The sequence below is a fragment of the Chitinophaga sp. Hz27 genome (assembly GCF_042263525.1).
Lineage (GTDB): Bacteria > Bacteroidota > Bacteroidia > Chitinophagales > Chitinophagaceae > Chitinophaga.
Genome location: NZ_JBHKFJ010000006.1, coordinates 1 through 114,144 on the forward strand (window position 1 = coordinate 1; position 114,144 = coordinate 114,144).

Consider the following 114,144-nt stretch of genomic DNA (forward strand, 5'->3'; position numbering starts at 1 on the left):
TGCAAGGAGGCTTTAAATACAACTGAGAGTGTTTTTCCTTTGGGCATATCATACGAACGGAAAAAACTGTCTAAGAGATTTCCCCCCCCCAAAAAAAAAGAGGGTGCCTTTTGAGACACCCTCCTCGCATTTCCTGCAATGCCGAAAGTGCGCAAAAAATAAATCTTAATTATACTTGAAAAGTCGGATACATCAACTGATAATTCCTCAACGCATGACTCGTGGTAGAACCATAATGCCTGCCTATAGGAATCGAAATTTTATTAATCTCTATCTCATTACTGGTATACTTCTCTATCTTCGGAATAGACACAATGAATGAACGATGTATCCTTACAAACATTGCCTCTGGCAGCTTTTCCTCCATTTCTGAAATAGAATGGTAGGTTTTGAAAACCTCTTTGCTCGTATTTATCAACAGGTAATTTTTCTGTGATTCAAAATATAAGATATCATCTAAATAAATCTTCACCATCTTCTTATCACATTTGATAAAGATAAAAGGAGATTCTTTTTCTGGTTCCTGTTTAGGTGCCGGCGTAGGTTCTGCTATCTGCTTATCTAATTTTATGAAACGGTTGATCGCTTTCAGAAAGCGTTCGAATGGAATAGGTTTCAGCAAAAAATCTACGGCATCCAGGTCGAAACCATCTACTGCATACTCTGCATGGGCAGTGGTGAAAATGACATTGGGCGCGGGCGCCAGCGACCTTATAAAATCTACACCAGAAATACCTGGTAAGTTGATATCTGTAAAAATCAGGTCTATCTTATTCGTGTTTAAGCAGCGCATCGCCTGTGTACCACTGGTGAAAGTGCCCACCAGATGCAGCATTTCCACCCGGCTGATATAAAGCTCCAACAAGTCAGCAGCCGGCTTTTCATCTTCGATGATAATACAGTTAATACTATTGCTCATTCGTTTCTAATTTCAATTTCAGGTACACAAAATAACTATCCTCATCCTGGGAGATTTTCAAGATATGATTTTCTCCATATATAAGATTCAGTCTGCGTTTTACATTTTCCAATCCTACACCACCTCCTGTATGCAGCTGGTGGCCGGAATGCCCCAGAATAGCACTGTTTTCAATTCTCGCCGTTAGCCATTCTTCCCGGATAGAAATACTGATGGTAATCCAGCTATCTCCATGCTCATTAGGCATACAGTGTTTGAAGCAGTTTTCTACAAAAGTCATGAGAATAAAAGGTTCCATGAACTTATTTTCCCGCGCACCTTCCACATGAAAACTAATCTGCTGGTATTGATTAAAGCGCACTTTTTGCAGGCTGATATAATCTTCCAGGTATTGAATTTCTTTATCAAGTGGTACACTGCGGGTGTTAATCTCATATATGGAAAATCGCAGGAGGGAAGACATGCGGCTTACTATTTCTGCAGACTCCGGCGAGGTAACCAAAGTTTTTGCATATAAAGTATTCAACACATTAAAGATAAAATGAGGATGGAACTGGTTACGTAAAACAATCAGTTCTGCCTGCGATTTCTCTTCGGCCATGCGCATAGAGCGATGTTGCTCCCGCATCCAGTTATAGAAGAGTTTTACAGAGAAAGGAATCGTTACCACAAACTGTAATTTAAACACACTATAGATGTATGGCGCAGCACTCAATAGTGGTTCCTTTTTCCAATCGGTAAGAAAATACTCGAGTATAAAAGTATTATCAAGATATCGTTGTATGACTGCGAAGAGGAGTATCAGTGGAATATAGATCAATATAAACAGCCATATTTTCTTCTTAAATAAGAACTGTTCTACCAGTACTTCCAATACAATCGTAACGAACAGTATGCGCATAGGCAAACTAATGATCTCGGAAGCAAAAGCATTCCTGAAATCATGGTCGGGACCAGCCTGTACACATCCGAAAATAATCAGGTAAAGTACCCAGTAGATGGCATATACACTCTTCTTACCGAGTCGAGAGCGCGGAATATCAATCATAATTGCCTGCAAAAATACCATTTAAGCTAAAGAATAATCGCCAAACAACCATTTTTTTATACGAACGACATCAATTCTTATACTAAATGCACTTTTTTAATACTGATGTTTTATGTCATACTTAAAGTGTTGTAAGTATAAGCTCCTTCTTTATTGGTGCGGGTTTACATAAATTGCCACACTGAAATTTAAAGTTCCACTATTCGATTCCACTATGAGGAAATTGCTGATCGCCGGACTGCTGTCGTTGTGTTCTACTTATTATGCCTATGCCGGGCAACCTGAAGTCTACCCGACCAACTGGTGGACAGGTATGAAACATAATAAAATACAGTTAATTTTAAAAAGTGAGGATTCCGAATTTAACAAATCTAAAATATCTGTTAATTATTCCGGAATTACTATTCTTGGTACGCATACTTTCGAGAATGCAAAGTATATAGCGGTTGATATCCTTATCAGCGATGCCGCCAAGCCAGGAAATGTAGACTTTCTTTGTCAGAAGAATGCAAAAACAACGCATATCAGCTGGCCGCTAAAAGCCCGTAAAGGTACGCCAGGAAAAGACTTTGCCCAGGGCGTATCCCAGGCTGATATGATCTATCTGCTCATGCCCGACCGCTTTAGCAATGGTAATACTGCAAATGATAAAGTACCCGGACTCAGAGATCAGTCGTTGGATCGTACGGATTATTATGCACGTCATGGTGGCGACTTTCAGGGCGTTATCAATCACCTGGACTACTTCAAACAACTCGGCGTTACCGCCATATGGATGACGCCAGTGATGGAGAATGATATGCCTAACCGCACAGAACATGGCTATGCGATCACCAACCATTATAAAATAGATCCGAGATATGGGGGAGATGCTGCTTATAAAAAGCTCAGCGACACCCTGCATAAATCAGGTATGAAACTGGTACAGGACGCGGTTTACAACCATACCGGTACTTATCATTTTCTGGTGCAGGACCTACCCGCTAAAGACTGGCTGAATCAATGGCCGGTATTTACAGCTACCAATGCACGTGAGCAATCCCTCTTTGATCCGCATGCTTCCGAAATAGACCGCCGTCGTATGACAGATGGATGGTTTGTAAAGGAGATGCCCGACTGGAATCAGAAGAACCCATATGTCGCGAATTTTATTATAGAAAATGCCATCTGGTATGTAGAAGAATTTGGGGTAGATGCCATTCGTGTAGATACCTATACTTATAACGATGCGCAATTCTCTAACAACTGCAACCAGGCACTGATGGACGAGTATCCCGCCATCAGCATATTCGGAGAGATTTTAGTGCAGAACGTTCCTAACCAGGTGTACTTCGTACAAAATAATATCAATACTCCTTTTAAAAGCAATCTGGAAGGTGTAGTCGATTTTCAATGCCTGTTCAATGGCATTGCGCCGGCGCTGACGCAGGAGCCAGACTGGAATAGCGGCGTTGCACAACTCTACAATGTACTTAGCTACGATTATTTATACAAAGATCCTACGCATAACGTACTTTTGCTGGATAATCACGATCTCGACAGATTTGCAAGCCGTATCCACGGCGACGTAGCCAAACAGAAAATCGCTTATACCTGGCTGCTCACCAGCAGAGGTATCCCGCAGCTGTACTACGGTTCTGAAGTGCTGATGAAAGGAGAGAAAAAACCGGATGGCCTCGTTCGCCTCGACTTCCCCGGAGGATGGGCAAACGACCAACGCAATGCGTTTACCGGTAAAGGTATGAATGGAGATGAACTGGCAGTACAAAACCTGGTTAAGCAACTGGGTACATTCCGTAAAACATCTTCCGCCCTTACAAAAGGCAAATTAATGCAGTACGCGCCTGAAAATGGCCTGTATGTCTATTTCCGCTATGATGATCACCAAACCATCATGTGCGTGATGAATACTGCAAAAGAGTCAAGAAAACTGGATGTTAATTATTATAATGAACGAACCGGTGGATTTTCATCTGCCAGAGATGTCATTACTGATAAAGTATATAAACTGGATAATAGCTTAGAAATCCCTGCCATGCAGGAATGGGTACTTGAATTGAGCAAATAAAAATATTACTGATGCCACTTTTTTGTATTACTGATAATAAATCTCACCCAAATTCTACTTACGTTATGAAGAAGTTTTACAATCGGCTTTTCGTATGTGCGTTACTGTTACTTTGCGGCGTATTCTCCGCTCAGGCGCAAGCGCAGATCACCGGGAAGGTAACCGATGCCGCCACCGGCGAATCCCTGCCTGGAGTGAGTATCCAGATAAAAGGTACTTCACGCGGTACTCAATCGGACGCTCAGGGACATTATACTATTGGAGGTACCAATGCTTCCACTGTACTTGTTTTCTCCTTCCTCGGTAAAGTACCTAAAGAAATCACCATTGGTACCCAGCAATCCATCAACATTCAACTGTCTGACGATAAACACCAGCTCCAGGAAGCAGTGGTAATCGGTTATGGTACCCAGAAGAAAAAAGAAGTCGGTGGAAGTATCACCACCATTTCTTCCAAAGATTTTCAAAAAGGAAATATTCAATCGCCCGACCAGCTGATCGTTGGTAAGGTAGCAGGTGTTTCCGTAACTTCAAATAGTGGTCAGCCAGGCGTAGGTAGCACCATCCGCATTCGTGGTGGTTCTTCCCTCAATGCCAGCAACGACCCGCTCTACGTAATAGATGGCGTGCCTTTAAGCGGTTCCGGCATCAATGGCGCACCAAACCCTCTGTCGCTCATCAACCCTAACGATATCGAGAGTCTCACCATCCTCAAAGATGCTGCTGCTACTGCGATCTATGGCTCAAGAGCTTCCAACGGTGTTATCATGATCACCACTAAAAAAGGTACTTCCGGCACACCAAAAATTACTTTTAATACCAACATCGCTGTCGGAAAAATCAATAAAATGATCGACGCACTGAGCGCGGATCAATTCCGCCAGTACGTTGATTCACTGGGCACACCTGCACAAAAAGCCATGATGGGTAATGCCAGCACTAACTGGCAGAAAGAAATCTACCGCACTTCCATCTCCAATGATAATAACCTCAGCATCGCTGGTGCAGTAAAAAATATGCCTTACCGCGTATCTGCTGACTTCAGCAATCAAACCGGTACACTGATCACCGACAACCTGAAACGTTCTTTCCTTAGCGTGAACCTGAACCCTCAGTTCTTCGATCATCATCTGAAAGTAAACATCAGCGCCAAAGGTGTTATCAGTAAAGCGCATTATGCGAACCAGGGTGCAATCATAAACGCAGTACAGTTTGATCCTACCCAGCCGGTATACGACTCCAGCAGTCCTTTCGGTGGCTACTGGGAATGGTATACCAAAGATGCTAACGGCGGTGTAACGCTCAACCCGAATGCGCCAAGAAACCCGGTATCCCTGATCCGCATGCAGGATAACAATAGCCAGGTACAACGTAGCTATGGTAATATCGAACTGGATTACAGATTCCATTTCCTCCCAGACTTACGGGCTAACTTAAACCTGGGCTACGATGTTTCCAAAGGAAGCGGTACCACCTTCGTGCCCGCAAACGCTGCACAGGCTTATACCACCGGTGGTCAGAACAATAGCTTCCTGCAGAAGATCAATAACAAAGTAGGGGAGTTCTATCTGAACTATGTTAAAACAATTCCTTCAATCAAAAGTAACATCAACGTATTGGCAGGTTACGGTTATTACGATAACGCCACCACCAACTACAACTACGCCAGCTTCAACGCTAAAGGTGATACCATCGAAGGAAGTACCCCTAAATTCCCTTTCGATATTCCGCGTAATACCCTCATCTCTTACTATGGTCGTTTGATCTATAGCTTTGATGATAAATATATTTTCACCGGATCTTTACGTACAGATGGATCTTCCCGTTTTGCACGTGAAAACCGCTGGGGCGTTTTCCCTTCTGCAGCATTAACCTGGAGAATGAACAAAGAAAATTTCCTGTCTGACAGCAAAACCTTGTCTGACCTGAAACTGCGCCTGAGCTATGGTATCACCGGTAACCAGGATGGCATCGCCAACTATTCCTATATGGCAATCTATTCTACCAGTACCAACTCCAGCATGTACCAATTTGGAAACAACTGGTATAACATGATGTCGCCAGCGGCATACGATAAAAATATCAAGTGGGAGCAAACAGCTACCTGGAATGGCGGCCTGGACTTCGGCTTCCTGCAGGATCGCCTGAGAGGTTCTGTAGACGTGTATTACAAGAAAACAAAAAACCTGCTGAATACTGTTCCTATTCCAATCGGTTCTAACTTCAGTAATCAGATCCTGACTAACGTAGGTAACATCGAAAATAAAGGTATAGAACTGAACATCGGCGCTACGCCAATCCAGAAGGGTAAACTCACCTGGGATGTGAACTTCAACCTTACCTATAACAACAATAAGATCACTAACCTGACTGCTGTTACCGATTCCAGCTTCGTGGGTAACCTCACCGGCGGTATCACTGGTGGTACTGGTCAAACTATACAGATCCATTCTGTTGGCTACAATACCTTCTCTTACTATGTTTACAAACAAGTATACGATGCAAACGGTAAACCAATCGAAGGTGTATACGAAGATCTGAACCACGATGGTGTGATCAACGAAAAAGATATGTACCGTTACAAATCACCAGCAGCTAAAGTATTCTTAGGCTTCAGCACTTCTGTGGCTTATGATCGCTGGACACTCAGCACTTCTCTGCGCGCTAGTTTCGGCAACTACGTATACAACAACGTAGCGTCCAACTTCGGTGTAAGAAGAAATATCCTGAACCCACTGGGCCTGCTGAATAACAGTACTACTGATATCTACAAAACTAACTTCTTCAATAACCAATACCAGTCAGATTATTACATACAGAATGCTTCTTTCCTCCGTATGGATAACCTGAGCCTTGGTTATAATTTTGGCGCGTTGTTCAGAAACACCGCACACCTGCGCCTAAATGCTACTGTTCAGAATGTGTTTACGATTACGAAGTATAAAGGACTTGATCCTGAAGTGAATGGTGGTATTGACTATAACTTATACCCAAGGTCCAGAGTATTTACACTGGGAGCTAATCTTGAGTTTTAATTAAAAAATTTAGCAAGATGAAAAAGAACTTTCTCAAAATATGCATCTGCGTGGCTATTGCCGGTTTAAGCTCCTGCACCAAGGACCTGGACAGAACACCTACTAATGCCACTACCTCCGAAGTAGCTTATTCTACAATGGATGGATATAAACAAGTACTCGCTAAAGTATATGGTAGCTTTGCCCTTACAGGTAATACCGGTACCAGTTCTTCTGACCTGGCTGGCATTGATCCTGGACAGGCGGATTTCCTTCGCTTGTATTGGAATGCACAGGAACTGCCTACCGAAGAAGCGATGTGCGTATGGAATGATCCTGGAATCCCGGACTTCCATTACATGAACTGGACCAGCAACAACGTTTTGCTGGCAGCGCTTTACAATCGTAGTCTTTTCCATATCACTGTTGCCAATGAATTCTTACGTGAGTCTACAGACGATAAAATCGCTTCCCGTGGTTTTACTGGTAAAGATGCCGATGATATCCGCACATTCCGTGCAGAAGCCCGTTATCTGCGTGCTTTTGAATACTGGGTGCTGATGGATTTGTTTGGTAATCCTCCTTTTGTAACAGAAAAAGATCCTATCGGTAAATATATTCCGCCTCAGACAACCCGTGCAGAGTTGTTTAAGTATGTGGAGTCTGAGTTGCTGGCGATTGAGCCACTGGTGATGAAGCCAAGAAGTAATGATTACGCACGTGTAGATCAGGGCGCAGTATGGGCTTTGCTCGCACGCTTGTATCTCAACGCAGAAGTTTATCTCGGCAAAGGAAATGCGAAATATACCGAGGCTATCACTTATTCTTCCAAGGTAATTGCGGCAGGATATGGCCTGAAAGCTAATTATAATGAGCTTTTCCTGGCAGACAATGATGTCAATAATCCTGAGATCATTTTGCCAATTGCATATGATGGGGTAAAAACACAGAACAACGGAGGAACTACCTTTATTATCAATGCGGCGGTAAACGGCGCTATGAACCCAGCTTCCTTTGGTATCCCTGGTGGTGGATGGGGTGGTAACAGAAGTACATCTGGATTGCCATTACTGTTTACCGATTACAGCGGTGCTACTGATAAAAGAGCGATGTTCTATGGAGATAAACTGAACATCGATGATGTATCACAGTTTGCAGATGGTTTACGTGTAACCAAATTCAGAAACGTAACTTCTACAGGTGTTACGCCTTCAGCGCCTGGTGGTGCTTTCTGCTCTGTAGATTTCCCACTGTTTCGTTTGGCAGAACAATACCTGATCTATGCAGAAGCGGTGAAAAGAGGTGGTACCGGTGGAGATGCGGCTACCGCTACCACTTACATCAACAACTTACGTGAACGTGCCTACGGAAATAAAACCGGCGATATCAGCAGCTATACACTGGATGATGTGCTGGCAGAGAGAGGAAGAGAATTGTATTGGGAAGGTTTCCGCCGTACAGACCTCATCCGATTTGATAAGTTTACTGCTTCCAGCTATGTATGGCCTTGGAAGGGTGGGGTAAAAGATGGTAAAGGTGTGGAGTCTTTCCGCACGCTATACCCGCTGCCTGCCACAGATCTGACAGCAAATCCATCTCTCCACCAGAACAACGGTTATTAATCGCAGTAAAAACAACACGTTAACATGAAAACATCATTCTTTAAATATATCATCGCTGGTCTTTTTGCTGCGGCCCTGTGGTCATGCAAAAAAGATGAGATAAAAACAGTAGCGCAGCCTGGTTCTGCGCCTACACTCACCGCTTCTGCCGATACTGCGGTACTGTTGAAAGATCACGTATCAGATGCGGCAGTAACATTTAAATGGAATACTTCCAGCTTTGGCTACAGCGCTGTGGTAAAGTATAGCCTTCAATTTGCTAAGAAGGGTACCAACTTCGCCAATGTAAAGGAAGTATCGATAGATACGCTTGCAAAAACCTTTACTGTAGGCGATTTAAATACAATTGCCAATGCGTTGGAAATAGATAATGGCGTACTAACAGGCATGGATGTACGTGTTAAAGCATTTATCAGTGCCAATTTCGAGCCTGCCTATTCCAATACCACCGTATTGGTGGTGTCTTCCTACCTCGACCTGATCGATTATCCAGCGATGTATTCGCCGGGTGATTACCAGGGCTGGGATCCGGCGACATCCGCTAAGCTGGCCTCCCTGAAATCTGATAAGGCTTATGAAGGCTACGCCAACTTCACAAACGCCACAACCTCTTTTAAATTTACTTCAGTGGCTGGCTGGGATGGTACCAACTACGGCGGCACCAGTGTAAACAACGCAGGTGTGCTTTCACCTACCGGCGAAAATCTGCAGGTAACAGGAGCAGGATATTACTTCCTGCAGCTTGACCTCGGCACCAATGCATGGTCTGCTACCAAAACTACCTGGTCTATGATTGGTGATGCTGCTGGTGGCTGGGATAAAGATGTGGAATTGACCTATGATGCTACCAGGAAAGTTTGGACAGCAACAGTGGATATGTCTGCCGGCGCCTTTAAATTCAGGGCTAACCACGCCTATGATATCAACTATGGTGATAATAAACCTTCAGATCCATTCCTGAACAGAGATGGTTCTAATATAACTGTTACAGATGCGGGTACTTACGAGGTAACGCTCAACCTGAGCATTCCTGGTAACTATTCTTATTCGATGAAGAAAAAATAAGTATTGTAGTGGGGGCAGATCTGGATAATCTGCCCCGTTATTTATAATTAAGGGCAAACGGAACAAAGGGCCGTCTCTACTGAGTAGAGATGGCCTTTTGATTTTTTATTTGAATGGAGATTAAAAATCCCGCAGATTGCCCTAAATTTGCGGCCCCAATCCGATAGGGAATGGGGTTATATTTGGGTTAATTCCTACTTCAGGGAAAGAAAAGCTCAGCATGAGGAAAGCGGCAATTTATTTGTCTGATTCTTGCTACAGTATTGTGTATGAGGGAAATATTTCCCTTGTTATACAATGATTTTCAAGGGAGAATTCCGGGAAAGTTTCCTTTTTTCTGCCTTAACTGTAACATTCTGAGAACCAAAATTGTAATTTAGCGGGATGGTTATGCCTTATTCGTAGCTACGTATAGGCATAATTGATATAATTTAAAAACGGCAAAATGGATTCCAGCAACGGACAACCGGAGAAACCAGTCGTGTCCAAAGGACTAGATAATTTCTTCTTCGACATATTCAAGATATTCCAGTTTATTAAACGCTTCTTTAAAGAGGCGTTACGTCCTCCGCTGGAAGTAAGAGAGTTCATTCGTCAGTGTTACCAGGTAGGATATCGTTCCCTGGCACTGATAACCATGACAGGTTTTATTACTGGTCTGGTATTTACCAAACAATCCCGTCCTTCTCTTTCTGAATTTGGGGCAACCTCCTGGCTCCCTTCGTTGATCGCCATTGCAGTAGTACGTGCATTGGCGCCACTGGTAACCTCCCTCATCTGTGCTGGTAAGGTAGGATCATCTATCGGTGCGGAGCTGGCTTCTATGAAGGTGACCGAACAGATCGACGCCATGGAAGTTTCGGCGATCAATCCTTTTAAATTTCTTGTGGTAACCAGGGTACTGGCTACCACCGTCTGCATACCTGTTCTTGTCTGCTATACTGGTTTGGTAGCATTGCTGGGTTCCTACCTGGACGTGCATTTGAACGAACATACCAGTTTCATTACCTTTTTCCAGGACGCATTTAAGAATATTACCTTTATGGACTTTGCTACTACCACGGTAAAAGGCATCATGTATGGCTTTACCATTGGTATAGTAGGCTGTTTTCAGGGTTATAAGGCTTCTCAGGGTACACAAGGCGTGGGTAAAGCTGCTAACGTTTCCGTAGTAGTATCCATGTTCCTCATCTTCCTGGAAGAAGTGATTATTGTTCAGGTGGCAAACTCTTTCAGATAGTATGAAAAATTTCACTCCCAATATCGACTGGCAGGAAAAAATGATCGATGTCAAAGATCTCTATAAATCTTTTGGCACCAATCATGTATTACGTGGCATCGACCTCCAGGTATATAAAGGAGAAAACGTGGTGGTGCTCGGAAGATCAGGTACCGGTAAATCAGTTCTGATCAAAATCATGGTAGCATTGCTATATCCTGATGCCGGACAGGTGAATGTACTGGGCCAGGAAGTACCTACATTGGGCATTCGTGAATTACGCGAGCTGCGCTTAAAAGTAGGTTTCTGCTTCCAGAACGGCGCCCTCTATGATAGTATGACGGTAGGAGAAAACCTCGCTTTCCCACTCAAACGCAATACACCTGGTATTACCAGAGGTAAGGTGAAGCAAATGGTGGAAACGGTATTGGATGCAGTAGGTCTTTCTCAGACGCTGAACCAGATGCCGGCAGAACTCTCCGGCGGCCAGCGCAAACGTATCGGTATCGCACGAACGCTGATCCTTCGCCCCGACATCATGCTGTATGATGAGCCTACCGCCGGATTGGACCCAATCACCTGTACAGAAATCAATAACCTTATCAACGAAGTACAACAGCGATATAATACCACCTCCATCATCATCACACATGATCTCACCTGCGCAAAAGCAGTAGGAGATACCATCGTTGTAATGAAAGAAGGTAAATTCATCAAACGCGGACCTTTCGATGAAGTGTTCCAGGCTGATGATGAACTGATCAGGGAGTTTTATGACTATAATTTTATTCAGTAATTTATGAAAGATACAAGCAACAGAAGGGCTGTCATTGTAGGGATATTCATCCTTATTGGTGTCCTCATTTTTATTGCTGCCATCCTTACCCTTGGCGGACAAAAGAAGACTTTTGTTTCTGCCGTTCAGGTAAAGGCAATATTTAAAGATGTGAACGGCCTCTCAGAAGGTAACAACGTTTGGTACTCCGGTGTGAAAGTAGGTACAGTGAAGAGAATCAATTTCATGAAACACGACGAGATCCTCGTAGTGATGAACGTCGAAAAAAGCGCCGCTAAATACATTCACAAAGACGTAGAAGTAAAAGTAAGCTCCGACGGCTTTGTTGGTAATAAAATCGTTGCCCTTTCCGGCGGCTCCGAAAAAATGCCTGCTATCGAAGATGGTGACCAGCTGAACGTAGCCACCACCGTTAGCACCGATGATATCATGAATACCCTCCAGGTAAACAACAAAAGCCTGGTAGAAATCACCGGCAACCTGAAAGTAATCACCAAAAGACTGGTAGACGGCCAGGGCAGCATCGGTAAACTGCTCAACGACGAAACCCTGTACAACGAATTAAACGCTACCATGGCTTCGCTGCAGAAATCTGCCTCCAATACCCAACGCCTCACCGAAGGACTGGCAGCATACGCTGGTAAACTGAGAACCCCTGGTTCACTATCTAATGACCTGGTAACAGATACCGTTGTATTTGCCCACTTGCGCAGTACCATCGGACAGCTCAATGAAGTAGCCGCTAACGCCAACTCCATGGTAGAAAGCCTGAAAGCAACTTCCGCGAGTCTTAACACCAACCTGACCACCAGCAATACTCCTGCAGGCGTACTGCTCAACGATAAACAAACCGCTGACAACCTGAAAGCGACCATCCAGAACCTCAGTACTTCTACTGCTAAACTGGATACCAATATGACCGCGCTGCAACATAATTTCCTGCTCCGTGGCTATTTCCGCAAACAGGCGAAGAAAGCTGCCAAGGAAGCTAAAAAAGCCGCCAAAGAAGCCGGCAAACAACAATAACAGACCATGATGGAGGTCAGCAGTTATTTAAGTACTTTTGCTGTCTGACTTTAATTCCAACATGAACATCAGTATCAACAAGTATATCAGTGACACGGGCTTTTGCAGCCGAAGAGAGGCAGACAAACTAATAGAACAGGCACGTGTCACCATCAATGATAATATCGCCTCCAAGGGAGACCGCGTTCAACCTGGCGATGTGGTAGAGGTAGACGGTGAACCACTCAAAAAGAAGAAGACCACCGTCTACATCGCCCTGAATAAGCCCAAAGGTATTACCTGCACCACCGATACCAAGGATAAAACCAATATCGTTGATTTTATCAACTATTCTTCCCGTATCTTCCCGATAGGCCGCCTGGATAAGCTCTCCGAAGGATTGATATTCCTGACAAACGACGGTGACATCGTTAATAAAATCCTCCGTGCCGGTAACCAGCACGAAAAAGAATATATTGTTACCGTAGATAAACCTATTAACCTGGAATTTATCAAAGCAATGAGAAGTGGTGTCCGCATACTCGGTACTACCACGCTTCCGGCTTTCGTAAAACAGGAAGGAACCAATCGATTCAGGATCATATTGACACAAGGTCTCAACCGCCAGATCAGGCGCATGTGCGAAGTGCTGGGCTATAATGTAACTGCCCTGAAACGTATTCGTATCATGAATATCGCCCTGAAAGACCTTGCTCCCGGCAAATGGCGCTATTTTACCAAAGACGAAATAACAACCATCAGCAACATGGTCGCCACCAGCAGTAAAACACAGCAAGGTGGCAATGATGCAGGTGGTATGGACGAGTAACACCAGACTAACCATTTTTACTATGGACCTCAACTTTAATTCAACATATCAGGCAGCGGTGAAAGTGGCAGAACCAGTGGCCACACACCTTCAGCTGCATATGGATAGCGCACAGGAAAACGGCGAAGAAAACCTCGCCACTGTTCCATCTGCAAAAATAATTGAACGCATTATTGATATTGCCTTCTGGGCCAGCCTGCGTAGAGAAGAAGGTAATGCCACCCGCATATCGCTGGCTTTCATGCAGCCAGGACAAGCAGGAAAACCTATGCTGTTTGCCCAGCGACTGCCACTGACGCCAACAGTACTCACCAAATTGGCCCCAGGCGTAGAAAGACCCGGCATCCATATCGGTATTTGGTACGAAGGTACCGACTTGTATATCTGGGGTACCACCACCAAATTACCCAACCTCTGTTTCGTACTAGACGTGGCCGAACCCGGACTGCTGGTAGTAAAGCAAAGAAGACTCCTGGGCCTGGGCAAGTTCACCAATATCGCCGTACTGAAAGGCGATCAGGTGAAAATTGTAGATGAAGGATGCAGCATGAAAAAAGACGTGCCGGAAATACTCAGTTCCCTGCTCGGTCATAAAACCTCTTCCGTCTGGAACAACGGCACCAATGTATTGATCCAGATAGCCGTGTCCATGCGCGCTCACGGAAAAGGTGGTATTTTACTGGTAACGCAGGCATGCAATAACAGCTGGAAAGATTCCATCATTCAGCCCTTACAATACCCGGTATCACCCGCCTTCACTGGCGTGGCCGACCTGGTAAAACAGGATGGTACTAATGTGAGTGAGATCTTCTGGCAGAATGCCCTCAGAAGAGAAGTGGAAAACGTTTCCGGACTAACAGCCGTAGACGGTGCTACCATCATCAATGACAGGCACGAGTTGCTGGCCTTCGGTGCTAAGATCACACGTTCCTATAATTCTACTGTGGTAGAACAGGTAATCATGCTGGAACCTATACAAGGCGGCAAACCGCAGGTATTACATTCTTCTGCAATAGGAGGAACACGTCACCTTTCTGCTGCGCAGTTTATACATGACCAGCGTAATTGCCTGGCATTGGTAGCTTCCCAGGATGGATATTTCACCATCTTCTCCTGGTCGCCCACCCAGCAAATGGTGCAGGCACATCGCATCGATATCCTGCTAATGTAATTCGTTTAGGGCTTAACGTTATAAGCGCGAATTTTCAGGCAGGAGGGAGCGGTTATACCCGATACTTTACCTGTTTTTGTAAGCATACCTGTAGTTTTATTTCTTCGGAAAATGATCAGGTCATTGCTCATCTGATGCGCTACCAGTAGGTAATTCCCTGTAGGATCTATCACAAAATTTCTGGGATGGTTACCTCCGGAAGAAACGCTGGAAATACGCGTGAGCAAGCCGCTACGGGCATCTGCCTTATATATCACTATAATATTTTCATCTCCCCTGGTGCTGACATACAAAAATCTTCCATCGGGGGAGAAATGAATATCTGCACCACCATAGTCTTCCAGCCCAGATGCATTATGCGCAGCTATTGTTTGCATACTATCTAATTTCCCATCAGCATATTTATAAGCTACTACATTGCCGCTGATCTCTTCTACACAATAACCAAATTTACCATTAGGATGAAACTCGAAATGTCGCGGACCTGCGTGTGTGGCTGCCAGCGTGGCTTCCGGGGCATTGGGTGTTAAAGGTGCAATGCCGCTGCCTAGATGGTACCACCAGATTTTATTGGCGCCAAGATCTGGTGCATATACGTATTGCTTATCAGGAGAGAAGCCTATGGAGTGTACATGTGAAGCTTCCTGCCGGGGCAGCGTGCTTTTATGGTTTATTTTTATTGGCTGGGCTGTTTCGCCGATGCTGCCATCCGGCAACAAAGGATGTATACATAAGCTACCGCCGGTGTAATTCGCGTTTACAAGCCATTTATTGGCCTTGTCTGCCATCACATATACTGGATTCTCACCGAAGCTGGATTGGCTGTTTATAAATGCTAGTTTTCCTTGAATACTGTCGAAGCGGTATGCACTCACGGTGCCACCGCCAGGTATTCTGGACTCGGTGGCTGCATATACGAAACGACCATCTGTAGAAGTATTGAGGTACGAAGGATTTACCACATCAGTAATACTACTACTCTTTTTCAAAGTGCCATTATCCGGATTGAAGTGATATATGTAGATGCCTTCCTGTCCTTTATTTTGGTTATAGGAGCCTGCGAAAAGGTAGTATTGTTGGGCAGATGCCGCTGCAGCAGCGAATAGCAAGAATGCGGTACAAATCAGTTTTTGTGGACGTGGAAATAGTTTCGGCATGGTTTCTTATAGAACGTTGGCCACAAATATATCAGAATGCCCTTTTGTTTCATAACAAAAGGGCTGGTTTTTTCAATTTTCAGGGAGTACGCTGTGGTCCATAAAGATGTATTCCCAGAGATGTCCGTCCAGATCCTGGAAGCCTTTGGTATACATCCATCCATGATCCTGCGCTTTGCGCGGGATGGTACCGCCGGCTGCTACGGCCTTACTGGTGATATCATCTACGGCCTCCCTGCTTTCAGCTGAAAGACAAAGTATGGCTTCTGTGACTTTCTTAGCGTCGGCAATAGGTTTGTTGGTGAAGGTCTGGAAGTATTCTTCTACGATCAGCATAAAATAGATACTGTCAGAAATCACCATGCAGGTAGCTTTATGATCAGTAAACTGTGGATTGAATGTATATCCCAGTTTAGTAAAAAACGTAATTGACTGTTGTAGGTCTTTAACCGGTAAATTCACGTATATCTGTGGTGTCGTCATAATCAGCTTTTTGATGCTGTTGCAAACATACTGGGAGTTGCGTCTGGAAACGCTGTGTTTTAGCGACAAATTCAGGGTAAATTACGACAGGATTTTTGGGGCAGTTGCGACGTACGCGTTATACCGCTAGTGTGGCGGGTGACATGACCTTCTCTATGGCTGCAAACAGCGACTTCCGAGGCAGTGGTTTTACCAGGTAATTATCTGCGCCAGCATTGAGGAATTGTTGTTTGTCGGTATCGCAGTTGTTGCCGCTAACAATGATAACATGGGTTTTAAAAGGAAGGCAGTTGATTTCCTGCAATATCTCATGGCCGCTCATATCTCCCAGGAATACATCCAGCAATACTACATCTGGCTTCCATTCGCGAAGTATAGAGAGTCCATCTCGCCCGTTCATAGCCTGTTTCACTTGCACAGGGGTGTCGTCAAAAAAACGTTGCAGATACTTCTGGCTGAATACATCATCATCAATTGCCAGCACTTTCATACCAGCAAAAGGCTGTAAGGAAGCAGCAGGAATATGAGCCGGCGCAATACCTTTAACCAGTGGCCAGGAGAGCGTGAAGGTGCTGCCTTTCTCTAATTCGCTTTCCAGCGTAAGCGCGCCATCAATGCTTTTAGCCAGACTGCTGGCTACATATAATCCAATGCCAGTGCCAGGTAGATAGCTATTCTGTTCTGTTTCATACAAGTCAAAAATCTTTTTCATTTTTTCCTGGCTCATGCCCTGACCGCGGTCTTTTACGCGCAACAGTAAGCGTCCTTGCTCATGCGCAAGGGTAACGGTAACGACTGTATTTTCCCGTGTAAACTTGATCGCATTCAGCAAGAGGTTGATGACGATTTTATTCAATCTGTTTTTATGTGCAAGAATAAAATTGGGAATATCTTCTTCGGCTTCACAGATGAGTTTTACATGCTTACCGTTGGCCTGGTATTGAAATGATTTTACGATTTCTCTCAGCCAAGCCGCTACTGCGAAGGATTCTGGCGGTGTGCATTGTTGTGCCTGGCTGTCAAGTTCCAATACGTTGTTCACCACAGACATAGCATAACCGCTGCTGGCATTCAGGTCTCGGATATATTCAATCAGTGCGTTATATTCATTCTTTTTTTCTACTTCACGTGTAAGCACTTCCGTTATACCTGTTAAAGAATGTAAAGGATTTCTTATCTCATGGCTCAATGCCTTGCTTAAAAAGGTTTTTTCCTGTAAAGCCTTTTCCAGCGCTTCATTGCTGCCACGTAATGCCTGTATCAGGCGGATGGCGTATGTCTTGAAAAAGACTACCGCACAGATCGTGAGTACCAGCAGCTTAAAGGTGCAAAAGTCTTTCAGTAAGGAAATGTTTAGTGGTAGTTTGTTGGGCGTAATAATGCCATAGTATTTATTGGCCCTTATCAATACCAGCGTGGTAAAACATAAGCTGATACTGGTAACCAGGGAATGAGTCTGCGTAAAAATTAGTAGCGAAACAATGATAAGGAATACAACCAGCATGGTTTCCCCCACTTCCATTCCTTTGCCTATTTGCAGATATAACGCCATGAAATTATGAATAGCCAGGAAGAGTATATTGGCCGCCAGTCTGTGATGCATGTAATTCAACGCAGGCAGGCACATAAAGCCAAGACTGGCAATACTGCCGACAATGATCACCGCAATATCCCTTGTGCAAGAGTATAACAGGGCGCAATTGACAAACATAAAGAACCCGGACAAAATACTGAGTGTGTTGATCACACTGATACTATCGTTATTTTCGGCAGTAATAGCCAATGCCAACGGTTTACCGCTGTAAGGTTTTCTTGATACAAGCATGGAGGTTTGGTTGAGGGTTTAACTTAAATCTGTAAATGATTGCTTTGTTGCTCTACAAAAAAATCAAGTTGTTGCTCTACAAAAAATCAAAAGAAGAAACAGATATTATTAATACATCTTTCCTCACATATATGGATAAACGAGAAATAGTTAATTAAGTATTTGCAAGATTTGTTAATCAATTGTTAATACGATGAATGCCGCTACAGTGAAAGATTATGCCGGGGTCTGGCAGGTGAAAAGTGTACTTATTCCACTAGTTGGCTTGCCAGTGAGATGTAATCATTTTTATTGATCAATTTGCTAACGGTATTTCCATTCAAAACTTACCATTATCATTTTTCCAGAAGTTCTTGGCAGGAATATCCTGAATAGTATCCCAATGCTCTGCGATCTTGCCGTTCTCTACACGGAAAAGATCAAAGAATGCACTATGAAAACTATCCATATTTCCTTCACTTACCACCAACACAAAATTGCCTTCCCCTAAAACCTTATGGATACGGTCGTAGTGCATTGTTACACCATGATTTGCCCAATCGGACATAGCACGTTGTAAGCCGGAGAGATTATCAGGGATGCCTGGGTTATGCTGTATGTACGTATCGCCATCGAAATACTGAGGCAGCTTGTTCATGGTACCATTGACTAACACATCTTCCACAAAATGTTTGACCAGGTCTTTATTGGTACTGGTTTTATCGAGGTCTTTCACTTCTGTACTACCATCAGTCATAGTATGGCCGCTGGGATTGGCCAGACTAGGCGTTTTCTGGAGATTGTCCCAATGTTCTGTGATAAAGCCATCTTCGAACCGGAAGATATCGAACCCGATTTTAGGACCAAAGAAATCATAAACGGTATGTGCAAAAACATAATCCGCATCTTCGAAAAGCCGGACGGTGTCTACCTTGGCAGAATTTGGCGGCAGCTGCTGCAATAATTCGCCAAAGCCGGAAAGGCCATCTGCGGCGCTGAGATTGTGTTGCTTATAATGTTGAGGATTGATACATTGAACAGGTTCGGCAGCGCCGGTTTCTATTGCTTTCAGTAATGCTCTAACCTGTTGCTTTTGCGTGCTTTCCATAAAATTTTTTTCAGGCAGATGATTAAATATCTGAATGTCATTCTCTATACAAACATCCTGACTTGAAGGTTGCAATTCCCGGGTTGTATTCTGATACCAGCTATTAAGCAAAATTAAATCACTTATCCGGATATACGCTGTCAATTGTTTCTTTTAACGTTAGTTTTTACAGTAATCATACGATTTAAGTGATATAATATTTAGCCGGATTTATTATAGAAATGTTAAGTAACGATCACGCAATATTTTAATTCGTACCTTTGCACTACTTCAACGCAAAGATTGTCTTGCTTTCCCTGTACACATTGCCCCAATTACCATCGGTTCGTATTGATTTAACTTAAAATATTGAATATGAAAAGACTGGAAAACAAAGTGGCCGTTATCACTGGCGGCGCAGGAAGTATCGGACAAATAACAGCTAAATTATTTATTGACGAAGGTGCAAAAGTGGTATTGGTGGACCTGGACGAAGCTACACTTAAAAAAGCTACGGATACGCTTGGCCCTAATGCAGCTTATGTAACTGCAAATGTTACCGTAGCAGCAGATGTAGAAAAATACGCTAAAGAAGCTGTGAAAAAATTCGGTAAAATAGATATCTTCTTTAACAACGCTGGTATTGAAGGAGCTGTTGCACCGGTTACATCATTTCCTGAAGACGTATTTGATAAGGTAATGGCCGTGAATGTGAAAGGCGTTTTCCTGGGTTGCAAATATGTATTACCTCAGATGAACGACGGCGCTAGTATGATCATTACTTCTTCTGTGGCAGGATTAGGAGGTTCTCCAAACTTCGTGGCTTACGTTACCAGTAAACACGCCACCATTGGTATTATGCGTACCGTAGCCCTGGAAGCTGCCGCCAGGAAAATTCGTGTAAACACCGTACATCCATCTCCGGTAAACAACAGGATGATGCGTAGTATCGAAGAAGGCTATGAACCAGGCAAAGGCGATGCTGTACAGAAAGAATTTGCTTCACAAATACCGCTGGGCCGCTACGCCGAGCCGATTGAAATAGCCAAACTCGTATTGTTCCTCGGCTCCGACGATAGCCAGTTTATCACCGGTGCTGAATATGTGATCGATGGCGGACAAAATGCTAAATAATCCTTACATTATATCAATCTGAAAAAAGCGGCGCTACGCAGTAGTGGCCGCTTTTATGTTTCCCCTAAAAATAATGTTATGAGAAAATTGGTGTCTTTTCATTTTATTACCCTCAATGGTTATTTTGAAGATGCTGCCGGCGATACCTCCTGGGCCAGTCAAAGCCAGGAGCAGCGCGATTTTGCCCTGCAAAAAATGGAGGAAGAGAATATCCTCATCTTCGGCCGTATTACCTACGAGCACATGATAGCCTGGTGGCCTACGCCTGCGGCTATACGACAGGATCCTGAAATGGCGGCAGGCATGAATAACGCAGAGAAAATTGTCTTTTCCAACAGCCTCAAAAAAGTCGATTGGCAACAGACACGCATTATGGGTGGTGATATTGTGGAAGAAATACGCCGACTCAAAACCACGGCCGGCAAACATTTATGTTTGCTTGGAAGTGGCAGCATCCTTACGCTTTTTGCTGCACATGAACTGATAGATGAATTCCAGTTTATGATTAATCCGGTGGCATTAGGCAATGGACACCCTGTATTCGCGGGACTTACCCGGCAACTCAACCTGCAATTATTGTCGTCCAGGGTTTTAAACAATGGGGTAGTGATACTAACGTATATACCTATACGAAAATAATTTCCATTACGAAAAATCCCGTGGGAATAGCTTCCAACGGGATTTTCCTGGGGTTATAATAAAGTTTGGGGTCTAGTCAATGGATATTTTGGGGCTACCTGGATGACTTTAATACTATCCTCTGTGCATACGTTCGTGATGGGCTCTGGCTTCGTTGACGCGTGCCGCATGCATCGCTTGTCCGCCGCCATTGTGAGGCATACGCATCGCCTGTTGCGGGCGTTGCTGCATCCTGCCTTCGTTATTGTTTTCAGGTCTTGCCTGCGCCCTCATGTCATTATGCTGTGGTCTGTTAATATCTCTTTGTGGCTCGTTATTTCTTTCAGCATTATTAGCTACGTTGTTAACACCATTACCGTTATTCGCACCTGGCGCCATACGATTGCCTTGCACACTGGTCTCCCTGTTATGAAGATTATTACTGGTAGCCATTTCGCGGTTATTGTTCAGCGGCTGTGCGCGTTGCTGCATAGCCGTATTTTCGTGGGACTGCTGTGTCGTGGTAGGTGCCACTCTTTCTTCCCGCATCGCCATTTCTTCGTTACGGTTTGGCCTGGATGTAACACCACCTTCACCATTGTAACTAGTGCGGTTGTTGATGGTCGTATTGTTATTGATGACCGTCACATTTCTTACGTAGGTGTTATGAACAATAGTAGTATTCACATTAGCGCAGGCGGTGTTATAGTGATAAACATTTCCCTGCCACATGCCACCTTCAAACCCTACGCCGCCATAACCAAAGCCATAGTTGATGCCGCCATAAAAGCCGATATGTGGTCCCCAGTAACCGGCATGCCATGCATATACGCCGCCTACAAAACCCCAGTAACCTGGTGTCCACAATAACCGCGGACGAGGAGGACGTACCCATACGCCAGGTACCCAGAAATAACCATCAGGCCCATAGGCCCAATATCCCGGTGTCCAGATGAAACCATCGCCAGGACACATTGGTTGCGTATAAATAGGTAATGCCGGAGGGCCCACGTGTATGGATACGCCCACACCTACGCTTACCTGTGCATTTACTTCATTGATTCCCAATGAAAGCGCTGCTATGATGAAGGATGTAACTAAGATTCTTCGCATAAATATGGATTGCAAGATGGAAATAGGACTTGATAGCGAAGAAAAGGTTTAAGATCGAAGCAGAAAACCGCTGTTTTTAATCTGCTTTTAATTATTGCGTGTCCATTTCACGTCATAGTATGTACTACTTTGTCCATAGTGGCTGTTTTGAATGGTGTATTGGGAAAATTAAAATGTTTGCTACATGCCAAAAAAGTTTTAAAATGCCTATATTTTTGACATAAACCCCGACATAATGAAAGGAGAATCATTAACCCTGGTATCAAATGGATATATTGTAATCAGTTTTCACTGCAAAGATAAACGTTTACGCTTCCCCACAGGCCAGAAGGCAGGGGATAATTCGACAAAGGCATTACGAAAAATAGAAGCTGTAAAAAAGGCTGTTGATGACTATGTTTTCCAATATACGAGTAGAGCAATTGATATAATTCATGATGAGCTTAAGACATACCTTGATAATAAATTCAGACCAGATCAAAAAAAGAAAATTGCGAATAGAGATTTAATTGCGGATCACAAAGCAATGATAGCTGATATGGAATCTGGGGCTTTGTTAAAGCCAAAAAGTAAAACCAGATATAGTAAAGCATCTATCTTGCATTATGACAGTATGAGAAAGGTATGGGAAGACTGTGCAGCTGATCCGACAAGTGAATTTGTATTGAATTATGATATGACCCTTACGCTTTTTAATAACCTGGTCAAATGGATGATGTTGAATGGATATAAACAGAACAGTATGAGTTGTGTGGTTAATTGTTTAGAAATTTTCTTCAGATATACTGCCGGATTGGGTTATCATCAAAACGATGTTTATAAGCATAAGGATTTTACCGTCCCGAACGAGGAATCCGATGCCATCGCACCTACATTTGATGAGGTTAAAGCAATTTATAATTTACAGTTAAAAGGAATTAGAGAGAGAGTAAGAGACTTCTTTGTTTATGGTTGCTTTTTAGCATTGAGGGTAAAAGATTTAAAGCGCATAAATAAGTACATACCTAATGGACGATTTATGGAGGTATATACATCAAAAGGATCCAAAAAAGTAACTATACCGTTACATTGGATAGCAAAAGAAATCTACGAAAAATATGAAGGACGCATCCCGATTCCTTGCTTAAGTTCTTTGTATAATCACATTCCTGAAATCGCAAAGGTTGCAGGCGTTACTGGGAAAAAGTTGAAAACCTATACTCAGGGGGGAATTAAAAAAGAACAATACTTTGAAAGGGCGGACATGTTCAGGCCACATTCTATGAGAAGGTTCTTTGCAACGTGGATGTATAAGGACTTGCGGAGGCAGCCAAGAGAGATTATGCTAATAACTGGCCATTCATCGGAAGATTCCTTCTTTAAATATATTAAGATTGAAGCAGAGGAAAACGCCCTGGAGATCCTCAATGACCCAGCATTCTGCAAAAAGGAGTAAAGAAGGCTTACTAAGAAGCCTTCTTTATTTTGGACAAGTCTTTTCGCTGAATCAGTAGGCTCCTGCCGATCCGTAACCCCTTTATATCCAGCTCCTTCATCCTGCGTCGGATAGTTCGTTTGCTGCAGTTAAATTCTTTCGCTGCCTGGTCTACGGTGATTTCTTCATATTCTGAAGGTCGTTTTACCGAATCCATGGCTGCCTGTAACGCTGCAGCTATTTCGTTGGCAATAAGTTTCCGGAGGTCGTCCGGTGTCATTTGAATGATCTGTATTGTATTCATGTTCACTGTATTTTAAAACGGGTTAACAAAAAATGGCTATTTTTTTTTAAACTTATCAAGTGCTTGTTGAATTTGTTCTGGTGTAAATCCTGTTCCATTAGACCAGTCGTTAATGTAGGTTTGCACATCATGCTTAAATGACTGACAGTCTACCATGCCGCTTACATGGGCATATTCCCGTTCCACTACCCAATCACAAAACATCTGGGATATCTCCTTTGCTGCAGCATCTATATCCACATCCTTTACCTTATCATAGGCGTAGATGCCATGGGATCCAGCATGGTCCGAGAACTTCTCCTCAGTATGTTGGAGTAAAATTTCTTTCACAACGCTAATCATTTGATACCTCCTCTTCTTCAGGTGTTATAAGGTCATAAACTGGTCCAAGACCATCCTCTAGCTCTTCAAGTTTGGAAAATGTCTCTTCTTCTAAGCAATCGCAGTATGCTTTTAACGCAGTAGCGCCTAGTTTTTGCCGATTATCAAATCTGATGTTACTGAATTGTGCTTTTAAAGTTTCTGCGTTCATTTTAAAACCGGTAACCTATCCGGCAGGTTTAGTTTTTTTGAAGAAATCCTCGTTACTGCAGAGGGTGTCCATTGCCTTGGCTAACACCAGGTTTCCCGTCTCATCACGTTTTATGCCTGTGGCAACCGTTTTTATTATCTCCGTGATCAGCTGGTACTTATTTTCGCCGGAATACTTGTCCGCAATTATGATAAGCTCGGATTTAAGTTTCTTCACTTCATGCTCGCGGATATCAGCTTCTACGCCAGTTACGGAGGCTAGCCATTTTACTATTTGTTTCATATGGTGTTTTTGGTAATAGAAGCCAATTGCTAGGAAACATTTTTACGGGAAACCGTATTTCTCCCTTTTATCTTCTCCGAAAGCGTATCCACGCCTATTGGAATGAAAGAATCCTGGTCGAGTGGTCGAGTGGTGTTGTGCCAAACTTTATATCCGAGGCTCTTCATTCTATTAATGTCTGAGTCTATGACACCGATGAAACCAGGTAGTTTACCATGACCACAACAACAGCCGGTCGTAGTAATGCCGTGGCGCCACAACATTATTACTTCCTCAGCAATACATCTGTCCAGTGAATAACCGTTATGCTTTGGCATGTGAGCAGGGGCGTGAACCCACATTTGATTTGTATAGGTTTGGAACTCGACGTTTACACAGGTGCACTTATGCATTCTTTCCGTCCTCCTGTGCGGTATCTACCAGCCAGCGAAACAGTTCTTTGCATGGCATGTATTGATTGAAGGTAGCTTCACCCATATCAGATACTGGTACTGCGAATGTATACTCGCGGCCTGTTTTAATATCCGAGGTTACCCAGGTAGCAATGCCTTTCCGAATGGACTTAAAGTCAGCACTCCATGCCGGGTTCTTTAAAAAGATTTTCTGCAGTTCTGTTTTTTTCATTTGTTCACCGGTTACCCTATCCGGTTAGGGGTTAAGAAGTAAATCTATTTTTTGTTTGGCGCCATTTATTCCGGCGTTCATACCCACACAAGTACCGTCTTTTACTATGTCGAATACATTTCCTCCTGGGGTATTTGATTTTATGCGATGATAAATTTCATGGCCTTTGTAAATAATTGGGATGGCTTCGGTGGCAATAACTGGACTTGAATCTTGGTATCCTTTTTTATGGAAAGGGTTTTTGTATAATGCCATATTATTTATCTCCTGTGTCCGTAGCAGGTGCGGTTAATTCGTTCTGAGATATTTTTGCTTTCTGGTATTCATCTCGAACTTTCCAGTAATAATCTATGTGGCCGCATGGGTTAGACCACACACTAACATTTAGCCTGCGGCTACCATCATAAGATAAGCCTTGAGTTGGCTCTCCACGTGGTCCACCACACACAGGGCATAAATCAGAAATTTCTATTGTCATTTCGTAAAACCCTTCATGTTCCTTACAGGATGGTATTGTTACTCTCATCTTTCCCCGGTATCGCTTCCGGAAGCGTTTATTTTTTGTTCTCGTAGATATTCCCGATTACCACAACAGGTCTGTCTTTATAGAAGTTTGTACGTTTGCCGTTTTCATGCCGAACAGTAAATCTTCCATCTTCGAATACAACCTCTCCCTCCCAGGTATACTCAGTCTCCCATACCAGTCCTGTGGTAGTGATATTCACGATATCACCCTCATATATTGGATGCTTGTTCTTGTCTACAAGACCTGTGTATTGCATCACTGCCTCATATCGAATACCACCAAGTTCATACTGCGCAGTAGGTCCACCGCTACCTAAAATGCCTGTTCCTGTACTTTTAATGCATTTGAACATACCGATATCAAGAACGAAATCCCATGTGAATGGCGAAACGTTGTAAACCATTTTTTCACCTGTCCACGCTCTGAATTTGAAATTTTCAATTTGTCTCATTTTGTTTACTCCCAGGTACCACCTGGCCGGGTTTATTAATGATTATAAAGAATATAATAGAAGATCAGAACTATTACAATTTGGTGTAGGAGCTGATCAACTCCGAATAATACCCAGTGCATGGGATTTCGGATAGACTCTAAATTCACATTTGATGCAGTTATTCGCCCTTTCCCTATGTCAATCACTGTATGGGTAACAGTTTGGAACAAGAATATCAACAAAGCATTCAAAGTTGTTGTGTAACTGACGCACACCAGGAACATTAATAATCCATGTACTATACCATGAATCAAGATCGGGAATACTGGTCTTCCGTGATACTTCGCATTGAGCATCCATCGTGTCGAAAGCGGAGTGAAATCAGCCGCGAAATGACAAAGTAAAAGGAGTGGTAATAAATACATTGTTTACTACCAGGTACCGCCTGGCCGGTTAAAATTTATTATATTTGAAAAAAAGCTTATGGACGTAAGAAATTTTGTTAAGAACTCACTATTAGAAATATTTCAAGGAATCAATGATGCCAAAAAAGAATTGTCTGATAAAAGTGTTAGTGGTACTATAAATAATACTGATTATACAGAAGAATCATCTCATCTTATTGAGTTTGATATTGCTGTAACTGTTTCTGAATCAGATAAAAAAGATGTAGATGGTAAACTGTCTATAGCATCAATTTTATCTACTGGTGGTTCTATGGAAAAATCATCAAATCACAATGTTGTATCCAGGATCAAGTTTTCCATACCGGTAACTTACCCACAGACAATTGGACCAATGCATATGGCGACCACTGGAGGCTATTAATTGAAATACTTCATTGCTTCCTGACCTATCCAGCGACCCATCGGGACAGCTACAGCATTCCCTATAAGTCTGTAGGAGCTTTTTTTATCCAGGAAATAATAGTCATCCGGAAAGCCCTGAAGACGGGCGTATTCTCTGATAGTAAATGGCCTAAGCCCATGACTACTATTTTTATCTACCAGCATTCTGGTTGACAGATCTTTAGCATAGTGGGCCACGCACGTGGGCGCGTAAGCGTTACAATCTGCGGGGTCTACTATGATCGGTCTGTCTCGGTATTTCCCGTTAATCCTGTTTACTACATAGTCCGGCATTTCATATACCGGCTCCGCGTCCAGAATATCCTTTATTGTCTGCCGGCGACAGCCGGTAGGACTGGAGGGGTTAAATGGTTTGCGGGTGCCTATCAATATTAGTCGCTCCCGGCGCTGAGGCAGCCAGTTAAGGGCGTCTATCGGGCAGAACACAGTCACATAGTAATCTGGCAACTGAGTCATAGCCTCCATTACCACCGGAAACTTCCGCATACCTGGTACGTTCTCCACGATGTACATTTCTGGTTTTTCCAGGGCGATATGACGGAAGAAATGCAGGAATAAATCATCGCCGGTACGGGTGCCGTGAAGGTCGGCCGCAGGGCTGTATTTTGTACAGGGATAGGTACCTACGATGATATCTGACTGCTCCTGACCCAAGACGGTGATGTTCGAAATATCCTGCTGCAGAATCGAATGCCCGAAATAGGAGGGGTTCATCTGCATGCACTCGGCAGCTTCCTGATCCAGATCAAGGGAAGAAATCATTTCGATACCGGCATACATTAGGCCGATCTCCATTCCTCCACAACCTGAAAAATATCCTTTTGCTGTTGGTGTCATATATTCACTCGCCCTTCCGGGCCGGTTTAAAATCAAAAATATCCGAGGGAGAAAGCGTTGTCAATCTCCGTTGTATCGTATCTAACCTTCCTTTTTTTGCCGAACGTGACGCCGGTTTCTTGTGTTACAATCGAAAGAAGCCTATCAAAATCACAATACAGGCCTTCTAATACGTACTTCTTGCCCCTCATTTTTTCTGGATTACCCTGAAGGTATTTATCCATGCAGTGCACCATCTTCTCTACTGGTATGCCCTTCTTTTTAACGAAGAAGTTCCAATAGTTTTGTTGAGCCTGTGGATGACTGGTATAATACCATCGATGCGGATCCTTTACGTTTACTGGGAGCTTTTTCTTTTTTCCCATGGCTGTTTTTATTGTGAAATAGCTGCTAAAAATTCTCCCTGAGTACTTTGGGTCTTGCAACTGACAAATGTTAGGTGAATCATTTTTCCTACCTGAGTTTGCGATACAAATCGGCTGCCCCATTTATCACCTTCCACACTATTGAAGTGATCATGCGCAGCTTTCCTGGCATCCTGGAAGGTGTCAAAGACTCGAATGGTCTGTGTGCTTGACTTTATTTTGTTCATTGTCCTGTAGTTTAAGGGTGGTAGCGAAAGGGTCAGCATGTGTATTGGTTTTAGTTTTACTTGTACTTAACGATGATTGCAATCAGCTCCGCACGATCCCATTTATGGGGCAATCGTGCGATATCCTTCAGGTGCTGGACGCGTTCAGCGCCGATCTTTGCGATTAGGTTGTCATTGTACTCGATCAGATTACCGTGTTCGTGGGTGTTACACCGTGAGCACTGGCCATGCACGTTATCCGTGTGAAATCTGACATTGGTGTTATGGCCTGCAGAAAGAAAGTGTCCTGCGTGCATCAGGGATACTGGTTTAACCTCCTGGCAGGAAATGCAGGTAAAGTAATCCCCATCACTGTCGCGCTTCCGGATGAAAGCATTGAAGTGTTTTTCTGCTATCCGGATTAATGCCGGCAAGGATTTAGCTGCGTATTTCTTGTATTGATCTGGTGTTATATTCATTGTTCACTGTGTTTTTTCGTTCTGAATTGCTTTTACAGCTTCACGGCGGACTGTTTCTATCTTGCTGGCAGTAAGCACAACAGAACATAGGTCGTCACTCTTTAGCCATTCCTTACCCTCCTTGATTAGGAGTTCATATTTTTCTCTGGCAGCAGGCACAGGGATCGTGGTTGTCTGGAGGGCTACTTTCATTTCCAACGCGTATATCTGCCGGCACTCTTCCATGATATCCCTTTTTTCAGCCGGGGAAAAGGTGATCATACCCTTTCTGTTCAACCAGTCGTACAATGGAGTGATTATCCTGACTGACCGTATTTGGCCATTGCGGGCCGCGTCCTTGACTCTTTCCCATTCGTCCGACCAATCAGTCTCGCCAACGGGTAAAGCGGCATACATTGCATCCTTTGAGGCTGTTTTAAGCCGTTCTTCACGCACAGATGCATCGTGTCTGGCTGACCGGTACCTATTAATCGGTTGTAGAATAAGCGAAAGATTCATCGATTTACCCCAGTCTTTTATTTCCAGGGCGTAGGTTCTGAAGGCGAGCGCTATTTCTTCTGGATTCAAATCACCGCATTGTTCTATCAGGAAATGGCCAAACTCGATTACCAACGAGGTCATAAGGCTATTATCCTCTGGTATTCTCCAGCCGGTAGCAGAATAGATTCTGATTAACAAAGCTTTCGTGTGAAGAGCGATATCTATGGCCGATAGCCTGTCAATTCTGGGTAGGATGTATTTAGTGTTCAGAATTGTTTTCTCCTCCGTAGTTAACCCTTCCGATATCTGTTGCAAGTGATTGGGCAAGGATTGCTGCACCCGTAGAGCTGCCGTTAGGTTGTCTACCAGTTGCTGTACTTGTTTGTTCTCGCTGTTCATACTTTGCCTCGTTTTCTTGGTAAGTAGTAATAAATCTGTTAGCCATTGATTTCCATTTTGTTATGGGATTCCCTTTGTTGATCCAATCCACGGCGTCCCAGGTGTCATAAAACTTTTTAGCCATCGTTGTGGTGCCATGCTTCTCTTTGAAGTATGCTTTTACCTGTTCTTCTGTTGGTATTATCTGGGAGGGGGGCGGCGCGGGAGCGGGGGGAGGGCCTCCGGTCAAATTCCCGTTTTTAATGATTTTTTCATAAGCCTCGATTTTTCGTTTGAGCGCCTGAACCTCTTTACTCTCTTCTTTACTTTCTGTTTCTTTACTTTTCTTTTCTTTGTCGAAATCTTCATACAGATTGTGAGTTTCTTCATGAAGTTTTGGCAATTCTTCCCGAATAATTAGTATTTCTTCCGGAATTATGATGTTGGTGCGTCTAGCTTTTATTGACCAACTGATGTATCTTTCCTGAATAGATTTTGAAGTAAGTACTCTCTCGCTCGTGAGTAGTTCTTTTGAAAAAAGACCCACAGCACAGCAATAGTTTACTATTTCCTTCACAGTTGTTTCTTTCAGGCCAAAGTATTCGGCTACGTCAAAGGCAGTACTTTCGTCCCACTCCAGGTAGCAGCCTTTTACCCGGTAGATTTCATTCAGTAGATAGTCGTATACAGCTATACCATCACATTTAAAATCCTTCTTCAATCTCTTTATCCGGATGTCCATGTATCTATCCGTCTGGACAGACCAGTAGGCAAATCCTTTTGTTATTGCTTTTTGCTTCCATGTCATTACTCGTCGAGATTATATAGGTCAGGTTGATATCCGTCAGCAATAGCTTGCTTGGCCTCTATATTGCTGACCGGAGGAAGACAATGGTAGTGTTCAGCCATTCCACGGCCTACCGGACTTCTCACCGTTTCATCCAGCTTTACCAGGTTGCCGGCGTCCTCCAGATCAGATATAGCCCTCCGGATAGATGTCAACTCGGCACGTATGCCATCGGAGGTGAGTTTGTGGTAAACTTCCCGGGCGGTGAATTTCTTATCTGGGTATTTGTTGAACAGCCGCATTACTGCATCAGTCTGCGTTATGTTCTTTTCTTGTCTGTCTTTCAATTCTTCACCGGAAAGACCAATAGTGTTATAAAATTTCATGCGCGGTTAGATTTAAAAGGTGAGTGCATTGGGTAGCATGCGAAAAGAGTTAGTTGCCTTTATATCTGGCACTGAAACCCCGCTTATCGGAAACCTTCCCTTTTTTGGCATAGTATTGCCGATCAATGACATCAGCGTCAAATTTGTGCTTGTTGCCATCCTGGTCAAGCATGGTATAGACGCGCTTTTCTGATTCACGCACACCTTTCTGAATTTTCATTGATACCAGGGACTTATTATAGGGAATCCGTATAGTTTGTCCCACCATTGGAAACATAATTTTTGGCATGAGAATAATTTTAAGATCTACCAAATACTTTTTGTTCTTCTTTTAGAGCTGATATTACGGTACGTACCAGGTCTATTATATGAGTTATGGTACGGTGTACGCGTTCACAGAACTCGTAAGTGGCTTCATTGTCCCCGGATTTAGCCTTAGCATAATCTGTAGCCATGGATGGTGAAATTCTGAGACTCTGAGACACGCGGCTAAACACATGCGATTCATATGCCTTGCGAGTAGAGGCGCGCCATTCCCGTTTTGCTGCAGCCATTTGTTCTCCTGTAAAGGCCAGCCAAGCAGACAGTCTTCCTGAGAGATCAATTAAAGCTGTAATTGATTGCAGTCCGGTAATGAGTGAGTCCATCTGAAGCAATTCAGTATGTATGGCTTCTACAGCAGGTAAATTCAGTTCACTGTTCATTGAGATACTTTTTTGATAGTTCTACTACTGCTTTGCACTGTTCCACATCAAACATTCCAATATGACAGCTGCTTGTGGGGATATTCAAGTTATCAGATAGCCACCTGTAAGCCTGATTGCGTTTCATACGCTTGCTAAGCCATATCTGATCAAATGCTGTATGCGCCTGTTTCTTCCAGTGTCTTAATTCCTTATTGGCGAGTCTGCCGAGTGCCTTGACGGTTCCCTTATGAACTCCACAGTAAGCATCACATGGTCTACAGATGTAAATCATACCGTATGATCTGCCATAGATTTCAATGCTATCGGTATATTCAGTAGGAGAGTGGCAGTATGGGCATATCTTGCCTTCCATGATGTCCGCTGTCATTTACCCAGTGTTACCTTAAAAGAAGAAGTGGAAGTTTTGATGGGAGGGTACACTTCGTAAGATTCTCCGGTCTCAATATCTGTTTCGATGAACATCCGAGAAACGCCCTTAAGGAATGTTTCACGTTGCTTTTTTGCTTCTTCCAATGGCTTCATTTTCTCGCAGATTCCTAGCCATACTGGATCTGGTGAGTAATCATATTTAGTACCCACCTCGGACGATTGGATTTTTGCATCCAGCTTACCTACAATGCCACCGCCATACTTTGACAGTTCATCTGTGATATGTTGTCGGATACCTTCTTTCACTGCTTCACAAGTGGATGTTATGGCTGCCAATCTGGCCACTACCTCGAAACAGTCCATATTTCCTTCAAGCACATCCTGGATGATATGGGAGGCAATCACAGTCACATTTCCTTTGGTAGGAAGTATGGATGAATTGACGAGGTTCAGAGAATTTGTTTCCATTATTTCGAATTGTTCAGGTGAATAATCGGTTTGGTCTTGCTCCCGCTCATGCAGGAAAAGGTCACGCGGTCGCATCTTGATTTGATTTGGTGATTTCTTTATACTTTTCAATAGCAGCCTTTTTAACTGGGCCCTCCATATTGAAAGGATTAGGAAAGGATGATTTTAATGCCTTGAGATCTTCTTCGGTTTGAACAAGAGCTATACCGGTCAAAAGAGCCGACCCAAAAAGTTCATTGTCCTTTCCAATTACATTAAAATTGGTTGCTATTAGATTTAATACCTGCATAGTGTTAGGTGCATCCGCAATCAGTTGAGCTATTTCCTCCGCCTTGCTCATAGGTTGTGGTGTAGAGGCATCGGCATCTCCCGTTTTCATTTCAGCGGTAGGTATAAGGAATATCTGTAGCAAAGCATATTTCAAAGCACCGCTGCTGGATTTGTTGGTGCTCTTGTCGGAGGTGTCCATACCCTCGCCCTCAACTATTGCCGAAACAGAGGAGCCATCTACGGCATAAAATGTGAATTTTACTCTTTGGATGGTATATATCAGCAGACTGTTTGATTTAGTTTTACGTTCTTCACGGGAAGATTCCAATACTTCTGGTACCAGGAAGACTTTATGTTTCGAGAATATAGAATGAAGTGTATTGTACACATCATCTATGCCTCGAAAGGTGTAGCCCTGATCCTTGTTTCTTTGGTCTTTGGCAATTGGAGTGGCATCCGCCATTATTGCCGCCATCTTTTCGAAAATTAAAGGTGCTTTTTCCATTGTTTTCATACCTTTACCTTGTTAGTTTTAAAATCTGCCGATTTTGAATTAGCTGCCCGGCGCGCCACGCCGGGCTTTTTTATTGCACCTGCACTATTTCAAAGTCAGATGTCTTTACAAATAATTTCCTCTCTGATAGATGCTTAATGGACGGGCAGGGGCCATCGCCCAAAGAGTATGTAAGCTTACTGCTGCTGCCCCAGGTCTCCACGGTAGCACTGCTGCTGCCCAAGGTCTCCACGGTAGCACTGCTGCTGTCCAAGGTCTTCACGGTAGTACTGCTGCTGCCCAAGGTCTTCACGGTAGCACTGCTGCTGTCCAAGGTCTTCACGGTAGCACTGCTGCTGTCCAAGGTCTTCACGGTAGCACTGCTGCTGCCCCAGGTCTTCACGGTAGCACTGCTGCTGCCCAAGGTCTCCACGGTAGCACTGCTGCTGCCCAAGGTCTCCACGGTAGCACTGCTGCTGTCCAAGGTCTCCACGGTAGCACTGCTGCTGCCCAAGGTTACTATATAGGCAGGTTTATCTATTGAGAGGTGATGTTTGCCAGAAGTGTAGATATTATGGAAGAATAATAGTTCGGTTCCGAAAAGTTCTTCAAGAATATCAGCCAGCCCTTCTTGCTTGGATGCAATCCAGGCAATATTGTCTTTGATGACTTCTAAAAGCTCATGAATAGATGAGGCGTTATACATTCGATTTGCTTGTCCTTCACACCATTCAAATTGTTTGCCTCGTCGAACGATGAAATCTTTAATTTCTTCAAAGGTCTTTGTAGTAATTGTTTCCATAAGGGAAGTGTTATTTATGTCTGTGAAAGAGATTGTAAGCTGCGATTGTGACGAGGATTACAAAGGACATCCTTATAATGCCGCCCACGCTTTTAAGTCTTCTCCAGGTTGCCTGCATTGTGAAAGATTTAAGAAACAGGCAGGTTACTCAAAATCAAACCTGTTGGTTATTACCTGCCTGTTCGTGTACTGTCCAAATCGATAACGTTTCAGAATAACTGCGCTTCTGCGGGATTATCTGGCCAGTCCGGATCTCGTAAGTGGTGCATAAAGTTTGTTTTTGCGCTGCGTTCAGGCATGAGAGTGTCATGCCGCTTATAGCAGCTGGTTAGTGAATATGAAAAAAGCGTTTCTGAGAGGAGAGAACCGGATTCGAACCGGTGGTCGCGGGGTTGCAATCCGCTGCCTTACCACTTGGCCATCTCTCCAGGTATTTAATCGTAGTACTGTGCCCGTTCTCGTCTCTTCTCCAGTTCTTTCTCTACTCGCTGTTTGCGTTGCCAGTTACGGTAGGACTTTTCGTCATCTGGATCAGGTTCGTCGTCTATTTCGTCTATCTCTTCGTTTTCCATGGTACTGTGATTTTAAAAGTGCCGGTCTTTCCCGACTAGCTTATGGTTTCTTGTGATCAGGGCCGGACTCGAACCGGCATTGGCAATCTTTACTGTTTATAGCCGCATCTGTGGGGCCGCCAATCATGACTCCTTGTACTTTGGTATCATGTGTGTTTACCATTTCACCACCCGATCTTTTGCCGGCACTTACCCGACCGGCTTAGGGTGACCTCTGAAATCGCTACCAGTGCAGGGATCGAACCTGCGGCCCTCTGATTAACAGTCAGATGCTCTACCACTGAGCTAACCGGTAATTAATTATTTATATTCTTTCGTAGTATTCAGTACATCTGCCGAGTCCTTTTCTTTACTGTCGCGGATAAAGAAGCCGTCCTGCATGAGTAGTTCATAGTCTTGCCGATTTAAAAGTATCTTCACTACGCGACCTGGTGTATAAAGGTTGCATATAACAACACAATCGACGATTTCTTTTACATCAATTTGTACCATATGAATAATTTTTAATTTGTTTTCAAATTGAAGGCAGATAGTAGATACAGTCTGCCGGAAGTTTTCTGCTTATACTTAATGCCCCAAAAAGAGTTTATCCCCGCATGCTTTTCCACCAATCATCTTCTTCAAAGAAGCTGTAGTCTGTATCCTCTGATTTATTTCCAATTAATTTTCTGATAAACAGAAGGATAATAAGTATTATGATGCCTAGCGCAACATCGCTATAGAAGCCAATATCTGCGAGAAAAATATCGTATATACAAAGAGTTTATAGAGGTTAATAAAATGCTGTTAGTCTCTCTTAGGGATCATTTTATATTTTGTAATCAATCTGGATAGCGGTTTTACTTTTTCTGAATATGCTTTTACCATACGATTGTAATCGTTAACTTTTTCTATCCAGCGCACTGTATTAGTTTTTTTGTACTGGCGTAAAATGCCTTTTAGTTTTTCGATATCTCGCAAAAGATTACAACAGGCAATGTCATCACATTTGTACTGGCTAAATACCTCTGCCATTATTATTGAATAATGCAATTCACTTGGCATCAGATTAGGAAATTCTTTCATCAGGCGTCGTTTGGAATAGTCGTATATTCTTTGGACCGAAAATTCACGAATGGCATCTTTGAATACGAAGTCGGGAGTTGACTTCAATGTATATTCTGAAATGACTTTCATTTGATTGCTTGACAATTTTTCCATAGTCTGTTTGTTTAAAAAGTGCTGCAGCGAGTAGGCACAAGCCGCGTATCGTTATGTAACACATTATGAATAACGAGTTTAAAATTGTTCACTGTTCTTTGTCTTCCCGTCTCCAGGTGTATATCGCAAGTCCTAAACAGGCAATTATTGCAACACTACAGCAGACGTAGACAGTAATAGCATCTTGATTCATTGTTCACTATTCTACTTATGAAAGGTGATTTTGCACACGGTAAATCTTTGCTTCCAGGCGTCCTTCCTCTTCAATCTCGCGGAGGATGTCTTTATCCATATTTTCGAAGAAGATACCTGCATATCTTGCAGAGTTTAAATCTCGCTGCACCTTGTCTAAGGATGATCTCACGCCGCTAGTGTCTACAGATACTGTGATCTTCGGTTTCCTCGTCTTTAACAGTGGTAGTGCGATTATAATTCCGACACCTATTCCAGTATAGAAATATCCAATAGACTGAAACTTACAGGCACAAAAGATCCCTGTGCCAGCTACCAGTGTAGCGGCGAATAAAATGAGATTTCGCATTGTGAAAAGTGTTAGAGGTTAGTAGTTACCGTGTTAAGTTCTGCTTGTTGTATAAGACCTTCCGCGGCAGCCATGACTTTATCATTGAAGTAAGAGTCTTCCTCTGACATTGCACGCTTGATAGTTGTTGCATGCAAATCAACCAGCTGATACAAGTCTTTAATCAGCAATCCGTATTTCTTCATTTTCTTACGGATACCTTTAAGCCTGCTTTTCTGACTCTTTTTTGATAATGATGTTGTCATAGTGAAAATCCTTATATCAGTTTTGCGTATTTTTACGCTTGTTGTAGCATACTCGGTAGGCTACCTTTGCTTTGTTGAAACAAATCTACAAACATTTCAGTAAATAACAAACAATTCAGTAGAAAATATTGCATATTTTTTAATGCTCATCGTTAATAGTTGAAAATCAATAAAATGGAAAGTCGTAAATCAGAAAATAAGGCGAGCGTAGATTTGAAAATGCCAGAATTGAATGAGAGAGTTAAGAAAGTAGTGGGCCATTTTGCTGATGGAAATGTTTCAATGTTTGTAAAAATGTTAAATGAGGTTGACTTAGGAACAGATATAAGTCAGCAAAAATTTAACCGCATATTTAATATTGATAGTCGAACAAATAAGTTTCCAGGTGTTCCAGTAAGTGTTGCTGGCGCAATTCTACAACGCTTTAAAACCATATCGCCAGAGTGGTTGTATGAGGGAAAAGGAACAATGGAAAAGGAAGAAGAATATGTAGAGTTCGATGTGGCCGCTGCGGTAAAGAAAACACAAGCGACCACAGAAGTTATGCTATCTGCGATTTCCGAATTGCTTGCGTTGGCAACAGGGCAGACTGCGACGTTTGTGCGAGAGCAGCTGCAAGATCTGGTAAACAAACGGTTAAGCGAGTAGGTACAGCTGCAATAAGTCGGGGTGGTTGTTTTGGTTTGCTCTTACACGTCATGATCAATCAGTTGTGAGGTTAGAGAATAGGTTACTGGCTGCCGACAGTTACTGAAATTATTCAGCACTACTGCATTCTATCTGCGTAGTAAATCAAATTTGCTAAAAATTTTAGTAAAAAACACGAGTTGCCACAGCTTTTTTTGACATGGAAAGAATAAACGCATCTCTTGGAGTTATTTTAATTAATACGATAAAACTAGGATAATAATACGAGTTTTTGAAATTTATTTGATTCTTAGATATCATTCACACCAAAATTTAAATTGACTACCTATATGGATGGAGAGTTATCATTCTGGAAAGCACTTTTTATAATCTTATTTATTATGGTGGCCATGTTAATTCCGGTATTGATGCAGAGGCAAAGACGGAAGGATCAGGACAGGCTTATTGGAGAAGCAAAAGCTAAATATTCAGAATGCCTAAAGGGTACTGATAAAGCTGCTGCTTTAGCTACAGGTAGAGATTATTACGCAATGCTCCGAGGTGGGAAGTTATCCGTTTATGACGAACAAGCAATTGCGAATGATTTATCCACTATGAAATGAATTTTTGATGTCAATTGAAGAAATAAAAGACAAGGTCCTTGAGCAGTTATTAGATGGACGAACGTATGGGAATGTAGATATTGCTAATAAATTGGGGCTTAACTCGCAGGAGGTGTTGAATGCGCTGCATTTGGTAAAGAATGATCCATTGCTAGGGCATGTTATAAGCGATAGTAAAGGGTATGGCGATAGCACTATAGCGGTATCTGTATTACCTCATCATTTGCCAACCCTTCAGCAATTCCTGTCAACTGGTGGCTTTGCGGGGTCGGCGGCAAGGAAGATATTGGCAGTAAAGGAAAACCTGGATATCCAAAAGCTTTTAAAGCAGCATCTCGAACTAGCAGTGGTAGAAAAAGTGGATTCTGCAATTGAGCGGTACGAAAATAAATGGAAGCTGAGTGATATAATTGCAATGGTTGCCGCACTTATAGCATTAGCAGCTTTACTGAAAGACTGTGTAGGTAAATAGAGCGAATAAAAAATATAAAATGCCGGTAGAAATTTATACAAAAGAGTTCTATAAAATTTGCGATTTGGCACTGGAGCAGCTTGTGGCTGGGGATAAATCCCGGACTGTTGTTGTGGCTTCTGTAGTTATGGAGCAGGATATCGATGAAGCCTCTGCATTGAAAGCTATTCGGTTCTTATCAGCTGCAGGATGGATTGGGCTCTCTGAGAACTTCAATGATCAAGGAGGATCATTTTGGGCTTTGTTTGGACAAAGAAATAAAATTCGGGTTTTTTTAGACTCAGGAGGATATCAGGCTCAGTATATAGCGAAATTGGAAGATGATGAAAAGAAGCTGAGGGCTGAAAATCTAAGGAGTCAGGAGTTGGAATTATCTATCCAGGCTATGGTGGATGCTGCATCGGAGCGCTATGAAAATAAGTGGAAGCGAAGTGACACAATTGCTGCAGTGGCGGCACTAATTGCGTTCCTTGCGCTTATTGTGGCATATATGGATTATCGAAAACCGTAGTTTAACTATCTGTGGCGGGATGCTAACCAAACATGTTTCTAATAGCGTCACCAATAATGAAATTTCTATTAGTTCTTCCTAAAAATAACCCGATGATTTGCTTGCCAGGAAACCTTTGCTGAAGAGTGGCCTGGCAAGCCTTAAAATGCGCGCCTGTGGTCAGTATGTCATCGAAGATAACAATATAATCTCTAACATCTTGGCACTCGTTCTCGTTTATTCTTAAACATTCCTGAATCTCTGTCGGTTTCATTCTCTCTCCATTCTTAGCAAGATGCGATGTTTTCATGTTCTGATCGATATAGAGTATCTCCTTTAGGTTTATTTCACCTCCCGATAACCCTGAGGCCAATATTTTCATTAGTCTATCATCATATTCAGGATCAGCTTTGCACTTACTGGATGGGGTAGGCACCAAGGTAACGAGCCCAGGGCGAAAGTTGGGAACTATTTTATTACGAACCACTTCTGTAAGAGTGGTTATCGCCTGAATCTTGTACTTATAGTCCGCAAGGCCTTTTCTGCTTTCAAACTTTTTAAAGTTATGAAGAGTTTGATTATAAGTGGTGCGACTGTAATTTTTGTCAGGGTAATAATCTCCAAGGTAGCAGCATATATCCTCATCCCGCAAATAGGAATGATCTCCAATGGTCAGTTTATCAATGTATTGAAGTCTACTCTCTAGGCCAGTCATAGGTTATTGATCAGGTCTGAATACTCTTTTACTCTGAAAACATTCTCTCTGCCTTCATATTTTGAGGGCCATGAAATACCGGGATTAAGAAAGCAGCTATCCAAAATGAATAGCTTTCGTCCCTGTTCCATTGCTGCTTTTGCTTGAATAAGAGTGCCGGATGTGTCACTTGCCTCTACAATAACTGTGGCTTCAGATAAAGCAGACATGGTTTTATTTCGTTCAGGGAAGAATATTTTCTGTCCCAAATAATGCATATTGTGATAATGCATTATAGGCACCTGACTGACCAACAGGTGGTGTTGTGCAATAAATTTTTGCAACTCTACATTGCTTTTGGGATAAAATGTTTCAATTGGCGTTCCAATTACTCCTATTGTTTGTCCAGCGTTCTTAATAGCTGTGGTATGGGCTACGGTATCAATGCCTTCCGCCAGGCCAGACACAATGGTAAACCCGTCATTTACCAGAAGTCTTGTGATTTTCTCAGCGCGTTTAACGCCATCTGATGATGGCTTTCTACTTCCCACAACTGCAATCTTTCTGGTTTCCAAAAGGCTGAGATCTCCCGAGTAATAAAGCGCCTGCGCTGGATATCGGGCAGACAATAGGTCATCTGGATACTCAAAACTGCCTCTTAAAAGGAAGTTAAATTCATATCCTATATCTGTATTGAGTATTTGCCTTATATAAACTTCAGCTTCGTCAATCTTTTCTTTAGGGGCAAGCTCGGAGGGCATGCGGTCTGAGGAGTGAAGGAAAAGTTCTGCTATAGTTTTAACAGTGGCCTTTTCTCCATTCCACAACGCCTCATACGCTAACAACTCTTCATAAGGAGAGATCACTTTTCTCTTGAATGGGCTTGGGTGCATGTCTATCATTGGAACTTAGCTTATCGTGTTCGTGATGCGAAACTAATATATTAAGGATATATTGAGTGTTAAGTAGGAATACATCATGAATATATGACAATTTAGTGGGAAAATAGTTCCCAACTACAATAATATAACTACTGTACGCATTGAATCTGCGTGAACAAATGATAATAAATTCAGAATTTACTGAAATTAGTATCTTTGCTCAAACAGTGAACAAATGAGACTAACCAGACAGAACTACCTTCACCAAACTATATAGTTATAATACCCAACACCCTAATACTAAATTCATGAAATTTATTGCTCTGATTGTGGCAGTATTGATGTCAGGAGGTGCATTCGCTCAAATGCGCTGTATTATAGCTACAAGTTATCTTAAAATAAAAAAATCAGAAGAGAAGAGAGTAAATAAACCAATTACTATTTGCTGGGATGATTCCTGGTTTGGCTTTACTGCTTCAGAATATGGCACACGGGCTTTTAGAATAACCTCCTTAACTAATTCAAATAATGATGAAGGGTTTGTTGAATCCACATTCATAAATTCTGAGAGTGGTACAAATCTGGAAGGAGATTATCATATACAAATTGTCTATGGAAAGAAAAAAACAGTACTTATTACCTTTAGTAGGTTTGGAGAAGCTCTTGCTGTTCAGGCTGATGCGCTAAATGGTTCAATGGCTCTCCCGTCAAGTAAATTTATTGTACAGCAGATGGTAGACGCAAAGGATAAACCTCCAGTAAATACTGGATTAGATGCCTCTCTTTTGAACTCTAGCACCGATTTCACTAATAAGCGAATGATTATTTATACTTATGCAGAGCTAATGCCAGAATATATAGGAGGGCCATTAGCATTGGATAAATATATTCAGGGCCGAATAAATTCTTTAGAAACAAGACCAACACATCAAACTATATTTGTAAATTTTCTTGTGGATACCAGTGGTATTATTCGTAATATTAGATTAAAAGGGTTTAATAATGACGAGAATGCCACAAGACAAGCCCTGAAGATTGTGAGTGAAATGCCCAAATGGCTACCAGGAAAGGATAAGGGTAAGCCTGTCAATGTAGAATACACAATTCCAATAAAGTTTTAAATAATCCTGATCATGAAAAAACTTATTTTAGGTACTGCGATGCTCCTTGCCTTTAATGTCGCAATTATGTTAACTCAGATGTCATGTAGTAAAGAAAGCAAAGCACAAACTACAAATCCTTCTGGTTATATACCACAAAACAAATTTTTGATATTGGAAAATTTGAAGGGGTCAAGCACCAAACAACAACTTCTAATTGTAGACTATGCAGGTCAGCCTCAATCATCAATCTCTCCTCTCATATTACCAAATGGTGTTACTTTTGACCAGGGGCGTGTTACACCAGATGGGAAAACTATTATTTTTACAGGAGTAGTGACAGGTGCAAATGGAGCGAGCAAAGTATATTCAATGAATATAGATGGTACAAATATGAAGGAGCTTTTATCAAGGGATCCTAATAATAGTGAGTTGGAACTGATGAATACGTATTAACATTAACGAAGTAGCCCACTTAGGTGGGTTTTTTAATACGATATATTTTCAGTATTTATCATAAATATGTAAATTACTATATTTTCAAAATATTTTGAAAATTCAAAAATATCATTACCTTTGATTAAGTGAACAATGAAAGTGTATATAACCCACTTTCTCTATATTCTTTCATCCTGAAAGTATTTCCTTGTGACAGGTAAAAGAGGACAATTTTTAAAGGGTAATCAGTTATGGAGCCTGCGCCAATCACATGGACGTGATCCTCTTTTGATTTATCAGGATAAAGAAATATTAATATCTACAGCCACAGAGTATTTCCAATACTGTATAGAAAATCCAATTCTGAAAGAAGATTATGCAGGAGGGATGGCTAAGAAAGTGACAAGGAAGATCCCGCGTCCATTTTCTGAGCGTGCCTTCTGTGTGTTTGCTGGTATTTCGCGAAGTGGATGGATTGAATTTAAGAAAAGAGCAACAGACGATTTTTTGGACATCATTAGACGTATTGAGGATATAATCTATAATCAAAAATTCGAAGGGGCAGCAGTTGGTATCTTTAATGCGAATCTGATATCTAGGGACTTAGGACTTGTAGACAAAAAAGAGATAGATCAAAAGGTAATCACAGTTACGGTAGAAGGGGAAGATGAAAATACTGATGATGAATGATAAACGTAAGATGGCCCAGATGGATTAGAATAATTAACCTGGCATTCGTTTGCCTAGTAGGTTGCCTAGATCGGTTTCTCATATTGTATGGGAGTAGAGGTTCATCTAAATCTGATTTTGTTGCTAAGCTTTTAGTATTTAGATGTTTAACTCATAAGTACTTTAAGTGCATACTATACCGAAAGAAGTATAACACTATTCAGGAGAGTAGTTATGAGAATATCAAGCAGACTATTATCTCTCTGGGGTTACAGGAGCTCTTTACATTTAGAACAAGTCCACTGCAGATAATCTGCATTAATGGGAACAAATTCATCGCCAGAGGAGGCGACGACCCCGCATCATTGAAATCCATAAAAGATCCAACATGTGTGTGGTATGAAGAAGATATCCCGAATGAAGAGGACTTTGCCACTATATCTCTAACAATAAGGAGCATTAAAGCGGATGTGTTACAGGAAGTATTCACAATCAATCCAGAGGTTGAGGGAGATTTTACTGATAACTGGTTCTGGAAAAGGTTCTTTGAAGGCAAACAGGAAACTAGCTACCGGTCAACCATGGCGGTAACTGTGGAAGGGCGACTTGTAGAGTACTCAGTAAGGGTTCACCACAGTACTTACACAGACAACCGCTGGTTGCCTGACCAGGTAAAGGCGCAGATCGAATCCTACAAACATACAAACCCTTACAAGTACGGCGTGTATGCTAAGGGCTTGTGGACAATCAAGGAAACTGGAGGGAATTTCTATAAGCTCTTTTCAAGAGACAAAAATACCGGACCAACAAAATACACAGCGGCGCTGGCTTTGCATATTACATTTGACTTTAATGTCGTGCCATATATGACGGCGTGCATCTGGCAGATCATCGGTAAAGAGGCTCTGCAAATCGCTGAGATTTGCTTGCCAACACCTAACAATAGGACAGAATCAGTTTGCCGGGAAATCATCCGAATGTTCCCTGGCCACACGGCCGGAATGTTCATTTATGGTGACCCTAACGGCATGAAAGAAGACACCCGGTCAGAAAAAGGACAGAATGACTACACTATCATTCTAAAAGAGTTGAAGCAATTCAAGCCTGCACTTAGAGTGGCCAAGTCTGCACCTTCGGTGGTAATGCGAGGAAACTTTATTAACACGGTTTTTGCCACTGGCTACAATGGATTGAATCTGGTAATTGGTGCTGAATGTAAAAAGACAATTACAGATTACATGTTCCTGAAAGAGGATAGTGATGGAACAAAGGCAAAGACCAAGGAGAAGGACACGCAGACAGGACGGCCATATGAGAAATATGGGCATACTTCAGATGCGAACGACTACTTCATTTGCTATGCTTTCGCTGACGAGTTCAGCTCCTACCAGCGAGGTGATAAGAAAGTTAAGGTGACCACAGGCAAAAACACAAGTAAGAATAATTATTGAGTCATGTCATATATAGTTCAGGCAGATTTTAAGAAGCAAATACAGTTGGAAAACCTGAATCAAATCATTGGTTCAGATCAATCTATTTTGAATAGTTCTATCCAAGCTGCGCAAAGTGAATGTACTAGCTATCTCATTCAAAAATATAACCTGACAGCAGAAATAACAGACCTTTTACCATGGTCGCCTATAGTAATCTACTCGGCTGCTCAGCGCGTCACAGTTGATTATCAGTCCTATGATGGCAATAATATTTATGCTGTCAATGACTGTGTTACCTATCAATCTTCTGGATATATATGTACTGAAAGCACTACTGGTTCGTTCGATCCATCCAAGTGGGTGTCATTGGGGCAACAATTCGCCATCTACCATGGCACTATGCCTAATCCATTATTTAATGTATACAATACTTACAAGGTAGGAGATGTAGTATACTGGACAGGGAATACTTATACCTGCCAGAAGGCTACGGTAAATGCATCGCATGAAGGATTGTTGCAGGTTGGGTTCTATCAAAATGCACCACTACCAAATATTTTCCCAGACGACCCAGCCACTGGGGTAATTTACTGGGGCCAGCCTACACCATATACAATTCCTGCCGGCACCTTACCTACTAATAACAAATGGACCCTTGGTGATAATAGAGATCAGCAGTTGGTATTGTATATGATTGATATCGCATTGTATCATGTGCATAGTCGCATATCACCACGAAACATACCAGACTTGCGAGTAAAACGGTATGATGATGCTGTTGCTTGGTTAAAGAATGCGAAGAATGGAGAGGTGACGGCGGCAATGCCTTCGAAGCAGCCACGTCAAGGTGGGCGGATTAGATATGGTGGGGTTGTTAAAAACAATAATATTTACTGATATGAATAAAGAACAGGTAATAGAAATCATTTCCTTTCTCCTAATAATGATGCTAGTAATAGGCATAGTTATGCTTGATTTATTGACCTGGTACTTAGCAATTGAGAAGAGTGGGATGTTCGGAGTTGCTGCTGGTCTTATAGTGAATGCTATTGTAGGACTATACCTTATGGGGCGATTTATTAATCCGTCAAATCAAAGTAGATGAGCTTTCTTGGTAATATACGTAATGCGGTACAATATGGGTTGACCGGACAACCATCTCGACCGGCTATTATTGCTGATCCCCAAAACAAAGGTGCTATCAGGAACTTAGGCAATACAATTGCGCCTGTACAGTTACAGCGCCTACGTCACGATGTGCAGATGTGGCGTGAAGCCATAACCGAAGCTGAACTAGCATGGTACCCCCACCGTGTAAGGATGCAGCGACTTTATATTGACACAATTCTAAATGGGCATGTTGGGTCACTTATTGAGCGTCGTACTGATTTATCTTTATTACGTGACTACAAAGTATGTGACAAGAAAGGTGTGGAAAGTGAAATATTCACGCAGTACTTCCGAGAACAGGACTGGTTTATCGACTTCCTTGGATACTCGCTTGATGCAATATTCTTTGGTTATTCATTGATTTCTTTAGGCGATATTAAGTATGATGCCTTCCCTGATTTATCTCTTGTGCGCCGATGGAATGTTTCGCCAGATCGCCTACAAGTAACACAGTTGGTATATTCTCTAGATGGAGCCAATTTTACAGAAGAGCCTTATAGTGATTGGCATATATGGATCAAGACTAAGAGTGAAACCGGAGTAAATAATTGTGGTTATGGCCTATTTTATAAAATTGGTCTTTATGAAATACTGCTCCGCAATACTCTTGGGTATAATGCTGATTTTGTTGAATTATACGCGATGCCATATCGGGTTGGTAAGTCCTCAAAAACAGAAGAGTCTGAACGTGCTGAACTAGAACTAGCATTACAAAGTATGGGATCAGCGGGTTATGCAATCATTGACCCTATGGACGACATAGAGTTTTTAGAAACCAAATTAGGTGGTACTGGGTGGGAGTCTTATGATAACCTAGAGCAAAGGTGTGTTAAAACAGTAACTAAGCTGATACTTGGACATGAAGACGCTATGAGCAGCACACCTGGTAAACTAGGTGCTGGTGGCAAAAAAGAAGACAATCCTGTTACAATTGCCTTACTATCTAAGCAGACTAAAGATGGGCGTTTCTTGGAATCATTGGTAAATAAACAATTATTACCACGTATGCGCAGGCTAGGCTTTCGTATACCAGAAACGCTTCATTTCGAGTTCAAAAATGATGAAGAGAGAGAGGCATTTAGGCGCCGGGAAGACGAAAGCAATCAGGCTACTGCAAAAATCTATCAAACTATTAGCCAAGCAGGAGGAAGTCCAGATTGGGAGTACTTTACAGATAGAACTGGTATCCCTGTTCAGGCATCGATGGATCCTACCAAATTGCCTCTTGAATCAGGGAGCGATTCTGAAGAAAGTGAAGAGGAGGAAGCAATGGATGAAGATGTAGTGAAAAGTATTGATAGAATACAGAACTCACTGAAAAACCTATATTCCAAATGAACCCAAGAGCAGTTAATGAAATGTTCAAAGGAGTATACAAGGGTATATATACCTCACGTAATCTCCCAGTGAAGTATTATAATTCAGTAAATAGGAATCTTCGAGGCGCATTAAAAGCTGGATTTGGATCAAAAAAAGGGTTATCTGGTTTTTATGGTGATCTTGATATCAACATACAGGCATTTTCTGGAGCTAAAACCTATCAATTGACCAGGGAATTACAAGTACTGGTTAAAAAGTCTAAAACATATAATGAGTTTGTAGAAAAAGCACTTCCAGTTTATGAAAAGCATGAAAGTTGGCTAGTAGCAGAAGATACAACCGTTAAAGCATCTGCAATACAAGCAAAGTTTTGGAAACAGGCTGAAAGAGATATTGACATTTTCCCAAACCTAAGATATTCAACAATCGGCCAGGCGTGTGACATATGTAGCAGATTTGAAGGCATTACAGCCCCAGTAGGGGCAGCTATATGGAACAAATATGCCCCACTTAATCATTTTGGGTGTTTCTGTATATTAATTCAGGAAGATGGTTATGCAAAACTAACCAGTAGCGGTACTATTAGAAAGGTAATGGAAGGAGCTGAAAGCAAGGTGAATGAATATTTTAAGCAGAATGTTGGTATAACCAATACAATATTCCCTGCATCACATCCATACTTTACTGAAATCCAAAAGAAGGATAGGGCTTTTGCTAAAAGGAATTTCGACTTACCAATAAAATAGTATGGCAAAGCAAAAATTTGGATTTGATGTTGTGCTGGCAAATTTTCGACAGAATGAAATGAAGTTGATTCGTGTGTTAGCTGTGGCAAACAAAAATTATTTTGTTGAATCATTCAAGCGTCAAGCGTGGGGAAATAAGCCATGGCAAGAGGTGAAAAGAAGAATCAAGGGGACTTATGAATATAAATATCCTAAGAGAAAAGATCTTTCACGTAGAAGAAAGCCAATCCTGGTAAAGAATGGGATATTGAGACGAAAGGTGAGCACAAGTATCAAGCAGGTAACCACAAAGGAAATAAAATTTGGCGTCGACCTACCATATGCTGCAATTCATAATGAAGGTTTGAGAATGGTAAATGGCCGGAAGATGCCAAAGCGTCAATTCATGGGCTGGAACAAGGAGATTGGTGCATTGAATAAGAGGACAATCGATCAATTTGTACTAAATAGTTTTAAATAATGGCTGGGATAAAAGCACCGATAGTAGACATTCTAAATAGATTGAAGGAGATTGACAGTCTTCAATTTATCCGAATATGGAATAGTCAACTTGAATATTTGGAGGATGGAGGGAATTATGATTTTCCAAAACCAGCAGCATTTTTAGAAGTTATACCAGGCGCTCAGTTTGATGCTTTGTTAATGGGTTTTGCCTCTGCTGATCTGGTATTTAGGATTCATCTTGTTCATGAATACTATGATGCTCAAAATGGAACCTTTGAGCAAGACTTAGTAGTCTTTGATCTTAGAGATTCTATTGTTAAAAGTCTAACCCTATTTGCACCAAATACTTGTGGAGCATTAACCTTATTTTCAGAAGGGCAGGATTTTGACCATAATAATATCTATCACTACACAGTTGATTTTTATTCAAATTTCATTGACTCTACCGGGTCCCCTCTTGATCCTAATAGTGGCAAGTTTATCACCAAAGATCCACCAACATCCATTGTTATTAATTCACAGATAGTAGACGCCATCGTTGGCGTTGAGGCTAATGCAAATTTTCCGCACCCAGAATATAAACCATATATCCCACAAAAATAATGGCACGACAGGTAACTCAAATACAACAACAGATGTTAGATCAGGTAGCAGCAGACCCTGTGCTCAGCCCTTTATTAACATCAACCAGCAAAAGAGCTATTTATAGACTATGGACCTTTATCCAAGCTACTGCCATAGGCACATTGGAGCAAATAATGGATGTGTTCAAAGGAGATGTGGAGACTATGATTTCTAAATCCGCACCAGCATCTGCGCCTTGGTTACAACAAAAGATGTTTGAATTTCAGTACTCAGCGGATAATCCTCAGATTGTACAATTAATTGATTTTGCGCCAAAATATCCAGTACTGGATGAGACATTGAGAATTATTTCAAGATGCAGTGTATCTACAGATATTGCTAATAATGTAATTATAAAAGTGGCACAAGGCGAGCCTCCTTTTGCGCTTTCCAATAGCCAAAAAAGTGCACTTCAAACTTATGTAAACACAATAGGCGCTGATGGCATTTCTTATATTGTTGTTAGTAATGAATCGGATTACCTGTTTTTAAAAGGACAGGTATACTATAATGGGCAGTATAGTGATGTAATAAAAGACAATGTCCTTCAAGCAATAAATAACTTTCTTTCAGGGCTTCCATTTAATGGCCAAATGAGGATATCTAACCTAGAATTGGCAATTAGAGGAGTGGCCGGTGTTACAGATGTTCTTTTACAGAATGTATCCGCTAGATCGTATAATACGGCATTTGGAGCCGGGACCTATCTTGTAATCAATAATCAGGTTGTGTCGCGTTATTGGCCAACAGTCAGCGGTTATATTGTTGGGGAAACGACCTCTGGTAGTACATTATCTGATACAATATCTTTTATTCCAGAATAATGAGTATTTATAATATTGATACAGGCCAGAAGGCAATAGAGGCTACCCCACCAGATAAAAGGTACCCTATTTTCATACATTGGTTATTGGCCTTATTCAAGCCTTTGCAATGGTTGGCCGATTTGAGTTTCAGTAGCTATCGTACTGGCAGTAATGCTGTGTCCTGGATATCTGGGGTTGTATATTATAAGTATGACCGCGTGTTATTTAAGCAAACTGTTTATGAATCATTAACCGACAATAATACACTAGTACCAACGGATCAATCAGGATGGATGGTTGTTCAGCAAAATTTTGTGGGAGTCTTTGAACGAATACTGTATAATGGGAATAAGCTTGTATTTGAATATGCAATCAATAAATACTTCGGATCGATGTTTCGCCAACCACCTGGCATTTCTGATATATATACCGAAAATAAAGTAAAGCCCTTAAATGTATTTGTCGTAGGTGGTACTGAACGGATTTCATCTATCACTTATTCCTCCTATAGTAACGAATTTATTATAAATCAGTATGTTTTCTCTCCATTCTCAAATCTTATCATATATGTCCCGGTGGCTGTTTTTCATTCTATTGATACTGACCCAATGAATGCAGAGCGAATAATTAGAAATTTTGCAGATCAGTATTTAGTAGCAGGAATAATTTATACAGTGCAAACATATTAAACATGAAAAAAATTAACATTAGTTCGGTTTCAGATTCAGTAGGAATGCCTGTAAAGGCTGGTACAATTACTCATCTACAGTCAGCCTATCAGGAAGCTGTAGCAGCGCTTGGATCTTCAATCGCTGGCAGTGGATATGATTCAACAAAGGTCTATATTTTGACGGGATGCCAAAATATTGGAACAGGTATTAATTATAATATCTCGGCTGGATCTGTGTTTTATAATGGGGAAGTATATTTAGTAGATGCAACCAATTTTACAATTGTGTCGCCTAATAATGCAGCCATTAGTATTGTTCCTAGCGCGTCAACCACCACCGGCTTGACATATTTCAGTGACCCTACCGCTGATCCTGTACAGTTCACAGATGGTATCCAGCGAAATGTACATGAGATTAGAAAATGTGTGATACAGCCAGGCCTGAGTGGAGGAGGTATAGCGGATTATAATAATTGGATTGACGTAAACAGAAGAATCCAAGGTGCCATTGGGCAAATTGTAATGTGGAAGTGGCCGACAGGAGATCCTATTAGTAAGTATTGGGATATCAGCTCTGGTTCAGGTATACACCCATATACCATTGGCTGGCAGCTCTGCAATGGTAAAAATGGTACAATTGATATGAGTGGGTGTATGCCTGTGCAATTTGATCCTGGACAACCCGAGTTCTCAATCCCATATGTAAGCCGTGGAGGTGAAAAGACTCATACATTGTCAATTTCAGAACTGCCTATATTCACTCCTAAAGCAAGTAATTCTGACGCTGATTTGCATATCGTTACCCGTAAGACAAATGCACATTCTGGCTTAGGTCTGAATAATGTTTCTGATGGATACGAGAGTGAGATTGCCACATTAGCCCCCATAGGTGGCGGCGCAGCTCACAATAACATGCCACCTTACATTGCTTCGGCCTATGCACAAAGGATATCTTAAAACTAGAACTATGTCGAAAGGAACAGTGAAATCAATTACACATGAAAGGAGGGTATGCTCTTATCCTCCTATAAAATACTTTATGCTATTTAATGCCTACAAAGCAGCCAATGATTTAAAACCTGGCGAAGCAAACAATGAGATTATGAAGCACTTTTTTGATAGTATGCCGGCAAGTGAGATTGAACGTATTCGCAAGGTTGCCGAATCAAAGAATAGTTATTAATAGATTCCACTCTTAATCTATTAAAGTACGTTCCCTAACATGCATTTGGCCCATTTTAACAAATCTTATCAGGAATTTGAGCTGGTTGTGAAATAGCGCTATAATATTCCTCCATAGACCCAACTATTTCGAAGATTGTCTTGCCTAAAGGATTAATTTTAAAATTATGGTAGACGAATCGTAATAGGCACTCCATATCACCTTGACCCTTCAAGGAAACTAGCAAGCATTCATCTAGTATAGTGGTAGTAAAATCGATGCTACTTACACTATAGTATGATGCCAGTTTAGACACCACATCAATAAGGCGATCTGTCAATGATCCATTTACACCAGCAACCTTCATTCTTACTTTGAATTGCTCCATAAACCGCTCTCGCTCTGCGTTTCCAGTAATCCAAGAAATGGTGGATTTTTCGATATAGTTCTTGAGTGTTTGAATGCTCATTGTAGGGTGGTGTTTTGTTAGATGCAGTAGTGATGCAGTATACGAATTGTGTGCTACACGAACCCTCAAAAAATATCATCATGATACCTTAGTATCATGTACACAGTGAACATTGAATCTGATGAGCCAATAATGCTCCTCAATCGCCATATTGGATATGATGCTGACCTAGGGTATGGCATCATGGGCGATCAATTTCAAGCTGAACTTCTGCAGCTTGATTCAATGGGCAAAAAACGTATTCAAGTTTGGATTAATTCTCCTGGTGGTAGCGTATTTGAAGGCTACTCCATTTATAATGCAATTCTAAAAAGCAAAACCAAAGTTGACACTTATTGTGTCGGTGTAGCAATGAGTATGGCTGCTGTAATCTTTCAGGCTGGCCGAACTAGGTACATGGCCGATTATGGCATTCTAATGTATCACAATCCATTTGATTCAAATGACCCAGAAGCCAAGAACGAAGTACTGGAACAGATGCGGAGGTCTATGGTTAAAATGATTTGTGAGCGCAGTGCCATGAATGAGGATGCATGTGAGAAAATGCTGAATAGAGAAACCTTCATGGATGCTTCTGAGGCCTACGATCTTAAACTGTGTGATGCCGTAGAACAGAGTTCGGATTACAATCGCAAGCGCCTTGCCACAGTAACAAATGACCAAAAGGCAATGTGGAAAGAGGCCAATGCTGTGATTAACCAGCAGATATCAAAACCACAACTACAACCAATTCTCAATAGAAACATAAAATCTACAAATATGAGTATGCTCAAAACAACCCTGGCACTTGGCCTGGTTGAAGGTGTTCCTGAAGATGCAATCGTGAACGCCATTAAAGGCATCCAGGACAAAGCATATAATGCTGAAGCCACAGTGGTGTCATTGAACAAAAAAGTTACTGACATCGAGAATGCCAGCAAAAAAACAGTGGAGGAAAAAGAGGCCAAGATAGCAGATCTGGAAGATAAGCTAACTAAAGGAGCAGAAGATTTGAAAAAACTGAAAGACGAGTTAACTATCCTCAAAAAGGAAAAAGAAGATGCAGAGGATTCGGCTAAGTCTGCTGCTGCTGCTGCGATGGTGCAAAGTTTTGTTGCCTGTGGTAGAATCAAAAACGATGAATCTATTGTGGCCAAGTGGACTGATAGAGCTATCTCAGATATGGATGGCACAAAAGAGCTCCTGGAAACACTTCCTCTTAACAAAACGGCTGTAACTCTACAGGTGGAAAATACATTGGCCGCTGGCGAATTAAAAACTACCGCAGCTGGCTATGCAGCAAAACTGAAGACCCGGCTGAAACAGGAGGGCCGCAGATTATAACAATATACTCTAACAGAAAAATATCCTAAAGATGTCTTTAGTTATTAATGATACTTCATATGCCGGTGACTTTGCCAGCTATTTCTGGATACCGGCAACCTATAATATGAGCACTGTCGAAAAGGGAGCAGTTTATGTTAAGGATGGAATTAAGAAAAAACATACAATTGGCCGAGTAGACTTCTCTCGTCCCCTTCAGCCACGACAAGCAACGCCAATTAGTAAGGGTGTGTTTACCATCGATGGCCGAGATCTTGAACCAAAGGATGTAATGCTCTATAATGAGTTTAATCCTAGGGACTTTGAAGCACACTGGCTGGCTGAGCGACAGAGCCCAACTCTCTTAGCTCGCGAACTTCCAGTAACAGCAGAACATTACATGCTTCAAATGGCCCTAAATCGTAGTATGGAGCAGTTGGAAAATGGCTTATGGATAGGTTCTGTCGACTATGCTGATAATGTCGACGAAGAGGATCCTAGATTTCAAGTTCAGTATTTTGATGGATTTATCAAAAAAATGATACTGGACGCCGCAGTGCGAAAGGTGGCAAATCCTGGACCACTTACAGCTGCGCCAACTGGTTCGGGAAATGTAAATATTGCTGATGCCTTTAACGCACAGTTATCCTTAGCAGCGCAATACAAAAAGGCGCTTCTAGCAAAAAACACCAGGTATCAGCGGTTGAAATTCTTTGTTTCGATCAATACTGAGCAAATCTACCATGACTTCCTGACTACTTCTCAAACATTCAAAGGTGTAAATACCACTGAACGCGGGATTAACCTTTACAAGGGATATGAGGTCGTTCCATTGGCTGGTATGCCTGACAATACAGTTGTTCTTGCAGAAGGACTCCCGGATACTGATTCTAACCTATATGTAGGCATGAACAGCACGGAAGACAATCAGTTGCAGTTGATGCGCCTGCAGAATAACTCTGAATTGTTCTTCATCAAAGGGCTCATGAAATACGATGTTGAATATGGTTTCTCTGAAGAGGTTTTTCTGTATACCACTTTGACAATCTCAGACTTCCAACCATGAGCATCGATAACTATCTAATTATTAAAACACAGTGACGTGAAAAAAATATTTATTCTCATTGCCATAACTATTATTTCCGTAGGCGCTTTTGCTCAATCAACTGCGCCACGGTTTGGCATTACGCCCAACAGTGACAATACTGGCCGTCTTTTGACTTATGCATATAAGTCTTTCACGGACGCAACTGCAGCTGATACTGCAAAAGTAATTCCCGCTGCATATAGCTCTACCTACCGTGTCTCTCTAACTGACAGCCTTGGTATTCAAATAACCAGTGTTGGTAGTTCGTATGCCGATGACGATATCACAGTGATCGCCTCAGGAGCGTCAGGCACCAAAGTGAAATTTATTGGTTCCAATTTTATTAGTGCAGGTACGGCGACCCTTACCGCCGGTGGCCGGGCCATCATTCGTTTCAAATTTGATGGCGCCAAATGGGTGGAATCGTCCAGGGTAGTACAATAAAATCTAATTCATGACAGAGCAGTTAAGACACTTTATACTTAATAATCCATCTGTGCCTCATCTCTTCCTGAATGCGTCAGGTGATTTTGTAACAGGGCCATGTAATGGATTTAGGAAGGTGTTAGTATCTGACCTGGAGGAATCTGAAATCTTAGGCAATGAGCCGGATAGTAAATCAGATACCGCGTCAGACGAAAATGCCTTATCTGAAATCTTAGGCAATGAGCCGGATAGTAAGGTGAGACCTGATAACCGAAAAAAAACAAAATAAAAATGGCGTTAAATAACGTTCGTTTCGTTTTAGGGCAAGGTGGACTTGGGCGGCCCTTACCAGGCCAAGACCATATATCCGGTATAATTTTCTACACCTCGAATCTTCCATCCGGATTCTCGAATACTAACCGTATCAAGCAGTTCTTTAGCGTTTCTGATGCTGAAGCAGCTGGTATTCTTGGTAATTATAATGATGAGACACAAGCAACCGCCTCATATTTGGTGACAGCGGTTGGTGCTAACGGTAATACATTGAATATTTCTGTCACTGAGCCTTTCGGGATAGTAGTCAATCTCGGTGTTTATACTAAATCAGCATCAGAAGCAGCAGTAGGAGATGTGGCCAGTGCTATTGCTGGAATAATCAATTCAGGAACCTTGATGCATGGGTATACTGCTACTGCTAATACAGCCACAGTCACAATCAAGGCTAGAAAAGGCCTAGGTGTTGCCTTAAACACAGGCACTCCTATAACGATCACTATCGTTGGTACTATTGCTGGTACTCTAACACAGTTTACAGGCGGTGTTGGCTCTGCTCAAGCAGTGTGGCACTATCATATTTCTGAATATTTCCGTATCCAACCACAGGGAAACTTGTATGTTGGATTTTTCGCTATACCAGGATCCTATACTTTTTCAGAAATCGCCACATTGCAAAACTACGCAAACGGCGAAATCAGGCAGGTTGGCATATATAAAGACGGTGCTGCTTTCAGCACCGCCGATTTAATCGCTATTCATGGTGTTTGTAATACTCTTGCAAATACCCATAAAGAGATAATTGGTCTTTATGCTGCTGATTTGTCTGGTACTACAGATATCTCAATCTTAACAGACTTATCTACACTTTCTGCGAATCTTTCAAGTGCTATAATTAGCCAGGATGGTGCTGCTCTTGGAGCACAGCTTTTCTATGCATATGGGAAAAGCATAACCACCTTGGGAGCAACACTAGGTGCCATATCACTCGCTAAGGTAAGTGAAAGTATAGCTTGGGTACAAAAATTCAATATTAGCAATGGAACTGAGTGTGACACTCTTGCCTTTGCTAATGGTAAACTATTTAGTGATGCTTCCATCTCTGATAATTTACTATCAACCTTGCAAGACAAGCGGTATATCTTCTTGCGAAAATTTGTTGGCATAGCTGGATCATATTTCAATGAGAATAGCACGGCTATATCTGTCACATCAGACTATGCCTATATAGCTGACAATAGAACGATTCAAAAAGCTACACGTGGGGTTTACCAATCCCTTGTACCAGCATTGAATGGTCCAATTGTTTTAAACTCTGATGGAACACTTACAGATACTTACACATCTTACCTGGAGACCTTAGCGGAAACGAATCTCAACCAAATGGTTCGCGATGGAGAACTAAGTGCGCAGGATGTGGTAATTAACCCACAGCAAAATGTACTGCAGACAGGTCAGGTTGTGATTACTATAAGTTTAGTTCCAATCGGCACGGCTAGGAATATTATCGTCAACATAGGCTTTAACGTATCAATAAATTAATCATGGCAACTACTGCTTTAATTAATGGCATCTCCTATTCATGGGCCGACACTAAACTAGTGTTGTTTGGTGTGCCAGTAGTTGGGATTACAAAGATTTCATACAAAAGGAAACAGAATAAGACCAATAACTATGGATTTGGAATGGAGCCAGTTGCCCGTGGGTATGGTAATATCGAGTATGAGGGGAGTTTAGAAGTTTATCAGGAGGAGTGGCGCCGAATTATACTGGCATCGCCCAACAAGGATCCTTTCCAAATACCAATGTTTGACATTCCTGTATTATTTGGTAACAATCCTCTTACGGCCAGTAAAGATATTTTAAGGGCTGTAGAGTTTAACGAAGAAGGCTTTGATGCCTCACAAGGTGATACAAAACTTTCAATCACAATCCCACTTATTATTGGGAAAATAGACCACCTGCAATGAAAAAAACAATAAAAGTAATGACCGAAGAGGAAATTCAACAGAGAGCTGATGAACTAACAATCAAAGTGGAAGCAAAGGTAACACCTTTTGTTTTCACTGGTGATTCCGAAGATGACCAAGTGATTGGCTACTTCAAAGAGCCTAAGCGCGACGTTAAAATTAAGATACTTGATAAAGCACAAGCAGGAATCGCATCTGCAGCCGAGGATCTTATGAACTTGTGTGTTATTAAAGAAGCCAGTGATGCACGAATTTACAGTGATCTACCTGAAAACGATACGTATTACATGGGGGCTGTAATGGAAGTACAAAATCTGCTCAAGTTTTCGGTAAATGTTCTCAAAAAAAAATAGAGGAGCATAGGATAGAAAATAATAGCGATTACTTCCTTAGGATAAGTGCCTATATACGTTACTATTTGCATGAAGACACAAATGGAATGACAGATGAAGAACTCGCAGTGGCCTGGGGTCAGCTGCGATTTGTTTTAAAACAGCTTGACCAATTGAAAGAGGACTAGATGAATGAGTTTGTACAATACACACTTTCTTTAAAAGACCTGATCACAAATCAGTTAAAAAGTATTGACTCGTCAGCTAAGGGCGTAGAAGCGACAATGGGCAACCTGCAAACCACGATTCATACTGTGGGATCAGCAATAGGGTTAGCCTTTGGTGTCCATGAAATAGTTCATTTTGGGAAAGAACTCTTAAATGTTACCGCTGAATTTGAAGGATATAACAATGTAATTAAATATGCATCCCTCGATGCTGCAGATGCAGAAGCTAATGTAAAATACCTCAATGATGCCGTAACAAGGCTCCATCTCCCAATGAAAGAGGCCACTGAGCAATTCAGCGAATTGCAGGGGGGCATGTACGGCACTGGCATTGAGGGTCAAAAGCTTAGGGATGTATTCGAGGGTATTTCCGAAGGATCTGCCGTTATGCATCTTACTGCTGACCAATTCAGTAGGACGGTTTATGCTCTTAAGGAGGTTGGGGAACTAGGTACGCTTCAGACTCGCCAAATGAGAATGTTGGCTATGGCGCTTCCAGGATCTATGAAGCTAGCGGCGGAATCCATGCATATGAATACCGCAAAATTTCATCAGGCTATGGAAGAAGGTGATATTAAGGCTGGAGATTTTTTGCAGCGATTTTCTAAAAGGCTTAGGGAACATTTTGGATCTGGTTTGGCCAATGCGGGCGATTCACTAATCGCGAAAATGAATGACACTCAAACCGCATTCATGAAACTGCAAATTGAAATGGGTGAGAGTTTAAGACCTCTATATATTTCAATCATGCAAGGGTTGATAGATTTGGTGGGGAACTTAAAGTCATTATGGGAATGGGGTATGAAAAACAAAGAATTGCTTTCGGATATAGCTAGAGTATTAATAGTTGCAGCCGGAGGGTGGATAGCATATAAAGGGATTATGTTCGGAATATATGCACTTACAAGATTGAATGTTTTTTGGCAAGGGTTGCAATATGCATCTATTACTCTACTTGGAGATGGAATGCTTAAAGCTTCCAGCTTTACAAAATTTATGGCAGGTGCCCAGGTAATGCTGAATAATGCATTTCGTGCTAATCCTATCGGGTTTATATTAACTGCATTAACTGCGTTAGCGGCGCTATTGGTAACGTTATATAACAGAGTAGGGTGGTTCAGGGGAGCGGTATGGGGAATGGTATTTATTTTTAAAGAGTTTGGTCGTATTGTATCTGATATTTTTAAGGGTATAGGCATGCAGATAGATGGCCTCCTGCATTTTAATGTCGATGAGATAAGAAATGGTGCCAAAAAGGCAATAGATGCAATATATGATTCTGGAAAGCGATTAGCTACGGCGGCCCGAGAAGGTTATCAAGCCGGTATAGCTGATTTTAATAATTCCAAGCAAGGAGCTGGGATAGCTGCGCCGGTTTCGCCAGCAATAAGCAATCCGAGTGCCTCCATTCCTGGTTTGTCTGAGACTGAGTCTAAAGATAAATCAACAAAGGTTTCTGGAAAGAAAGTTTATACAATAAATATTAAAATTGATAATCTGATTAAAGATTTTTCAATAAAGACCACAAATATAACAGAGAGCGCACAAAAAGTTAAAGAACTTGTAACGCAGGCATTACTAAGTGCAGTAAATGATTCGCAAATTATAGCAGGTAAATAATGGCAACAAATCAGTTTGTAGGGCGTGTCTTGGAAGCGTATAATATGCAAAATGTACAAATTATACATACCAATCCATATGCTGGAAAGATTAACTCATCACTGCCAGCTGATAAGGAACTTTATAAGTCTGCTTTAGGAACTCCAGTATTGACTGATATAACATTTGAAAGCGTTAGATATACAAATGAAGCAGGACAAATTTTAGTAGTCCCTTCTATTACATTAACAACTGTGCTTATTACTGTATCGAAGCCATTGAATATTGTTTCGACCCAGATACCTGGAGGTAAGGGGACAGTTAAAGAGTACATTGGCCAAGGGGACGCCACAATTACTATTAATGGGATATTACCTGGCGGCAATGGAAGGTATCCTCAGTCAGAAGTTCATGCATTAGACCGGATGTTAGCGGCCCCTGTTGCTAAGCCGGTAACATGTGCATATCTACAGAATTTGGAGATATATAATGTGGTAATTACTGAATATTCATTCACACAAGAGCCAGGTGGATATTCTCAACAGCTTTTTTCTGTAAATGCTATAGAGGACAGTCCTGTTGAACTGCTTATTAAAAATGTTTAGGTTAATTGTAAATATCACCTTTAATCAGCAACCAACTGCTGATTTTCCCAATCGCAGGGTAACAATCGTATTCCCTTTTGTATCAGAATTTGAAAGTTCAGACTCATGGGAAGACTTAACCAACAAGGCCAAAATTACTCTTCCAAAGAATGTTTATGTAAGAAATGAAGCTGGAAGGCCAGTGTCAATATATGGATCAAATGTAAATATTGGTGGATTCTCTTCCAATACTCCTCTATTCCTTCGAGGGGATAAAGTGTCTGTGCAGGGAGGTTACAAGTATATAGATAGCACGGGGAATGAAGTACTACAGACCTCGGTACTATTTACTGGATACATTTCTCAAGTGACCAGCAAAAAACCATTTGTTCTTGAGTGCGAAGACAATATGTGGAAGCTAAAGCAGATAGTCGCGTCGAACAAGGTGTATTCTGCTAATACCACCTTGGAGAATATTCTAAAAGATCTTTTAACTGGTACTGAATTTACAGTAAATGCTCTAACAGAAACAACCTTTGGTCCGTTCAGAACGAATAATGAAACTGTCTGCGAGGTGCTTGCAAGGCTCCAAAAGGATTATCACTTTGAAAGCTATTTCCGCGGCAATGAATTAAGAAGTGGTGCTCAAGTTTATTTGGAGTCTGATGCAATTGCGAGTGGTAAAAAAATATTCATTTTTCAACAGAATATAATTTCAGATGATTTGGAATATCAGCGAAGAGACGATGTTCAGTTATCTGCCATTGTCTACAGCATAAATAAAATTGAAGTCAATAGTTTAACGAAAAAAGGCAAGAAAAGAAAACGGCATGAAAGATTGGAAGTCCTGATAACACAACAAAATGGTCAGCTAGTCGGAAAGGTTAAGCCGCCTGGAGCGAAAGCAGAATTTGCTCCCAATACTGCTGGGGAAAGAAGAACATTGTATTTCTGGAATGTATCGAGTTCCGCAAAGCTTATGGATCTCGGTAAAAAAGAATTACAGAAGTACTACTATACTGGTTTTAAAGGGAAATTCACAACGTTCGGGATTCCGTATGTTAGACAAGGAGATAATGTGGATATAATAGATAGCATCCTTTCAGAGAGGAATGGTAGATACAAGGTAAAATCTGTAGAGTATAAGATTGGAGCCGGGGGTATGCGACAGGAGATAAACTTGGATTACCAAATTGCAAAACTTGATGCAAAAGGCAATGTAATATGAGTGATGGTCAAATCACTAGAGCTGTACGTCAATTAGCAGGTGTAGACCTTCAAGATAGTATTGAACTTATTCTATGTTCGGTTGATTCTGTTAATGAAGAGGAAAATACTTGTGTTTGTACCCCTATAAATGGACAAACTACTGTACCACTAATAGATGTGCAGTTAATGGCTGAAGTTAATGATGGTGTATTGATTGTACCGGCTATAGGAAGCTCCGTTATGGTGCTTGCTTCTAAATATCAATCACCCGTCGTCGTAATGTTTAGCTCCTTGAGTAAAATAGAAATGATTGTTGGAGGAGCTTCGGTGGAAATAAGAGATGGTAAAATTACTTTAAATGACGGCTCTTTTGCCGGGTTAGTAAAGGTTATAGAACTTACCAATAGGCTTAATTTAATTGAGACGAAAATTAATGACATGATATCCTTGTTTAATAATCATATTCATACTGGTGTGCAAACTGGGAGTGGTAGTAGTGCAGTTACATCTACGCCAATTTCTGGAACATTGACACCTACAACACAAACAGATATAGAAAACACAGAAATAGTACATGGCAGTCAACTATGACATTTACTTAATGAAAAATGATATTGTTATTCGTGATGGTGATTTTGTTATTGGAGAGTCTGATGAACAGCACATTATGGATACAATAAATGGATTTCCAGGATGGTGGAAAGAGAATCCAGTTGATGGGGTAGGTATTTCTAGTTATTTAAATTCATCCGGTCAGGAGCAAAGTATTGCCAGGGCAATAAAGCTTCAGTTGTCTTCTGATGGTTATCGTGTTGATAGTCCAACTATAAGCTATGGAGATGACGGGAGGTTGATTATAAATCCAAATGCTTTAATTCAATAATGGCGATTAAAATTTTCATAGCGGTATCGGGACAGAGCATACTTGATGTATGCCTTAATTGTTACGGAACACTGGATTATTTATTGAAGTTGATTATAGACAGCGGATATGAGGATATAAATATGGTCCCTGTATCAGGACAAACGTTTTTATATGATGATTCGTTGGTGGTTGATACAAATGTTTTCAAGCAAACTACATTATCGGGAGTTTTTTTTGCGACCAATATTAGCAACAATGGAAATCTGCAATCAGAGATTGAACAGAATCCGAATGGAAATACGAATCATAATCAGAGCCCTTCATATCCATATGTGCCAGTTAATCCAGTGAATAATATGTATCAGAAAACAGAAAGCACCTTCTATACAACAGCTATTAATGGCGAAACGTTAATCACATTAACAGATAATGAAGGACACCCACTTACTAATAAAACCATTTTGCAGGTAGAGTTAGAAACAAAGCCTCTTAAATCAACTGAATTTACGTGGAATCCAAACACATCACAGATAAGCATTCCCAAGGGGATGTTTAAAAATCAAACGCTATTTGTTCTATACCAATCAATGATAACAGTGTAACAATGAAAAGTATATTATCATTTTTATTTTTATGCCTCCCTATATTGGTCTTTGGCCAAGAAATTCAGCCTGTTTATGGTGATTATTCATATCCTGGTAATATTCTATTTGATGGAGGAGTATCAATTCCAGTAAGAGATACAATAGGATATGCTCCTATTAGAGTAGGGTCGTTAGTTGTATTATCGTCTGACACTGTTGGGCATCCAATGAATGTTCCTATAAGAGTCTGGAATGGGCAATTTTGGACTATTTTATCTGCAGGAGGAGGTAATAATTATTTTGCATCTAATGGCATTCATCTCTCAGGGAACACTTTTCAACTTGGCGATTCCTTATCTCAAAACACCTCCATTAAAACAAAAGGCTTTTCGTTTGGCACTAATGCTGGCATTAGAAATATGCCACTATGGTATCTCACATCAAATTACCAACATTTTGGTTATACTGAATCAGATAGTACAATTTCTGGCTATAGATTTATCAATAATGGAAAGCGGGGTATATCAAGGTTTTACGCAGGAGGAGCTATTGTTGGTGCAATACAGCAAGGGGGATTATCGCTTAGCGACAGCACCAACTCGCAGTATCTGTCTGCAAGTAATAACAACTTTTCTCTTTATTCTAGTGGAAGCCCTTATGTTCAATTGAGTCCTACATCAGCGTTTATGTACATGCTGGCAAATTCTGATAGCACAAAATTCTTGACTGTTGATAATTATGGGCAACTGCAATTAAAATACCCAGGCTCTATAAAGGCGTTTGATTCTGCCTTTTATGATTCAAATGTTGGGTCTTTAGTTTTTAGATATAATCAGGGTGGTAATTTGGTAGTTGAAACTGGGCTATTAGATAGTATACATCAACGTAATCCAGGCGGCGCCAATACCGAATTACAATTTAACGACTCCGGTGTTTTTGGTGGTATGACTGGTATTACTTACAATAAGTCAACTGGTAATACCTCTTTGGGCTCAACACCTGGCGCCGCAAAACTAAACGTTGCCGGTGATATTTATTCTCTTGGTACTCTTTCTAGTGAGTATGCATCTGACTTTGGTGGCCGCATTTTGTTAAAAACCACCACTAAAACAGGCCTGCAATACGACAAATGGTATATCTCAAACTTTGGCCCAGCTTATGGCAATTATCTTGGTTTCTTTGGATTCACTGAGGACGGCACCGACGCCGCGATCAGACTAAAGGTGTTTGACGCAGGGAATGTCTGGGTATCCGGCAAAGTGAGTGCACAGCCAGCAACAGCAGATAGTAATTTGGTTGTTTTAGGGCAGATGCGAGATACCGTAAGAACCAGGGTGGGTATTGTATCAGATATCTTATCCCTATGCAATTATAGCGGCCTTGCAACTTCTGTAATGGTAAATGATACACTAAGAGGAGGTCTATTCAATTATGTATCCTCAGGTTTGTCGGTTGATTCTGGTGTAGTTTTTCCTGCTACTGGTAAAGGAGCTGGATATTGGAAGCGAATCTATGATAGATCAAATGGAATAAATGTTTTTTGGTATGGACCGGCAAGCAATGGTGTAACAGATGACGTAGCTAAAATCCAGGCAGCTATTGACCGATCAAATGCGGACAGTGTTGGCGTAGTAAAGCTAATCGGGTTGCGTGCTCGGACATCACAGGCTATTACTGTGCCAAGTAATACCAGGTTAGAGGCTTATGGAGCTTATATAGAACTTGCTCCTGGCTCAAATGATGACATCTTACGTAATTCAGATGTAACCAATGGCAATAAGAATATTAGTGTTTTTGGCGGTACCTGGAATGGTAGGGGATGGAGCCAAACACGAACAATTGCTGGCACTGTAGCGGCATCTAAATTTTGTTTCGGTTTCTTTTTCCATAAATGTGATAATGTAGAAGTTGGCAATGTCGAAGTTGACAGTACGCGCAGCTGGGGTATAGCTGCCGTTGTGTCGAAAAACATTCATGTTCATGATGTGCGATTCGAACAAAACCCATTTCTTCCGGGGAGCACAAATGTAGGTCTTGCTGAAAATGGAGACGGTTTTACCTTCCTGGCAGATAATGTAGTAGCGGAAAATATATCCGGCTTTACAAATGATGACATGGTGGGCGTAGGCTCAGGACAGCCTATATTCGGAGGTGTACTTGCCCCTTTTGAGTCTCATGATTATTCGAATATTATGATTCGAAATATCAGACCAGAAATTCGCAGAGATACTATCCCTACCTGGCGCGCAGTTGGTCTTTATAGTATTGGTGGAAAATGGCTGCGAAATATCACGGTAGAAAATACTAATGGTGTTTCTACCAGCGGCGGCGTTATAATCGCTGATCCAATGGGCAACATGGGCAATTTCTCCAATATTCAGCTTCATAATATAAATACAGCGACTCGTTCAGTTTCTGGTTACAGTGCTACACAATTCGGTATTATAACTGTGGAGGCAGCAAATATAGATCACCTTGTTGTAGATGGTGGCTCACGCAACGAAAAGCAAAATACTTCGCATATCCGTATTACAGATAGTAGCACAGTAAATAATTTGATTGTCTCAAATATCTCGTTGCAATACAATGGTTACCTGGGTCGATTAGTAGATGATGGCGGTAAGGTAAAGAATATCGACATATCTAATGTAATTATGAAAGATTCTGCTGGTATCATCGGCCAGCGTCTTTATGACCGTGGAGCATCAACTTTTAATACGGATACTCTTCTTCTTCGAGTTTCCAACTGCTATGTTACCAGGCCAACAGGTTTTAGCTCTATTAGCACAGGTGTAGGGAAAATCTCTTACGCGAGCTGGAGTATACCATTAGGGGATACTTCTGAACTGGCTGGGAGAAATGGAGACTATGCAATCTTTGACAATATTGGCCCTGCACACTTCCAGCGAGGAGGTTGGCGCCAGGTTTTGAACCCTCAAACCCTCACTGTAACAGGGCCGGAGGCATTACATGTTACCAACAGTGCAGGCTACATATCGTTTTATAATTCAGCAAATACCACAAGAACTGGCTTCTTGCAATTCGATGCAGTCAACGGTGCTAGAATCAGAACAGACATCAACGCACAATTCAGCGTAGAGACAAATGCAATGGAGCGTTTTGTAATTACCGGAGGTGGTACTGTTATTATCAATGGTCTTTATTACGTTAATGGCTCTGGATCGCCAGAGGGTACTGTTACTGCACCTATTGGTAGCTGGTATTCTGACAAGTCCGGAGGCGTGCCATACTTCAAAGTCTCTGGTACTGGCAATACTGGATGGAAACAAGTAACCCTCAATCCTTAAATGCTATGAAAGAAAAGACGTTTGCATTTATATCTGGCTCTCTCCCTCCGGCTATTATGGCAGCAGGCAAAGAGATTTTAATTACCCTTTTCCTTGGTGTTCTTGGCGGATTTGCTGGCATGTTCGGGAAGGAAATTTTTAATTATCTAAAGAAGAAGCTATGGCTGAAACAAAAATAGGGCTATCACAAGTAGAAAGACCCGCTCCTCTATGGTATCGCCGACTATCAAATGCTATCATATTTGTAACACCAGCGATTGGGCAGCTGGTAAGCACCTGGGGACTACCTGATAGTGTAGTTGCCCGCTGGTTATCCATCTTAACATTTATTCCTGCTGCAGTTAAGGGCATTGGCCTTATGCTTGGGAATGGGCAAAATTATACGGATGCGAGTATATCTAATACTACTAATAAGTAGCTGTGTATTTTATTCCTGTGCCATAGTAAAAAAGAACTCATCGCATACTAGCAGCAACCAAAGCACAGACAGCTCACAAGTAGAGGTGAGGCACGCAACGACCATCTCTGAGACTACTATAAAATCTACCGCACCAGGCTATACGAAATTCGATAGCCTGGGCTGGACGCAGTTTATTCCTGACGGAGATACGACTACCTATGAGCAGAATGTGAAGTCTGGTTCTTTGTCGGGTAAGATAAAAAGCAAACCGCGCAAAGACGGCGCCGGGAAAGTAGTAGGCCGCGATCTGGAGTTTACAGCTGTTAAATCGCCAGAGACTGTAGCAATACCGGTAGACATTCACACAATTACAGCGCAGCTCAACATTGATTCAGCTGCAGGAAAGAAAACAAGCAGTATCCAGCAGGAGAGTTCTTCTTCGTCGAAGGATTCCTGGCGGCTGCCCGCTGGTTTTATTATTTGCCTCTGTATAGCTGGACTTGCAGGAGCATGTATTTACTTTTTCAAACGATAGAAATGAATATTAACGATAACGTATGTACGTTCTTAAAAATATATTACCCTGCTTTTGTGCAGGCTGCAAGAGATAGCGAAAAGGATGCAAAGGCGCTATGGGAGAAGCAAAAGAAAATAAACCCGAAGGCACCTGAGCTATTCGGTGTGCCAGCAAGGTTTAAGTTGGCACAAACAGGATTGGAAAAAGGATGGGAGAAAGAGGCTCCTGGTAACAACTATAATGGCATTAAAGCAGATAAAGGCTGGACTGGAAAGAAGCAGCTGCTAGTCACTCATGAACAGTTTCCTGATAACGACCGAAAAAAACATGTCTTTCCAGAGGTAATTTCCATCACCAAATTAACTGATGGTAACTATTTATGGAAAGTGAAGGACTGGTTTAGGGCTTATGATACCGCAGCTGAAGGAATCGCCGACCATTGTAAATTCCTGTTGGAAAACCCACGGTACCTGCCAGCTTTCCAGTGTAACAACTCTGATGATTTCGCAATGGCAATAGCTAAAGCTGGTTATGCAACTGCCAAAGGATATGGTGAGACAATTAAGGGGATCATGAGAGATAGTATTGATCCAAGACTTAAAATGTTGGGGCTACCTCCTTTACCATAACGCAAATACAGTGCGCACCACCGATGTACCATCGCAGTACATCAAAGTACAGGCCTATGTAGTTAGCCCACACAGAAAAATAGATCTTCTCTAAAATCCGCTCACCTGGGCGGATTTTTTATATGGAAAAAATCAATACAAAAAGCCACGAATGAAAATGAACACGAAAACAAAAAGGAATAGAGTGGCAAACTTCAGTTGCGTTACTTTCGAAGTATGTTTTCTTCGTTTTCAAATGGAACGCTATCCCTACGGTTATTCTTGGCTGTGGGTTTTCAATAAAAATGGCTAATGTAGAGACATCAGCCAATCGTTTCAATCGTAAAGAGCTTACTCCAGTTGAATGGGTAAGTCCTAGGAAGTTTAGGGGCTATAAAATTATGGCCCGGCGTAGAAACGGCAGGCATACTTATCAAACCTCCCACCTAGCGCGATGGGAGTGTGGATTTTCTCGACAAATTATTCCATGAGAATAGATCTAATTCTGCAATTGTGGGATTGTTTTATATACAATATTTAGTATAATATCAATATCCTTCTTGCAATATGTTGCTCCGAGGTTTGGGTATAGCTTATCATAACTTTCAGTTAACCGTTCCGAATAGGTAATGCATCTGATGCCTTTATCTTTTAACATCGTCACCAAAACCTTACCCGCTAAATAGTAAGTATTTCCTACATCATAAAGAAAGAGGTCGATTTTCTCCATGACGAGAACATCCGTAATGTCATTACGAGAACTTGCAATTGTGATTTTGAATTGTGGAAATGATAACCTTTTAGCAAGAACAGTAGAAAAAACAGTATCCTGGTCTAAGATAATAATGTGCATTGCGGCAGGGTGTTTGAGGCTTAATAAATGCCGCGCACCAAATTTAAAATAATGCGCGGTACTCTTACATTGCGGCGACTGGAGGTCGTAGGAGACCGTGAAGCACACACAAAGAAGAGCCCGCGCAATAACGCAGGCTAGCTTCCCTGTTCATGACTTCTAAAAATTTCCTACGTTTCCAGTCCATGAACCTTTGAAGCAGCGCGATAATAAATTAAGGGCTGCAATGTACGCAATATAGGTAATTTTTGAACTGACTTCATTTATGAAGTCAATATTTTTTCTCTGTTGCAGCACCTTTAGTTTCCAATGAAAGGGCATGCAACATATCAGATAGCCTTCGGGAAGAAGGTTAAAGAACTCAGAGAGGCGGCTGGACTGTCTACTCGTGAGTTTGCTGATCATTGTGATATTGCTTTAGCCCAGGTTTGGAGAATAGAATCCGGGCGCGGAAACCCTACCTTGGCAACTTTATTTGTAATGGCACAGACCCTAAAAGTCTCCGTGGCACATCTGACTTCTGACATCTAATAAAAAGGCATAATTTTCGACATAAAAGCTCAGCCAAAAGATACAACGTCCATCCAGTACAGCTTATAAGGCTCGCTGTTTTTAATCTGCTTTTAATTATTATATTTATACCAGTCTATCGCCGACTGAATTCCATGATTAAGAAAACTATACTGATTCCACTGTTATTGGCTATACTCTCTATTGGTCAGGCGCAGGATTTTCTTTCCCTGAATGTGAGTAATGGCCTTTCCAACAACCAGGTTAATTGTATTTATAAAGATAATAAAGGGTTTATGTGGTTCGGGACCATGAGTGGCTTGAACCGCTTCGATGGCTCATCTTGTCGCGTTTTCCGTCATTATCCCGCAGATTCTTTTTCCATCAGCGACGATTTCATCTCCAAAATATTTCCTGCTCCAGACAATCATCTTTACATAAAAACAAGAAATGGGGATGTTGTATACAACCCGCAAAAAGAACAGTTTATAAAAGCAGCTGCCTGGTTGGGAAATTATGGCTTGCCTGCAAATGGAATTACCGCGGTGCGTGCGCATAATGGTAGTTATTGGTTTGCCTACGATAGCGGGCAACTTTACCGTATGGACGAACAAAAACACCTCTTGCCATTACAGGTACATCATCCAGCAAACCTCTCCATTGCCGATCTTGCCATTACCAACGATAATTACCTCCTGGTACTCTCCTACAACGGCGATCTCGAAAAGATAAATATCAGTAATAATACCCTCGTTTACAGAAAAAACATAGTGCCCTTAACTGCAGATAAAAGACCGCTTTCACTCAGCGTTTTTGCAGATGCAGACAACGACTATTGGATATATATGCCTGGTAATGATTTTGGGGTCATGTACATGGATAGTAAAAACAATACGACGAAGTATTTCAACTCCAGGAACGGCGCCTTGAATAATGATATCGTCAACAGCGTTGTGCAGGACGATAAAGGCCGGATATGGATTGGAACAGATCATGGCGGTATCACCATACTCGACAAAGAAAGTTTTACCTCCCATTTTTTAGTCAACAGGGAAGATGACGGAAAGAGTATAGCGGAAAATGCCGTGTATTCTTTGTACAAAGATAATTTAGGCATTATCTGGTGTGGCACTTACAAAAAAGGAATTAGTTATTATGGTGAGAATATGCGGAAATTTCGCCAGTATTCCCATCAATACAATGATCCGCATAGTTTGGAATACAATGACTTAAACTGCTTTGCTGAAGATAAAAAAGGAAATGTCTGGATTGGTACCAATGGAGGCGGACTTGTATACTTTGACCGGCAAACAGGCCAGTTCAAACAATGGAAGCACTCCGCTGATCCTGCGAGCATTAGCACTGATGTGATTTTGTCGATGTTGGTAGATGATGATAATAGTCTCTGGATAGGCTACTACTTCGGTGGCATGGACCATTTTGTGAATGGTAAAGCTATACACTATCAGCCGAATCCTGCTAATCCTAATAGTCTTGCAGGTAAAACGGTATGGAAAATTTATCGCGACAGCCAACATAATTTCTGGGTAGGCACCTTAGGCAATGGGCTGGATCGATTCGATCCTGAAAAAGGAACCTTCTATCATAGCAATGTGAACATGCCTAACTCTGTGCATTCAAATTTTATTTCAGCAATGACGGAAGATCCTGCTGGTAATCTGTGGATTGGGACTGCTTATGGAATTGATATGCTGGATAGGTCTAAAGGCGTTTTTATTCATTATCTCCGGGAAACACATGGCCTGAGTAATGATAATGTAAGCACTGTACATAGCGATAGATTTGGAAATATCTGGGCAGGCTCCCGCGATGGCCTTAGTGTATTCGATCCCATAGAACAACGCTTTCGGAATTTCAGGATGGAAGATGGCTTGCCAGATAATAACATCATCTCTATACTGGAAGATAAGGCAGGCCATCTGTGGGTCAGCACCAGCAATGGCTTGTGTAAGATTACTGTCAGGAGAGAAGCTGGCAACAGGGTTACTGGTATTAGCTCCCGCAATTTTAATAGTAAAGATGGATTACAGGGCGATGCCTTTAACGTGAATGCGGCCCTGCAACTGAAATCCGGGGAGCTGATATTTGGCGGCTCCGATGGCTTCAATCTCTTTGACCCCGCTGCTATCCGTCAAACCAGGGAGGAACCGCCACTGGTATTTACATCCCTGCAATTATTTAACAGGACTATTGGCGTTAATGAAAAATTGCATAACCATGTTATCCTGAATGCTGCTTTGCCGGAAACAAAAGAAATCGTCCTGCGCTACAATGAAAACGATTTCTCACTCGACTTCGCGGCGCTGGACTATATCAACACCGACAAGAATAAGTACAATTATATCTATAAGCTGGAAGGTTTTAACCGGGAGTGGCAAACCGCGGATTCAAGGTCTAAACGTATCACCTATACGAATATCAATCCTGGCAATTATGTGCTGCATCTGAAAGCCCTCAACGATGATGGCTCCAATAACTGGAAGGGCATATCGCTAAGGATCATCATACAGCCGCCCATCTGGGCTACTTCCTGGGCTTATATCGTATATGCATTGCTGTTGGCTGCCATGCTGTTTTTCCTTCGGAGATGGGTGCTGCAACGCGCTCACCGGAGGTTTGCCTTGGCACAGGAACGTAAAGAAGCACAACAACTACACGAGCTTGATATGTTGAAAATCAAGCTGTTCACTAATCTTAGTCATGAATTCAGAACGCCCGTTTCGTTGATCCTTGCACCGCTGGATGAAGTCATCCGACATGAAAAAGACCATGCCTTTAAGCATAAACTTTATCTGATACGCAGGAATGCCCGTCGGTTACTCAACCTGGTGAACCAGCTGATGGACTTCCGCCGTATGGAGATGCAGGAGCTGAAACTGGACCCAACGTCAGGAGATATTATCGGGTTTATCCGGGAGGTTGTGTATTCATTCACCGATCTTGCGGAAAGGAAACAGATGGACTTCAGTTTTCAAACCAATACAGAGGCACTGTATACCACTTTTGATCATGATAAGATGGAGCGTATATTATTCAACCTTCTATCCAATGCTTTTAAGTTTACCCCTGCCAATGGCTCCGTGCGTGTATATGCAGAAGTAGAGCAGGGGGCAGGAAATCACGCGGTATTACAGCTAAGGGTACAGGATACAGGCATTGGTATTCCGGGAGAGCGCCAGGAAAAGGTATTTGAGCAATTTTTCCAGAGTGATGTGCCTGGAGGCTTTGTGAGCCAGGGTAGCGGGATAGGTTTAGCTATTACCCGGGAGTTCGTGAAACTCTTCCACGGTACGATACACGTGGATAGTGAGGTAAATAAGGGCGCTGTGTTCACGCTTCGTATACCCCTGGAGGTTAGTGAGCCGGTAGAGAATGCCGTAACGCCGCAGCCCCTGTATGCAACAGAAAGTACCCCTCCTGAACCGGAACCTATAACCGCAATGCATGAGGAAAGCCGAAATGGGAAAGCTACCGTACTACTCGTGGAAGATAATGATGATTTCAGGTTTTACTTAAAGGAAAACATGAAAGAGTATTACTATGTCATTGAAGCTCAAGATGGTATGATGGGTTGGCAGAAAGCATTATCCAGCCATCCTGATCTCATTGTCAGTGATATCAATATGCCATTAATGGATGGCATCAGCTTGTGTGCCAAGATAAAAGGAGATAGCCGTACCCGTAGGATTCCTGTTATTTTACTCACCGCCATGGCCGCAGAGGAGCAACAGCTAAGAGGCCTGGAACATGGCGCCGCCGATTATCTGGTGAAGCCCTTCAACTTTGAGATTATGTTATCAAGAGTGAGGAAGGTATTGGCGAGTAGGCCGGTACAGCCAATGGTCATCGTATCCCAGCATCCGGAAGCTAATAATACCCTTAGCGCTGATGAGAAATTTATGCAGAAGACCCTGGAAATAGTGGAGAAGAATTTATCTAACCCTAACTTTTCTGTAGAAGAGCTGAGCAGGGAGCTGTGTATGAACAGGGTATCTGTTTATCGCCGGATATTCGGGATTACAGGGCAGCCGCCTATTGAGTTTATTAGAGGCGTACGATTGCAGCGTGCCGCTCAGTTGCTGACACGCTCCGAAATGAATATTACGGAGGTCGCGTATGAAGTGGGCTTCAATAATCCTAAGTATTTTACTAAATACTTCAAAATGACCTATAAAATGCTGCCATCCGTATATGCAGCAGCCAACAGAAAGTAAGGATGCAACAGGATGTAGCCCTCCCGGTTACATTTGATACCCTTCTCACGCAACAAGAACACCCCAAAGAATACACATTGTCGGTACCTGTGCTATACAGGTAAAGTATACTTTTATCCCATCGTTATGAAAGTCATCCAACTATGAAGTAGAAAGCCAAAATCAAAAGATCGCTCATTTATTAAATTTTAATTCTCCACGTATGAAAAGAGCCAGTATTACTGGAAGATCATTCCTGTTGGTATGGTTAATGGTCATCTGCTGTGCGTTGATATCGCCGGCATTTGCTCAACAACCTGCCAATACATCACCCAAATTAACAGGTACCGTTACTTCCACTTCAGGCCAGGCAATACCTGGTGCCTCCGTTTATGTGAAAGGCACCAAGCAGGCTGTTGCCACTGATGCACATGGACAGTTTAGTATCAGCGCCACCCCTGGCCAGGTGCTGACGATCAGCTCAATGGGCTACCTGACACGCGAAGTGAAAGTTACCAACAGCCTGAAAGTAAATGTAGAACTTCAGGAGAATCCAAGTCAACTCAGTGATGTACTGATCGTGGGATATGGTACCATGAAGAAAACAGACCAGAGTAGTGCCCAGGTATCTATCTCCTCTGCAGACATCAACAAAACCATCAACACCACCATGGATCAGGCCATTCAGGGCCGTGCCGCCGGTGTGTATGTAACGCAGAACAGTGGTCAGCCTGGTGGTGGCATCTCCGTGAATATCCGTGGGGTAAGCACCATCAACGGTACCACAGAGCCACTCTATGTTATAGATGGTGTGCAGATCCAGCCTGCCATTGTTTCGTATGGCGTAACCAGTTCCACCAACCCGCTGGCTGGTATTAACCCATCTGATATCGAATCAATGGAGATCCTGCAAGGCCCTTCCGCTACCGCTATCTATGGTACGCGTGCAACCAATGGTGTGGTATTGGTAACCACTAAAAGAGGCAGCAAAGGCGGACTGAAAGTAGGTTATAATTATCTCTACTCCCAACAGCAAACACCCAAAACGCTGGACGTAATGAGCTTACAACAGTTTGCTGTTATGAACAACGAAATCGCCGCCTTACTAAACCGTACGCCTACACCGGAATTTGCAAATCCTTCTGTATTAGGTAATGGTACTAACTGGCAGGAAGCATTGTTCAGAGCTGCGCCTTTACAAAAGCATCAGCTCACCGTCAGCAACAATGTTAATAATACCAACTACTATCTCTCCGGCGAATATCTTTCACAGGATGGGGTAGCCATTGGCTCTAATTTCAACCGCTACTCCTTCCGCCTCAATCTGGACAACCAGGCAAAGAAATGGTTGAAATTGAGTACTTCGCTCAACTTCTACCAGACAAAAGAAAAATTATCTACTACCAGTGAAGATGTTATTCATAATGCCATCAACCTGGCGCCTAATGTACCCGTGAAAAATCCTGACGGCAGCTGGGGCGGCGCCACTACCAATGAATTTGGTACCAATGCGCAATATGCACCGGTAAACCCTGTTGCTATCGCTTCCCTGGTAAACAATACCCTGAAGAAAAGCGGGGGATTAGGTAGTCTGGGGGCTGAGGTAACGATCATACCAGGACTCGTTTTTCGTACTACCTTCAACGGTAACTTCGAATATCAGGATGGTTCTATTTTTACGCCTACCTACCAGCTAGGGTATAAAGTAAATGAGCAGGCTACGATGACCGTTGCCACGAGTAAGAATTTCTACTGGAACCTGAATGAACTCCTCCAGTATAATAAATCATTTGGTAAGCATGATATAGGCGTGATGGTGAGCCATGAGGCACAGTCCTGGAACTATCAGAGCCTGAACTCCAGCCGCACTGGTTTCGCCAGCAACAGCATTCAATCCATTAATCTTGGTAATGCCACCGGGCAAACATCCGGCGCAGGAAAGGGAAGTGGCGCATTGGAATCTTATCTGACACGTATAAACTATAGCTATAAAGACAGATACATCTTGCAGCTGGCAGGTAGAGCGGACGGTTCTTCTAACTTCGGGCAGGACAACCGATGGGCTTATTTCCCTTCTGCCTCCGCTGCATGGCGTATCTCCCAGGAGCCCTTCATGAAATCAGTAGGCTGGATCAGTGATCTGAAACTGCGTGCGGAGATTGGACAAACAGGTAATAGTGGTGTTGGCGGTGTCCAATACAACTCCCTGGCTGCTACCACCACACCGATGGGTACAGGTTACAGGATCGCGCAATACGGTAATCCTGGTTTACAATGGGAGCTCACCAATACCAAAAACATAGGCTTCAACATAGGTATCCTGAAAGATCGTATTTCACTGGAAGGTGATTTCTATATCAGAAAAACGAAGAACCTGTTGATGCAGGCAACATTGCCAGCTTACCAGGGAACCAATGCAGAAGGTGCCATCACTCCACCTTACCTGAACGCTGGCTCTCTTGAAAATAAGGGCTTCGGGCTGACTTTAAACACTGTCAACATGCAAACCAAATCCGGTTTTGTATGGAAAACAAACTTCAATATCTCCCACTTTAAAACGACTGTTACCAAGCTGAATACCGATAATGGCTTCTTTACCAAAACGGCTTGGTTCATGAATAACTTCACCGAAAGGACTGTTGTAGGACAAGCACCATGGCAGTTTTATGGCTACGTATATGATGGCATCTTTAAGTCGGTGGATGAAATCAATAACAGCGCAATCCCCGCCCAGTCCGACGGTTCCCGCCTTCCTGTCAACAAAGACAACGGCGTGTGGGTAGGAGATATCAAGTATAAAGATCTCAACGGAGATAATATCATTGATTCCCGTGATCAGAAATTTATTGGTAGTCCATGGCCCAAATTCACCTTTGGTTTCAACAATAGTTTCTCTTACAAAGGTTTTGATTTGAACATCCTGGTAACAGGTGTACAAGGGAATCAGATCTATAATTACCTGCGTTTTGAAAATACGAATCCAGGTAATATTAATCTTGGTAGAAACTTGCTGGTAGAGACTTTTAACTACGCAAGAATAACAGATGCAGGTGATAAATCAACATTAATCAATGCAGGTACAAATGTGCCACGAATCACTGGAGCAGATGTGAATGGCAACAGTAACCGTTTTACTAACCTGTATGTAGAAGATGGTTCCTATATCCGTATTAAAAATGTGCAACTGGGTTACAACCTCCCTAACTCTTTGTTGCATATGCAATCATTGGTAAAGGCGCTGCGTGTATCCCTGGGCGTTCAGAACCTGGCTACTTTCACGAAGTATAAGGGTTATGATCCGGAAGTAGGCGCGTATATCGGAAAAGAGGCACAGCCACTTTCTTCGCTGATAGGTGTGGATGGTGGTCGTTATCCACTTACCCGTACTTATTCTGCCAGCATCGCTGTTGATTTTTAATACAGTAAAAAAGATAATCATGAAGTCTATATATCATAAAATATCCTTCCTTGTAATAGTGGCTGCTACGGCTATGGCTGGCTGTTCCAAGGATTTCCTGAATCGTCCGCCGGAAGATGCGATTGTAGATGCTAACTTCTACCAGACTTCCGATCAGATCATGGCGGCAACGGCGCCACTTTACAACGTGGTATGGTTTGCCTATAATGATAAGGCCTCGCATGGCCTTGGCGATGGTCGCGGTGGCGTGCTCATGTCTGGTTCTTATGAAGTCGATAATATCAGGATGCAGACCACCGACGTTACGCCGGAAGTCTATAGCTCCTGGAGCGCTTTCTTCAACGTGGTAGCTCAGTCGAACCTGACTATCAACAACATCACCAAATATGCAGGGCCTTCGGTTCCTGCCAATGTCAAGAACCAGGGTATTGCAGAAGGCCGCTTCATGCGCGCAGTTGCTTATTCTTACTTGACTATGAACTGGGGTGCTGTGCCACTCATCAATAATAACCTGGACTACCTCAATGATACTACGCTGACACGTAATACAGAAGAATCAGTATGGGAGTTCGTTATCCGTGATTTGCAGTTTGCCATGGCTAATCTGCCGGCCACCTCTTCTCAGAAAGGCCGCATTACCAAATGGTCTGCGGAAGGAATGCTTGCCAGGACCTACCTCATACGGTCAGGGCTAAACGGACAAGGTACACGTAAGCAGTCGGACCTCGACAGCGCTGCATTGCTGGCACAGGATGTTATCAATAATAGTGGTGCTTCGCTGATGTCAAATTATGAAGACCTCTTCCTAACAAAGAATAACAACAACTCCGAAAGTCTGTTTTCTTTACAGTGGAAATATGACGGAGACTGGGGCTCACAAAATAGTGTGCAGGCTTACCTCGCCTATGGTTCTGAGATTACCAGTTTCGGCGATGGATGGGGGAGTGATATCGGTGCTTCGCTGGACCAGTTGAAAATGTATTCTCCAAATGATAAACGTCGTAAGGCCACTTTCATGCTGCCAGGAGATCACTATACCTATATGCATCAGGCAGTGGATGATCCAAATAATCCTGGGAAGAAAATAATCCAGGAGTTGCAGGTGCCGGAAAACCAGACAGGCTATAGCTCAAGAGCCTGGGTGAAAAAATATGTAGTGGGCCGTCCGGAAGATAATGACGGCAAAGTTCAGTTTATGCGTACGGAAGTTTGTACTTATATGCAACGACTGGCAGAAGTATATCTGATTTATGCAGAAGCAGTTTTGGGTAACCAGGGATCTACTTCAGATGCCGTGGCACTGAAATATTTCAATGCTGTTCACAAAAGAGCAGGACTGCAAGAAGTAGGTAGTATTACCTGGGATGATATTTATAAAGAGAGAAGATTGGAATTTGGTATGGAAGGATTGGCCTGGTATGATCTGGTGAGATTACATTTTTATGATCCGGCAAAAGCTTTGGGCATTATTGCGAACCAGGACAAAGGCACTTATCGTATTGTCCCAAATACGCTCACAAATGCTACCAGTTGGACGATTACCAGTGATCAGCCAACCACTTATCCGGTATCAGAAAGCAATTTCCGACTGCCGCTGCCTGCACAGGAATTGAGTCAGGCGCCTAACCTCCGCAAACCTCCGGTGCCCTACAAATTTTAATCTTTAAAAGACAACGTATGACTTATCATCCTCAGAAAATATATAAAGGAGTAAGCAAAGTCATGACAGGATTGTTTGTTGCGACGCTCCTGCTGCTGGCCTCTTGTAAAAAAGATAATGATGTTTCGGGGCCGCCGGTAATTGATAAAATTACATTGCTCGACTCTGCGAAAACGGACAGCGCTTTTGTGAAAGCATTACCTGGAACGCTTTTGTTGGTTACAGGTAAAAACTTGTCAGGCCTTACATCCGTTAAGTTCAATGGTATGGATGCCTATTTTAATCCTGCCTATAATACCAATACACATTTGATCATCACTATTCCAGGTAATGCGCCTACAGAGGCTACTGTCCCGAATGTGACTAATATAATTACGTTTACCACCAATCATGGCGCTACTACTTATTCGTTTGTGGTAGACGTGCCACCACCTGCTATCAGTAGTGTCTCCAATGAAAATGCGCTGGCAGGGGATTCGGTATATATTTATGGTTCCAGCTTATATCTGATCGAAAAGATAGTATTGCCTGGCAACAGAACCATTACCGATGTGGTAACTACGCCAGCGGGTACCTATGTAGGATTTGTAATGCCTGATCTGGGAAATGATACAGGAAGACTGGTATTATATGGTAAGCTGGGTACGGCGATGTCTGATGGGCCATTAAATGATCACCAGAGCGGAGATGTGATCAGTAATCTTACCAACGATGGAGAAGCAGGAGAGCAACCAGTGTTTAATTGGGCCTGGTGGGGTGCAAACAGGAGCAACGATGCGAGCATGTTCCCAGGTACCAGAGGATATTATCTGCAGAGTGTATTCGGTGGCCTTAGTGCTAATGATCCTGCCTGGTGGAATGGTGGCCGTTCAGGAAATTTCAATGCGGTCAATGTATTGCCCGCAGCGGCTCGTACGCAGCCGGCAGCCAATTACGCGCTGAAATTTGAAGTGAATACGAAAGAGCCTTGGAAGGCAGGAGTCAATGTACTCAGACTGGGAGATAATTTCGCATTCCGCTACCTACCGTATACCAATGCGAGCGATAAAGTTTTTGATACCCAGAACGAATGGCGAACCGTAACAGTGCCATTGTCATCCTTCAAAAAGGCAGATAATGGCGTAGAGGGCACCGGCGCCAATGCCGTTACGGTGAGCGATGTACTGGATGCTGCCGGAACAGTTACGTTTACGTACCACATCATTACAGAAGCAGATCCTGTTGATGCTTATAATACTGCCTACGACAATTTCAGGATTGTTAAAATCAAATAGGTGGGTGATAGAAACGTAGAAGTGCCGGATGTAAAGGGGCATCCGGCCTTTTACTTTAATGATGAATAAAGTTACTTACATGAGCAAGAAGAAATATACCATGCTGTTGGTGATGTCGTTGGTAATTGCCTGTGGCAGAGCATCTACGCCAGCGCCAACCACTACCGGTAACGGTGGCGACACTACGAAAATTACTACGCCGGCAGATCCTGCCACTCCTGCCACGATTGGATTTTTCCTGAACGACTGGCAACCTAAAACCTTTACTGCTCCGGCATATATACCTGGCACTGTGCCGTCAAATACCACCGCAGAAGTAACCGTAGATGCTACGACAGTCGTTTCCAAACTAACCCCCACTTTATTTGGTAATAACGCTAACCCATATATGACGCAGATGGTTACACAGTCTACACTGATGGAACATATTACCAACCTGCATCCTGGCATTATCCGCTTTCCTGGTGGTAATATCAGTAGTGTGTTTTTCTGGAACGCGGTACCAGGCAATGCTCCGGCAGATGCGCCGCAGAAAATCCTGGATGCAAACGGTAATCCTATTGATCCGGGTTATTGGTATGGTAATAACGGCGCCGACTATACGTTATCTGTTGCCAATTATTACAATATGTTGCAACAAACCGGCAACGAGGGTATCATTACTATTAATTATGGTTATGCGAGATATGGAACCGGTGCAGACCCTGTGGCCGCAGCGGCCCATCTGGCGGCCGATTGGGTACGATACGATAAAGGGCGCACCAGGTATTGGGAGATTGGCAACGAAAGCAATGGCACCTGGCAGGCAGGATACAGGATTGATCCGGCAGGTAACAAAGACGGACAGCCAGCTATCATCACCGGTGATACCTACGGCAAACACTTCAAAGTATTTGCTGATTCCATGCGGAAAGCTGCTGCAGAAGTAGGCAAGCCCATTTTTATTGGTGCACAAATGTTAGAACAGGCGCCTGCTTCCTGGTCCAATAATACTGATAAAACCTGGAATACAGGCGTATTGCAGCAATCCGCTAATAGCCCGGACTATTATATCATTCACAGTTATTTTACGCCTTATAACACAAACTCAACGCCAGCTGAAATATTGGCGACAGGGACAAGCAACCCTAAAGCTATGGCGGCTTATGTGGCTCAGTGCTGGCAGACAGCAGGAACCACGCCAAAGCCAATCGCTTTAACAGAGTGGAATATTTTTGCTACCGGCTCCAAACAAATGGTGTCGCAGATTGCTGGTGTACATGCCACTATCGTATTGGAAGAACTGATGAAACTAGGCTACGGCATGGCAAGTCGCTGGGACCTTGCCAATGGCTGGAACAACGGCGATGACCATGGATTGTTCAGTCAGGGCGAAGCTGCTTCCGGTGAAAGTAAATGGACACCTCGCCCGGCATTCTACTATATGTATATGCTACAAAAAACAGCAGGAGACAGAGTTATTAATGCAGCTGTAACAAAAGGTAGCACTGATATACTGGCGTATGCATCCACCTTTTCCAGTGGACAGCTACAGGTAGTATTAGTAAATACTGGCGGCAATTTACAGTCGGTTGCCTTACAATTTAAAAACTTTAAAGCTGGTAGCCGTTACTATTGGTACACGCTGGATGGCGGCAGCAGTAGCTTTTCGAGGAAAGTATCCATCAACGGGGAAGGCCCTGTCAACGGCTCCTTCGGTGGCCCAGCAACCTACACCACCGTAAAAGCATACGGCGCAGATGCCGGCCAGGGTATCAAAGTAAACGTACCACCGATGTCTGTAACAATTTTGCAGATTGAGAAGCAATAAGAGATATGAACAGCTGGACAGAAAATCTTATCCATTACTGGCGTTCCGAACAGGTACAGCTGAACAATGGAACGCTGATAGAAATGATCAGTGAAGCAGAAGAAATATTACATTTTCGCTTTCCAGGCGAATTCAAAGAATTATACCTGCAGATGGACGGTTTCGCCGCTATTGGTAAAGGGCTGCCATTCAGTATGTGGTCTATAGACAGGATTCTGTATGAGCATGCGCCTACTGGTGGAAGCTTTATAGGTTTTGCGGAGCTATTACAGCACCCTGTAGTGTTGGGGTTTAAGATGCATACAACAGGAATTTACCTGCGTAGTAAACCGGAAACCCCGGTGGCGGCCTCGTTCCGGGAAAGCCTGGAATTGATCATACATCATTCAGAACTATTAATGCAAACGTAAATATTAACTTTATTCCTCCTCCTGACAATTGAAGACATCCGCAACAATACTTCATTGTCAGCTGTTTTTAAACCATAAAACGTTTAGCAGGAGCGTATGAAAAAGGTAGTTTTAATCACAGGGGCCTCTACAGGTATGGGTAAAGAAACCGCCCTGCTGCTGGCCAACAGCGGATATACGGTGTATGGCGCCGCACGCCGCACCGCTTTAATGCAGGATTTGATTCCCGTGGGTGTCCAGGTGTTATCTATGGACGTTACCAATGATGAACAGATGGTAGCCGGTATCAATACGATCATTGCCAAAGAAGGCCGATTGGATATATTGATCAATAACGCCGGATTTGGCTCTTATGGCGCCATTGAAGATGTACCAATGGCAGATGCCAGGTATCAGCTGGAAGTAAATGTAATAGGGGCACTGCGACTAATACAGTTGGTGCTTCCACATATGCGTAGCCAGGGTGGAGGAAAGATTGTCAATATTTCTTCTATCGGAGGTAAGGTGGCAACACCTTTTGGTGGCTGGTACCATGCCAGCAAATTTGCACTGGAAGCGTTGAGTGACAGTCTCCGGAATGAAGTCAGACCTTTTAATATAGCCGTAATCGTTATAGAACCAGGAGGTGTTGAATCCGAATGGGGAGATATTGCGTTTAAAAGTCTGCTTAAAGTTTCTGGGAATGGGGCCTACAAAGCAATGGTAGAGCGTTTTGCCAAAGCCTTCGAAAAAACCATGCATAAAAATGCAGCACCAGCAGTAATAGCGCAACTCATCAAAAAGGCGCTCGCTGCTAAAAAGCCTAAAACGCGCTATCATGGTGGATATATGGCCGGGCCAATACTTGCAGCCAGAAAGTTGCTGGGTGATCGTATGATTGATAAGGCCATTGCGAGTCAATTAAAATAATCCTGGAATTGTCTATCTTACAGGCACCTGTAAATATTATGAATACGCGCGTCGCTAAATTCCGCCAACAATTTCAGTCTCATGCTACTACCCAACGCAGGATGGAAGTTCCTGCAAAAACAATTCTCTTAAATGAAGGGCAGATTTCCCATAACTATTACTTTATCGAAAAAGGTGCTATCAGGGCCTGGTTTAATAATAAAGGAAGGGATATTACATTCCAGTTTTTCTTTGAAGGCGAGGGCCTGGCGTCTGCCGAAAGTTTCCGCTATGGCACGCCCAGTAAGGTGACAATCGAAACGATGGAGCCTTCTGTGATACAGGTTTTGCATAAAGAAGATTATCAAAAAATAATGCAGGAAATGGAACATGATCCGGCATTTTTAAAGGAGATGATAGATGTTATGTTTGAGCGGCAGCTGAATTATATGAACCATTTTATGTCGTTCATCAGGGATACCCCCAAAGAAAGATATCTTCATCTGTTAAAAGAAAATCCTGCACTGCTTCAAAGGGTGCCACAGCATTATATTGCATCTTATCTTGGTATCACTGCTGTGTCGCTGAGCCGCATCCGTAATAGTATTCTTCGGCAGAAAAAATAAGGTTGAAACTTCTTAACAAATGTTATCGTCTGCCTGTTCATCTTACAGGAACTTTGTGTTATAAACAAGTATCATTTATGAAAGCAGCGATTATTCATGCATATGGAGAAACGCCACAATATGGCGATATCAAACAACCTGAACATCCAAAAGACGGACAGGCGATCGTTTCCGTTAATGCCGCCTCTATCAAGAACCTGGACAAAGGTATAGTGGCAGGAAAGCATTATTCAAAACCTTACGAAAATTTTCCGGCCGTGGTGGGTCTTGATGGTATTGGCACCATGGAAGATGGAGAAAGAGTATATGCGCAGGCAATTGCCCCATATGGGATGATGGCAGAGTATGCCCTGATCAATAAAAAAACAGCCATCCAGATTCCGGACAATGTAGATGATGTGACAGCGGCAGCTTTGCCTAATCCGGCATTGTCAGCCTGGTTTTCACTGGCATGGCGTGCAGCATTACGGCCAGGAGAAACGGTGTTTATACTCGGCGCTACCGGTGTCACGGGGAAGATCGCCATTCAGCTGGCGAAAGCACAAGGGGCAGGGAAAATTATTGCAGCGGGCCGTAATGAGGCCGTGTTGGAAACCTTGCAGGAACTTGGCGCTGATGAAACTGTATCGCTGAAAGGCAGTGATGCAGAGATCCACGCGCGTATCCAGCATCAGAAAAGCAAACATCCTTTTGACGTGGTACTGGATTATGTATGGGGCGTGCCGGCAGAAATATTATTAGACGTGCTAACAGGCCACGACCTGCATGCAGTAGCGCATAGAACAAGGTATGTTCAGATAGGGGAGATGGCTGGTCCTGTTATCAGGCTTTCTGCGGCGGCATTGCGAAGTAATTCGCTGGAATTATACGGCGTTGGAGCGGGCAGTGTTCCTAAAGAAGTATTGCAAGAAGCATTTACCTGTACTTTACCTGAATTATTTCAGCTGGCTGCAATTGGTAAGCTGAAAATAGATACCGCTCCCGTTAAGCTCAAAGATATTGCCAGCGCATGGAACAGTGCAGAACAAGCAGGAAAACGCATGGTTGTCATTCCCTAATTTCATATCTTACAGGTGATAGTTTGTAGGGTATTCAACAATAAATTCGGAATTGATATGAACCAGGAAAGTTATTCACCATTAGACAACCCGGTATGGCATTCATTGCAAACCGTTCAACGTTATTTTGCTCAGGGAACAGAGAACATCCAGCGTTACAAGTCAGACGTATTGCCGTTTATGGGATATGATCCGGCTACCTTTACGACGTTGGAGGAAATAAGGCCATGGGTAGCTCCGGGAGGAGAATCATTATACATAGTAGGTGAACTACCCATTTTACCAGATAATTGGTCGTTGCAAAATGAGTTAGTTTGTTTGCAGATGATCTGTGAAGAGAAGCCTGAGAAAGAGGAGCGGGAGGGAAGAACCATTATTCAATTAACCGCGGCTGATAAACCAGCGATGTTTGAACTAGCCAATCTGGTACAGCCCGGGTATTTTATGCCTGAAACCCCTGAATTGGGGACGTATTATGGAGTGCGCGTCAATGGAAAGCTGGTTGCTATGGCCGGGCAGCGTATGTGTATGGCCGGACTCACGGAGGTAAGCGCCGTTGTTACACATCCGGAGCATACCGGTAAAGGACATGCGACCGCATTGGTGACAGAGGTATGCCGCGGTATATTTGATGCCGGCGATATTCCTTTCCTGCACGTTACAAAAACAAATGCCAGGGCAGTGGCTATATATGAGCAATTGGGTTTCAAGGTAAGAAGAGAAATCTCTTTCTGGAAAGTCCTGATCAATTAATCCCAGGTACCAAAACTTTTGATGAAGGATGTATCATTTTGATGCATCCTTTTTTAATGCAAAAAGGTAGCGTCTTTGAAAAGACACTACCGTTCCTAAGCATAAACAAATTAGCAATCATCAAAAGTTAATTCCTGCACACACTGATAGCATTCAGGAAAATCTGTTATTTTATCACAGGTGGAATATGCATCGTTAATGTAGTTATAACATAACCCATCGCGCATCTCCGCAAAGGAAATGTGATAAGCTAACATTAAGATCTACCTGTTCCGGTAAATGAATTGGGTGAAAAACTTGAATAAAAGGTACCAGCGTTAATACCTATCTGCTACAACTTTTATTGGTTGATGATACTGCTTCGTAATGCTTCGGAAATTTCTTCTATAGTAATGTTATTTCGGTGATAATGGTACGATTTCGCAATAATGGACTTGTGTGTCTTTTTGTCAACAGTATCTAACACAAAAAAAAATATAATGTTTAAATTCTACAGAAAAAAAAATTTGAGGTGATACAATTATTCGGGTTCTGATTCGATTTAGCAATCGTTTATGCATTGCTGTTAGCTTAGCCAATAATGTAAACTCATTTATAATATTTTGTTTTTTTAAAATATCTGGCACTGCCTATTCCTTTATCAGGAGGCATTAAATCGAATTAGCAGGGTTGAATGCAGGCATTATATGTTTTGACTTTACGTAAAAGATTAACATTTTTCCATCTTTTTGAGCATCTTTGAAAGAAAAGAACCTATGGAATTGGTAGCAACAACACGTTGTCCAAATTGTAACAGTAGCGATTTTAAGCCTAAACCGATGAATAATGACTGGAATGGATCAAATGATCCGGACCTGGACTTCAGTCTTTTGGTTGATAATACAGAGACGATAGTTGTCTGTCAATATTGCCATACTGAATTCAAAGCCAAAGGTGTAAGACGCAGTTTCGATTATCGTAAGAAGCCGGCACCAGCACCGGTTCCCCAGAAGAGCCTCCGAACTGCAGGATCTAAGGTTAGTGCAGTACTGTTGTACATGATGTCCTTCTTTTTTTTCCTGGTAAGCTTAGGTGCTATCGACAGTATAATAAAGGGAGAGACTAAAAACCCTATTGGCATTTCGATTTTCGTCCTGCTTTTCATAGCGTTTGTTTCCGTTGCTTGTTTTTTATCTGCACGGAAAAACTGGCGGGGCTCTAGATAAGAATGGAGTCCAGATACATAAAAAAATTCTGTGGACTATCACAGGATTTTTTTTATTGCTTAAGCTTTTGTTTGGAAGAAAAGAGGAGTATCATCAAAGCACCCAGCCATGCGCTGACCGCCGACCACCACATTACTTTCTGATAGGCCGTTATAAAGCTTTTATGATATACCCCGGTAACGGCAGTACGAACTACTGGTGACAGCTGCTTAGGAGCGGTGGCATTGCCCAGATCGGCAGTTTGTGCTAGTATCGATTGCTGCTCTACTGCATTTAACTGCAAACGTTCGATATCCTGGCTAACTGCTCCCGAAAAATATACTACTGCCAGCGCCCCTAATATTGCTACTGCAAATACGGCTGCTATCCTTGTAATAGCATTATTGACACCACTGGCGGTGCCGGATAAATGTGTACTTACAGCTCCCATCACGGTGGCGGTCAATGGCGCTACCGTTAACGACATCCCCAAACCCAATACGAGTATGCCTGGAAAAAATGTATACCAATATTCATGAGCACCTGTGGTCTGCCCAACCCTCGACATCAGGAATAGGCCTAATCCGGCGATTGCCGGACCTGCGATTAAAAAATAACGCGGCCCCCACTTATCGGCCAAACTGCCCGCTAATCGTGATAAGAATATCATGAGGATGGTAAATGGCAGAAAGGTGAGTCCTGACTCCAGCTGCGTATAGCCTTGTACCTGGATCAGGTTAAGGCTGAGGAATAGCATGCCTCCGCTCAAACCCGCATATAAAAAGAAGGTAAGCAGGTTGGTACTGGTAAAAACCTTGTTGTTGAATAAATTCATCGGCAACATTGGATACTTACCTTTCTTCTCTACTATAACAAATAAAATCAGCAAAATAATACCCGCGCCGATAGTGCCATAAATCTGCGGATGCCCGAAACCTACAGTGGGCATACGCAGAAACCCGAACGTTACTGCTGCTAATCCGGCGGCAATCAAAAAGGCGCCGGCATAATCAATGGTAGCAGGAGCATCAGCATCTCTGGTTTCGGCAACTTTAGTAGCCAGTATCAGTAATGCGATGATGCCGATAGGTACGTTGATGAAAAAGATAGCGCGCCATAATCCGGCATCTGCCAGGGCGCCACCCAATGCCGGCCCACCCATGGTAACCAGCGTGGTCACCGCAGACCAGGTGCCAATGGCACGGCCACGCTCATCATCATTGATACTGGATGAAATCAGCGAAAGACTGCCAGGAATCATCAAAGCGCCGCCAATGCCCTGTATTACACGAAAAAAGATCAGCATCCCCGCTGTGGAAGAACAACCACAGGCAGCGGAGCCTAGTATAAATATCGTGATACCGATCATGTATATACGCTTGCGGCCTAGCCTGTCGCCCAGACTGCCCCCGATCAGTATCAAAGCCGCCAGTATCAACATATAGCTGTTGATGACCCAAAAGAGTTCTTCTGCGGTAGCCTGCAAATGCTTTTGCAGCGAAGGAAGCACCACATTTAACGCCGTGCCGTCGATGAATGCCATCGCGGATGCAAGGATAGTGGAAACCATTACCCATCTGCCTGCTGTACTTTTAAGAGAAACGGTGGCCATAATAATTTAATACTGAGAAAATTAACAGGATAATATCAGAAAATGTTCCATGTAGTCCTACCGATCAACATCTCGCCGACATTAGAATACGGTAAGAATCTATGCTGCTGGCCCTTAGCGGCACTATCTTTGTGGCCGGTTGCCTCATGTGGAATAAATTTATAGAAAATGTTGACCACCTGCCAGGAATTATCTGGAATTTATCGCTGGCAGGCATTGCTGTACTGGCTGGATTACTGATCAAGTACCTATTGGCCTTTTTCGTGAGGAAATCGGTGAAGAAATCGAATGAGTTTTCGCTGATCCAGAGTATACTGCTAAGGTTAGGAAAAGCCTTTAATTATTTTCTGCCAGTGCTGTTGCTCAATATGAGTATTCCCTTGATGCGCCTCAACGAAAAGTATAGCCTGCTATTGAGCAGGATCGCTGAAATAGCGCTTACCATTGGCTTCGCGGCTATTGTTATCGGTGTGGTACATGTAATGGAAGATTATATCTACAGCACTTATGATCTGAAGAAGACCAATAACCTGAAGGAACGTAAGATCAGGACACAGCTGGAGTTTATACGAAAACTACTGATAGGCATCATACTGGTGGTAACTGCCTGTATTATCCTATTGAGCTTCGATAGCATGCGTAAGCTGGGCGCAGGTTTGCTGACAGGTGTGGGTGTAGGCGGTATTATCATTGGCTTTGCCGCACAGAAATCGCTCGGCAACCTGCTGGCAGGTTTTCAGCTGGCATTTACACAGCCCATCCGCATAGATGATGTACTGGTGGTAGAAGGAGAGTGGGGACGCGTAGAAGAAATCACCTTAACTTATGTGGTGGTGAGCATATGGGACCAGCGCCGGTTGATTCTCCCTATTAATTATTTTATAGAAAAACCTTTTCAGAACTGGACAAGAAATAGTGCGGAAATTTTGGGTACTGCATTTTTCTATTTGGATTATAATGCGCCGTTAGACCCCATCAGGGCAGAGTTTGAGCGTATAGTAGAAGCATCTTCGCTGTGGGACAAGCGCGTACGAACGATGGTAGTCACCAACATCACCGAACGAACAATGGAGGTACGTTGTTTGATTAGTTCAGTCAATTCAGGGAATGCTTTTGACCTGCGTTGTATCATCCGGGAGCAGCTGATGAAATTTATCAAGGATAATTATCCGGAGAGTTTACCTAAAACGAGAGCCGACCTGAACGATAAAGAAATGCCCCGTATAGGTTAAACCGTTATGGTGTTTTTTTCGTATATAAATCCACCGCATAGATACAGTGAGGTATATATTTGCGGTGGATTTATAATTTCACTTATGAGACTAAGCTGCTATATTGCTATGGGCCTGCTGGCCATGGCATCGTGTAAACCTCCGTTGGATCGTGTTACTCGCCTTGAAAATCTCCCTGTTCACCAGGTTACGGTGAATACCAGCCGTGATACCACCTTGCAATTGCCAGAAGGCTTGAAGGTCCATATCCCTGCTGGGGCATTATCATCTAAAAATAAGGAAGTAAAACTGGATCTCATGGAAGCCTTGACGATCGCTGATATGATCAAATCCGGGCTTACTACCACCAGTAACGGCCATCTGCTGAGCAGCGGCGGGATGTTTGTTATTTTGCCAGCTAAGGGTGAAGAAATAAAAATCGTACAGCCGTTAACGGTAGAGATTCCGTCTTCCAAGATTTCTGATGGCATGCAAATCTACCAAGGTGTGATGCAAAACGGCCAAATGAACTGGATGTATCCGACACCTATTGTGGATAGCAGTATTACATCTGCACCACAAGCTACACACATAGAAGAAGTGTCCCATATAACGCGTACGGATCTACGTACTGCTGATACCATCTCTGATTCAGGAAAACATAACACGGCCACTGAAGTTGAAAATAGTACAGCCCCAAAAATGACTTACAATACCATTAGAATTAGCAACTTTGGTTGGAAAGATATTGATGTAGAAACGCATAATTTGGCTGCTGCAAAAGCTTGCAAACTAAGCGTGTCATTGACGCAGCCGGCTGATTCGTTCATCCACATTTTTCTTATAATACCCGATTACAGAATCTTATCTACAGGTAGATTATCGGGAGATGGTAAATCGTGTGGATTTTATGACATAGACAGCAATTTACATCTTCCCATGAATAAATCTGCCTATATTATAGCTACCGGAGAAACAGGCAGCAAGTTTTATTTTGGGAGCACTGCCTTTGTTACAGACGAACATCTTGATTTAAAACTGGATGTTAAGGAGTCTGACCCGAAGGTGTATGAAGAAACCATCGCGAAGATTTGCGCTGATAAAGGGTTGGCTGCGGAGGGGAAGGTGAAAAACGATCCTGCGCCTTTACTGAAGCCAGCAGATAATGCCGTTAACTAAGATACATATTTATTGAGAATAACAGTTGGCTAAAGGTAGTAGTAGTGTTAAAGTCAATTGTTGAAAATATAATTAGTAAATATTTATCGATAGTATTTCGGGTAATGCTTTTTATTTATAAGCAATTCTTATCTACTATAAAACCGGATTGACTGTAACAAGATCCTCCGTATAACCGTTTAAGTAAGGATTGCAAACATCGAATTTCAGGAAATACTATTGATCAGGTAGATGATCAGAAATATACTCATCAATACGATAAAATACGTCAGCAGTGTGATCAGCCCAGAGGTATGATGATAGCTGCCAGTTTCCAGCTCTTTTTTAACCGTGAGATATCGTTTGTAGGAGAAGACAGCGATCAGCATTCCGGCTATCACGATAATGATGCCAGCTATGCCGGAATAGCCATGTGTAGGGATGCTGTAAGGTTTGCCTAGCGCCAATGAGATCTGTTTGATAAATAGCGTGAACTTAACAACGACGAAACCAAATGCCATCATGCCAACGGCAGTACGAATCCATGCCAGGAATGTCCTTTCATTGGCCAGGTGATCATTAGGTCCACCTTGTTTTCCCTGCTCCATGTTTAACGTTATTTTATGTTAATGTATAGAGAAATTACTGAATTTCAACGATTCAGACAAATGGCTGGCGGGAATATTGCCGTACTTAGATTATGGAGTAATAAGAATTACAGATTTGCATGAGAAAGGGAATTTACTATACAGGCACCAGCGGCCTGGTATTACCATTTAAAAACAAGGCATTCTTTCCGGAAGAATTCAAAGGGATGAGTCGCCTGGAAGTATATGGTAAGCTTTTTAATTCTATTGAAATTAATAGCTCCTTTTATAATTTACCTATGCCTAAAACCATGGAGCGTTGGGCTGATAGCGTGCCTGAAGATTTCAAGTTCAGTTTTAAATTATGGCAGGGAATCAGCCATGCGCGCGATCTTAATTTTTCACCGGAAGATGTTCATCGGTTTTTGCAGGTAATCAATCATGTGGGAGCTCATAAAGGTTGTTTGCTGGTGCAGTTTCCGCCATCGCTGCGCGCTGGCGCCTTTCCTAAGGTGAAAGAACTGCTGGAAATATTAAGCACTGCTGATGAAGATCAATCATGGCAGATAGCGCTTGAATTCAGGCATCAATCCTGGTACCGTGATGAAACCCGCGCCTTACTTGAATCCTACAAGGCAATTATGGTGTACCACGACAAAAGTCAGGGCGCCATTACCTTGGATGATCAGGAACAAGCTGCGATCTATGTGCGCTTTCATGGGCCGGAAGGTAACTATCGCCATAGCTATGACGATAGTTACCTGTATGAATATGCGCAATATGTGCGGGAATGGCTGGATGCGGGAAAAGACATATATGCCTATTTCAACAATACGATCGGTGATGCAGTCAACAATCTGCAAACGCTAAAATCGTATGTGCTTACCCGTTAGTGGGCTTTATTTACTTCCGGGATAATATCCTTGCCAATTAATTCAATAGAATGCAACAACTTTTCGTGGGATAATTTTGCATTATCCATCTGAAAGGTGAGTCGGGAAATGCCGCCTAATGCTTCGGCGTGGCGCAGGATTTTTTCCGCTACTTCTGCCGGGCTGCCCACCAGCAAGGCGCCTGTAGGACCAGTTTGCGCATCAAACTGTGATCGGGTAACAGGTCCCCAGCCTCTTTCATGGCCTATCTTGGTGAAGGTTTCTGCATATCCCGGAAAGAACTCGTCCCGGGCTTGCTGAGAAGTTTCAGCGATATAGCCCAGAGAATGCAATCCTACTTTTAATGTCTCCGGTGCATGTCCGGCCTTACGACCAGCCTCACGATACAGATCGATCAATGGGCGGAAACGATGTGTTTCCCCACCAATAATAGCTACCATCAATGGCAAGCCCAGCGTGCCTGCGCGGGCAAACGACTGCGGCGTGCCTCCCACGCCCAGCCATATAGGAAAAGGCTCCTGTACAGGACGAGGATAGATGGCTACATCTTGAAGTGGGGCTCTGAACTTACCTTTCCAGCGTACCTGCTCACTTTCGCGGATGGTAAGTAATAAATCTAATTTTTCTACGAAAAGCGCATCATAATCGTGGAGGTCATAACCAAACAGTGGGTATGCCTCTATGAAAGAGCCGCGCCCTACCACCATTTCCGCGCGGCCATGAGAGATGATGTCCAGCGTAGCAAAGCTCTGAAATACCCTTACTGGGTCGGCGGCGCTGAGCACTGTTACCGCACTTGTGAGCCTGATGTTCTTTGTTTGGGCAGCAGCAGCTGCTAATATCATGGTAGGCGCCGAATCGAGGAACTCTTTGCGGTGGTGTTCCCCAATCCCGAATACATGAAGCCCTGCCTGGTCAGCCTTGACGATCCTGGCCAGGAGGTTATCCATTTCTTTCATGTCTGCCGCGGCGTCATGACTGCCGCTTTGTGATTTTGTGGCAGCAAAGCTGTCTATACCTATTTCCATATCTGGTGATTTCTTAACTAATTCTATTTATCAGACAGCCATCGAGGCAAAAATGTTTGCTTAACGGATAAATTTCTTCAAAGCTGTGATAGCGCTGTGATGCAAACCATGATGATAAATGCAGAAGGTCACCGCGTCATCGATATTGGAAATAGTATATCCGAAGGAGGTGGTCCAGGTGGTATAGTTGTTTAGAATACCTTTATTGTAATCGTTTTCCAGGTTATCAATGGTGCTGACCATCAGTTCTTTGATCAGGGTGATGGTGGCTGCATCAGCTGGAGTTTCGGGGCGGGTGCCTCTTTTGAAAGCCTGTACCAGCTCATTGGATACGATGGAAGTCTGGCCAGTAGCATTATACAAAATCATAGCGTCTGAGGCGATCAGGTGTCCGAGATTCCAAATGATGTTATTATTAAATCCTGCCGGGATTAAATTCAACTGTTCTGCTGAATAGTCGTCAAACAATTGCAACGCCTTGATGTTGGCTTTCCTGAAGAGGTCAATTCTTGTGTTCATAGTGAAAGATAGTTGTAAAGTGGATTACAGGTTTGTAAGGTAAGGATAATACTGCGCGCGACAAAAGACAATAAATGCCCGGGAACTGCCAGCAGCTCCTAAGTACAGATAAATGATGTTGTCGGTCTTCTTTCTTAAAAACCTACTACAAACAAGTACCACATGGTATTGGCCCTGTAATCAGCATGTAATGTATAATTATAGCCCAGGGCTTTGAGCATATCCATTACAGGCAATACCGGCGCGAAAGACGCCCAGCTGAAATATACTTTTCCACCTGGGAGTATATGGTCGTTAGCTGCGGTGAGGAAGCGTTTGAGCATACTTAGCGGAGGCGTATCCTTGCTCCATATATCATCCAAAATGGGCAGGTTGCCGAATATATAGTGGAAGCGGCCTTCTACGCGGTCAAAGATATCTGTCTGCAATGTGAGTACGCTATCCAGGTGATGCTGCTGACAATTAAAGCGGGTATTTTCCAGTGCCTTCACGCTTACATCTGTTGCTACGGCTTGTTTAGCCCCGTTTTTCATGGCGGTAATACTGATGATGCCAGAACCACATCCTATGTCCAGGATCGTACAGCCCTCTACGTTGGGCATGTGCTTTAGCAGGAGAGAAGTGGAATTGGTGAGCTGTGGATCAGGAGCGAATACGCCATCCTTTACCCAGATAGGAATGCCATTATTCGGTAGTTCATAATCCGGATGATGCAGCAAATACTTCCACGGTACCGGTTTTTTGCAGATGACCATTATCTTTTGGTAGATCCGAAATGGTTTGTGTTGCAGGTTTTCGGCAAGCCAGGAGGTGATGTCCTGCTGATGCTGGCGGTAAGCATCCGGGTACTGATCGAAGAAGAGCGACAAAGAATTAAACAACGACGTATAGTCGTGGTAGTGAATACTCGCTGGTATCGTGAAAGTGATCGGTTGAAAATCCGCTACAGCATTGGTGAGGCGGCCAGCAGAGGGCTCATACTGTTTGTTGATCTGCTGGTAAAAGAATTGTTTCAATACGCCATAATCGCCTTCCTGGCCGTTGACGACAACGATGATCATGCCATCATCGGATAAGGCGTCGTACATTTTCTGAATGGCTTTGCGCTGGTCTTTGAAATAGTAAAAGACATGCGAAGCAATGATGACATCATATTTCCGGGAAAGCTCTACCTGTTCCCAGTCTTGCTGCAACAGCTCTACACCATTTGGTAGTTTTAAGTTAATGTTATCATTTTCGACGATGGTGTATTGATGAAATTGTTCTAAAAACGCCCTTGAAAAAACCGGCTGCGTGCCAGCGCCGATTTCCAGACAGGCCTGGCGTGGCTCTCTGCCAAGGATTTTGTGTATAGCGTCAATGATGACGGGCTTTTCGTCAGATTGGTCCAGGAAATTGTTGAACCACTGGTGATTGAATGGCATAGCGTCCGGGGTCATAGTAAGATTGTTTATATGGAATATCGGTCAAAACCCTGCAACAGCTCCTCAGTTTTGCTACAGAAATGCTACAAAATCTCTTAATACTATTGCTGTATAAAACATCCAAATCACTCCTATCACATGAAGTCAATTCTTTCCATCTGCTGCTTACTGGCCATACAGGCGGGCAGCGCTGCCTATGCGCAGGAGCACCCTTATAAGGTTGCCAATACTTTTCATATCAAAAGTGAAGGGGGCTGGGACTACCTCGCCGTACATGAAAGTAAATTGTACGTATCCCATGGCACACAGGTTATCATCCTCGACAAAGCAAAAGGTGATTCTGTAGGCGTTATCCCTAACACTACCGGGGTACATGGTATCGCTTTTGCTAACGGAAAGGGCTATACTACCAATGGCAAACTGAATAACCTTTCTGTGTTTGATCTGAAAACAAACGCTGTTTTAAAACAGGTGGCAGTAGGTGAAAAACCAGATGCTATTATGCTGGATGGCTTTAGCGGTCACCTGGTGGTATGTAATGGACGCAGTAGTAATCTCAGTATTGTGGACCCTGCAACAGACCAGGTAGTAGCTACTATCCCGGTAGGAGGCAAGCCTGAAACAGCAGTATCTGATGATAAAGGCCTCGTGTATGTAAACCTGGAAGATAAAAACAGTATAGCCGTAGTGGATATGAAAGCAGGTAAGGTAATTAGTACCTGGGCTTTATCTGCCGAAGGCCCAACAGGACTGGCATTCGATAAACAAAGCCGTCGTTTGTTTGCCGGTTGTGATAAAGAGCTGGTAGTATTAAATGCGGATAATGGCAAAGTGGTCACTAAGTTACCTATTGGTGAAGACTGTGATGGCGTGGCATTTGACGCTGCTACTACCACCATTTTTGCAGCCAATGGCAGCGGTACCGTTACTGTTATCAAAGAAGAAGCGCATGATCGTTTCAAGGTAGCACAGACGGTTACTACTAAAAAAGGCGCTCGCACCATTACCCTGGATCCTGAAACACATATCGTTTACCTGCCTACTGCTGAGTTCCAGACAGGTAGCTTCGATGGCAAACGTCCGCCAATGATCCCTGGAACCTTCCAGGTGCTGGCTGTTAAATAAAATACAAACCGGGAAAATTTATTTTGGATTCTCATGTAGTCTACTATATTTGTGGACTATTAAGCACCATTTAAATTTTCCCGGTTATGTCCAAAAAGCCTTTACATTTCGACACCCTACAAGTACATGCTGGTTATCAGCCTGACCCCACCACTCATTCGGCAGCAGTACCTATTTACCAAACTACCTCTTATACTTTTGATAGCGCGGACCATGCTGCGGACTTGTTTCAGTTGAAGCAGTTCGGGAATATCTATACCCGCATCATGAACCCTACAACGGATGTTTTTGAAAAGCGCGTAGCAGCATTGGAAGGTGGAGTAGGAGCGTTGGCAGTGGCTTCCGGACAGGCGGCCCAATTCATTGCCCTGCATAATATCTTATTGCCGGGCGATAACTTCGTGACTTCTTCCTATCTATATGGCGGTACTTATAACCAGTTTAAAGTGAGCTTTAAACGTATAGGCGTAGACGCGAGGTTTGCAGACCTTGATAAGCCGGAGACTTTTGAAACACAGATAGATGAAAATACCAAAGCAATATATGTAGAAACCATTGGTAATCCTGGTTTTGCTATTCCTGATTTCGAAAAGCTGGCGGCCATTGCACGTAAGCACGACCTGCCACTGATCGTAGACAATACCTTTGGCGCAGCGGGTTACCTGGCAAGACCACTGGAACATGGCGCCAATGTAGTAGTACAGGCAGCGACCAAATGGATTGGCGGTCATGGTACAAGCATTGGTGGTGTTATTGTTGATGGCGGTAATTATAACTGGGGCAATGGCAAATTCAAACAGTTCAGCGAGCCGGATGATGCATACCACGGCATGAAGTTCTGGGAAGTATTTGGCGACCATAGCCCTTTTGGAAATATTGCTTACATCATTCGTGCGCGTGTAACAGGATTAAGAAGCTGGGGGCCTGCATTGTCGCCACAGAACTCATTCTTGTTCATCCAGGGCCTGGAATCGCTTTCCCTGCGAGTACAACGCACCGTAGATAATGCACTCAGACTTGCACAATGGCTGCAGGAACAGCCACAGGTGGAATATGTAAACTATCCGGGACTTCCAGGAAACAAATACCATGAGCTGGCGAAGAAATACCTACAAAATGGTTTTGGTGGTGTGCTGAGCTTCAAAATTAAAGGGGGTACTGCCGCTGCCGACAAATTCGTACAGTCGTTGCAGTTAATCTATCACCTGGCGAATGTGGGCGATTCCAAAACACTGATCATCCACCCTGCCACTACCACACACCAGCAGCTGAGTGAAGAAGAGCAACGTAAAGCAGGCGTGGAGCCAGGCTTACTGCGTATATCCCTGGGCGTTGAACATATTGAGGATATTAAAGATGATATTGCGCAAGCTTTTGCTGCATTATAACATAAAGTTGTATTAAGGTTAAAGCCGTTTCCATTTCATGGAGGCGGCTTTTTATTTGTATATTTATCTAAACCTATACGCGTAGGAAAACGCTCCCTCTACTGATACTATCGCTGGCTATATGCATAGCCTGTAACTCTTCCCATAATAATAACAGTGCAGATTCGACATACATTACCGATACCACTAAAGCAGTTAATGTCAAAAAAACACAGGAGGATGATAATCTCTTTGCAAAGGATGAGTTACAGCAATTTTATCAGGAAGCCCTGGCGAGGATGAAAGGAACGCGTATTGATACTTTGGTTATGATAGACACTAATGTAGTACAGATCGCCATTTATCATCATTGTATCGAAGGTAGTAAAGTGGTGGTGCCGAAGAAGTATGTAGTGTTATATCATCTCGATAAATTCGAGAGCTGCCAATTCCAATCAGATATTAAAGTGGCCGTGAATGGTGATCCAGTGCTGGATACAATTATCACCAAAGCGCAATTTACGGAAGCGATGGAACCGCATATTCAACAATATGCTACATTATTGGCGCCTTATCTCTACCTGAACAAAGAATATAAGCTGGAGTTGCATTACAGTCTTTCCATACCATTGACTGACCTGGGAATATCACTGGAGAAGCAATTTCAATTAAAGCACTAATAGCACTTATTTCTTTCTTGTTTTCACTTCCTGCATATTTTCACTGGCCCACGCAGCCAGATTATATAGATGTGGTTGAAGGCTCCGACCTTTGTCTGACAGGCTGTATTCCACACGGGGTGGTATTTCAGGATAAACTTCCCGAATGATCAATCCATCTTCTTGTAAATTTTTTAGTGTAGCCGTCAGCATTTTTTGTGAGATGCCATCAATGACGTCAAATAACTGATTATAGCGTAGTGGCGTTTCCTGTTGCCCAAGAGTGAGAATGATCATAGTGGCCCATTTATTCCCTATGCGTTCGAATACCTCTCTCACCGGACAAAAATCTACCTGCTCTTTATTTCTGGAAAAAATTTTCATGGTAATTCTTTGTATATCAACAATGCACACCTCCAGGTGCGTAACCTACTTTTGTGTGCCTTATTGTTTGATTATCAGTGTATTAATAACTTTGAATTGTAAAGGTACGACATTAACCTGCGCAGGAATATCTTACCACATCGATTGTTCAATATTAAAATACTGAATCATTTACATGCAACTTACATATCGTATTACTAACTGGCTTTTTATTGTTTTGATGGTAATCACTTCCTATACGGATTTCACCAGAATGGCGGTTGTGGCCGATGCTGTTCGACATCTGGGATACCCGGATTATCTGCCATTGCTGATAGGTACCGGAAAGATAATCGGTGCTATCATCCTGGCTGTTCCTGGTACTTACAGACTAAAAGAATGGCCATATGCTGGCTTTTCGGTACTATTTATCGGAGCGGCGGTATCCCATGCAATATCCGGAGATAGCATCGCTAAAGTAACGGGGCCACTATGGATGGAGCTATTACTGATGGCCTCTTATGTGGCTTGCCGGAAAGCTTACAAGTTATCATGATGACAGGAAAGCCGCACTGGTAAAGACTTAGTGCGGCTTTTATTTTTGCAGGGAGGAATAATTGGCATGATTTTTTACCTTTGTGGCCTACCTATATCAGGAATTACTATATGTCAACTAACAGAGGGGAATACTCGCCGGGACTACATTTGCTCGCAACCATTTACAGCCAACGAACTACATTGCTTAAGGAAGCCACCGCATGGCATGCCTTTATCTGCAATATCATCGCTGAAGAAGACCTGACAGATGTAGGAAATAACGTACATAACTTTCCCAATGGCGGATTCACCGCTGTGTATTGTTTGACAGAATCACATATTTCCATTCATACCTGGCCTGAATACGGTCTTTGCACCTGTGATGTTTTCCTGTCTAACTTCAGGAGAGACAACAGCGATAAAACCACGCGCATCATGGAAAAGATCCGCCTGTTTTTTGAGGCAGACCGTATTGAAATGCAAAGTGTAAAAAGATAAATGGAATCATCCCTGTAATTATGAGCCAACTGCAAGATCAATTTGTTTGTCCGGAGTGTAAGGCCCGATACCCGCTATTAGACGCTATCAATTCGGAATATTACTGCTGTCCCAAATGCTTCAACGTTTCTTCTATAGCTTTCAATCAGGCAATTGGGAAGTTAGGCCCGTTGATTGGCGAAATTCATTTGCCTATAGGCAGCAAAGGGTCTCTCCTTGGGCATGATTTTATCGTTGTCGCCATAGCCGTACGTAATGAGGTAGGCAGCACCTATAACTGGCGCGAGTATACGCTGATGCGTATTAAAGATAAAAGGAAATTCTTTCTGGCAGAATATGATAACCACTGGAACCTGATGGAGCTGGTATCATTTTCTGGCAAACTACCCAACCTGCAACACTATAATAGTGGTAACCTTCAATATGATGGCCGCCGTTATGATAAGCATAGCCAGTACATGGCAAAGTACAAATTTGCTTCAGGAGAGTATGACTGGAACCTAACCAGGCCTTCAGAAATGCGTTGTGTGGAGTTTATCAACCCGCCGCATACCCTGGCTTTTGAATTTGATCCTAATGATAAGGAGCCCTCTTCCGCATTTCATGGCACCTATCTTACGCGGAAGGCTATTTATAATGGGTTTCAACTGGAATTGGAGCTGCCTTCACCGATAGGAGTAGCGCCAGCACAGCCTACACCTTTAGGGGTTAATCCCAGAACTTTTGGTTGGGGGACCCTGCTCTTTACTGCGCTGGTCATCATTTTGCAGATCCTGTTTAATATGTCAGAAGCAGATCGGCTGGTATATCATGATGCGATGTATATCGATTCTACCAGGTCGAATATACCACAGGTAACACCTTCTTTTGAATTGACTGGAAGGCCTGGGGCTATGGAGTTACAGATGAATTCCAATACAGAGAATAACTGGGCGGAAGCCAGTGTAAGCCTGGTAAATGAAAATACAGGTAAAGAAGAACTCTTTGCGCTGGGTAATGAATATTATAGTGGCGTAGACGAAGGAGAACGTTGGAGTGAAGGCTCTAACAGTACTACAGAGCATATGTGTCATATTGTTCCTGGCAAATACCACTTTGTGATTACCGCCAGCAGCGGGCAGTCGCAGGTGCCTGTCCGAATAGAGCTCGCCATGTTCTGGGGCGTTCCCAGCTATTGGAATGCAATGTTCATCAGCATAGTTATGCTGCTGATAGCTGTTGCCTTCTTTGGGTTACATAAATATTATGATAACCGCAGATGGGGATATAGTCAGTTTAGTAGTAAAAGAAGCCTGGAAGATTCGAGTATCATTTTAACACCTAAAACATCTTTATAAAGATGATCAAAGATATTTTGCAACAGAAGACATTCCTGGTGATAGCGGCCATACTGTTGTTATTGCTCCTCCTCAGTAATTACAATGGATACCGTATTTGTAACTGTGCCACCACGGATAAGTACACTCCGGGCGAGGCCCGCAGTGGTGGCCGTACTACAGGTGTTCATCATTTTTATCATAAATAGTTCGCGTAGTTGTATCGCTGGTAATAATTAAAATTAGTATAGTGGAAATATTGTTGTTGATTTCGGTTTTTGTGATCGCTACCTGCGGACTGATATATGAACTGATAGCTGGGACACTCGCCAGTTATCTGCTTGGCGACTCTGTGACGCAGTTTTCTACCATCATCGGAGCCTACCTCTTTGCGATGGGTATCGGTTCTTTTTTCTCCCGTTATTTTAAGAAAGATCTGCTAAGCTGGTTTGTGCAGCTGGAAATTTTGGTGGGACTGGTAGGAGGCATCAGCGCTGCGCTGTTATTCTGCTTGTTTGAATCGGCGGCCTCTTTTAGATTTTTGCTGTACTTGCTGGTAGGATTAACGGGTATTCTCGTTGGGCTGGAAATACCGCTGCTCATGAATATCCTCAAGAACAGGTATGAATTTAAAGACCTGGTGAGCAGGGTATTTACTTTCGATTACATTGGCGCTTTGCTGGCGTCCATTGTATTTCCTTTATTGTTGGTGCCTTATCTGGGGTTGATCCGCACGGGATGTTTTTTCGGCATTCTAAACGTAGTAGTAGCAATTGTAGTGCTGGTGCGGTTTAAAAAAGAGGTGGCCTGGGCTGCTTATTTGAAAGTGAAATCAGTACTGGTGATTATTTTACTTACCATCATTTTTATAAGTGCTGGTAAGATAATGACCTGGTCTGAAACACAGGCCTTCCGTGATCCTGTGATCTACGCATTATCCTCTCCCTATCAGCGTATCGTACTTACAAAAAGCAAGGGCGATATGCGTTTATACCTCAACGGTAATTTGCAATTCAGCGCCATGGACGAATACCGCTACCATGAAGCGCTGGTGCATCCTCCTATGATGTATGCCGCGGAACGCAAGCATATCCTCATTCTAGGCGGTGGCGATGGAATGGCTGCCAGAGAAATACTGAAGTACCCGGAAGTGGAAGATATTACGCTGGTAGACCTGGACCCCGCCATGACAAAGCTTTTTACGACTAATAGCATGCTCACAAAATTGAACAACCGTTCTTTGTTGTCCAACAAGTTAAAAGTTATCAATGCAGATGCATTTCAATGGCTACGCAGCAACCAGCGGCAATTTGATGTGGCAATTGTGGATTTTCCAGACCCTGGAAATTATGCGGTAGGTAAATTATATACGACTGCTTTTTATAAACAATTGAATAATGCCTTGCATAGTAATAGCGTGGTGGTGATACAATCTACTTCGCCTTTTGTGGCACCAAAAGCTTTCTGGTGTGTGGACACTACGCTGAAAGCTGCTGGCTATCACACGCTTCCTTATCATACTTATGTGCCGTCCTTCGGTGAGTGGGGGTATGTAATGGCGGCACCGCAGCCTTTGCAGGTAAAGCATAAAGACCTTCCTATCGGCTTGCGCTATTATGCAGCAGATATATTCCCGCAGATGCGCACTTTTTCTGCGGATATGGCCGAAAGAAAGGTAGAAGTAAATCAGTTGAACAACCAGGTGCTGGTACAATATTTTGAAGATGAGTGGGGCAAATTCCAGGAATAATACGATCAGCAGAACGGAGTTTCTGCGTTATATGGGCATCATTGCCGGCAGCACCATCACGGCATTGCAGTTTGATGCCTGCAATAGCCCGGAAGATAAATACAGTCACATCAGCGGCCGTATTGTGGGCGCCGACGCCAAAGCAGGACATATGTTCCGCGATGGCATCAAGGCCATTCCTACTGTTACTGCCGAAATAGAAACTGTTATTGTCGGTACAGGTATAGCAGGACTGGCAGCCGCCCGGACGCTCAATAAAGCTGGCAAAGCTTTTCGTGTCCTTGAACTGGAAAATCATGCCGGTGGAAACGCTTCCTATGGCAGTAATCAGTATAGCCGCTATCCGTTAGGCGCGCATTATCTGCCACTGGTAAACCTCGACAACAAACCTTTGCTGGAATTACTGTCAGAAGCTGGTATCATCACTGGTTTCAACGATAAGGGAATTCCTGTTTATAATGAGCCTGACCTCTGCGCTGATCCTATGGAACGTTTATGGATCAACGATAGATGGCAGGATGGGCTGATACCACAGTTTGGCGTAGGTGAGCAGGCCGCTGGAGAAATAAAGCGTTTCCTGCAGCTGATGGAAACGTATAAGCAGACAAAAGGGAAAGACAATAAATATGCGTTTGATATTCCTATGATGGAAAGCTCCAGGGATGCGGAATTCTTGCAGCTGGACCAGCAGACCATGGCGCATTTTATGTCCAGGCAAGGTTTTTCCTCGGCGGAATTATTATGGTATGTGGATTATTGTTGCAGAGATGATTATGGTGCTGGAATGGATAAAGTCAGTGCCTGGGCGGGCATACACTATTTTGCCAGCCGCAAAGGGAAAGCCGCTAATGCTGAGAGTTCCCAGGTACTCACCTGGCCGGAAGGCAATGGTCACCTGATGGAATACCTGCTGCAGTTCGCAAAACCCAGTCTACAAACAGGCTGTATCGTCTATAAAATAAGTCGCCACAAAAATAAAATTCATATCGATTATTGGGATACGGCCAAACATCAGGCAGGGCGGTTGATTGCAGCCAACTGTATTCTGGCGGTACCACAATTCATCGCGTCGCGTTTATTGGGTACAACGTCTCCTATACCTGAACAATATTCACCTTGGCTGGTGGCTTCCATGGTGCTGGACCATGTGCCAGATGCGATGGGACGCGGTCTTTCCTGGGATAATGTATTTTATAAAGGAAAGTCACTGGGCTACGTATATGCACAGCAACAGCAACTGGCAGGCATTTACCCGGAAAAACAATTGATTACCTATTACCTCCCACTGGATCAACTGGACCCGGTGGAGTCAAGGAAATATGCACTGAACCTGGCTTTTCCGCAATGGAAGAAACTTATCGTAGATGATCTGGAAACAGTGCATCCAGGCATTCATAAACATATTTCCTCCCTGGAAGTTTGTCTTTGGGGGCATGCGATGGTTAGGCCGGTACAAGGACTCATTTCCGGACGGCTACTATCACCGAGGTTAGCTCTGGAAAACTTCCCCGGCGTATATTTCGCGCATTCCGATCTCAGCGGGATTTCTATTTTTGAAGAAGCTTTTTACCATGGAAACAATGCAGCAAACGCCATTATTAGGCGCAACAACAGCTAGCTCACAGCCATGGGTATACGCTGCATGGCTGGATGGTATTTTTATTTTATCACCACCCTTTGTGGCGCTGTTGATCATCGCTTTCAACCCCGCTATGTTTTCTGGTGCCAATGCTACCGTAAATACTGCCTGGTGGCTGGTATTGGTGATATTGATAGATGTAGCGCATGTATATGCAACTGTTTACAGAACCTACTTTGATACTGCGGCGGTAAAAGCAAATCGTTTGTTGTTTTATGGAATGCCCGCATTGGCATATGTAGGGGGAGTGGCGTTATATTGCTGTGGCCCCGGCGTATTCTGGCGGGTGCTGGCTTATTTGGCGGTGTTTCATTTCATACGTCAGCAGTATGGTTTCCTGAGGATATATGTCAGGAAAGACTTACAGGCCAGGTGGATGCAAAAGATAGATACAATAGCTATTTATGCGGCCACAGTGTATCCATTGTTATATTGGCATTTGAAGGGCCCGAGGAATTTTGACTGGTTCATGAAAAATGATTTTTATTATTTCCATCATGAAAGCTGGCTGAAAACTTTGACCATTGCATATTTGATAGTGCTGATAGTATATGCTTGTAAAGAGATAATGTTGTTTGTTGCAACCAAACAGATTAACATCCCAAAACAGTTGCTGGTACTGGGTACCATCAGTTCCTGGTATTTTGGCATCGTTTATTTTAACGGCGATTTGGCCTTTACATTGCTCAATGTAGTATCTCATGGGATACCTTATATGGCGTTAGTTTGGGCGTATGGCCGTAAACGTTATTATGCGCCATCGCAGCGTAGTGGCTTTCTATCATTGGTTTTTAGCAATTACGGCATATTGCTTTTTATCGGCATTATCGCATTATTTGCCTACGTTGAAGAAGGCTTCTGGGATAGCTGGATGTGGCAGGAGCATGGAAGTTTGTTTACCTTGTTCAGTGAAATGCAGCCACTGGAAAGCAATTGGGCCATCATCTTATTAGTGCCGCTCTTAGCCATGCCACAGTTTACCCATTACCTGCTGGATGGATTTATCTGGAAGATAAATAAGGATAAATACAATTGGAAGGATAGTACCTTACAACCGTAATGGTTATACGAAACCCTGGGTGGAGCTGCTTGGTTTCCCCACCGCAGGGCATTTACAGCAATATCTTACATTTTAATAGGCAGCATCCACCAATGATCTGCCAAGCACGCGCATAAAGAGATCTTCGTTTAATAAGTCTTTGATAGATTTAATAATAAAATCAGGGGCGTACCCGAAATGGGCCAGGTCTTCTTCTTTAGTAACACCTGTCAAAGTGAGTATGGTCGTGAATCCCATGGATCCGGCGCCGAGTATATCGGTGCCCATGGTATCGCCGATCATGACAGTTTCGTCTGTTGTAAGTTGTAATGTTTTGCGTGCCATGCGCATCATGACAGGACTAGGTTTTCCGACGCTGAAGGCTTTTACACCACTGGCAGATTCCAACATGGCTACCAATGCGCCGCAGCCCGCACGATATTTTCCATCTGCAACGGGGCAGTTAGGATCCAGGTTGGTAGCGATCAGCTTAGCGCCTTTCATGATCATGTTGATGGCTTTATCTACCGATTCCAACATGATTGTACGGCCTTCGCCAATGATTACATAATCTGGCTGGTCATCTACGATAGAATATCCCGCATTATATAATTCAGTAAGCAATCCGCCTTCGCCGATAACATAGGCGGTACCGTTTTCTTTTCTGGAAGCTAGGTATCTCGCGGTAGCCATCGCACAGGTGAAGATATCTTCTGGTTCTACCTCAAACCCAAGTTTATTGAGTTTGTAGCATACGTCTCTGCTGGTTCGCTGGCTATTGTTGGTGAGGAAGAGAAAAGGTAATCCCTTTTTTCTGAGGCCGTTAATAAAATCTACTGCGCCCGGAATAGGCTCGCTGCCTTTGTAGATTACACCATCCATGTCGATAAGAAATCCCTTTTTTTTCATAGCAATTCGATGTTGGTTAATAGCTTATGTAAATGATAAATATGAACTACCCGAATAACTATGGAAAGAATAAAGGCGAGTATGCTGCGTAGATACAGCAGAAATGGGGAACAGATGTACTGTTGTTTTAACAGTTACTAAGATAGTATCTTTTTCCTGTATCTCAATATGAATTTTTTGAGAAGATGATAATTTTATTATCGTATAGTCATTAACGTTAGAAATAGAATTATAGCGCAATGGGTTTTACAGCTATTAATATGAGCTCTGGTGTGCTGCCATTGAGCATATGTTGTTCGTAATATAATGAAAACCCTTGTTGCTGTAGTAAAGGGAGAATATCATTTTTATGATGATAATAAATCATTAAGGTATCACCGGCGGAAGATGTTTGTAAAGCAGACTGCTGATATTCGCCTTCCATGGTGCTGATGTAGAGGTATCCACCAGGTTGCAGGCGATGGAATGCCGCATGAATAAAGGCCGCAACGGCATCCTGATCCAAGTAGGGAAGCGCAAAGCCACAGATGATCGCATCAACAGTAGTATTCATCGCTGCCACATTACGTATATCCGCTACGGTGAATTTCGCCGTTGGATTGTTGGCTGCGGCGAGTTGTACCATGGCAGGTGCGAGATCAGTGCCTTGCCATTGCAGGTCCGGCCGGCGTGCCAGCATATAACGCGCAATATTGCCTGGGCCGCAAGCCACGTCCAGTATGGATGCTGTAGGTTTCAATAGTTGGCATAACTTATCCAGGCCATCACCATAATGACTGACATCCATATATTTTTCCTGGTAAGTTAAGGCCCTACGGTCGAAGACCTCGGCGGCGGCTGAAACCTTTTTCATAAATTTTTCTGCCTGAATATAGCAAGAAAAATGCAGGTATTAAAATCAGCTGGTTGCTTCAAATGCCTGATCATAGGCTACGGTACCTGATGGGGCAGCTCCTTTGAAAGTCAACGCCTGAAAGTATTCTGGCGGGACACCTGGATAGGCCAGATCAGCGACTACCTCAAATCCAAAACGCTGATAATATACAGGGTCACCTAATACCACACATCCGTTTGCATCGAGTACTTCCAGAATAGCCAGGGCCGCATTGATCAGGCTGCTGCCAATTCCCTGCTGCTGATATTCCGGCAATACTGATACCGGCCCTAAGCCGTACCAACCTTGTTCTCCGGAAGAAAGCTGCACAGGAGAAATAGCAACATGACCAATAATAACACCTTCTAAATCGGCAACTAAGGATACCGTCAATTGTTTATTCGTCCTTAATGCACGGACGATATATTGCTCCGTTCCACTTCTGTGTTCAGCAACAGCAAAGGCTTTGCGGGTAACTTCATGAATGGCGGCTGCATCATTTTCGGTTTCCTTCCTGATATTGTAATTGAGTGGTGTCATATAAATTTCTTTGAAAGATATAAAGCAAGATGGGCTATCCTGGTGTACTATCGCGATATTTAAAGATACTTTTATAAAACGGAAAACTAAAGCGATTGTTATAAATGACTTTAGGTTATTGTATATATCAGTAATAATTGCATATCATGAAATACAGCAGTATAGCCCATTACAGACGATCATTTTTATATCGATGATCATAATTTATCAGGAAGCCGAATGATTTTTATCCTAATCCACCGTGAATACTCACACCGATTATCATTAATACGATTAAAGTAATCACGACATATAATTTATCTTTTTCCAAAATAAATCCTATCAACGAAAATATTACACGTAAGATAGGAGTGGCAAAGAGCAGCATGATGCCCAATAATATGAGGGCAGAACCTCTGCCTGCTGCCAGGTCGCTAAACATGCTACCGAGGAGGTCCAATATGCCGTGGTCCTGCTCTTCAAATTTTGGATAATGTACAATGTCTTGCCCATGGCTACTCAGGTAGATGATGCCACCAATGATGGCAATCGCCATGGATGACCAAACGCCGTATCGGAGTAGCTTTCCGATGATGAGCTGGAGGTCTTTATCTTTCAGTGCTGGTTTTGTTGTTTCCATGTTAAGTCAGGTAATAGCGTGAATTAAATTTTACCGGTGGCGCCGTTGTAGATCATCTGCAAAGCCAGTAAGGTGATGACGATGCTGAAGAAGATCTTTAGTTTTTCCGGAGAGGAACGGATCAGGATACGCGCGCCAGCCTGTGCGCCCAACAGCACACCTATCATAACGGGCATGCATATACTAGGTTGTATATAACCCCGCTGCAGGTACACTACTGCGCTGGCAGTAGCAGTAACACCCATCATGAAGTTGCTGGTAGTGGTGGATACTTTAAATGGAATGCGCATGATATTATCCATCGCAATTACTTTCAGTGCGCCAGAACCTATGCCCAGTAAACCGGAGAGGACACCTGCAATGATCATCATACAAAACCCGCCAACTACATTTTTAGTACCGTAATGAATCACTTCCCCGGATGGTGTAGGATAGCTGCCGTACAGCTTTAGTTTCTGTGCCATCGGACTGGATTCCTGGAGGATATGCAATGCTTTTTTCCGGAGTGAGTTTACTGCCGAAAAAATGAGGATACAACCGAAAAGGATGGCGATGAAATGAGTAGGAGCGAAGGTGGCTATTAGTGCGCCAACTACGGCGCCTACGGTAGTGGCGATTTCCAGGAACATGCCGATGCGCATGTTGGTGATCCCTTCACGTACATAGGCCGCTGCAGAGCCGGAGGAAGTGGCGATAACAGATACTAACGCCGCGCCAATCGCATAGTGAATATCGACACCAAGGAATACGCTCAGTAAAGGAATGATCACCACGCCGCCGCCAAGGCCTGTGAGCGATCCTATCAGTCCTGCTGCACAGGCGCCGCCAAACATGATCAGTGTAAATACAAGAACAGTCATAAAAAAATATTAAAGATTATAAGCAAGGAGGGCATCTAATGCAGCCAGTGCTGCGGTTTCGTTGTGGTCTGCCACTGCCTGTAACAATTGCTCGTGGATGATATGTGTTTGTCTGAATTGAAGGACGCTACCTTCATCTCTGCGCTGGAAGGAGCTGCGCAATACCTTACTGAAACTGGCGAAAAGATCGGCAAGTACGCTGTTGTTGCTGGCTACTGCCAGCGTCGTGTGAAAGCGGATATCCGCATTGATGGCGGCATCATAATTATCTGCTTCCACTGCTTTTCTACGCTCGTCCAGTGCCTGGCGCATATCGCGTATATGCGTGGGCGTATGATGTTGGATGGCCAGACGGATAATTTCTCTTTCTACGATAGTACGTACCTGGTTCAACTCTTCCTGCGCAGCTCTTCGTAGTCGCTGCTCCAGCGGCTCTTCTGCCTGTATACTATCGTTGACGAAGGTGCCAGCGCCCTGCTGTACGGTTAATACACCGTTCTTGGCAAGGGTCTTTATCGCTTCTCTGATCGTAGAACGACCCACCCGGAAAACGGCCATTAGCTCCGGTTCTGCCGGTATCTTATCGCCCGTTTTCCACTTGCCCAGGGATATCTTCTCCTGTAATTTGGCAATTACCTGGTCTGCCAGTTTTTCTCTCTTTGACATACACTTAAACATCAGATGTTTATCAAAGATAGGTAGGAATTGTAAACATCTGATGTTTATTTTTTGTAAAATCAATGATTTGAATAGGTGTAATTATTATATTGTGTAAATATATTATGTATAGATGTTTGTAGAAATGGAATTTGAGGCGAGAAAAGAAGTGCGAAGAAATATGCTCATCTAACTAAAAAAATAAAGGGCCACTCAACCGAGAGACCCCTTACCGTATACTTCATCTAAATTCCCGTGATTATTTGAGCTTAGCTGTCTGCTCATCAAAATACTGCTTAGTGAAAATCACATCAGGCAGATTATGATACCAGTTAGACTCATGCTCGATAGACAGCATACCAGCAAAATTTTGGCGTTTCAGCTCTGCGAACACCGCAGGGATATCTATAACACCTTTGCTGACAACAGTATCCTCTGCTTTGGTATAACCAAATTTGGTGATGTCTTTCAGGTGACCGCCATAGATATGACCTTCAAGTTTTTTCAGACACTCAACAGGGTTGAGGCCATTGCGAGACCAGTGGCCGATATCAGCACAAGCGCCCAAGTTCTGGTGACCCTGGATAGCAGCCAGCACGGAATCCGGCGACCAGTATGGATTTGGATTAGGATGGTCGTGGATAGCTACTTTGATGCCATAGGCGCCAGCCAGACTATCAACCATATCCCATTGGGTTTTGATTGGTTCGGAGGTGATGTAACTCAGGCCAAAATATTTCGCGAGTTCAAATGCTTTGATCCATTCTGCTTTATTCTGTGGAACGATTACGCCCATTGCTACCATGGAAATGCCTTTCTTACCCAGCAGTTCTTTTACCTGTGCTTTCTCTGCATCAGTCATATCGCCGCCAAATTTACCTTTCATGCCAGCACCAAGGTCCTGGCCCCAGAATGCTTCAATATTTTTAATACCCGCACTGTCCACTTTGTCCAGCGCATCTGCAAAGCTGAACATACGGAATGTCCACATCTGAACACCCAGTTTGTAATTAACACCAGCTACAGAAGCTGCAGTGGAATCCGCATGTACGGTCGTGGAATCGGTAGCAGCCTGGTCGCTGTTACCATTGTTGCATGCTGCAACAGAAGCGACACATAACATGCCCAGGAAAAAGTTGGAAATTTTTTGCATGATGCAAATTGTTTTGTTGATTAAAATACGTGGATTATCGTGTTGCTGCTGTTGGCACTGGTGCGTCCGATTTGCTGAAAACGCATCTCGCTGGCAGATGGTCAAAACTACGGCCTCCATTCACTGAAAATAAATTGAAAAGTAAAAAAGTAGTGATTGCTTTATTTTAACTAATTGTAAATCAATTAACTTTGATCTTGAATTATATCGGAAAAAGTAGTGCTTTTCTGGTCGAAATGCTAGACTGCGTTCGCCTCATTCCCGATTTTCATCACCATTTTCTCAAAATCTTCCCGCTTTCCAACCGCCTTATTCCGTGTTTTTGTGCGGTAATTATAGATGGTACTTACAGAGTATCGAAGGAACTCCGCAATCTTATTACTATCGGTTATGCCTAAACGAATCAGTGCAAAAACACGTAATTCTGTATTCAGTAATTCACCTCGTTTTACCATCACCTGTTCTTCCGGCAATAACAATAAATTGAACTCGTTGATGAAATTTGGATACAATCCCAAAAAAATCCGGTCGAATATATTATATAATCCATCTACCTCGTCTTCAATAATATGGGTAGATTTTAAGACGCGGAATAATTCATCCAGCTGTTTGCCAATAGCCAGCTTATTCAAATTTTTACGGTATGTCTCCAGTTTGTCTATATAAGCAGAGCATAAATCTAGAAACTGTGTAATGTATACTTCCTTGATATGGTTAGATTCGGATAATTGGGTATTACTCTCTGTGAGCTTTTTATTGGTAGCTGTAATTTCCTCGTTTAGCTTACGCAGCTCCTGGGTACTGATGTCCAGGGCTTCTTTTATGCGAGATACTTTCTGCATCTGCTTATAAACATATACCAGGGAAATTACGAGAAACAGGGAAAGTGTACTGATAAGTACCAGATATAATTGCAGTTTTCCATGTGCATCGGCTTCTTTTGCCAGATATTCTGTATTGATAATGGTATATAATTCAGAAATGCTGAGGGTACGGAATTTAATATTACAGAAGATTGCATCTTCTATGACAGATTTTGTAAAGGTATATGCCAATTGAATATTTCCTTCCTTATGGTACATGATAGCGAGTCCCTGTAAGCTGGCGTTATCCTTAATGGCGGTTTGTACATCGATGATGGCGGAGCGGGTGAAGTATTGCTTGGCCAGTTCGTTATTCTTTTGCTGGAGGTAACTAACGCCAAGGAGATAAGTGATCATGGCTTCCTCCGGACTTGTTTTGCTGACTTCTGGCTGGTCTAGGGGGAGCAATATTTTCCTGGTTTCTTCTGGCTGGCGGCTGATCACTGATTTCACGGCCAGATTAATTTTATACCGGATGGTGGCTGGGTCTAACACAGAGAGCAGGGAGTCGCGGTAGGCAATGATCGATGCCGCCGGACTTTTATCATAGCCATTGGCGGCCCTGTGTTCGTAGAAGGATAACCAGGTTTCGTAGTAGTCTGCCCGCTGATTGCTGCTCAATTTAGCCACAGGTATGGTTTCCAACAGTTCCTTAGCTTCCAGGAATTTATCTGTAAAAGAATAAAGGTTGCTGAGTTGCAGTTTACTGGTAATGATCCAATCATTTACATGATATTGTTCGGCGATGGCCATACTTTGATTCACATAGGCAATGGCACTATCGATCTGGTATTTCTGGTATTCTTTATATAAGCGTGTGTTGAGTTCTATGGCAACGGCGGGTGGGATCTCCGGGCCCAAACTCTGTTTGATGGCGGTGATCCTGGCTTCTTTTTGCCGGGTATAAATAGCTTTGTCTGCGATGGCTTTATCCAGCACGGCGGTCAATGAATCGGATACGCCGGCAGCTTGACTCCGTACGCTGGCAATAAGTATTAAGAACAATAACCTGATTTTCACAATATGCATCATTTTCAAAGTGGCCGGTAATACCCGCTGTTGGCATGGTAAAATAATCCGCAGGTCTGCAATTTTATAAAAAATTACTGATTAGGGAGATAGTAAAGTATAACCGGAGCTAAGAAAGTATGGGAAGCTATATTTTACAGAGTGCCTGATAGGTTTTAGGTGTGATTCCTTCCAATTTGCGAAAAACGCGAATGAAATAGTTAGCATCACTGAAGCCACAGTAGTCGCTGACTTCCTGTATGGACATTACGCTGTTTACCAGCAGCTGCTTGGCCATGCGTATCCGTTCCCGGTTAATATATTCCACGGGAGTGATGCCAAATTGTTCCCTGAACCATTTGAAGAAGATGTTCCGACTCAGGTATGCTTTGCGGCTTAGCGCATCAATGGCTATTTTTTCAGTTAGATGATCCTGAATATAGCTTAGTACGAAATTGGCCCGGTGACTATTGGTGTTGGTGGCGGTACTTGCCTCCATGCTGACCTGCTCCAGATATTGGCTTTGCAGCAGTCGAATGAGTAATTCTTTAAGGGTGAGGTCGGCGAAGATATTTTTAGCAGCATCCTTGCTCTGACAAACGCGGATCAATTTACTGATTAGGTCAGAGATCTCGTTGTTATGCTGAAAATGATATTGATTAAACTGTAGTTTCCAGTGGATGTTTTCATCCTGGCTTTTATGGAAGGAGTTGAGGTAATTGAGTGTTTCCTTGATGTATTCTTCGTTAATGGCTAAGGCGATGCATTGGGTGGGATCAGCCATGGTAGCTTCTGGAAAGTCAATGATCATCGTTTCGTGCGGAGGTAGAATCACAGTTTCGCCGGGGAGATAATCAAAGGAAGGCTTGTCTGACAGATGCATTACTTTTTTACCACGTACCATACTGGTTACGATGAGGTCACTGAAGGAGAGGGGGATGTGGTAGGAAGATTCATGTGTCTCAAAGATATTGAGTTCACAATTGACCATATTAAAAATACGGCGGTTTTCTACCAGTGTTTGCAGTTTGTGTTCTTCGATACTTGTTATTCCTTGTATAAGATGCTTTACCGGCATGCGCTGCAGTATTTGTATTAAGTTACGTTAAATCAATGGTTTACCCAAACTCAGGTATAATTGTGCTATTCTTTTGGAGGATTGTCCCGTTGTTTCTGCTTACAAACAAGGAATTTTAGGAACCGGTCTTATAGAACCATATTGTTATGGTAACTGTAGCTCCTTACCGCCATTAGTACAAGCTTGTATTCATAACAGATTGAACGGGGATATAGTTAAACACCACCTGGTAATTTGAGATAAACAATGCCTTACCTCCCAGGTAAGGCTTTTTTTCTTTATAGGAATATATGTCCACGGAGTGCGAATACATGTACAGGGCCCCGGTCTTTATTATAGCCAGGGTGGCTTACAAACTGGTAGTCGAAAGATAGCTGTAAGAATTTTGTAAGCACAACATTGTAATAGGTTTCCACAATATTTTCATGTCCATAATTCAGCTGGCCATCGCCGATAATGAAGCCATAGCCTCCGGCGGCGAGGAATTCGCGATGTTCTTTAGAGATACCATTCAGTGCATTGGCTATTCCGCAAACATCATTGGGTCGTTTCCAGGGAGTACCTTTCATACTGAGGCCAGCGCTTAGGGTGCGGTCAATTTCAGTAAAAGCCCAGCTGGCGTATTGTCCATCGTTCCATCCTAAGCGGCAGAAGAATGACAGGTTTTGTGTCAGCTCCTGGTCTATGTTAAGTCCAAGTCCATATTTATGTCCACCGTACTGGGTGTTTTCGGAAATCCCTCTGAAAACGTTGAGCAAAAAAGTATCCTGGTTATGTATGGCGTTGATACCGTCTTTATAATAGGGCGCTTTGGACCATGCGCCGGTGGCTAACAGGCGTATGGTGCCGTTACGTTTACCAAAGTGTAAGGCATGTTGCAGTTCAATGCTTTCCGAATGTGCGTTGCTGTTATATTCCATCAGGTGAAAGTTGGCGATACGTGGCACCGCCACGGTGCTAACACGGATAGCATAGGATGGCTTCACCAGTTCCACTACCAATCCTTCCGTATAGCCCCTGGTGTTAGCGGGATAATCCCATGCGCCGTTTGCCCATACAGACCAGTTGAAGAACTGCGACCTGGGGTCTTTGGCGTAGGCATTATCATCAAAAAAGTCAGAGATAGCAAATTTACCTGCGGAAATGGTGATCCTGCTGGTGGGCACTAGTACGGCCACCTGGTTTACATCATCATTTTGCCATTCATAAGAAGGTTTTCCTAAAGGGATGTGTTGTTGCAAATAAGCCCTGGCGATATATACTTCGGGTTTTGGGTCACCGATACGATAGGTTTCGCCATTAAGTGCGCCGGCAACGCCTACTGCTGAGCTGAGCCCCTTACCTCCAGCT

General features: G+C 42.9%; 127 protein-coding genes and 3 tRNA genes (1 of these 130 only partly in view). 72 read left to right on the plus strand and 58 right to left on the minus strand.

Annotation, left to right across the window (positions count from 1 at the left end):
- Positions 1–169: 169 nt before the first annotated feature.
- Entirely contained in the window at positions 170–919 is a 750-nt protein-coding gene (locus tag ACE38W_RS14605) for a LytR/AlgR family response regulator transcription factor (RefSeq protein WP_375831958.1), read from the minus strand.
- Entirely contained in the window at positions 909–1,979 is a 1,071-nt protein-coding gene (locus ACE38W_RS14610) for a sensor histidine kinase (RefSeq protein WP_375831959.1), read from the minus strand. The genes ACE38W_RS14605 and ACE38W_RS14610 overlap by 11 nt, the downstream gene beginning before the upstream one ends.
- A 202-nt stretch (positions 1,980–2,181) precedes the next feature.
- Between ACE38W_RS14610 and ACE38W_RS14615 the strand changes: the two genes are divergently transcribed.
- The 9 genes from ACE38W_RS14615 (at position 2,182) to ACE38W_RS14655 (ending at position 14,756) form a co-directional block, all read left to right on the plus strand.
- Positions 2,182–4,035 carry an alpha-amylase family glycosyl hydrolase gene (locus tag ACE38W_RS14615; RefSeq protein ID WP_375831961.1) on the plus strand — a complete coding sequence of 618 codons (1,854 nt, stop codon included), beginning with the start codon at positions 2,182–2,184 and terminating at the stop codon, positions 4,033–4,035.
- Between the two features lie 65 nt (positions 4,036–4,100).
- On the plus strand, positions 4,101–7,070 hold the full coding sequence (locus tag ACE38W_RS14620; protein WP_375831962.1) for a SusC/RagA family TonB-linked outer membrane protein: 2,970 nt from the start codon (positions 4,101–4,103) through the stop codon (positions 7,068–7,070).
- Between the two features lie 17 nt (positions 7,071–7,087).
- Positions 7,088–8,671: a RagB/SusD family nutrient uptake outer membrane protein gene (locus ACE38W_RS14625; RefSeq protein ID WP_375831964.1), complete on the plus strand. Its 1,584-nt coding sequence runs from the start codon at positions 7,088–7,090 to the stop codon at positions 8,669–8,671.
- A gap of 24 nt (positions 8,672–8,695) precedes the next feature.
- The gene (locus ACE38W_RS14630) at positions 8,696–9,736 is read left to right on the plus strand and encodes a SusE domain-containing protein (RefSeq protein WP_375831965.1); all 1,041 of its coding nucleotides are present in this window, start codon (positions 8,696–8,698) and stop codon (positions 9,734–9,736) included.
- A gap of 445 nt (positions 9,737–10,181) precedes the next feature.
- Entirely contained in the window at positions 10,182–10,976 is a 795-nt protein-coding gene (locus ACE38W_RS14635; protein ID WP_375831967.1) for an MlaE family ABC transporter permease, read from the plus strand.
- A 1-nt stretch (position 10,977) separates the two neighbouring features.
- Positions 10,978–11,751 (plus strand): ABC transporter ATP-binding protein, encoded by a 774-nt coding sequence (locus tag ACE38W_RS14640; protein ID WP_375831968.1) that lies wholly within the window; start codon positions 10,978–10,980, stop codon positions 11,749–11,751.
- Between the two features lie 3 nt (positions 11,752–11,754).
- Positions 11,755–12,777: an MlaD family protein gene (locus ACE38W_RS14645; protein WP_375831969.1), complete on the plus strand. Its 1,023-nt coding sequence runs from the start codon at positions 11,755–11,757 to the stop codon at positions 12,775–12,777.
- A gap of 61 nt (positions 12,778–12,838) precedes the next feature.
- On the plus strand, positions 12,839–13,585 hold the full coding sequence (gene rluF / locus ACE38W_RS14650; RefSeq protein ID WP_375831971.1) for a 23S rRNA pseudouridine(2604) synthase RluF: 747 nt from the start codon (positions 12,839–12,841) through the stop codon (positions 13,583–13,585).
- Positions 13,560–14,756, plus strand: coding sequence for a putative sensor domain DACNV-containing protein (locus tag ACE38W_RS14655; RefSeq protein ID WP_375832435.1), 1,197 nt, complete (start codon positions 13,560–13,562; stop codon positions 14,754–14,756). Before rluF ends, ACE38W_RS14655 begins: the two co-directional genes overlap by 26 nt.
- A 5-nt stretch (positions 14,757–14,761) precedes the next feature.
- Here ACE38W_RS14655 and ACE38W_RS14660 read toward each other — a convergent pair whose 3' ends face one another.
- The 4 genes from ACE38W_RS14660 to ACE38W_RS14675 all read right to left on the minus strand — a co-directional run bounded on the left by ACE38W_RS14660 (position 14,762) and on the right by ACE38W_RS14675 (position 19,308).
- A complete protein-coding gene (locus ACE38W_RS14660) occupies positions 14,762–15,913 on the minus strand; it encodes a lactonase family protein (RefSeq protein WP_375831972.1) in 1,152 nt (383 codons plus the stop codon).
- Between the two features lie 72 nt (positions 15,914–15,985).
- Positions 15,986–16,396: a VOC family protein gene (locus ACE38W_RS14665; RefSeq protein ID WP_375831974.1), complete on the minus strand. Its 411-nt coding sequence runs from the start codon at positions 16,394–16,396 to the stop codon at positions 15,986–15,988.
- 118 nt (positions 16,397–16,514) lie between these two features.
- Positions 16,515–18,221, minus strand: a complete 1,707-nt coding sequence (locus tag ACE38W_RS14670) for a response regulator (protein ID WP_375831975.1) — start codon at positions 18,219–18,221, stop codon at positions 16,515–16,517.
- A 319-nt stretch (positions 18,222–18,540) separates the two neighbouring features.
- Positions 18,541–19,308, minus strand: a complete 768-nt coding sequence (locus ACE38W_RS14675; protein ID WP_375831977.1) for a nuclear transport factor 2 family protein — start codon at positions 19,306–19,308, stop codon at positions 18,541–18,543.
- A gap of 354 nt (positions 19,309–19,662) precedes the next feature.
- Between ACE38W_RS14675 and ACE38W_RS14680 the strand changes: the two genes are divergently transcribed.
- Together ACE38W_RS14680 and ACE38W_RS14685 are read left to right on the plus strand one after the other, a co-directional pair.
- Positions 19,663–20,421: an SDR family NAD(P)-dependent oxidoreductase gene (locus tag ACE38W_RS14680; protein WP_375831978.1), complete on the plus strand. Its 759-nt coding sequence runs from the start codon at positions 19,663–19,665 to the stop codon at positions 20,419–20,421.
- Positions 20,422–20,499: 78 nt separating this feature from the next.
- Positions 20,500–21,060, plus strand: a complete 561-nt coding sequence (locus ACE38W_RS14685) for a dihydrofolate reductase family protein (protein WP_375831979.1) — start codon at positions 20,500–20,502, stop codon at positions 21,058–21,060.
- A gap of 114 nt (positions 21,061–21,174) precedes the next feature.
- Here ACE38W_RS14685 and ACE38W_RS14690 read toward each other — a convergent pair whose 3' ends face one another.
- Positions 21,175–22,152 (minus strand): YXWGXW repeat-containing protein, encoded by a 978-nt coding sequence (locus ACE38W_RS14690; RefSeq protein WP_375831980.1) that lies wholly within the window; start codon positions 22,150–22,152, stop codon positions 21,175–21,177.
- 235 nt (positions 22,153–22,387) lie between these two features.
- Here ACE38W_RS14690 and ACE38W_RS14695 point away from each other — a divergent pair, with 235 nt between their 5' ends.
- Positions 22,388–23,587, plus strand: a complete 1,200-nt coding sequence (locus tag ACE38W_RS14695) for a hypothetical protein (protein WP_375831982.1) — start codon at positions 22,388–22,390, stop codon at positions 23,585–23,587.
- Between the two features lie 10 nt (positions 23,588–23,597).
- Here the strand turns inward: ACE38W_RS14695 and ACE38W_RS14700 are convergent, their stop codons facing one another.
- The 10 genes from ACE38W_RS14700 to ACE38W_RS14745 all read right to left on the minus strand — a co-directional run bounded on the left by ACE38W_RS14700 (position 23,598) and on the right by ACE38W_RS14745 (position 26,692).
- Positions 23,598–23,870, minus strand: a complete 273-nt coding sequence (locus ACE38W_RS14700) for an excisionase family DNA-binding protein (protein WP_375831983.1) — start codon at positions 23,868–23,870, stop codon at positions 23,598–23,600.
- Between the two features lie 36 nt (positions 23,871–23,906).
- The gene (locus tag ACE38W_RS14705; protein ID WP_375831984.1) at positions 23,907–24,200 is read right to left on the minus strand and encodes a hypothetical protein; all 294 of its coding nucleotides are present in this window, start codon (positions 24,198–24,200) and stop codon (positions 23,907–23,909) included.
- A gap of 4 nt (positions 24,201–24,204) precedes the next feature.
- Positions 24,205–24,402, minus strand: a complete 198-nt coding sequence (locus ACE38W_RS14710) for a hypothetical protein (RefSeq protein ID WP_375831985.1) — start codon at positions 24,400–24,402, stop codon at positions 24,205–24,207.
- Positions 24,403–24,417: 15 nt separating this feature from the next.
- Positions 24,418–24,684, minus strand: a complete 267-nt coding sequence (locus ACE38W_RS14715; protein WP_375831986.1) for a hypothetical protein — start codon at positions 24,682–24,684, stop codon at positions 24,418–24,420.
- A 29-nt stretch (positions 24,685–24,713) separates the two neighbouring features.
- Positions 24,714–25,001, minus strand: coding sequence for a hypothetical protein (locus tag ACE38W_RS14720; protein WP_375831988.1), 288 nt, complete (start codon positions 24,999–25,001; stop codon positions 24,714–24,716).
- A gap of 67 nt (positions 25,002–25,068) precedes the next feature.
- Positions 25,069–25,308 carry a hypothetical protein gene (locus ACE38W_RS14725; protein ID WP_375831990.1) on the minus strand — a complete coding sequence of 80 codons (240 nt, stop codon included), beginning with the start codon at positions 25,306–25,308 and terminating at the stop codon, positions 25,069–25,071.
- A 24-nt stretch (positions 25,309–25,332) separates the two neighbouring features.
- A complete protein-coding gene (locus tag ACE38W_RS14730) occupies positions 25,333–25,563 on the minus strand; it encodes a hypothetical protein (protein WP_375831991.1) in 231 nt (76 codons plus the stop codon).
- A 1-nt stretch (position 25,564) separates the two neighbouring features.
- On the minus strand, positions 25,565–25,834 hold the full coding sequence (locus tag ACE38W_RS14735) for a hypothetical protein (RefSeq protein WP_375831992.1): 270 nt from the start codon (positions 25,832–25,834) through the stop codon (positions 25,565–25,567).
- A 28-nt stretch (positions 25,835–25,862) separates the two neighbouring features.
- On the minus strand, positions 25,863–26,285 hold the full coding sequence (locus tag ACE38W_RS14740; RefSeq protein ID WP_375831993.1) for a YopX family protein: 423 nt from the start codon (positions 26,283–26,285) through the stop codon (positions 25,863–25,865).
- Between the two features lie 35 nt (positions 26,286–26,320).
- Complete coding sequence (locus tag ACE38W_RS14745) at positions 26,321–26,692, minus strand: DUF3307 domain-containing protein (protein ID WP_375831995.1); 372 nt, start codon at positions 26,690–26,692, stop codon at positions 26,321–26,323.
- 58 nt (positions 26,693–26,750) lie between these two features.
- On the opposite strand from ACE38W_RS14745, the gene ACE38W_RS14750 reads away from it, so the two are divergent.
- On the plus strand, positions 26,751–27,095 hold the full coding sequence (locus tag ACE38W_RS14750) for a hypothetical protein (RefSeq protein ID WP_375831996.1): 345 nt from the start codon (positions 26,751–26,753) through the stop codon (positions 27,093–27,095).
- On the opposite strand, the gene ACE38W_RS14755 is transcribed toward ACE38W_RS14750, so the two are convergent.
- The 21 genes from ACE38W_RS14755 to ACE38W_RS14855 form a co-directional block, all read right to left on the minus strand.
- Positions 27,092–27,973 (minus strand): DNA cytosine methyltransferase, encoded by an 882-nt coding sequence (locus ACE38W_RS14755; RefSeq protein ID WP_375831998.1) that lies wholly within the window; start codon positions 27,971–27,973, stop codon positions 27,092–27,094. The two genes, ACE38W_RS14750 and ACE38W_RS14755, sit on opposite strands and share 4 nt — an antisense overlap.
- Positions 27,974–28,005: 32 nt before the next feature.
- The gene (locus ACE38W_RS14760) at positions 28,006–28,338 is read right to left on the minus strand and encodes a hypothetical protein (protein WP_375832000.1); all 333 of its coding nucleotides are present in this window, start codon (positions 28,336–28,338) and stop codon (positions 28,006–28,008) included.
- Between the two features lie 8 nt (positions 28,339–28,346).
- Positions 28,347–28,565, minus strand: coding sequence for a hypothetical protein (locus tag ACE38W_RS14765; RefSeq protein ID WP_375832001.1), 219 nt, complete (start codon positions 28,563–28,565; stop codon positions 28,347–28,349).
- A 56-nt stretch (positions 28,566–28,621) separates the two neighbouring features.
- Positions 28,622–29,023: a recombination protein NinG gene (locus tag ACE38W_RS14770; protein WP_375832003.1), complete on the minus strand. Its 402-nt coding sequence runs from the start codon at positions 29,021–29,023 to the stop codon at positions 28,622–28,624.
- A 3-nt stretch (positions 29,024–29,026) separates the two neighbouring features.
- On the minus strand, positions 29,027–29,701 hold the full coding sequence (locus tag ACE38W_RS14775; protein ID WP_375832005.1) for a hypothetical protein: 675 nt from the start codon (positions 29,699–29,701) through the stop codon (positions 29,027–29,029).
- Positions 29,702–29,762: 61 nt separating this feature from the next.
- Positions 29,763–30,689, minus strand: a complete 927-nt coding sequence (locus ACE38W_RS14780) for a DUF4373 domain-containing protein (protein ID WP_375832006.1) — start codon at positions 30,687–30,689, stop codon at positions 29,763–29,765.
- The gene (locus ACE38W_RS14785; RefSeq protein WP_375832008.1) at positions 30,689–31,054 is read right to left on the minus strand and encodes a hypothetical protein; all 366 of its coding nucleotides are present in this window, start codon (positions 31,052–31,054) and stop codon (positions 30,689–30,691) included. Before ACE38W_RS14785 ends, ACE38W_RS14780 begins: the two co-directional genes overlap by 1 nt.
- A gap of 49 nt (positions 31,055–31,103) precedes the next feature.
- On the minus strand, positions 31,104–31,343 hold the full coding sequence (locus ACE38W_RS14790) for a hypothetical protein (protein WP_375832010.1): 240 nt from the start codon (positions 31,341–31,343) through the stop codon (positions 31,104–31,106).
- 10 nt (positions 31,344–31,353) lie between these two features.
- Positions 31,354–31,758 carry a hypothetical protein gene (locus ACE38W_RS14795; RefSeq protein ID WP_375832012.1) on the minus strand — a complete coding sequence of 135 codons (405 nt, stop codon included), beginning with the start codon at positions 31,756–31,758 and terminating at the stop codon, positions 31,354–31,356.
- The gene (locus ACE38W_RS14800) at positions 31,748–32,128 is read right to left on the minus strand and encodes a zinc-finger-containing protein (RefSeq protein ID WP_375832014.1); all 381 of its coding nucleotides are present in this window, start codon (positions 32,126–32,128) and stop codon (positions 31,748–31,750) included. The genes ACE38W_RS14795 and ACE38W_RS14800 overlap by 11 nt, the downstream gene beginning before the upstream one ends.
- Entirely contained in the window at positions 32,125–32,673 is a 549-nt protein-coding gene (locus tag ACE38W_RS14805; RefSeq protein ID WP_375832015.1) for a hypothetical protein, read from the minus strand. The genes ACE38W_RS14800 and ACE38W_RS14805 overlap by 4 nt, the downstream gene beginning before the upstream one ends.
- Positions 32,660–33,382, minus strand: coding sequence for an ERF family protein (locus ACE38W_RS14810; protein ID WP_375832017.1), 723 nt, complete (start codon positions 33,380–33,382; stop codon positions 32,660–32,662). The genes ACE38W_RS14805 and ACE38W_RS14810 overlap by 14 nt, the downstream gene beginning before the upstream one ends.
- 70 nt (positions 33,383–33,452) lie before the next feature.
- Positions 33,453–34,163: a hypothetical protein gene (locus ACE38W_RS14815; protein WP_375832019.1), complete on the minus strand. Its 711-nt coding sequence runs from the start codon at positions 34,161–34,163 to the stop codon at positions 33,453–33,455.
- Between the two features lie 357 nt (positions 34,164–34,520).
- Positions 34,521–34,591: transfer RNA gene (locus tag ACE38W_RS14820), tRNA-Cys, on the minus strand.
- A 6-nt stretch (positions 34,592–34,597) separates the two neighbouring features.
- Complete coding sequence (locus tag ACE38W_RS14825; protein ID WP_375832021.1) at positions 34,598–34,735, minus strand: hypothetical protein; 138 nt, start codon at positions 34,733–34,735, stop codon at positions 34,598–34,600.
- Between the two features lie 53 nt (positions 34,736–34,788).
- Positions 34,789–34,912: transfer RNA gene (locus tag ACE38W_RS14830), tRNA-OTHER, on the minus strand.
- Positions 34,913–34,958: 46 nt separating this feature from the next.
- Positions 34,959–35,030: transfer RNA gene (locus ACE38W_RS14835), tRNA-Asn, on the minus strand.
- Positions 35,031–35,035: 5 nt separating this feature from the next.
- The gene (locus ACE38W_RS14840) at positions 35,036–35,227 is read right to left on the minus strand and encodes a hypothetical protein (protein WP_375832022.1); all 192 of its coding nucleotides are present in this window, start codon (positions 35,225–35,227) and stop codon (positions 35,036–35,038) included.
- 294 nt (positions 35,228–35,521) lie between these two features.
- Positions 35,522–35,935 (minus strand): hypothetical protein, encoded by a 414-nt coding sequence (locus ACE38W_RS14845; protein WP_375832024.1) that lies wholly within the window; start codon positions 35,933–35,935, stop codon positions 35,522–35,524.
- Between the two features lie 208 nt (positions 35,936–36,143).
- Positions 36,144–36,476 carry a hypothetical protein gene (locus tag ACE38W_RS14850; protein ID WP_375832025.1) on the minus strand — a complete coding sequence of 111 codons (333 nt, stop codon included), beginning with the start codon at positions 36,474–36,476 and terminating at the stop codon, positions 36,144–36,146.
- A gap of 11 nt (positions 36,477–36,487) precedes the next feature.
- A complete protein-coding gene (locus ACE38W_RS14855) occupies positions 36,488–36,721 on the minus strand; it encodes a hypothetical protein (RefSeq protein ID WP_375832026.1) in 234 nt (77 codons plus the stop codon).
- A 174-nt stretch (positions 36,722–36,895) separates the two neighbouring features.
- Between ACE38W_RS14855 and ACE38W_RS14860 the strand changes: the two genes are divergently transcribed.
- The 4 genes from ACE38W_RS14860 (at position 36,896) to ACE38W_RS14875 (ending at position 38,954) form a co-directional block, all read left to right on the plus strand.
- Positions 36,896–37,369, plus strand: coding sequence for a hypothetical protein (locus ACE38W_RS14860; RefSeq protein ID WP_375832027.1), 474 nt, complete (start codon positions 36,896–36,898; stop codon positions 37,367–37,369).
- A 329-nt stretch (positions 37,370–37,698) separates the two neighbouring features.
- A complete protein-coding gene (locus ACE38W_RS14865; RefSeq protein ID WP_375832028.1) occupies positions 37,699–37,971 on the plus strand; it encodes a hypothetical protein in 273 nt (90 codons plus the stop codon).
- Positions 37,972–37,978: 7 nt separating this feature from the next.
- On the plus strand, positions 37,979–38,443 hold the full coding sequence (locus ACE38W_RS14870) for a hypothetical protein (RefSeq protein WP_375832029.1): 465 nt from the start codon (positions 37,979–37,981) through the stop codon (positions 38,441–38,443).
- A gap of 19 nt (positions 38,444–38,462) precedes the next feature.
- Positions 38,463–38,954, plus strand: a complete 492-nt coding sequence (locus ACE38W_RS14875; RefSeq protein WP_375832030.1) for a hypothetical protein — start codon at positions 38,463–38,465, stop codon at positions 38,952–38,954.
- A 22-nt stretch (positions 38,955–38,976) separates the two neighbouring features.
- Here ACE38W_RS14875 and ACE38W_RS14880 read toward each other — a convergent pair whose 3' ends face one another.
- Both ACE38W_RS14880 and ACE38W_RS14885 read right to left on the minus strand, forming a co-directional pair.
- Complete coding sequence (locus ACE38W_RS14880; protein WP_375832031.1) at positions 38,977–39,648, minus strand: hypothetical protein; 672 nt, start codon at positions 39,646–39,648, stop codon at positions 38,977–38,979.
- Positions 39,645–40,529 (minus strand): DNA-processing protein DprA, encoded by an 885-nt coding sequence (locus ACE38W_RS14885; RefSeq protein ID WP_375832032.1) that lies wholly within the window; start codon positions 40,527–40,529, stop codon positions 39,645–39,647. The genes ACE38W_RS14880 and ACE38W_RS14885 overlap by 4 nt, the downstream gene beginning before the upstream one ends.
- 287 nt (positions 40,530–40,816) lie before the next feature.
- Between ACE38W_RS14885 and ACE38W_RS14890 the strand changes: the two genes are divergently transcribed.
- From ACE38W_RS14890 to ACE38W_RS14950, 13 genes are all read left to right on the plus strand, one after another.
- Positions 40,817–41,629, plus strand: coding sequence for an energy transducer TonB (locus ACE38W_RS14890; RefSeq protein WP_375832033.1), 813 nt, complete (start codon positions 40,817–40,819; stop codon positions 41,627–41,629).
- Between the two features lie 12 nt (positions 41,630–41,641).
- Positions 41,642–42,064: a hypothetical protein gene (locus tag ACE38W_RS14895; protein ID WP_375832034.1), complete on the plus strand. Its 423-nt coding sequence runs from the start codon at positions 41,642–41,644 to the stop codon at positions 42,062–42,064.
- Positions 42,065–42,256: 192 nt separating this feature from the next.
- On the plus strand, positions 42,257–42,736 hold the full coding sequence (locus ACE38W_RS14900; RefSeq protein ID WP_375832035.1) for a terminase small subunit: 480 nt from the start codon (positions 42,257–42,259) through the stop codon (positions 42,734–42,736).
- Positions 42,733–44,166, plus strand: a complete 1,434-nt coding sequence (locus ACE38W_RS14905) for a PBSX family phage terminase large subunit (protein WP_375832036.1) — start codon at positions 42,733–42,735, stop codon at positions 44,164–44,166. The genes ACE38W_RS14900 and ACE38W_RS14905 overlap by 4 nt, the downstream gene beginning before the upstream one ends.
- A 3-nt stretch (positions 44,167–44,169) precedes the next feature.
- Positions 44,170–45,045: a phage protein Gp36 family protein gene (locus ACE38W_RS14910; protein ID WP_375832037.1), complete on the plus strand. Its 876-nt coding sequence runs from the start codon at positions 44,170–44,172 to the stop codon at positions 45,043–45,045.
- A 204-nt stretch (positions 45,046–45,249) separates the two neighbouring features.
- Positions 45,250–46,656: a DUF935 family protein gene (locus ACE38W_RS14915; protein WP_375832038.1), complete on the plus strand. Its 1,407-nt coding sequence runs from the start codon at positions 45,250–45,252 to the stop codon at positions 46,654–46,656.
- Positions 46,653–47,384 (plus strand): hypothetical protein, encoded by a 732-nt coding sequence (locus ACE38W_RS14920; RefSeq protein ID WP_375832039.1) that lies wholly within the window; start codon positions 46,653–46,655, stop codon positions 47,382–47,384. The genes ACE38W_RS14915 and ACE38W_RS14920 overlap by 4 nt, the downstream gene beginning before the upstream one ends.
- 1 nt (position 47,385) lies before the next feature.
- Positions 47,386–47,844: a phage virion morphogenesis protein gene (locus ACE38W_RS14925; RefSeq protein WP_375832040.1), complete on the plus strand. Its 459-nt coding sequence runs from the start codon at positions 47,386–47,388 to the stop codon at positions 47,842–47,844.
- Positions 47,844–48,431 (plus strand): hypothetical protein, encoded by a 588-nt coding sequence (locus ACE38W_RS14930; RefSeq protein ID WP_375832041.1) that lies wholly within the window; start codon positions 47,844–47,846, stop codon positions 48,429–48,431. The genes ACE38W_RS14925 and ACE38W_RS14930 overlap by 1 nt, the downstream gene beginning before the upstream one ends.
- Positions 48,431–49,276 carry a hypothetical protein gene (locus ACE38W_RS14935; protein WP_375832042.1) on the plus strand — a complete coding sequence of 282 codons (846 nt, stop codon included), beginning with the start codon at positions 48,431–48,433 and terminating at the stop codon, positions 49,274–49,276. The genes ACE38W_RS14930 and ACE38W_RS14935 overlap by 1 nt, the downstream gene beginning before the upstream one ends.
- Positions 49,276–49,947 carry a hypothetical protein gene (locus ACE38W_RS14940; protein ID WP_375832043.1) on the plus strand — a complete coding sequence of 224 codons (672 nt, stop codon included), beginning with the start codon at positions 49,276–49,278 and terminating at the stop codon, positions 49,945–49,947. The genes ACE38W_RS14935 and ACE38W_RS14940 overlap by 1 nt, the downstream gene beginning before the upstream one ends.
- A 2-nt stretch (positions 49,948–49,949) precedes the next feature.
- Positions 49,950–50,885 carry a hypothetical protein gene (locus ACE38W_RS14945; RefSeq protein WP_375832044.1) on the plus strand — a complete coding sequence of 312 codons (936 nt, stop codon included), beginning with the start codon at positions 49,950–49,952 and terminating at the stop codon, positions 50,883–50,885.
- Between the two features lie 10 nt (positions 50,886–50,895).
- The gene (locus ACE38W_RS14950) at positions 50,896–51,111 is read left to right on the plus strand and encodes a hypothetical protein (RefSeq protein WP_375832045.1); all 216 of its coding nucleotides are present in this window, start codon (positions 50,896–50,898) and stop codon (positions 51,109–51,111) included.
- Positions 51,112–51,166: 55 nt separating this feature from the next.
- Here the strand turns inward: ACE38W_RS14950 and ACE38W_RS14955 are convergent, their stop codons facing one another.
- Positions 51,167–51,559 carry a hypothetical protein gene (locus ACE38W_RS14955; RefSeq protein WP_375832046.1) on the minus strand — a complete coding sequence of 131 codons (393 nt, stop codon included), beginning with the start codon at positions 51,557–51,559 and terminating at the stop codon, positions 51,167–51,169.
- Positions 51,560–51,655: 96 nt separating this feature from the next.
- Between ACE38W_RS14955 and ACE38W_RS14960 the strand changes: the two genes are divergently transcribed.
- The 29 genes from ACE38W_RS14960 to ACE38W_RS15100 all read left to right on the plus strand — a co-directional run bounded on the left by ACE38W_RS14960 (position 51,656) and on the right by ACE38W_RS15100 (position 84,324).
- Positions 51,656–52,882, plus strand: coding sequence for an ATP-dependent Clp protease proteolytic subunit (locus ACE38W_RS14960; RefSeq protein WP_375832047.1), 1,227 nt, complete (start codon positions 51,656–51,658; stop codon positions 52,880–52,882).
- 31 nt (positions 52,883–52,913) lie between these two features.
- Complete coding sequence (locus ACE38W_RS14965; RefSeq protein WP_375832048.1) at positions 52,914–53,927, plus strand: hypothetical protein; 1,014 nt, start codon at positions 52,914–52,916, stop codon at positions 53,925–53,927.
- A gap of 36 nt (positions 53,928–53,963) precedes the next feature.
- On the plus strand, positions 53,964–54,392 hold the full coding sequence (locus ACE38W_RS14970; protein WP_375832049.1) for a hypothetical protein: 429 nt from the start codon (positions 53,964–53,966) through the stop codon (positions 54,390–54,392).
- A 10-nt stretch (positions 54,393–54,402) separates the two neighbouring features.
- Positions 54,403–54,663, plus strand: coding sequence for a hypothetical protein (locus ACE38W_RS14975; protein WP_375832050.1), 261 nt, complete (start codon positions 54,403–54,405; stop codon positions 54,661–54,663).
- 2 nt (positions 54,664–54,665) lie between these two features.
- On the plus strand, positions 54,666–56,189 hold the full coding sequence (locus ACE38W_RS14980) for a DUF2586 family protein (RefSeq protein ID WP_375832051.1): 1,524 nt from the start codon (positions 54,666–54,668) through the stop codon (positions 56,187–56,189).
- Between the two features lie 2 nt (positions 56,190–56,191).
- Positions 56,192–56,617: a hypothetical protein gene (locus tag ACE38W_RS14985; RefSeq protein ID WP_375832052.1), complete on the plus strand. Its 426-nt coding sequence runs from the start codon at positions 56,192–56,194 to the stop codon at positions 56,615–56,617.
- Positions 56,614–56,970, plus strand: coding sequence for a hypothetical protein (locus tag ACE38W_RS14990; RefSeq protein ID WP_375832053.1), 357 nt, complete (start codon positions 56,614–56,616; stop codon positions 56,968–56,970). The genes ACE38W_RS14985 and ACE38W_RS14990 overlap by 4 nt, the downstream gene beginning before the upstream one ends.
- A 167-nt stretch (positions 56,971–57,137) precedes the next feature.
- Positions 57,138–58,796 carry a tape measure protein gene (locus ACE38W_RS14995; protein ID WP_375832054.1) on the plus strand — a complete coding sequence of 553 codons (1,659 nt, stop codon included), beginning with the start codon at positions 57,138–57,140 and terminating at the stop codon, positions 58,794–58,796.
- A complete protein-coding gene (locus tag ACE38W_RS15000) occupies positions 58,796–59,380 on the plus strand; it encodes a DUF6046 domain-containing protein (RefSeq protein WP_375832055.1) in 585 nt (194 codons plus the stop codon). Before ACE38W_RS14995 ends, ACE38W_RS15000 begins: the two co-directional genes overlap by 1 nt.
- Positions 59,373–60,587 carry a hypothetical protein gene (locus tag ACE38W_RS15005; protein ID WP_375832056.1) on the plus strand — a complete coding sequence of 405 codons (1,215 nt, stop codon included), beginning with the start codon at positions 59,373–59,375 and terminating at the stop codon, positions 60,585–60,587. Before ACE38W_RS15000 ends, ACE38W_RS15005 begins: the two co-directional genes overlap by 8 nt.
- The gene (locus tag ACE38W_RS15010) at positions 60,584–61,159 is read left to right on the plus strand and encodes a hypothetical protein (protein ID WP_375832057.1); all 576 of its coding nucleotides are present in this window, start codon (positions 60,584–60,586) and stop codon (positions 61,157–61,159) included. Before ACE38W_RS15005 ends, ACE38W_RS15010 begins: the two co-directional genes overlap by 4 nt.
- Positions 61,143–61,451: a hypothetical protein gene (locus tag ACE38W_RS15015; RefSeq protein WP_375832058.1), complete on the plus strand. Its 309-nt coding sequence runs from the start codon at positions 61,143–61,145 to the stop codon at positions 61,449–61,451. The genes ACE38W_RS15010 and ACE38W_RS15015 overlap by 17 nt, the downstream gene beginning before the upstream one ends.
- On the plus strand, positions 61,451–62,035 hold the full coding sequence (locus ACE38W_RS15020; protein ID WP_375832059.1) for a hypothetical protein: 585 nt from the start codon (positions 61,451–61,453) through the stop codon (positions 62,033–62,035). Before ACE38W_RS15015 ends, ACE38W_RS15020 begins: the two co-directional genes overlap by 1 nt.
- 2 nt (positions 62,036–62,037) lie before the next feature.
- Positions 62,038–65,325, plus strand: coding sequence for a hypothetical protein (locus ACE38W_RS15025; RefSeq protein ID WP_375832060.1), 3,288 nt, complete (start codon positions 62,038–62,040; stop codon positions 65,323–65,325).
- 5 nt (positions 65,326–65,330) lie between these two features.
- Complete coding sequence (locus tag ACE38W_RS15030; RefSeq protein ID WP_375832061.1) at positions 65,331–65,504, plus strand: hypothetical protein; 174 nt, start codon at positions 65,331–65,333, stop codon at positions 65,502–65,504.
- Complete coding sequence (locus ACE38W_RS15035; RefSeq protein ID WP_375832062.1) at positions 65,486–65,743, plus strand: hypothetical protein; 258 nt, start codon at positions 65,486–65,488, stop codon at positions 65,741–65,743. The genes ACE38W_RS15030 and ACE38W_RS15035 overlap by 19 nt, the downstream gene beginning before the upstream one ends.
- Positions 65,712–66,260 (plus strand): hypothetical protein, encoded by a 549-nt coding sequence (locus ACE38W_RS15040; protein ID WP_375832063.1) that lies wholly within the window; start codon positions 65,712–65,714, stop codon positions 66,258–66,260. The genes ACE38W_RS15035 and ACE38W_RS15040 overlap by 32 nt, the downstream gene beginning before the upstream one ends.
- 2 nt (positions 66,261–66,262) lie before the next feature.
- Entirely contained in the window at positions 66,263–66,871 is a 609-nt protein-coding gene (locus ACE38W_RS15045) for a glycoside hydrolase family 73 protein (protein ID WP_375832064.1), read from the plus strand.
- A gap of 1,141 nt (positions 66,872–68,012) precedes the next feature.
- A complete protein-coding gene (locus ACE38W_RS15050) occupies positions 68,013–68,234 on the plus strand; it encodes a helix-turn-helix domain-containing protein (protein ID WP_375832065.1) in 222 nt (73 codons plus the stop codon).
- A 134-nt stretch (positions 68,235–68,368) separates the two neighbouring features.
- Positions 68,369–72,448, plus strand: a complete 4,080-nt coding sequence (locus tag ACE38W_RS15055; RefSeq protein WP_375832066.1) for a two-component regulator propeller domain-containing protein — start codon at positions 68,369–68,371, stop codon at positions 72,446–72,448.
- 202 nt (positions 72,449–72,650) lie between these two features.
- The gene (locus ACE38W_RS15060; protein WP_375832067.1) at positions 72,651–75,845 is read left to right on the plus strand and encodes a SusC/RagA family TonB-linked outer membrane protein; all 3,195 of its coding nucleotides are present in this window, start codon (positions 72,651–72,653) and stop codon (positions 75,843–75,845) included.
- A 19-nt stretch (positions 75,846–75,864) separates the two neighbouring features.
- On the plus strand, positions 75,865–77,505 hold the full coding sequence (locus tag ACE38W_RS15065) for a RagB/SusD family nutrient uptake outer membrane protein (RefSeq protein ID WP_375832068.1): 1,641 nt from the start codon (positions 75,865–75,867) through the stop codon (positions 77,503–77,505).
- 17 nt (positions 77,506–77,522) lie between these two features.
- Positions 77,523–78,779, plus strand: a complete 1,257-nt coding sequence (locus ACE38W_RS15070; protein WP_375832069.1) for a glycan-binding surface protein — start codon at positions 77,523–77,525, stop codon at positions 78,777–78,779.
- A 79-nt stretch (positions 78,780–78,858) separates the two neighbouring features.
- On the plus strand, positions 78,859–80,589 hold the full coding sequence (locus tag ACE38W_RS15075) for an alpha-L-arabinofuranosidase (RefSeq protein ID WP_375832070.1): 1,731 nt from the start codon (positions 78,859–78,861) through the stop codon (positions 80,587–80,589).
- Positions 80,590–80,594: 5 nt separating this feature from the next.
- On the plus strand, positions 80,595–80,999 hold the full coding sequence (locus ACE38W_RS15080; protein ID WP_375832071.1) for a hypothetical protein: 405 nt from the start codon (positions 80,595–80,597) through the stop codon (positions 80,997–80,999).
- Between the two features lie 96 nt (positions 81,000–81,095).
- Positions 81,096–81,908 carry an oxidoreductase gene (locus ACE38W_RS15085; RefSeq protein WP_375832072.1) on the plus strand — a complete coding sequence of 271 codons (813 nt, stop codon included), beginning with the start codon at positions 81,096–81,098 and terminating at the stop codon, positions 81,906–81,908.
- Between the two features lie 8 nt (positions 81,909–81,916).
- Complete coding sequence (locus tag ACE38W_RS15090; RefSeq protein ID WP_375832073.1) at positions 81,917–82,513, plus strand: Crp/Fnr family transcriptional regulator; 597 nt, start codon at positions 81,917–81,919, stop codon at positions 82,511–82,513.
- A gap of 77 nt (positions 82,514–82,590) precedes the next feature.
- Positions 82,591–83,571 carry a zinc-binding alcohol dehydrogenase family protein gene (locus ACE38W_RS15095; RefSeq protein WP_375832074.1) on the plus strand — a complete coding sequence of 327 codons (981 nt, stop codon included), beginning with the start codon at positions 82,591–82,593 and terminating at the stop codon, positions 83,569–83,571.
- A 57-nt stretch (positions 83,572–83,628) separates the two neighbouring features.
- Complete coding sequence (locus ACE38W_RS15100; protein WP_375832075.1) at positions 83,629–84,324, plus strand: GNAT family N-acetyltransferase; 696 nt, start codon at positions 83,629–83,631, stop codon at positions 84,322–84,324.
- 952 nt (positions 84,325–85,276) lie between these two features.
- Here the strand turns inward: ACE38W_RS15100 and ACE38W_RS15105 are convergent.
- Positions 85,277–85,468: a hypothetical protein gene (locus ACE38W_RS15105; protein ID WP_375832076.1), complete on the minus strand. Its 192-nt coding sequence runs from the start codon at positions 85,466–85,468 to the stop codon at positions 85,277–85,279.
- A gap of 113 nt (positions 85,469–85,581) precedes the next feature.
- Positions 85,582–87,120 (minus strand): MFS transporter, encoded by a 1,539-nt coding sequence (locus tag ACE38W_RS15110; RefSeq protein ID WP_375832077.1) that lies wholly within the window; start codon positions 87,118–87,120, stop codon positions 85,582–85,584.
- A gap of 101 nt (positions 87,121–87,221) precedes the next feature.
- Between ACE38W_RS15110 and ACE38W_RS15115 the strand changes: the two genes are divergently transcribed.
- On the plus strand, positions 87,222–88,352 hold the full coding sequence (locus ACE38W_RS15115; protein WP_375832078.1) for a mechanosensitive ion channel family protein: 1,131 nt from the start codon (positions 87,222–87,224) through the stop codon (positions 88,350–88,352).
- Positions 88,353–88,436: 84 nt separating this feature from the next.
- Positions 88,437–89,510: a hypothetical protein gene (locus ACE38W_RS15120; protein WP_375832079.1), complete on the plus strand. Its 1,074-nt coding sequence runs from the start codon at positions 88,437–88,439 to the stop codon at positions 89,508–89,510.
- 206 nt (positions 89,511–89,716) lie between these two features.
- On the opposite strand, the gene ACE38W_RS15125 is transcribed toward ACE38W_RS15120, so the two are convergent.
- Positions 89,717–90,097, minus strand: coding sequence for a YidH family protein (locus ACE38W_RS15125; protein WP_375832080.1), 381 nt, complete (start codon positions 90,095–90,097; stop codon positions 89,717–89,719).
- A 119-nt stretch (positions 90,098–90,216) separates the two neighbouring features.
- Between ACE38W_RS15125 and ACE38W_RS15130 the strand changes: the two genes are divergently transcribed.
- The gene (locus ACE38W_RS15130) at positions 90,217–90,969 is read left to right on the plus strand and encodes a DUF72 domain-containing protein (RefSeq protein WP_375832081.1); all 753 of its coding nucleotides are present in this window, start codon (positions 90,217–90,219) and stop codon (positions 90,967–90,969) included.
- Here ACE38W_RS15130 and ACE38W_RS15135 read toward each other — a convergent pair.
- The 3 genes from ACE38W_RS15135 to ACE38W_RS15145 form a co-directional block, all read right to left on the minus strand.
- The gene (locus ACE38W_RS15135) at positions 90,966–91,997 is read right to left on the minus strand and encodes an LLM class flavin-dependent oxidoreductase (RefSeq protein WP_375832082.1); all 1,032 of its coding nucleotides are present in this window, start codon (positions 91,995–91,997) and stop codon (positions 90,966–90,968) included. The two genes, ACE38W_RS15130 and ACE38W_RS15135, sit on opposite strands and share 4 nt — an antisense overlap.
- Before the next feature lie 60 nt (positions 91,998–92,057).
- Positions 92,058–92,516, minus strand: coding sequence for a DinB family protein (locus ACE38W_RS15140; RefSeq protein ID WP_375832083.1), 459 nt, complete (start codon positions 92,514–92,516; stop codon positions 92,058–92,060).
- Positions 92,517–92,650: 134 nt separating this feature from the next.
- The gene (locus ACE38W_RS15145; protein WP_375832084.1) at positions 92,651–93,955 is read right to left on the minus strand and encodes a methyltransferase; all 1,305 of its coding nucleotides are present in this window, start codon (positions 93,953–93,955) and stop codon (positions 92,651–92,653) included.
- 123 nt (positions 93,956–94,078) lie between these two features.
- Between ACE38W_RS15145 and ACE38W_RS15150 the strand changes: the two genes are divergently transcribed.
- From ACE38W_RS15150 to ACE38W_RS15160, 3 genes are all read left to right on the plus strand, one after another.
- A complete protein-coding gene (locus ACE38W_RS15150; protein WP_375832085.1) occupies positions 94,079–95,065 on the plus strand; it encodes a PQQ-binding-like beta-propeller repeat protein in 987 nt (328 codons plus the stop codon).
- Between the two features lie 86 nt (positions 95,066–95,151).
- A complete protein-coding gene (locus tag ACE38W_RS15155; protein ID WP_375832086.1) occupies positions 95,152–96,453 on the plus strand; it encodes an O-acetylhomoserine aminocarboxypropyltransferase/cysteine synthase family protein in 1,302 nt (433 codons plus the stop codon).
- A 308-nt stretch (positions 96,454–96,761) separates the two neighbouring features.
- On the plus strand, positions 96,762–97,112 hold the full coding sequence (locus ACE38W_RS15160) for a hypothetical protein (protein ID WP_375832087.1): 351 nt from the start codon (positions 96,762–96,764) through the stop codon (positions 97,110–97,112).
- A gap of 6 nt (positions 97,113–97,118) precedes the next feature.
- On the opposite strand, the gene ACE38W_RS15165 is transcribed toward ACE38W_RS15160, so the two are convergent.
- Positions 97,119–97,475: a winged helix-turn-helix transcriptional regulator gene (locus ACE38W_RS15165; protein ID WP_375832088.1), complete on the minus strand. Its 357-nt coding sequence runs from the start codon at positions 97,473–97,475 to the stop codon at positions 97,119–97,121.
- Positions 97,476–97,650: 175 nt separating this feature from the next.
- Here ACE38W_RS15165 and ACE38W_RS15170 point away from each other — a divergent pair, with 175 nt between their 5' ends.
- The 7 genes from ACE38W_RS15170 to ACE38W_RS15200 all read left to right on the plus strand — a co-directional run bounded on the left by ACE38W_RS15170 (position 97,651) and on the right by ACE38W_RS15200 (position 104,254).
- Positions 97,651–98,010 (plus strand): DoxX family protein, encoded by a 360-nt coding sequence (locus ACE38W_RS15170; RefSeq protein ID WP_375832089.1) that lies wholly within the window; start codon positions 97,651–97,653, stop codon positions 98,008–98,010.
- Positions 98,011–98,120: 110 nt separating this feature from the next.
- Positions 98,121–98,489: an S-adenosylmethionine decarboxylase family protein gene (locus tag ACE38W_RS15175; protein WP_375832090.1), complete on the plus strand. Its 369-nt coding sequence runs from the start codon at positions 98,121–98,123 to the stop codon at positions 98,487–98,489.
- A gap of 20 nt (positions 98,490–98,509) precedes the next feature.
- Positions 98,510–99,826, plus strand: coding sequence for a DUF4178 domain-containing protein (locus ACE38W_RS15180; protein WP_375832091.1), 1,317 nt, complete (start codon positions 98,510–98,512; stop codon positions 99,824–99,826).
- A gap of 2 nt (positions 99,827–99,828) precedes the next feature.
- Complete coding sequence (locus tag ACE38W_RS15185; RefSeq protein ID WP_375832092.1) at positions 99,829–100,014, plus strand: hypothetical protein; 186 nt, start codon at positions 99,829–99,831, stop codon at positions 100,012–100,014.
- Between the two features lie 41 nt (positions 100,015–100,055).
- Complete coding sequence (locus tag ACE38W_RS15190; RefSeq protein ID WP_375832093.1) at positions 100,056–101,555, plus strand: polyamine aminopropyltransferase; 1,500 nt, start codon at positions 100,056–100,058, stop codon at positions 101,553–101,555.
- Complete coding sequence (locus ACE38W_RS15195; RefSeq protein ID WP_375832094.1) at positions 101,530–103,173, plus strand: FAD-dependent oxidoreductase; 1,644 nt, start codon at positions 101,530–101,532, stop codon at positions 103,171–103,173. Before ACE38W_RS15190 ends, ACE38W_RS15195 begins: the two co-directional genes overlap by 26 nt.
- The gene (locus tag ACE38W_RS15200; protein ID WP_375832095.1) at positions 103,127–104,254 is read left to right on the plus strand and encodes a hypothetical protein; all 1,128 of its coding nucleotides are present in this window, start codon (positions 103,127–103,129) and stop codon (positions 104,252–104,254) included. The genes ACE38W_RS15195 and ACE38W_RS15200 overlap by 47 nt, the downstream gene beginning before the upstream one ends.
- Before the next feature lie 72 nt (positions 104,255–104,326).
- On the opposite strand, the gene ACE38W_RS15205 is transcribed toward ACE38W_RS15200, so the two are convergent.
- The 10 genes from ACE38W_RS15205 to ACE38W_RS15250 form a co-directional block, all read right to left on the minus strand.
- Positions 104,327–105,142, minus strand: a complete 816-nt coding sequence (locus tag ACE38W_RS15205; protein ID WP_375832096.1) for an HAD-IIA family hydrolase — start codon at positions 105,140–105,142, stop codon at positions 104,327–104,329.
- A gap of 229 nt (positions 105,143–105,371) precedes the next feature.
- Complete coding sequence (locus ACE38W_RS15210) at positions 105,372–105,995, minus strand: class I SAM-dependent methyltransferase (RefSeq protein WP_375832097.1); 624 nt, start codon at positions 105,993–105,995, stop codon at positions 105,372–105,374.
- A 45-nt stretch (positions 105,996–106,040) separates the two neighbouring features.
- Positions 106,041–106,556: a GNAT family N-acetyltransferase gene (locus ACE38W_RS15215; protein WP_375832098.1), complete on the minus strand. Its 516-nt coding sequence runs from the start codon at positions 106,554–106,556 to the stop codon at positions 106,041–106,043.
- 226 nt (positions 106,557–106,782) lie between these two features.
- Complete coding sequence (locus ACE38W_RS15220; protein ID WP_375832099.1) at positions 106,783–107,175, minus strand: DUF1634 domain-containing protein; 393 nt, start codon at positions 107,173–107,175, stop codon at positions 106,783–106,785.
- Positions 107,176–107,198: 23 nt separating this feature from the next.
- On the minus strand, positions 107,199–108,035 hold the full coding sequence (locus ACE38W_RS15225; protein ID WP_375832100.1) for a sulfite exporter TauE/SafE family protein: 837 nt from the start codon (positions 108,033–108,035) through the stop codon (positions 107,199–107,201).
- Positions 108,036–108,044: 9 nt separating this feature from the next.
- Positions 108,045–108,701 carry a FadR/GntR family transcriptional regulator gene (locus ACE38W_RS15230; RefSeq protein WP_375832101.1) on the minus strand — a complete coding sequence of 219 codons (657 nt, stop codon included), beginning with the start codon at positions 108,699–108,701 and terminating at the stop codon, positions 108,045–108,047.
- Positions 108,702–108,951: 250 nt separating this feature from the next.
- Positions 108,952–109,845: a sugar phosphate isomerase/epimerase family protein gene (locus ACE38W_RS15235; RefSeq protein WP_375832102.1), complete on the minus strand. Its 894-nt coding sequence runs from the start codon at positions 109,843–109,845 to the stop codon at positions 108,952–108,954.
- Between the two features lie 239 nt (positions 109,846–110,084).
- Positions 110,085–111,728, minus strand: coding sequence for a DUF6377 domain-containing protein (locus ACE38W_RS15240; protein WP_375832103.1), 1,644 nt, complete (start codon positions 111,726–111,728; stop codon positions 110,085–110,087).
- A 136-nt stretch (positions 111,729–111,864) separates the two neighbouring features.
- A complete protein-coding gene (locus tag ACE38W_RS15245) occupies positions 111,865–112,794 on the minus strand; it encodes an AraC family transcriptional regulator N-terminal domain-containing protein (protein ID WP_375832104.1) in 930 nt (309 codons plus the stop codon).
- Positions 112,795–113,072: 278 nt separating this feature from the next.
- Positions 113,073–114,144, minus strand: the 3' portion of a protein-coding gene (locus ACE38W_RS15250) for a carbohydrate porin (protein WP_375832105.1). The gene runs 284 nt beyond the window's last position; only the last 1,072 of its 1,356 coding nucleotides appear in the window; the start codon falls outside the window, past its right edge; the stop codon is at positions 113,073–113,075.

Excerpts from the sequence above, each read along its gene's own strand:
- ACE38W_RS14605 (WP_375831958.1), bottom strand. The coding sequence starts at position 919 with ATGAGCAATAGTATTAACTGTATTATCATCGAAGATGAAAAGCCGGCT.
- ACE38W_RS14615 (WP_375831961.1), top strand. The coding sequence starts at position 2,182 with ATGAGGAAATTGCTGATCGCCGGACTGCTGTCGTTGTGTTCTACTTAT.
- ACE38W_RS14620 (WP_375831962.1), top strand. The coding sequence starts at position 4,101 with ATGAAGAAGTTTTACAATCGGCTTTTCGTATGTGCGTTACTGTTACTT.
- ACE38W_RS14625 (WP_375831964.1), top strand. The coding sequence starts at position 7,088 with ATGAAAAAGAACTTTCTCAAAATATGCATCTGCGTGGCTATTGCCGGT.
- ACE38W_RS14630 (WP_375831965.1), top strand. The coding sequence starts at position 8,696 with ATGAAAACATCATTCTTTAAATATATCATCGCTGGTCTTTTTGCTGCG.
- ACE38W_RS14635 (WP_375831967.1), top strand. The coding sequence starts at position 10,182 with ATGGATTCCAGCAACGGACAACCGGAGAAACCAGTCGTGTCCAAAGGA.
- ACE38W_RS14640 (WP_375831968.1), top strand. The coding sequence starts at position 10,978 with ATGAAAAATTTCACTCCCAATATCGACTGGCAGGAAAAAATGATCGAT.
- ACE38W_RS14645 (WP_375831969.1), top strand. The coding sequence starts at position 11,755 with ATGAAAGATACAAGCAACAGAAGGGCTGTCATTGTAGGGATATTCATC.
- rluF (WP_375831971.1), top strand. The coding sequence starts at position 12,839 with ATGAACATCAGTATCAACAAGTATATCAGTGACACGGGCTTTTGCAGC.
- ACE38W_RS14655 (WP_375832435.1), top strand. The coding sequence starts at position 13,560 with ATGATGCAGGTGGTATGGACGAGTAACACCAGACTAACCATTTTTACT.
- ACE38W_RS14660 (WP_375831972.1), bottom strand. The coding sequence starts at position 15,913 with ATGCCGAAACTATTTCCACGTCCACAAAAACTGATTTGTACCGCATTC.
- ACE38W_RS14665 (WP_375831974.1), bottom strand. The coding sequence starts at position 16,396 with ATGACGACACCACAGATATACGTGAATTTACCGGTTAAAGACCTACAA.
- ACE38W_RS14670 (WP_375831975.1), bottom strand. The coding sequence starts at position 18,221 with ATGCTTGTATCAAGAAAACCTTACAGCGGTAAACCGTTGGCATTGGCT.
- ACE38W_RS14675 (WP_375831977.1), bottom strand. The coding sequence starts at position 19,308 with ATGGAAAGCACGCAAAAGCAACAGGTTAGAGCATTACTGAAAGCAATA.
- ACE38W_RS14680 (WP_375831978.1), top strand. The coding sequence starts at position 19,663 with ATGAAAAGACTGGAAAACAAAGTGGCCGTTATCACTGGCGGCGCAGGA.
- ACE38W_RS14685 (WP_375831979.1), top strand. The coding sequence starts at position 20,500 with ATGAGAAAATTGGTGTCTTTTCATTTTATTACCCTCAATGGTTATTTT.
- ACE38W_RS14690 (WP_375831980.1), bottom strand. The coding sequence starts at position 22,152 with ATGCGAAGAATCTTAGTTACATCCTTCATCATAGCAGCGCTTTCATTG.
- ACE38W_RS14695 (WP_375831982.1), top strand. The coding sequence starts at position 22,388 with ATGAAAGGAGAATCATTAACCCTGGTATCAAATGGATATATTGTAATC.
- ACE38W_RS14700 (WP_375831983.1), bottom strand. The coding sequence starts at position 23,870 with ATGAATACAATACAGATCATTCAAATGACACCGGACGACCTCCGGAAA.
- ACE38W_RS14710 (WP_375831985.1), bottom strand. The coding sequence starts at position 24,402 with ATGAACGCAGAAACTTTAAAAGCACAATTCAGTAACATCAGATTTGAT.
- ACE38W_RS14715 (WP_375831986.1), bottom strand. The coding sequence starts at position 24,684 with ATGAAACAAATAGTAAAATGGCTAGCCTCCGTAACTGGCGTAGAAGCT.
- ACE38W_RS14720 (WP_375831988.1), bottom strand. The coding sequence starts at position 25,001 with ATGCCAAAGCATAACGGTTATTCACTGGACAGATGTATTGCTGAGGAA.
- ACE38W_RS14725 (WP_375831990.1), bottom strand. The coding sequence starts at position 25,308 with ATGAAAAAAACAGAACTGCAGAAAATCTTTTTAAAGAACCCGGCATGG.
- ACE38W_RS14730 (WP_375831991.1), bottom strand. The coding sequence starts at position 25,563 with ATGGCATTATACAAAAACCCTTTCCATAAAAAAGGATACCAAGATTCA.
- ACE38W_RS14735 (WP_375831992.1), bottom strand. The coding sequence starts at position 25,834 with ATGAGAGTAACAATACCATCCTGTAAGGAACATGAAGGGTTTTACGAA.
- ACE38W_RS14740 (WP_375831993.1), bottom strand. The coding sequence starts at position 26,285 with ATGAGACAAATTGAAAATTTCAAATTCAGAGCGTGGACAGGTGAAAAA.
- ACE38W_RS14745 (WP_375831995.1), bottom strand. The coding sequence starts at position 26,692 with ATGTATTTATTACCACTCCTTTTACTTTGTCATTTCGCGGCTGATTTC.
- ACE38W_RS14750 (WP_375831996.1), top strand. The coding sequence starts at position 26,751 with ATGGACGTAAGAAATTTTGTTAAGAACTCACTATTAGAAATATTTCAA.
- ACE38W_RS14755 (WP_375831998.1), bottom strand. The coding sequence starts at position 27,973 with ATGACACCAACAGCAAAAGGATATTTTTCAGGTTGTGGAGGAATGGAG.
- ACE38W_RS14760 (WP_375832000.1), bottom strand. The coding sequence starts at position 28,338 with ATGGGAAAAAAGAAAAAGCTCCCAGTAAACGTAAAGGATCCGCATCGA.
- ACE38W_RS14765 (WP_375832001.1), bottom strand. The coding sequence starts at position 28,565 with ATGAACAAAATAAAGTCAAGCACACAGACCATTCGAGTCTTTGACACC.
- ACE38W_RS14770 (WP_375832003.1), bottom strand. The coding sequence starts at position 29,023 with ATGAATATAACACCAGATCAATACAAGAAATACGCAGCTAAATCCTTG.
- ACE38W_RS14780 (WP_375832006.1), bottom strand. The coding sequence starts at position 30,689 with ATGACATGGAAGCAAAAAGCAATAACAAAAGGATTTGCCTACTGGTCT.
- ACE38W_RS14785 (WP_375832008.1), bottom strand. The coding sequence starts at position 31,054 with ATGAAATTTTATAACACTATTGGTCTTTCCGGTGAAGAATTGAAAGAC.
- ACE38W_RS14790 (WP_375832010.1), bottom strand. The coding sequence starts at position 31,343 with ATGCCAAAAATTATGTTTCCAATGGTGGGACAAACTATACGGATTCCC.
- ACE38W_RS14795 (WP_375832012.1), bottom strand. The coding sequence starts at position 31,758 with ATGAACAGTGAACTGAATTTACCTGCTGTAGAAGCCATACATACTGAA.
- ACE38W_RS14800 (WP_375832014.1), bottom strand. The coding sequence starts at position 32,128 with ATGACAGCGGACATCATGGAAGGCAAGATATGCCCATACTGCCACTCT.
- ACE38W_RS14805 (WP_375832015.1), bottom strand. The coding sequence starts at position 32,673 with ATGCGACCGCGTGACCTTTTCCTGCATGAGCGGGAGCAAGACCAAACC.
- ACE38W_RS14810 (WP_375832017.1), bottom strand. The coding sequence starts at position 33,382 with ATGAAAACAATGGAAAAAGCACCTTTAATTTTCGAAAAGATGGCGGCA.
- ACE38W_RS14815 (WP_375832019.1), bottom strand. The coding sequence starts at position 34,163 with ATGGAAACAATTACTACAAAGACCTTTGAAGAAATTAAAGATTTCATC.
- ACE38W_RS14825 (WP_375832021.1), bottom strand. The coding sequence starts at position 34,735 with ATGGAAAACGAAGAGATAGACGAAATAGACGACGAACCTGATCCAGAT.
- ACE38W_RS14840 (WP_375832022.1), bottom strand. The coding sequence starts at position 35,227 with ATGGTACAAATTGATGTAAAAGAAATCGTCGATTGTGTTGTTATATGC.
- ACE38W_RS14845 (WP_375832024.1), bottom strand. The coding sequence starts at position 35,935 with ATGGAAAAATTGTCAAGCAATCAAATGAAAGTCATTTCAGAATATACA.
- ACE38W_RS14850 (WP_375832025.1), bottom strand. The coding sequence starts at position 36,476 with ATGCGAAATCTCATTTTATTCGCCGCTACACTGGTAGCTGGCACAGGG.
- ACE38W_RS14855 (WP_375832026.1), bottom strand. The coding sequence starts at position 36,721 with ATGACAACATCATTATCAAAAAAGAGTCAGAAAAGCAGGCTTAAAGGT.
- ACE38W_RS14860 (WP_375832027.1), top strand. The coding sequence starts at position 36,896 with ATGGAAAGTCGTAAATCAGAAAATAAGGCGAGCGTAGATTTGAAAATG.
- ACE38W_RS14865 (WP_375832028.1), top strand. The coding sequence starts at position 37,699 with ATGGATGGAGAGTTATCATTCTGGAAAGCACTTTTTATAATCTTATTT.
- ACE38W_RS14870 (WP_375832029.1), top strand. The coding sequence starts at position 37,979 with ATGTCAATTGAAGAAATAAAAGACAAGGTCCTTGAGCAGTTATTAGAT.
- ACE38W_RS14875 (WP_375832030.1), top strand. The coding sequence starts at position 38,463 with ATGCCGGTAGAAATTTATACAAAAGAGTTCTATAAAATTTGCGATTTG.
- ACE38W_RS14880 (WP_375832031.1), bottom strand. The coding sequence starts at position 39,648 with ATGACTGGCCTAGAGAGTAGACTTCAATACATTGATAAACTGACCATT.
- ACE38W_RS14885 (WP_375832032.1), bottom strand. The coding sequence starts at position 40,529 with ATGATAGACATGCACCCAAGCCCATTCAAGAGAAAAGTGATCTCTCCT.
- ACE38W_RS14890 (WP_375832033.1), top strand. The coding sequence starts at position 40,817 with ATGAAATTTATTGCTCTGATTGTGGCAGTATTGATGTCAGGAGGTGCA.
- ACE38W_RS14895 (WP_375832034.1), top strand. The coding sequence starts at position 41,642 with ATGAAAAAACTTATTTTAGGTACTGCGATGCTCCTTGCCTTTAATGTC.
- ACE38W_RS14905 (WP_375832036.1), top strand. The coding sequence starts at position 42,733 with ATGATAAACGTAAGATGGCCCAGATGGATTAGAATAATTAACCTGGCA.
- ACE38W_RS14910 (WP_375832037.1), top strand. The coding sequence starts at position 44,170 with ATGTCATATATAGTTCAGGCAGATTTTAAGAAGCAAATACAGTTGGAA.
- ACE38W_RS14915 (WP_375832038.1), top strand. The coding sequence starts at position 45,250 with ATGAGCTTTCTTGGTAATATACGTAATGCGGTACAATATGGGTTGACC.
- ACE38W_RS14920 (WP_375832039.1), top strand. The coding sequence starts at position 46,653 with ATGAACCCAAGAGCAGTTAATGAAATGTTCAAAGGAGTATACAAGGGT.
- ACE38W_RS14925 (WP_375832040.1), top strand. The coding sequence starts at position 47,386 with ATGGCAAAGCAAAAATTTGGATTTGATGTTGTGCTGGCAAATTTTCGA.
- ACE38W_RS14930 (WP_375832041.1), top strand. The coding sequence starts at position 47,844 with ATGGCTGGGATAAAAGCACCGATAGTAGACATTCTAAATAGATTGAAG.
- ACE38W_RS14935 (WP_375832042.1), top strand. The coding sequence starts at position 48,431 with ATGGCACGACAGGTAACTCAAATACAACAACAGATGTTAGATCAGGTA.
- ACE38W_RS14940 (WP_375832043.1), top strand. The coding sequence starts at position 49,276 with ATGAGTATTTATAATATTGATACAGGCCAGAAGGCAATAGAGGCTACC.
- ACE38W_RS14945 (WP_375832044.1), top strand. The coding sequence starts at position 49,950 with ATGAAAAAAATTAACATTAGTTCGGTTTCAGATTCAGTAGGAATGCCT.
- ACE38W_RS14950 (WP_375832045.1), top strand. The coding sequence starts at position 50,896 with ATGTCGAAAGGAACAGTGAAATCAATTACACATGAAAGGAGGGTATGC.
- ACE38W_RS14955 (WP_375832046.1), bottom strand. The coding sequence starts at position 51,559 with ATGAGCATTCAAACACTCAAGAACTATATCGAAAAATCCACCATTTCT.
- ACE38W_RS14960 (WP_375832047.1), top strand. The coding sequence starts at position 51,656 with ATGTACACAGTGAACATTGAATCTGATGAGCCAATAATGCTCCTCAAT.
- ACE38W_RS14965 (WP_375832048.1), top strand. The coding sequence starts at position 52,914 with ATGTCTTTAGTTATTAATGATACTTCATATGCCGGTGACTTTGCCAGC.
- ACE38W_RS14975 (WP_375832050.1), top strand. The coding sequence starts at position 54,403 with ATGACAGAGCAGTTAAGACACTTTATACTTAATAATCCATCTGTGCCT.
- ACE38W_RS14980 (WP_375832051.1), top strand. The coding sequence starts at position 54,666 with ATGGCGTTAAATAACGTTCGTTTCGTTTTAGGGCAAGGTGGACTTGGG.
- ACE38W_RS14985 (WP_375832052.1), top strand. The coding sequence starts at position 56,192 with ATGGCAACTACTGCTTTAATTAATGGCATCTCCTATTCATGGGCCGAC.
- ACE38W_RS14990 (WP_375832053.1), top strand. The coding sequence starts at position 56,614 with ATGAAAAAAACAATAAAAGTAATGACCGAAGAGGAAATTCAACAGAGA.
- ACE38W_RS14995 (WP_375832054.1), top strand. The coding sequence starts at position 57,138 with ATGAATGAGTTTGTACAATACACACTTTCTTTAAAAGACCTGATCACA.
- ACE38W_RS15000 (WP_375832055.1), top strand. The coding sequence starts at position 58,796 with ATGGCAACAAATCAGTTTGTAGGGCGTGTCTTGGAAGCGTATAATATG.
- ACE38W_RS15005 (WP_375832056.1), top strand. The coding sequence starts at position 59,373 with ATGTTTAGGTTAATTGTAAATATCACCTTTAATCAGCAACCAACTGCT.
- ACE38W_RS15010 (WP_375832057.1), top strand. The coding sequence starts at position 60,584 with ATGAGTGATGGTCAAATCACTAGAGCTGTACGTCAATTAGCAGGTGTA.
- ACE38W_RS15015 (WP_375832058.1), top strand. The coding sequence starts at position 61,143 with ATGGCAGTCAACTATGACATTTACTTAATGAAAAATGATATTGTTATT.
- ACE38W_RS15020 (WP_375832059.1), top strand. The coding sequence starts at position 61,451 with ATGGCGATTAAAATTTTCATAGCGGTATCGGGACAGAGCATACTTGAT.
- ACE38W_RS15025 (WP_375832060.1), top strand. The coding sequence starts at position 62,038 with ATGAAAAGTATATTATCATTTTTATTTTTATGCCTCCCTATATTGGTC.
- ACE38W_RS15030 (WP_375832061.1), top strand. The coding sequence starts at position 65,331 with ATGAAAGAAAAGACGTTTGCATTTATATCTGGCTCTCTCCCTCCGGCT.
- ACE38W_RS15035 (WP_375832062.1), top strand. The coding sequence starts at position 65,486 with ATGGCTGAAACAAAAATAGGGCTATCACAAGTAGAAAGACCCGCTCCT.
- ACE38W_RS15040 (WP_375832063.1), top strand. The coding sequence starts at position 65,712 with ATGCGAGTATATCTAATACTACTAATAAGTAGCTGTGTATTTTATTCC.
- ACE38W_RS15045 (WP_375832064.1), top strand. The coding sequence starts at position 66,263 with ATGAATATTAACGATAACGTATGTACGTTCTTAAAAATATATTACCCT.
- ACE38W_RS15050 (WP_375832065.1), top strand. The coding sequence starts at position 68,013 with ATGAAAGGGCATGCAACATATCAGATAGCCTTCGGGAAGAAGGTTAAA.
- ACE38W_RS15055 (WP_375832066.1), top strand. The coding sequence starts at position 68,369 with ATGATTAAGAAAACTATACTGATTCCACTGTTATTGGCTATACTCTCT.
- ACE38W_RS15060 (WP_375832067.1), top strand. The coding sequence starts at position 72,651 with ATGAAAAGAGCCAGTATTACTGGAAGATCATTCCTGTTGGTATGGTTA.
- ACE38W_RS15065 (WP_375832068.1), top strand. The coding sequence starts at position 75,865 with ATGAAGTCTATATATCATAAAATATCCTTCCTTGTAATAGTGGCTGCT.
- ACE38W_RS15070 (WP_375832069.1), top strand. The coding sequence starts at position 77,523 with ATGACTTATCATCCTCAGAAAATATATAAAGGAGTAAGCAAAGTCATG.
- ACE38W_RS15075 (WP_375832070.1), top strand. The coding sequence starts at position 78,859 with ATGAGCAAGAAGAAATATACCATGCTGTTGGTGATGTCGTTGGTAATT.
- ACE38W_RS15080 (WP_375832071.1), top strand. The coding sequence starts at position 80,595 with ATGAACAGCTGGACAGAAAATCTTATCCATTACTGGCGTTCCGAACAG.
- ACE38W_RS15085 (WP_375832072.1), top strand. The coding sequence starts at position 81,096 with ATGAAAAAGGTAGTTTTAATCACAGGGGCCTCTACAGGTATGGGTAAA.
- ACE38W_RS15095 (WP_375832074.1), top strand. The coding sequence starts at position 82,591 with ATGAAAGCAGCGATTATTCATGCATATGGAGAAACGCCACAATATGGC.
- ACE38W_RS15100 (WP_375832075.1), top strand. The coding sequence starts at position 83,629 with ATGAACCAGGAAAGTTATTCACCATTAGACAACCCGGTATGGCATTCA.
- ACE38W_RS15105 (WP_375832076.1), bottom strand. The coding sequence starts at position 85,468 with ATGAAAAGCAGGACGAAAATCGAAATGCCAATAGGGTTTTTAGTCTCT.
- ACE38W_RS15110 (WP_375832077.1), bottom strand. The coding sequence starts at position 87,120 with ATGGCCACCGTTTCTCTTAAAAGTACAGCAGGCAGATGGGTAATGGTT.
- ACE38W_RS15115 (WP_375832078.1), top strand. The coding sequence starts at position 87,222 with ATGCTGCTGGCCCTTAGCGGCACTATCTTTGTGGCCGGTTGCCTCATG.
- ACE38W_RS15120 (WP_375832079.1), top strand. The coding sequence starts at position 88,437 with ATGAGACTAAGCTGCTATATTGCTATGGGCCTGCTGGCCATGGCATCG.
- ACE38W_RS15125 (WP_375832080.1), bottom strand. The coding sequence starts at position 90,097 with ATGGAGCAGGGAAAACAAGGTGGACCTAATGATCACCTGGCCAATGAA.
- ACE38W_RS15130 (WP_375832081.1), top strand. The coding sequence starts at position 90,217 with ATGAGAAAGGGAATTTACTATACAGGCACCAGCGGCCTGGTATTACCA.
- ACE38W_RS15135 (WP_375832082.1), bottom strand. The coding sequence starts at position 91,997 with ATGGAAATAGGTATAGACAGCTTTGCTGCCACAAAATCACAAAGCGGC.
- ACE38W_RS15140 (WP_375832083.1), bottom strand. The coding sequence starts at position 92,516 with ATGAACACAAGAATTGACCTCTTCAGGAAAGCCAACATCAAGGCGTTG.
- ACE38W_RS15145 (WP_375832084.1), bottom strand. The coding sequence starts at position 93,955 with ATGACCCCGGACGCTATGCCATTCAATCACCAGTGGTTCAACAATTTC.
- ACE38W_RS15150 (WP_375832085.1), top strand. The coding sequence starts at position 94,079 with ATGAAGTCAATTCTTTCCATCTGCTGCTTACTGGCCATACAGGCGGGC.
- ACE38W_RS15155 (WP_375832086.1), top strand. The coding sequence starts at position 95,152 with ATGTCCAAAAAGCCTTTACATTTCGACACCCTACAAGTACATGCTGGT.
- ACE38W_RS15160 (WP_375832087.1), top strand. The coding sequence starts at position 96,762 with ATGATAGACACTAATGTAGTACAGATCGCCATTTATCATCATTGTATC.
- ACE38W_RS15165 (WP_375832088.1), bottom strand. The coding sequence starts at position 97,475 with ATGAAAATTTTTTCCAGAAATAAAGAGCAGGTAGATTTTTGTCCGGTG.
- ACE38W_RS15170 (WP_375832089.1), top strand. The coding sequence starts at position 97,651 with ATGCAACTTACATATCGTATTACTAACTGGCTTTTTATTGTTTTGATG.
- ACE38W_RS15175 (WP_375832090.1), top strand. The coding sequence starts at position 98,121 with ATGTCAACTAACAGAGGGGAATACTCGCCGGGACTACATTTGCTCGCA.
- ACE38W_RS15180 (WP_375832091.1), top strand. The coding sequence starts at position 98,510 with ATGAGCCAACTGCAAGATCAATTTGTTTGTCCGGAGTGTAAGGCCCGA.
- ACE38W_RS15185 (WP_375832092.1), top strand. The coding sequence starts at position 99,829 with ATGATCAAAGATATTTTGCAACAGAAGACATTCCTGGTGATAGCGGCC.
- ACE38W_RS15195 (WP_375832094.1), top strand. The coding sequence starts at position 101,530 with ATGAGTGGGGCAAATTCCAGGAATAATACGATCAGCAGAACGGAGTTT.
- ACE38W_RS15200 (WP_375832095.1), top strand. The coding sequence starts at position 103,127 with ATGGAAACAATGCAGCAAACGCCATTATTAGGCGCAACAACAGCTAGC.
- ACE38W_RS15205 (WP_375832096.1), bottom strand. The coding sequence starts at position 105,142 with ATGAAAAAAAAGGGATTTCTTATCGACATGGATGGTGTAATCTACAAA.
- ACE38W_RS15210 (WP_375832097.1), bottom strand. The coding sequence starts at position 105,995 with ATGAAAAAGGTTTCAGCCGCCGCCGAGGTCTTCGACCGTAGGGCCTTA.
- ACE38W_RS15215 (WP_375832098.1), bottom strand. The coding sequence starts at position 106,556 with ATGACACCACTCAATTACAATATCAGGAAGGAAACCGAAAATGATGCA.
- ACE38W_RS15220 (WP_375832099.1), bottom strand. The coding sequence starts at position 107,175 with ATGGAAACAACAAAACCAGCACTGAAAGATAAAGACCTCCAGCTCATC.
- ACE38W_RS15225 (WP_375832100.1), bottom strand. The coding sequence starts at position 108,035 with ATGACTGTTCTTGTATTTACACTGATCATGTTTGGCGGCGCCTGTGCA.
- ACE38W_RS15230 (WP_375832101.1), bottom strand. The coding sequence starts at position 108,701 with ATGTCAAAGAGAGAAAAACTGGCAGACCAGGTAATTGCCAAATTACAG.
- ACE38W_RS15235 (WP_375832102.1), bottom strand. The coding sequence starts at position 109,845 with ATGCAAAAAATTTCCAACTTTTTCCTGGGCATGTTATGTGTCGCTTCT.
- ACE38W_RS15245 (WP_375832104.1), bottom strand. The coding sequence starts at position 112,794 with ATGCCGGTAAAGCATCTTATACAAGGAATAACAAGTATCGAAGAACAC.